The organism is Carnobacterium sp. (assembly GCF_045617425.1).
In the GTDB taxonomy this organism is placed as follows: Bacteria; Bacillota; Bacilli; order Lactobacillales; family Carnobacteriaceae; genus Carnobacterium_B.
In genome coordinates this window covers 1-106,679 of record NZ_JAZLIO010000011.1, presented here as the reverse complement: position 1 = coordinate 106,679, position 106,679 = coordinate 1, and the positions used below count along the sequence as shown (strand labels likewise).

Here is a 106,679-nt window from a genome sequence, read left to right as displayed (position 1 = left end):
GTTGTCTATTTATTCATTATTACCTATAATTAATTTTGGTGCTAGTACATGTCACAGTACCTCAGTTGGATAGAGCATCCGCGTTCTAAGCGGACGGTCGGGAGTTCGAATCTCTCCTGAGACATCAAATGAAAAGTTAGAAAAGTTGAATAGTCAGCTTTTCTAACTTTTTTTCATGTGGAAATAAAAAGATAAGATTTTTAAATTATTCATTAAATAATCTTCCTTCTCATCTAGGTACTTCTAAAACGGTTTAAAAGAATTATTCAGAAAAATGTAAAAATATTCTATATTTCTGAAAATGGTAGATTACTGTACAGCCAAAAAAAAGTTTTCCTTTTTTTTATATTTATTTCTCTTTATTTTAAATGTGAAAAGTACACGGAACTGTTTTTGGATACAATTCTATTCAAGGTTCTTCTCGCTTTAATGTTCACAAGCAATATTTCGGAACACTATATATAGAAAAAAATGAATATGTCAATAGGAAAACCACTATATATAGTGGTTTATTTATTTGCCAGTAGAGAGAAATAAGTGTAGAATACAACTAGAGAAATAGAAGAAAGATCATTTTAAAAAAGCTTAAAGGAGAATGTAGGATGACTCAAAAAACGATTATTGTTTATTCTAAACCAAATTGTATGCAATGTAACTTCACTAAAAAATATTTAGAAGATAAAGGTGTGTCTTACGAAGTAAAAGATATTTTTGAATCAGAAGAAGCATTAAATGAAGTCAAAGAACTTGGGTTCAGCTCTGTTCCGGTTATTTCGGTTGAAGGACAAGAAGCATTTAATGGATTTCGCCCAGATCTCCTTGATCAATTAGTATGAAAGTTGTTTACATTAGTTTAACAGGCCAAACACGAAAGTTTGTTAAAAAATTAGATATGGATTCGCTGGAGTTGACGCCAACGAATCCATATCTTGCTTTAAATGAACCGTTTATCATTATCACCCCTACCTATGATAAAGAAGCTACGGATCTATTAAATGATTTTATTGAAACAGCTGATAATAAAGACTACTTTAAAGGAGTTGCAGGTGGTGGGAATTTAAATTTTGGTAAGCTTTTCGCTTTTACAGCCAAAGATTTAGCCCGTGATTATCAAGTTCCACTCCTACATACCTTTGAATTTCAAGGTAACGAAGAAGATGTTGTACAACTAAAGAAAGCGGTGAATAAAATTGGATAAACCTAAATTAGCATCAAAGCCAAAAGAAGTTACGTATTTTAAGTTAAACAATGAACTGAATAGACCTGTAGATGGAAAAATTCCTTTGAACAAGGATCGTGAAGCTGTACGAGCTTATTTTTTAGAACACGTAAATCCGAATACAGTTTTCTTCTATACTCTAGATGAAAAATTGAATTATTTAATTGAAGAAGATTATATAGAGGAAGAATTTTTATTAAAATACGACAGAGCATTTGTGCGTGCGTTGTTTGATGATATCTATAGCCGTAAATTTAGATTTCGTTCATTTATGTCTGCATTTAAATTTTATACTCAATATGCCCTTAAAACAAATGACGGAGAACGTTTCTTAGAACGCTATGAAGACCGGATCGTTTTCAATGCATTATATTTAGCAGATGGAGACACAGAATTGGCGAGTAGACTTGCAGATGAAATTGTGAATCAACGGTACCAACCAGCTACTCCGACATTTCTAAATGCTGGCCGTAAAAGACGTGGAGAATTGGTTTCTTGTTTCTTGATTCAAGCAACAGATGATATGAATAGTATCGGTCGTGTTGTGAATAGTGCATTGCAATTGTCTCGTATTGGAGGCGGAGTAGGAGTGAATTTATCGAATTTACGAGCTTCTGGCGATCCAATCAAAAAAATCGACAATGCTTCAAGTGGAGTTGTTCCAGTAATGAAATTATTAGAAGATAGTTTCAGTTATTCTAATCAACTTGGTCAACGTAATGGAGCAGGGGCTGTTTATTTGAATGTCTTCCATCCAGATATTGTTTCGTTTCTTTCAACAAAAAAAGAGAATGCAGATGAAAAAATTCGTGTAAAAACTCTTTCTCTTGGACTAGTTGTGCCGGATAAATTCTATGAATTAGCAGCACACGACGAGCAGATGTATCTATTTAGTCCATATGATGTCGAACGTATCTATGGAGAACCGTTTGCTTATATCGATATTACTAAAGAATACGATAACATGGTTAACAATGAAGAAATACGTAAATCAAAAATTAGTGCTCGTGAATTAGAAAATGAAATTTCTAAATTGCAACAAGAATCTGGGTATCCTTATATTATTAACGTCGATACAGCAAATCGTGAAAATCCAGTTTATGGAACAATTACAATGAGTAACTTATGTAGTGAAATCTTACAGATCCAAGAACCTTCAATGATCAATAACGATCAAACCTATGAGCATTTAGGAACAGATATCAGTTGCAATCTTGGTTCAACGAATATCGTGAACTTGATGAAGTCTCCTGATTTTGGAACCTCAATTGACACTATGGTGCGGGCTTTAACGATGGTTACTGACCAATCAAGTATTGATGCTGTACCGTCAATTAAAAATGGTAACGATAAATACCATACGATTGGTCTTGGCGCAATGGGACTGCACACGTATTTAGCATTGAATCAAATTCACTACGGTTCACCAGAATCCGTTGAATTTACGGATGTGTACTTTAAGTTGTTAAATTACTATACGTTAGTATCTAGTAATAAAGTAGCGAAAGAAAGAGGTACGACTTTTTATAATTTTGAAAAATCGAAATATGCGAATGGGACTTATTTTGATAAGTACATCAACGAAAATTTTGTTTTTTCAAGTGAAAAAGTTCAACACTTGTTTGATGGGATCCAAGTACCTACTATAGAAGATTGGGCAGCTTTAAAAGAAGCGGTAATGAGTGACGGTTTATATCATCAGAACCGTTTAGCTGTAGCGCCAACAGGTTCAATTAGTTACGTAAACGAAACATCATCTAGTTTGCATCCAATCACACGTTTGATTGAAGAACGTCAAGAGAAGAAGACGGGGAAAACTTACTACCCGGCACCTTTCTTATCAAATGACACAATGCCTTATTATAAGTCAGCTTATGATATGGATATGCGTCAAGTGATTGATGTTTATGCAGCAGCCCAAAAACATATTGATCAAGGTATGAGTTTAACACTCTTCTTACGCTCTGAAATTCCTGATGGGTTGTATGAGTGGAAAAATGGACGTACAACCAAACAAACGACTCGTGATTTAAATATTTTACGTCACTATGCTTGGAAAAAAGGTGTAAAATCTATTTACTACGTTCGTACATTTACTGAAAATTCAGAAGAGATTGGTTCAAATGCTTGTGAGAGCTGTACCATTTAAAAGGAGAGAACTAGAATGACAACGAACTATAAAGCCATTAACTGGAATAATATTGAAGATATGATTGACAAGTTGACATGGGAAAAATTAGTAGAACAATTTTGGACGGATACACGTATCCCATTATCGAATGATCTAGACGACTGGGCACAACTTCCTAAAATCGAAAAAGACATGGTTGGTAAAGTATTTGGCGGATTAACCTTATTGGATACTCTTCAATCGCAAGATGGTGTTCAGTCGTTAAAACAATCTATCCGTACTCAACACGAAGAAGCGGTATACAATAATATCCAATTTATGGAATCCATGCATGCGAAAAGCTACAGTGCGATTTTTAGTACGTTAAATAGCAAATTTGAAATTGATGAAATTTTTCAATGGACAAATACAGATGAGTTGTTGCAATTAAAAGCCTCCACCATTAATGATATCTACCATAACGGAACAGACTTGCAACGAAAAGTTGCTAGTGTTATGTTGGAATCGTTCTTATTCTATTCAGGATTTTTTGCTCCGCTGCACTATTTAGGAAATAATAAGCTACCAAATGTAGCAGAAATCATTAAATTGATTTTACGAGATGAATCCGTTCATGGAACCTATATTGGATACAAGTTCCAAATTGCGTTTAATCAGTTGCCTGATGATGAAAAAGAAGACATAAAAAATTGGACGTATGAATTATTATTTAAACTGTATCAAAATGAAGTGAAGTATGCAGAATATTTGTATGATGAAATTGGATGGACAGAACGTGTGAAAGTCTTTCTTAGATACAATGCAAATAAGGCTTTGCAAAATCTCGGGTTTGATCCTTTATTTCCAGATACAGCTAATGATGTAGATCCAGTTATTATGAATGGAATCTCTACGGGCACATCTAACCATGATTTTTTCTCACAAGTCGGAAATGGGTATCTGCTTGGTATGGTCGAGTCTATGGAGACTGAAGACTACGAAAAGTGGACTATTTAAGAACAATATAAGCTTTCATTTGGAATTTTCGAATGGACAGATTTAAAAATAGAGTACACCCTTATTAAATTCATGTCAGATGAATTTAATAAGGGTGTTTTTTTCTCTGAAATGACTAAAGACAATTATGTAATGGTTAATAATTGTGAAGAAATAAAGTTTCAGTTATGATAAGATTGTTATTAAATTGGTAAAAAGGAGGAGAAATAATGGAAAGACGTGAAATAAAAAGAACTGCAAAGAAATTATTAAAAGGAAATTGGAAAGTTGCTATTTTAAATTTAATTATTATTTCTGTTTTGACAGGTGCCATTAGCCAAGGTATTTTTACTTTGATTGGTTCAGGAAGCTCTCTTACCATGCTTGATTCTGTCATGCAAGGGAATTTAGATAATTCAACAATGGCTGTTAAACCAACTATTACAGCTAGTTTATTAACTTCACTAGTTAGTATATTGGTCAGTTTTATTTCTGGATTGTTGAATGCTGGTTATGCTTGGAATATTTTAGATATGGTAGATGGAGCGAAATTATCTATCGAAGGTATGTTCCAAACATTCAAAAAAGAGCGTATATTTAAAACAACAGGTTTGATTGTTGTAATGACTATTTTAATCACGCTATGGTCATTATTATTAATCATACCAGGTATCATTAAAAGTTATAGTTACAGTCAAGCATTGAACATAATGAAAGATAACCCTTCTATTAGTATTATGGAAGCATTAGATCAGAGTCGTAAAATGATGAAAGGGAATAAGTGGAAATTTTTCCTATTACAACTGTCATTCCTTTGGTGGTACATTGTACCATTAGTTCTTTTTGGCTTATTTACATTAGGAAGTATCCAAACAATCAATGCAAGATTGGAAGCAAATCCTAATGAAGGAATCGTTGTTATTTTAGGCTTCCTCCTGGCATTTTTAGCTATCTTACTATTTGTTATTCTAATTTCATTTTACATTGAACCGTATCGGGTAACTTCTCAACAGGTCTTTTATCGCTTGTTGTCGGATGGAGATGCTTTCAATATTGAACATCCAACTACCCACAAAAAGGATGACAATCAGTATAATGAGGATTATGAAGGCAAACAGTTAGATGATGTCGACTTTTAAAAAAGACTTGACCAATCATGTTTACTTTAATATAGAACACTATTAAAGGCAGAATTTAAAAGACTAGCAAGGAAATAAATGTTGGAAACATTCATTTCCTTGCTAGTCTTTTTTACTAAATAGTAAGTGATTGAATAATCTGAAAATAAATAACGCTGTTTATGAGTATATCCTTTTGTTATAAAAGAAAGATAAGATACAATAAAAATAAGTATAAAAGTCTACAAAGATGTATTTATAAAAAATATACATCCTTTAGTTTCAAAATTTAAAAAGAATGGAGGGAAAGGTTAATTAGCTAAAGATCATTTCTTGATGCTACTCAAGTACTTAAGAAAGGAGTAGAGAAAGAATGAAAAAGTTGGGATTTCTACTCATTTTCGTTGTTGTTTTGGCCGGATGCGATGTTGGTAAATTGGCAAATAAATTAACAGAAGAAATTATGTCCAATTCTGTGAGCAGCTCCCAATCAACTGCTTCTAATGGAGAAGATTCAGCTGAAATTGAAAGCGCTATTGAAGACAGTCAAGAGTTTCTGTCCGAACAAATTGCATCAGATTCAACAGATAAAGATAGTTCAATTGAATTAACCTTAGTTCCACAAGATGATGAAATAGACAAAGGGTTAACTGTTGAAACAGATGCTACATTAGCTATGTTGGAAAAGTATGTAAAAGAAAATCCGAATATGGGTTATGAAAATGACGTAACCATTATCTATACAGGAGAAACATATGGGGAATCACCCAATCTTGCAGGAATATTTTTTATTATTAACCGAACAGATAGTGCTATGAAAGATGTTCGTTTTACGTACTCATTTGGTAAAGCAGATAGTGAATTGATTTTTGATAAGCAGTCATTTACATTGACAGGAGATAGTTTTGGCACACTAGAGCCGAACACTGTTATGCCTATGTATCTAGTGGTGGATCCTTCTAAGGAATCGCTCTTGAAGGGGATGACCACAAGTCAATTGGTAGAAGAAATACACATGTTTGATTATACAGATGCTGGTAAGTCGGATCAACCAACTCAATCAGAAGAATCAGCTGTTGAAACAAGTGAAGATGAATTGAGTCTTGTCATTCCAAAACAAAATGCTGACAATGGCCAAACATTTGATAATAATCCCTTAATGGCTGAATTTCAACAACTCGTAATGGAACATCCGGATATGGGATTTAATAATGATGTAACAGTTATGTATTCCGGATTGTATGATAAGACAGATGGTGACACATTGGCTTATTTTTTTATTATTAATAAAACGGATCTTGAGATAAAAAATATTCATTATCAACTAAGTTATGGTAATAAAGATGGGGAAATGGTATGGGATAAAGAAGCTGTTATTTTGAAAGAAAATATATTTGGTCCGCTAAAACCAAATGTTGTTCTTCCTCTAACGATGACAGTTCCAAAGGGAAAAGTAGATTTATTTTTTTCCATTACAAATGAGAACCTTTCAATTAAGTTGGATGAATTTAATTTTGAAGAATAAAAGAGGTCGGAATAATTAGGACTATAGGGTAGCAGGGTTAAAAAAGGGGAAGGATGATTAAAATGAAAAAAATACTAACGCTTTTTGGAGCAGTTGTTTTGTTGGCAGGTTGTGATTTTATTGGAGGAGGTAGCGAAACAACATCTTCTAGTGAAGCGAGTTCGACAGCAACGAGTCAAAGTATGATGAGTTCTGAAATGTCCTCAGAGTCTTCTGCAGTTGTTTCCTCTCAATCAAGTAGTACTGGTACAGAAGAATCTAAGGTAGATTCTAGTGCAACAGGTGAGACAACTACAGATATGGCTATTCCACTTGTACCTCAAAAAATGGAGTTAGATCAAGGTTTGACACTTGAAAGTGATTCTGTATTACAAGAAATAGAAATGAGAATGGCAGAATCAGAAGATATTGGTATTGAAAATGATGTAGCTATACATTTCACGGGTATGTATTTAGGTGAAGCTGGAGAAATGCAAGCTATTTTTATTATTGTTAACAGAATGGATGTAGCCATGACAAATATTAATCTTACAATAAGTTTTAGCACTGTCGATGGCGATGTTATATTAGATAAAGCGCCCTTCTATCTGACAGAAGAATCTTTTGGAGTATTAGAACCGGAGACTGCGATGCCGATTTACTTAAATATTCCACCTGAAAATGAAGATGCATTTTTCAGTACTTCTGATATCAATAATTTAGTTTACACAATTGATGAGTTTGATTTCGAAGAAAAATAATGTATTATTTTTAGATTAAAAGCGCTCCGATGAAATGCTATATTCTTGCATTCTATTGGTCGCTTTTTTTATTGACCAAAATTTTTTTGAAAAGATTCATAAAAGTAGTCTAAGTGGCAATAAAAATGGTAGGATTAGCTTAATACATAAGCTGTTATGCTATGCGAGAGGTGATGTTAAATGAAACTACAGGCAAAAGATTTTCTCACTTTTCCAAATATTTTATCTTACGTTCGTCTAATGCTCATCCCGGTTTTTATGATGCAGTACTTGACAGCTACAAATATTGGCGATTACTATGTTGCCGGGACAATCATTATTTTCTCAGGATTGACTGACTTGCTAGATGGATATATTGCTCGAAAATTTAATCAAATTACGGAGTTAGGAAAATTACTCGATCCTATTGCTGATAAGCTTACTCAGATAGCCGTCATAATTTGTTTACTAGTTCATTATGAAAAAATGTGGATTATCATTACCTTGTTTTTAGCCAAAGAATTATTTATGGCCGTAAATGATTTTTTACTTTATCGACAAGGTAAAAAACTGGATGGTGCTAAATGGTTTGGGAAAATATCAACTGCAGTATTCTATGCGTGTATGACATTTTTAGTGGCATTTCCTACTATCCAAGCAACGACTGCAAATAGCCTAATGATTGTTACTGGTTTTTTCTTAACACTCTCATTTGTCTTATATGGGCGTGAATTCTTTACCATGTATCAAAAAAGTTCAAAGTAAATTTAACGTGTAAGTAAATTCTGAGAGGAGTACAAAATGAATAATGCAGAACGCTTCATTGCGAGTTTTAATCGTATCCATAATTTTTTAAGCTTTTCAGATAATGAAAAAGAATATAAAAAACCATTTTATCGTTTATTAGATGAAAATGAAAACCGCAATCCTGCCGTAAAAAAATATAAGAATGATCTACAAGTTTTTGCCGATCTGAGAAATGTTATGGTACACAAAAAATTAATTCCGAATACTTATATTGCTCAACCGACAGATAAAGTAGTCAAACACATTGAACAAATTGAAGATGAAATAAAAAGTCCCGAAAAAGTTTATCCATTATTTAAACGTGATGTCGTTCAGTTTAATTTCGATGATTTATTTACAAAAGTGTTAAAAACCATTAATGAAAGAAAATTTACTCATTTTCCGGTGTATAAAGACAAAAAATTGATTGGTCTATTAACCGAAAAAGGAATTACAATGTGGCTAGCGAATCAATTAGAAGACGAAATGATTTATTTGAAAAAAACGATGGTGGAAGAGATTGTTTTAGAAGATACAAGAAAAAATAATTATTTATTTATCAAAAAAAATATGTCTGTTGAGATTGCGGCAGATCTATTAAAAAATGATCGACGTTTAGATGCTTTACTTATAACAGAAAACGGTAAAGTGTCAGAATCTCCTTTAGGTATTATTACTCCTTCCGATTTATAATAATGCTTTAGAGATTAAATTAGAAGAAAATAATTCATCTGAAATGATTTCGGTTAAATCAAATTAGTTGCCGTATAAAACAGTTTGTACTATAGTTACTTTAAGTTAGTAAATTAACTGTATTGATTTATTGCTAAGTAAGCTGCTAAGCTAAAAAACAAGGAGGAAGAAATAAATGACAAAAATTGGAATCATTACAGGTAGTACGCGTCCAGGACGTAATAGCTTGCAAGTCGCTCAATGGGTAAAAGAATTAGCTGACAAACGCGGAGATGCAGAATATGAAATTGTAGATATTGCAGAATACAATCTGCCTTTATACAATGAACCAATCTCAGCAGCGTATAGTCAAAACTATGTTACACCAGAAGCCATTCCATGGTCTAAAAAAATAGCTGAGTTAGATGGCTATGTCTTTATTACTCCTGAATACAATCATGGTATTACATCGGCGTTAAAAAATGCAATTGATTATCTTTATCCTGAATGGAACAATAAAGCGGCAGGAATCGTTAGTTATGGGTCATCTGGTGGAGTAAGAGCTGCTGAGGCTTTACGAGTTGTTTTAGCTGAACTACAAGTTGCAAGCGTTCGTACACACCCAGCAATGTCTTTATTCACTGATTTTGTAAATATGAATGAATTCAAACCAGCTGATTTGCATGTAGCTTCAGTAAATACTCTATTAGACCAAGTTGTTGCATGGTCAACAGCGCTACAACCTTTAAGGAATAAGGCCTGAATCCGAGTCCAAATTCATACTTTTTAAATAGTAATTTTCCAATCTTTAAAGTTGAAATCAGAGCGCTTTCTTGTTATTATAATGGTGTAAAGAAGGACAAGGTACAATGTCTTCTTTACTAGAGTCAATGGATTATCGACTCTAAAGTTAATAGTAGATTCATTACTATTAACTCAACTTCATAGAGTGGCTAAGTTCCTGAAATAGAATAAGTCAAGACTGAAGTATCCAAACCCACATGAAGGAAATAGAGTTCATGTGCACAATAACAATTTTGCGAATAAAGTATAGAAAAAAAACGGGAACTAGCTACAAAATGAGTGGAGGGCTTCTAACAAGAAGCTCTCCTTTTTTATCTAAAATTTAAGAATCAAAACTTGACATGTTAGCGTTTACACGGTACATTAAATATGTAAAGAGAGACATGTCTATAAAGAGAGCATGCTACTCTTTATAGAAGCTAGTGAAAGTAGCTTCGAGGACAAATAGTCGAGTAAAGCTATCTTGTCCAAGCTCATTCATTTAGTTGATTGCTACTGTATGACCATTCTAAATGAAAACCAATCAGAAGTATTAAATGGATGAGCGCTAATATAATCAGCATGTAGTTCTAGTTTAAATGAATTGAAACGATCAACCTTTGTAGAAGTTGATATCAGAGATTCGACTAGAACCATGCTATAAGTTTTAAGAGGAACTTCCTATTTTTAGGTTGCTCCTCTTTTTTTTCTATATTTTTAAGCAATAGTTGTATAGATTGACAATTCCTTATTTTTAATGGTATATTTATCTCGAATTAAGGATAATTTCAGTCTAGTAAAAGCATCTATAGATAAGTTTAAAATGAAAGGTGACTGATAAAATGGAAGACTCAACTAAAGCATTAAAAGCTTTAACCGTAATGTTAAAATCTTCTTCAAGCGTTCTAGATGTTATAAAAAAAGATATGATAAAATATGGATTAAATCCGACTGAATTCTCAGTTTTGGAGCTTCTTTATAGTAGAGGAGATCAGCCGATTCAATATATTGGAAAAAAAATATTGTTAGCCAGCAGCAGTATTACGTATGTTGTGGACAAGTTAGAAAATAAAGGCTTCATACAACGCTCTCCTTCAGTTAAAGACCGACGTGTAACAAATATTTCAATATCTGAAAAAGGAACAACTTTTATGAAAAATGCTTTTCCAGAGCATGAAGAATTAATCTCAAATGTGTTTGGTGTACTTAATGAAGAAGAATTAACTACTTTAACAGAGTTATTAAAAAAAGTAGGGTACAATGCTGATTCATTTAAATAAAAATAACAAGATTATTGGTACGAAAGCAGCACCGACTTTTCTAGGTTTAAGATCAAATGTAAAGACTCTTGCGTACTAGTACTTCATTTTATTGCTAAAATATGGTATAATCATTTTTAGCAGAACAATTTACTGGAATACGCTCAAATTAAGAACCAAAGAAATGAGGGGATTTACATGGGGAAAGTTATTACCGAAGAAATTCAATCTTTAGTAGAAGTTGAACTTCGAAAAGGTGCCAGCAAATCAAGAATTGCGACCCTTTTAGGCGTGCCATATGACGAAGCAATCGTGATCATTGACGAAATAAAAGCTTCATTTAGACCAGATGTAGGAGATAGAATTATTTTTTCATTCCGAGACGAAAAAATGGCTGGAACAATCATCAAATTATTGAATAATAGTGCCGTTGTAGAAATCTATTGGGATAAATCTTCTGATAAAATGAAGGATATAATGGAAAGTAAAACCATTGTTAACTTTAAAGATATTGAAGAATTTGTATCTAGTGAAACAGAATAACAAAAAAGAGTTGAGACAAAATGTCTCAACTCTTTTTTTGTTGTAAATTTCCCTGAAATAAGTTGGAAATAAGAATTTTTCATGAGTTCTTAAAATGAAGTTTTTATGTTTTTAAAAAAATTACTTTGATATTCAAAATAATTTTTAAGACATATAGACATTGGTATTAAAAGGTTTTAATCAATAAAATGAAAATAATAATATATTTATTCTTGACACTTTCACTAAAAAATAATATAGTTTGATGGTCAAACAATTTGATGTTCAAAGTAATTAACTTAATTGCTAATTTGAAAGAACGGAGGAGTTGGTGTGGACGAATTAATTCCTGAAATTAATTCTTACTTGGTAACGATATTTAATGAAATTCTGATAATTGAAGAAGGTGCTCTTCAAAGTAGCACATTTAAAGATATCTCAATAAAAGAAATGCATACGATTGAAGCTATTGGCATGTATGGTATTCATACGACAACTGAAGTTTCAAAAAAGCTTTCGGTTACTGTAGGAACATTAACTGTTTCTGTTAATAACTTAGTGAAAAAAGGATACGTTGAACGCATTCGAAATGATAATGATCGTAGAGTCGTTAAGTTGGGCTTAACTAAAAAAGGCCGATTGCTTTATCGTCTTCATGACAAGTTTCATCGAGATATGGTTAAAGAGACGTTAGAAGGCTTAAACCGAGAAGACGCAGAAATGTTGATCAAAGGCTTAAAAAACCTTCATATTTTCTTAGACCGCACGAAAAATAATTTATAAGAACAGAGTTGAATGCTAATGAAGGCAAAAATTATGGGTGCTGGAAGTTACACTCCACATAAAGTAGTTTCCAATGCGATGCTAGAAAAAATGATGGACACCAATGATGAATGGATTAGAACTCGTACAGGTATAGAAACGCGTCACATTAGTGAGGGTGAAAACACTTCAGTTCTTTGTGGCAAAGCCGCAATGGATATTCTTGAAAAAACAGGTATTTCTGCTAAAGAAATAGATTTTATTATTGTAGCGACAATGACTCCAGATGGGTTAAGTCCTTCAACAGCTTGTTTAGTACAAGATTATATAGGCGCAAATCCTATCATGGCTTTTGATGTAAATGCAGCATGTTCTGGTTTCATTTATGCTTTATCAATCGCTGAGAAGTTGATTCGAAGTGGCACTTTCCAATATGGGTTAGTTCTTGGCGGAGAGGTCATGTCAAAAATCATAGATTGGCAGGATCGAAGTACAGCAGTTTTGTTCGGTGATGGTGCTGGAGGCGTATTGCTGGGTGCAACAGAAACAGAAAACAGCTTTTTAGGAGAAGATATCCATTCTGACGGGAGCCGTGGAGAATCCCTTACAGCTGGTAGTCACTTGGTTACGAATTTTCATACAAAAGAAAATTCTAAGAATGAGTTTCTTCAGATGGACGGAAGATCAATTTTCGATTTTGCTATTCGGAGTGTTCCTGAAAGTATTCGAACTGTTGTGGAATCTTCAAATTATACTCTTGAAGAGATAGACTGTATTGTTGCTCATCAAGCAAATTATCGTATTTTAAAAGCTATTGCAAAAAAACTAAAAATGCCAGTTGAAACATTCGCAACAAATATTGCTGAATATGGCAATACTTCTGCTGCAAGTATTCCAATCTTGTTAGATGAACTTATAACAAATGGAGATTTAGTTTTGGGAAGCAAGAAAAAAATCGTTCTTACTGGATTTGGTGGAGGACTCACATGGGGTTCCATGCTTATTCAACTTTAAAGAGGTTATACTAGCCCGCTTAGGCTTAAAAAAATAAGCAAAAATAAAAACAACTATAATGGAGGAATTACAAAATGACATTCGAAAAAATTCAAGCAATTATCGTGGACCAATTAGACAAAGAGGAAGAAGAAGTACAATTAGAAACAAACTTCCGTGAAGATTTAGAAGCAGATAGCTTAGACTTATTCCAAATCATCAATGATATTGAAGACGAATTTGATATTAAAATTGAATCTGAAGAAGGCTTAACAACTGTTCAAGATATCGTAACTTTTGTTGAAGTTGAACTAGCTAAAAAATAAGCACCCATAAGAAAGCAGGTACTGTATGCAGTCTGAATTAATTGAAAAACTTGGAATCAAATACCCTATTATACAAGGCGCAATGTCTTGGGTTGCTAATCCTAGTTTAGTGAGTGCAGTTTCAAATGCTGGCGGTCTAGGAATATTAGCTTGTGGATATGCTTCAAGTGAAATTGTGCGAGAACTGATTAGAGAAACAAAAAGTTTAACAGACAAACCTTTCGGTATCAACGTTTTGTTAACATCACCTTATGTAGATGATGTTGTTAAAGTAGTTTGCGAAGAACAGGTTAAAGTTGTAACGACTGGTGCTGGTAGTCCTGGAAGATACATGAGCCAGTTTAAAAATGCGGGTACAGTAGTTATCCCAGTAGTTGCTTCAGTTGCTTTAGCACGACGCATGGTAAATGAAGGAGCAGATGCAATCATTTGTGAAGGTATGGAAGCTGGTGGTCATATTGGTAAAACAACTACTATGAACTTAGTGCCACAAGTGGTTGATACTGTCTCTGTTCCAGTCATTGCTGCAGGAGGTATTGCTGATGGACGTGGTGTTGCAGCTGCTTTTATGTTAGGCGCTTCAGCTGTTCAGTTAGGAACACGTTTTGTTGTTGCACACGAAAGTACTGTTCATCAAAATTTCAAAGATGCCATATTAAAAGCAAAAGATATTGATACTGTAGTTACTGGTCAGATTACTGGTCATCCAGTACGTGTCCTACGTAACAAACTAACTCGTCAATACTTAAAAATTGAAAAAGACATCACAAGTGATGAAAAACCAGATTTTAATCGTTTGGAAGAACTTGGAACAGGTGCTTTGAGACGAGCTGTCATAGATGGCGATAAAGAAACTGGATCATTTATGTCTGGTCAAAGTGCTGGATTAGTGAATAAAGAACAAAGTAGTCATGAAATCATCCAAGAATTAATGCATGAATATCAAGAAGTAATAAAAGAACAAGCCAACCTCATTTTAAAATAAGGTGAACTTAGGTAAAAAATAACTAGAAAGCTAAAAGGAGGTCTTTTCGCTTCAGATAGTTTTTCTAGTTTTTTTTTCGATTATTTCTCTTATTGATTAAATGTATAGAGCATGGATGATTTTTTTTATAGACAAATTACAGTATTAAAGGAGAAAAAACCTTATGAAAATTGCCTTTGTATATAGTGGACAAGGCGCTCAATACTTTGGTATGGGGCAAGACTTGTATGAAAAGTATAGTGTAGTTCGAGAAGTTTTTGATCAAGCTGGACAGTCTTTAAATATCGATATGGCTGAGCTTTGCTTTGAAGAAAATGATTTGTTGAACCAAACAACTTATACTCAGCCTGCTATTCTTACTGTCAGTTTGGCTATAGACGCATTGTTAAAAGAAAAAGGGATTCATCCTGAAGTTGTAGCTGGTTTAAGTCTAGGAGAGTACAGTGCGTTTGTAAAAGCGAATGTACTATCTTTTGAAGACGCTGTTAAATTGGTTAAAAAAAGAGGGCAATACATGACTGATGCTGTTCCTCTCGGAAAAGGTGCGATGAGTGCCATCATGGGAACGGATCGTCAAACAATCATTGACGCTTGTAATGAAGCAAGTGTACTTGGTATTGTTTCTCCTGCTAACTATAATATGCCTGGACAGATTGCTATTGCTGGTCTTAAAGCAGCTGTAGAAAAAGCAGGAGAACTACTTCTTGAAAGAGGAGCGAAACGAGTGGTTCCTTTGCAAGTCAGTGGACCATTTCATACACAGCTATTAGCGCCTGCGTCGATTCAATTAGAAGAAGCACTTAAATCTGTTTCAATTCATGATTCTGAACTCCCTGTCATTAGCAACACCATTGCTAAGGTCTTTGAAGACAAAGAGCAAATAAAAACAATGATGGTGAAACAAGTGATGTCTCCTGTTTATTGGGAAGATAGTGTAAGAACGATGATTGATATGGGCGTTGACACTTTTATAGAAGTAGGTCCTGGTAAGACATTAAGCAGTTTTATCAAGAAAATCGATAAAACGGTGACTATTTTAAATGTTGAAAATGAAAGGTCTTTAGAAAAAACGGTAAATAAACTGGCTGAGTTGAACGCTCCGGCCTAGTACATTAAAAGGAATGAGCACATGACTTTAAAAGATCAAACCGTTATTGTTACAGGTAGTTCAAGAGGTATTGGAAAAGCAGTGGCTGTAGAATTTGCAAAAGCTGGAGCAAACGTTGTTTTAAATGGACGCAAACCTATCTCTGAAGAATTGATCAGCGAAATAGAAGGTTACGGTGTTAAAACGCATACTATTTTAGGAGACGTTAGTGATTTTGATTTTGCTAAACAACTGATTGAAGAATCAAAAGAAGTTTTTGGAAGCATTGATATCTTAGTGAACAATGCGGGTATCACAAACGATATGCTTTTAATGAGGATGTCAGAAGAAGACTTTGACCAAACGATTTCAGTTAACTTAAAAGGAACTTTTAATACGATTCGTCATGCATCTAAAGTTATGCTAAAACAAAAGAGTGGAACGATTATTAACATGGCGAGTGTAGTTGGACTTGTTGGAAATGTTGGACAAGCAAATTATGCTGCAAGTAAAGCTGGTGTTGTAGGGTTAACAAAATCTGCTGCAAGAGAGCTAGCTACTAGAGGAATTACCGTAAATGCTATTGCTCCAGGTTTTATTGATACAGAAATGACCGATGTATTGTCTGATAAGATGAAAGAACAAGCGGTTAGTCAAATACCATTGAAACATTTAGGTAGCGTAGAAGATGTTGCGAGAGCCGCAGTGTTCTTAAGTGAAAATAAATACATTACAGGTCAAGTCATCAATGTAGATGGCGGAATGGTTATGAATGGTTAAAAAGGAGGAAAAACAATGACGAATCGTGTAGTAATTACTGGAATGGGTGCTGTGACACCTTTAGGAAATACAGTTGATGAATTTTGGAATGGGCTTAAAGCTGGAAAAAATGGTATTGCTCCTATTACAAAATTTGATGCAACGGAGACAGGTATAACCGTTGCTGGTGAATTGAAAGAATTTGATGCAACAAACTATATGCCACGTAAAATTTCAAAACGTATGGACGAATTTTCAAGATATGGTGTCGCAGCAGCTGTACAAGCTGTAGAAGAAAGTGGTATTGATCGTGAAAAAACAGATATGAACCGTTTTGGTGTTATTGTTGGTTCTGGTATCGGTGGATTGAACGCTATGCAAGAGCAAATCATTAAGATGAACACAAAAGGACCTCAGCGTGTAGCACCTTTCTTCGTACCGATGGCAATCGGTAATATGGCCGCTGGGAATATTTCAATCGCTATTGGGACTAAAGGCATCAATACGTCTATCGTAACAGCTTGTGCTTCTGGAAATAATTCTATTGGAGAAGCTTACCGTAATATTAAACATGGTTACTCAGATGTGATTCTTGCTGGAGGAGCAGAAGGTACGATCAACGAGATCGGTATTTCTGGTTTTGCTGCATTAACGGCTCTATCAACAAGTACAGATCCTGATCGTGCCTCAATTCCTTTTGACAAAGAACGTACTGGTTTTGTTATGGGTGAAGGCGCAGCTGTATTGATGCTTGAAAGACTAGACCATGCTTTAGAACGTGGAGCAACAATCTATGCTGAAATCGTTGGTTACGGTTCTACAGGTGATGGTTATCATATGACTGCACCAACACCAGACGGAAGTGGCGCAGGTCGTGCAATGCAAGACGCAATGACTGAAGCTGGTATAACACCTGCTGATGTCGGCTATATCAATGCTCATGGAACGAGTACTGGAGCAAATGATTCTGCTGAAACAATGGCTATTAAATATGCATTTGGCGATGAGGCTAAAAATGTTGCTATTTCAAGTACGAAAAGTATGACAGGACACTTATTAGGTGCTGCAGGAGCCATTGAAGCAGTAGCATGTGTGAAAGCACTTCAAGATGGTTTCTTACCTCCGACTATCGGACTTCAAGTTCCAGACGAAGCGTGCGATTTGGATTACATTCCTAACGTTGGACGTGAAGCAGATCTAAAATATACACTAAACAATTCTTTAGGCTTTGGCGGACACAATGCCGTAACATGCTTTAAGAAATGGGAGGGGCAATAAAATGGATTTTGGTCAAGTGAAAGAAATTCTTGATCTAGTCAATCAATCAGAATTAACTGAATTTGATTTGCAAATGGATAATGTGACTTTACGTATGAGTAAAAATACATCTAGCCAACACATTAGCAATCAAGCTGTTCATACTGATTCAGAGACAAGATTTAACGAACCCGTTCGTAAAGAGAATATACAAACTTCTTCTCCTATTTTCGAAGAAGTATCCAAATCTGCTCCAATTGCTGAGCCTGTTGCTGATGGCGCACTAGTTCATTCTCCAATCGTTGGAGTAATTTACACTTCTCCTTCACCTGATCAACCAGCTTTCAAAAAAGTGGGAGATAAAGTAACCGTTGGGGAAACACTTTGTATTGTTGAAGCAATGAAATTAATGAATGAAATTAAAAGTGAAGTAGATGGAACGATTACTGAAATACTAATAGAAGATGAACAAGTTGTTGAATTCAATCAACCGTTGTTCAGAATTGCCTAGGAGGAAATACCAATGACAAAAATGAATATTAAAGAAATTCAAGAATTAATCCCCAACCGTTATCCAATCTACTTTATTGACCGTGTGGACGAAATGATTCCAGGTGAGCATGTTGTAGCTCTTAAAAATGTAACGATCAATGAAGAAGTATTCCAAGGTCACTTCCCAGGTGAACCTGTATTACCAGGAGTATATATTTTAGAAGCACTAGCTCAAGCAGGATCGATTCCTCTATTGACTCTAGACCGTTTTAAAGGGCAAACAGCTTACTTAGGTGGAATGAACAAAGTGAAATTCCGTAAAAAAGTTGTTCCTGGTGACCAACTGATGTTACAAGTCGACATTGTTAAATTGAAAGATTACGCTGGTATCGGAAAAGGTGTAGCATACGTAGATGGAAAAAAAGTTTGTGAAGCTGAATTAACTTTCATCATTGGTAGATAAGCCTATGTTTAATAAGATATTAATTGCCAATCGAGGAGAAATTGCTGTTCGCATTATTCGAGCTTGTCGTGAAATGGGAATCAAAACAGTTGCTGTTTATTCTGAAGCGGATCGTGATGCTTTGCATATGCAATTAGCAGATGAAGCGATTTGTATTGGCCCAGCCAAAGCTACTGACTCTTACTTAAATATGCAAAGTATTTTAAGTGCAGCGGTTGTGACAAATGCTCAAGCGATTCACCCAGGTTTTGGGTTCTTATCTGAAAATAGTACATTTGCGACCATGTGTAAGGAAATGAATGTTACATTCATTGGGCCAGACGCGGGTACTATTGATCAAATGGGGAATAAAGCGAATGCGCGTGCTCTTATGATTGAAGCAAATGTACCAGTTATTCCAGGAAGTGAAGGTTTCATTACCGATACTAATGAAGCTAAACAACTGGCAGATCAATTAGGTTATCCAGTAATGGTCAAAGCTGCAGCTGGTGGTGGTGGTAAAGGGATGCGTAAAGTCCTAAGAACCGAAGATTTAGCTGCTGCATTTAACAGTGCAAAAAACGAGGCGAAAGCAGCTTTTGGCGATGACCAAATGTATATGGAGAAAATCATTGAACATGCACGCCATATTGAGGTACAATTATTAGGTGATCATTACGGAAACGTTATCCATTTAGGCGAACGTGATTGCTCTTTGCAACGCAATAATCAAAAAGTAATCGAAGAATCTCCTTCAGTAGCAATCAACGAAGAGCAACGAAAAAATATCGGTGAAATAGCTATTCGTGCTGCAAAGTATGTCGGTTATAAAAACGCAGGAACGATTGAATTTTTATTGGATCAAAATGGAGAGTTTTATTTCATGGAAATGAACACTCGTATTCAAGTTGAACATCCAGTAACCGAAATGGCTACTGAATTTGATATTGTGAAAGAACAATTGCTGATTGCAAGCGGAGCAGAGTTATCAATTCAACAAAGTGATGTTCGTTTGACTGGACACACGATTGAATGCCGAATCAATGCTGAAAATCCTGCTTTTAACTTTGCACCTTCTCCGGGAACGATTCAATACTTATTGATGCCGAGTGGTGGAAATGGATTGAGAGTTGATAGTGCAATGTTTGCTGGAGCAGATATTCCGCCATATTATGATGCAATGATTGCAAAAATCATTACCAAAGGTGCCAATCGTGCTGAAGCCATTGCTAAAATGCAACGTGCTTTAGGTGAAATGGTTATCGATGGAATTATTAGCAACCAGTTTTTCCAAGAAGATTTGTTAATGGATAAACGCTTTGTTAATGGAGATTATGATACAAGCTTTTTACAAGATGTCTTTCTTAAAGAATGGAAACCTCGTATTGAATAAGTTTGTTTTGAAGTAACAAAACCATCTTACTAAACATGCAGTAAATAAAAGAGGTGACAACGTGCAGTTATTTAAAAAAAGAGCTTATATTCCAATTACAAAACATTCAGAAATTAATGAAGAAACAGATAACCCTATGGTGCCAGATGGCATGTTCGCACAATGTCCAAGTTGTAAGAAAGCCATTTATACAAAGGATCTAGGTGCAGAAAAAATCTGTCCTGAATGTGGCTATACGTTTAGAATACGGGCACAAAAGCGAATTGAATTAACGCTTGATGAAGCTAGTTTTGAAGAATGGTATCACGATATTCCATTTGAAAATCCTTTGCATTTTCCAGACTATGATAAAAAAATCGAGCTGGCTCAGAAAAAGACTCACCTTCATGAAGCTGTTTTAACTGGAAAAGGTACGATAAATGGTATCGAAACGGCTATTTGTGTGATGGATTCTCATTTTATTATGGGAAGTATGGGAAAAATAGTCGGTGAAAAAATAACAAGAACATTTGAAAAAGCAACAGAGGAAAAACTACCGGTCATCATTTTTACTGCCTCAGGTGGAGCTCGTATGCAAGAAAGTATTTTATCGCTTATGCAGATGGCTAAAATCAGCGGTGCTGTAGCTCGCCACAGTGATGCAGGTTTCTTATACGTAACTGTCTTGACTGACCCGACTACTGGTGGTGTAACGGCTAGTTTTGCCATGCAAGGAGATATCATCTTATCTGAACCTCAAGCATTGGTCGGATTTGCTGGCAGACGTGTGATTGAACAAACGATAAATGAAGAACTTCCTGATGATTTTCAACTTGCTGAATCTGTTTTAGAAAATGGGTTTATTGATAAAATTGTGCCAAGAAAAGAAATGAAACAGCTACTAAGCGATATCTTACGCATGCATCAGTAAAAATAGACAGGCAAGTATTTTATAAAGAAGGTGAACGAGTTGAAAGAAGCTATGGAAATCGTTGCTTTATCAAGAAAAACTTCACGATTAACTGCTATAGAAATAATGGAATCTGTTTTTGACGATTTTATTGAATTCCATGGCGATCGTTCTTTTCATGATGATAAAGCCATTGTCGGGGGCATAGCAACCTTAAATGGACAACCTGTAACGGTGATAGGCAATCAAAAAGGTCATGAAGTAAAAGAAAATATTATGCGCAATTTTGGGTCACCTCATCCAGAAGGTTATCGAAAAGCATTGCGTCTAATGAAACAAGCTGAAAAATTTAATAGACCTATAATAACCTTTGTTAATACTGCTGGTGCTTATTGTGGCGTTGAGGCTGAAAATAGAGGACAAGGTGAAGCTATTGCACGTAATTTAATCGAAATGAGTAAATTAAAAGTACCAGTTCTTTCAATTATTATCGGTGAAGGCGGTAGTGGAGGAGCTTTAGCTTTAGCTATGGGGAATCAGGTATGGATGATGGAACACACGATGTATTCTGTACTTTCACCTGAAGGGTTTTCTTCTATTTTATGGAAAGACGCAACGAGATCTAAGGAAGCAGCAGAATTGATGAAGCTAACTGCTCAAGATTTATTTGGGCTTGATATAATTGACTTTATATTGCCGGAAACAAACTTAGAAGGCTTATTGTCTCAAGAGCAGATTTTGAGAGATATGAAAGAAAATATAAGTTCTACTATAAAAGAGCTTTCTGCAAAAACACCTGATCAACTTGTTGAAGAACGGTATCAAAGATTCAGGAAATATTGAATTTTATTCAATAATGACAGAAAAAGAGCAAATCAGTTGAAATCAACTGATTTGCTCTTTTTCTAGTTGGGGTAGATCGATTTTTGGTATTTTTACTGTAGATGATTGATAAAGATATTTGCTATCATTTGTTTCAATCAAAATACTGTAACGATGGTCATCTAAAAGTAATTTACCAAGCATTTCTCTAGAATAAATTCGTCCTAATGGAAAACCCTCCGGTAATGTGGCAGTCACTTTTTTCAATTCATAAAAACCATTTGCAATCGTTTCTACAAATATAATATTTGCTAGAGATTGTAACTCAGTTTGTTCTTCACTAGTGAGGTCTTTTACAAAACCTTGATTCATTGAAGGATCCTCCTAAAAATTTTTAAATGTTTTTATATCAGCGCACCAAAAATAGTTTACCATATTTTGTATCGTACAGTATATAAAATTTTGAAGAATAAAACCATAATTTGTAAGCCCAGTGTAAGTGGACATTTAGTTGTATAAATTTCGCTAATCGCTTCAACTTAATCCACTTTAATGAACAAATGTATGCTAAAATAAGACTACATAAAAAAACAAAATGAACTTCTTTTTATTGAATGATATGAATGCAGGAGAGTGACAATATGGGAGAAACAGTACCCTTTCCAAAGAATTACGACTGGTATAAAAAAGAAGCGATGGAATATTTTTTATCAGGAAGAATGGAAGAAGCTATTCCATTTTTCGAAGAAGCTTACCAGTTAGAACAAGATGAGTTATTAAATACAAATTATACAACTGCGTTATATCAAGTTGGAGATTATCCAAAAGCCAAAGAGATTGCAGATGACAAATATTCTTTTTATGAACAAGAAGAGTCGTTGGCTCTTTTTTATACAGCCATTTTAATAAAATGTCATTTGTTTCTCCAAGCAGAACAAGCCATTATATTTCGAAAGAAAAAATTTCCGCTAACAGAAACTTCTGAAGAAAATTGGTCAGCTGTTCAAGAAATGTTAGAAGAAGAGCAAACAAAAATTGAACTTGAGAAACAAAAAAAGGTCGAGTATTTGCTAAAAGAATCCTATTCTTTAGGAAATAAATCTTTTACAGAACAATCTGCTATTATGAAAGAATTAGAAGATATTCCATCAGAACCTTTTATTCAAGCTGTAAAACCAATATTATCTAATCCTTACGTAAATGGGATTATTAAGGCAACAGCAATAGAACGCTTAGCCATTGAAAAAGTAGCAGGAAAATTTGATATTTACTGGATGAAAGAAAAAAAAGTTATTCAACCTGCTTTATTGACCTCAATCAAGAACCATGCGATTGTTCAAGAAGTATTGTCGCTATTGTCTGAGCGTGTTGAACAAAATGATCCGACTCTTTATCAATCAATGGTTCAAGAAGTATCGCTTCATTTCTTTGTGCTGTATCCTTTTATAGATGACGTGATCACTTCACCAGTAGAATGGGTTGAACTTTATCAAAAACGCTACGACAATTCTTTTACATTAACGATTGAACCTAGTTTGAACAGTAAAAGGATGGAAGAATGGATGCAGAGGATTGACCTTGAATTAATAGATTTAGTTTAACTAGTCACTCAATAATTTAATGAGACCTTAAACAGTCTTCAATCAGATTTATCTTTAATTCGTTGTTTTTATTTACAAATTTCAGCCTTTAGTGTACTATTAATGAGTATGCAATTGCTTTTTTATTGCGAAAAATAGAGTGTTTCGGAGGGAAATATAATATGACTGCAAAATGGGAAAAAAAAGGCACAAATGATGGTGTCTTAACATTTGAAATTTCAGAAGAAAAAATTAAAGAAGGTTTAGATACAGCCTTTAACAAAGTGAAATCCACTTTAAGTGTACCTGGATTCCGTAAAGGGAAAGTTCCTCGTACAATTTTCAACAAACAATATGGAGAAGAAGCTTTGTATGAAGATGCATTGAATGCTGTATTACCTGAAGCATATGATGCTGCAGTTGCAGAAGCTGGTCTTGATCCAGTTGCACAACCAAAAATCGATGTTAAATCTATGGAAAAAGGCGAAGCTTGGGTTATCGAAGCTGAAGTTACTGTAAAACCTGAAGTTGAATTAGGGGAATACAAAGGCTTAACAGTTGAAAAACAAGACCGTGAAGTAACAGATGAAGATGTTGAAAAAAACATTGAAGAAAAACGTGCTGCACAAGCTGAATTAGTATTGAAAGAAGATGCTGCAGTTGAAGGCGATACTGTTGTTATCGATTATGAAGGATTTAAAGATGGTGTTGCTTTCGAAGGCGGCAAAGGCGAAAATCATTCATTAGAATTAGGTTCAAACTCATTCATTCCAGGTTTTGAAGAAAAACTTGTAGGCGTTAAAGCTGAAGATGAATTAGACGTTGACTTAACTTTCCCTGAAGACTACCATGCTGAAGATTTAAAAGGTGCTGCTGTAACTTTTAAAGTTAAAGTACACGAAGTTAAAGCAAAAGAATTACCAGCTTTAGATGATGAATTTGCTAAAGATGTTGATGAAGAAGTTGAAACATTAGCAGAATTAAAGGAAAAGATCAAAACTCAATTAACAGAAGCTAAAAGTGCATCTGCTGATGAAGCAGTTGAGGAATCAGCTATTCGTCAAGCAGTAGACAATGCTAAAATTGAAGATCTTCCATGGGCAATGGTTCACGACGAAGTTCACCGTCAAATGGATGTCTTCTTAAACGATATGCAACGTCAAGGTGTTTCTCCTGAAATGTACTATCAAATTACTGGTACTACAGAACAAGATCTACACAAACAAATGGAAGCTGATGCTGATTTAAGAACTCGTACTAACTTAGTTCTTGAAGCGATCGTTGAAGCAGAAGCTTTTGAAACTACTGAAGAAGAAGTTAATGAAGAAATCAAAAACTTGGGCGAACAATACGGTATGGATGAAAAAGCTGTCCGTGCTGCATTGACTCCAGAAATGTTAAAACACGATATTGCAATGAAAAAAGCTATTGATCTAATTACTGAAACAGCTGAAGAAAAATAATTGCTGTTCCTTTAATGATAAATAGTACTGACAAAAATGAAGGACTTCAAAAAGAAATATCTTTTGAAGCTCCTTCTTTTTGTATGAAAGAGAAACAGTTTAAATTCTAGCATTAAAGGAAATATTATGCTATGCTATTTAAGATTTGAACGATTCTCATTGTAATATGAGTGACAAATCTGCTACTATTATAAGTGGTATGAATGAGAATAGAGGTGGACACGAATGTTTAATGATGAAGAAGCAAAAGGACCTGTGAGTTGCTCATTTTGTGGCAAATCACAAGACCAAGTAAAAAAAATTGTTGCTGGTCCAGGTGTATATATTTGTAACGAGTGCATTGATTTGTGTAAAGAGATTATTGATGAAGAGTTCAATGATGCAGGCTATGGTGAATTTTTAGAAGTGCCTAAACCTCATGAAATCAGAGGAATATTAAATGATTATGTGATTGGTCAAGACCAAGCGAAAAAATCGCTATCGGTAGCAGTATACAATCATTATAAACGTGTAAATCAAATGGGTGGCGAAGAAAAAGACGGTATCGAATTGCAAAAAAGTAACATTTGTTTGATTGGACCAACTGGTTCTGGGAAAACTTTCCTTGCTCAAAGTTTGGCTCGTATTTTAAATGTTCCATTTGCAATAGCAGATGCTACAAGTTTAACAGAAGCAGGCTATGTTGGAGAAGATGTTGAAAATATTCTTTTAAAACTAATGCAAGCAGCTGATTATGATGTAGAACGAGCTCAAAAAGGAATTATTTATATCGACGAAATTGACAAAATTGCGCGTAAAGGCGAAAATGTATCAATAACACGTGATGTAAGTGGAGAAGGTGTTCAACAAGCCTTGCTTAAGATCCTAGAAGGAACAGTAGCTAACGTTCCTCCACAAGGTGGAAGAAAACATCCTCATCAAGAATTTATACAATTAGACACAAGCAATATCTTATTTATTGTAGGTGGTGCTTTTGATGGAATCGAAACGATTGTTAAAAATCGTATGGGAGAAAAAGTAATCGGTTTTGGTTCTTCTAAGAAAAAATTAGATGAAAGCCAAAGCGTGATGCAACAAATTATCCCAGAAGACTTATTGAAATTTGGTTTGATTCCAGAATTTATTGGACGTTTGCCAGTAATGGCTGCGTTAGAAAAACTAACTGAAGATGATTTGGTTCATATTTTAACAAAACCAAAAAATGCTCTTGTAAAACAATATAAAAAATTGTTAGCTTTAGATGAAGTTGAACTAGAATTTGAAGATGATTCTTTAACAGAAATCGCTAAAAAAGCTATTGAGCGCAATACTGGTGCACGAGGTTTACGTTCTATCATTGAATCAATCATGCTAGAAATTATGTTTGACTTACCAAGTCGTCCAGAAATTGTTAAATGTGTGATCACAAAAGATACAGTAAGTGGTTCAGGAAATCCAGATTTCTTTGATATTGAAGGCAAAAAAATCAGTTGATTTTAATTAAAAAGTTAGTATGAATCAGCTAAAAATCATAAACGAAGTTGGGCATCGGTCCTAGCTTCGTTTATTTTTTTAATTTGTGCTTCATTTTATGAATACCATTAGACTCTATAGATAAAGTCGAACAGGATTCAAATTTGGAATGTCATTGAGTGCTTTAATATGTTAGAATGGTAAAAGAATTTATAATTAGAGATGGAGATTAAATCATGAAAGTAAATAAAGCTGATATTGTCATAAGTGCGGTTTCGCCTGCTCAATATCCAAATACTGGACTACCTGAAATTGCTTTAGCTGGACGTTCAAATGTTGGGAAATCATCTTTTATCAATACAATGATTAACCGAAATGGTTTGGCTAGAACTTCAGGAAAACCCGGAAAAACGCAAACACTTAATTACTACATAATAGAAGATACTTTCTATTTTGTTGATGTTCCAGGCTATGGGTATGCTAAAGTGTCTAAAACTGAACGTGCCAAATGGGGACAAATGCTAGAAACTTATTTTACTCAAAGAGACACATTAAAAGCAGCTCTCTCTGTCGTAGATTTAAGACACCCGCCAACAGAAGATGACGTACAAATGTACGAGTTTTTAAAATATCATTCTATTCCTGTGATTGTGATTGCTACAAAAGCCGATAAAATTCCAAGAAGCAAATGGAACAAACACATTAAAATTGTCAAAGATAAATTGAACTTAAGAGAAGAAGATGAGTTCGTTCTTTTTTCATCTGAAACTGGAGAAGGAAAAGATAAAGCTTGGAGTTTAATTGAAAGTTATATTAAAAGATAACTTTTTACCGATACAAATTAAAAATAGTTGATATGTGAACCATGGAAAGGGTAGAAAAGTAGTTTAATTCTATCTTTTCCATTTATTATCAGTTAGAATGATGAAGAATAAGAGGATGGTACTATTGAAAATCTTATTATATGGGGTTAGCCATAAAACAACACCGATAGAAATTAGAGAACACTACACAATTGAAGAAAATAAAATACCAGAACAACTTGCTAAAGTACTCTCTTTTCCAGGAGTTAAAGAAGCTGTTATTCTTTCAACATGCAATCGAACAGAATATTACCTTTACATTGACCAAAATGAATTTATGCATGGAGATATGCTTCGTTATCTTTCAAATCATACAGGATATGAAATAGCTGAAGTCATTTCAACAAGTTATGGAAAATCAAATTTAGATGCTGCAAAACATCTTTTTAATGTAGCTACAGGTCTTGATTCATTGATCATTGGAGAGACTCAAATTCTTAGTCAAGTAAAACAGGCTCTTGCAATAGCTATTGAACAGCGCACATCTGGCCCGATTTTAAATTCTTTATTTCATAAGTCTATTTCTTTTTCAAAAAAAATGCATACTAAAACAAACTTAGATCAACTATCTTATAATCCCGGATCAGCTGCTGTTAAACTCTTTAAAGAAGAGTGGGAAAGCATAAGCGATAAACGTTTCCTTCTAATTGGATCAGGAAAAATGATTCGTTTAGCAGCAAAAACGTTATTTCACCAAGGTGCTACTCATATAACGCTCATTGGTCGAAATGAACAAAAAGTAAATGATTTAGCTCACGAAATGAATGTATGGGCTAAAAAGAAGCATCACACGGGTATGCTAAGCCGTTTTTTCTTTACTGCAGACTTCAATCATCTACCAATGTCATTAGCTGTTGCTGACGGCGTTATCGTTGCTACCAAAGCGCAACGTTACTTAGTTACAGAAAAAACAATTGAGGAAATGGCTACGATTCGTTTAACAAAGAAAAAACAACTTTTCATGGATTTAGCAGTTCCACGAAATATTGAACCTAGTCTCCAATATATTGAAGGTATTCAAGTTTTTGACATGGATCAAATTAGTTTTCGTTTAGATGAAATTGATTTAGATAAAGATAAAATCGTGAAAAGAATAACATCCGATTTACTTGAAGAAGTAATAGCCTTTGATCAATGGTATCAAGAAAGACAAGCGGTTCCTTATTTAAATGAACTTCATGACCAAGCGATAGAGATAAAAGAAAAAACGCTCTCCAGCTTAGAAAGAAAATTGCCTGACTTAACAGATCATCAGATGGTTTTAATCGATAAGCATATTCAAAGTATCATTAACCAGATGAAACGAAAACCAATCGAGTCATTAAAGGATTTAGCGAGAAAAAAATCTTCAAGAGATTCAAAGAAAGATCTGAAATTTTTTGCTAAAGCATTAGGTTTTTCGGTTGAATCTGAAAATACAGAAGACACAACTGAAGTTCTTATAGCGGAAAGTGAGGAGAACAACGTTGAGAATAACAAAACAATCTGAGGAGTCTTTTGAAAAGGCCCTTCATTTAATGCCGGGAGGAGTTAACAGCCCAGTAAGAGCATTTAAATCAGTAGACGTTCCTCCTGTATTTATTCAAAAAGGTAAGGGCAGTCACGTACATGATATAGATGGCAATGAGTACATTGATTATGTTTTAGGGTGGGGCCCATTGATTTTAGGTCATGCAAATAATCACGTAATAAGTGAAATCCAACGTACAGCAAGTTTTGGAACTAGTTTTGGGATGCCAACACTTTTAGAAAATCAATTAGCTGAATTGGTTATCCAACGCGTACCTTCTGTAGAAATGGTTCGTTTTGTAAATTCGGGCACAGAAGCGACAATGAGCGCATTACGTTTATCAAGGGGTTTTACAAGTAGAGATAAAATAGTCAAACTAGAAGGAAGTTATCATGGTCATGATGACGCTCTATTAGTAAAAGTAGGTTCTGGAGTTGCGACGCTAGGCTTGCCAGATTCACCCGGAGTTCCAAAAAGTACAACGTCAAACACTTTAGTTGCCCCCTATAACGATTTAGAAGCGATTAAAGCGTTATTTCAAACTTATCCTGGAGAGATTGCAGCTGTAATCGTTGAACCTGTAGCGGGAAATATGGGCGTTATTCCACCCTTAAAAGGATTTTTAGAAGGATTGCGTGCACTTACAAAAGATGATGGTGCATTATTGATCTTTGATGAAGTAATGAGCGGATTCAGAGTAGGCTACCATAGTGCTCAAGGATACTATAATGTAATGCCAGATTTAACTTGTTTAGGAAAAGTGATTGGTGGTGGTGTACCTGTAGGAGCATATGGTGGAAGAAAAGACATCATGGAACATATTGCTCCAGCAGGTAGCGTCTATCAAGCGGGTACCTTATCTGGAAATCCAATCGCAATGTCTGCGGGGATAGCTACACTGTCTCAATTAACAGAAAAAGATTATCGTTACTTTGAAACTTTAGGGGATGCACTTGAAAAAGGAATTCTTTCATTAAGTGCTTTATACAATGTACCGATTACGATCAATCGTGCGGGGAGTATGATTGGGTTATTCTTTAATAAAGGACCAGTGACTAACTATGCCCAAAGTAAGGCAAGTGATACATTCTTTTTTGCTGACTATTATAAAGAAATGATTAATCGAGGAATATTGTTGCCTCCTTCTCAATTTGAAGGAATCTTTTTATCCACTACTCATACTCTAGAAGATATCGAACGAACTTTAGATGCTATGGAAGCGAGTTTTAAAGCATTGAAAAATGTAAAATAGAAAGACTAAAGGAGTTATTTCAAGATGGAATTTAATGAATATCAAAAATTAGCCAATCGTACATTATATGGAAATGAGCAAGTCTTAACCAATTGCGCTTTAGGCGTAGCCAGTGAAGCTGGTGAATTGGTCGATTTAGTTAAAAAGTACACTTTTCATGGTCATGATTTAGATAAAAAAGAGCTAACCAAGGAACTAGGAGACGTTTTATGGTACTTATCTCAAATTGCGGAGTGGGCTGATATTCCCTTTGAAGAAGCAGCAGTACAAAACATCGAAAAATTGAAACGTCGCTATCCAGATGGCTTTTCTACAGAGCGAAGTCGCAATCGTATTGAATAAAAAAATAGAAATGCTGAAAGCACATGTGCTATTCAGCATTTCTATTTTTTTTATCTAATAAACCTTTTTTCTTTTCATCATCTATCAATTGTTCCTTTTCAGGTGTTGGAAAAACAAGTTCGTCTTCAGGATCAATCGCAAATTTACTGAATAAATCATCCAAACTTGTTTCATTTTTATGAATTTGTCCCATATTAAACCTCCTTTTTCTGTAATCCTATAGTAGACCCAATCTGCAAATAAAACAACTCTTTCTTAGAAAAAATCATTTCAAAAATTCATATATACATTAAAAATGTATATAATTAGATTAAAAGACTATAAAAGTAAATATTTCCAAAAAATATTGTATAAATATTCTTAATCTGTTATGATAATTTATAAGTCAAAGAGAAGAGAACATTAGGAAAGAGGAAGAGATATGAAAAAGAATTCATTTTATTTAATTGTACTTAGTTTATTAACTGTATTTGGTCTATTTGTACCAGGCGAAACAGTATCAGCAGCAGATACGGCCTTACAAGATATTCAAAAAAAAGGAACCTTAGTAATAGGGACCAGTGCTGATTTCCCACCTTACGAATTTCATAGTACGGTTGATGGAAAAGACACGATCGTAGGAATGGATATTTCAATTGCTCAAAAAATTGCAGAGGATCTAGGTGTTGAATTAAAGATTGAGGATATCGGTTTTGATAGTCTTCTACCAGCATTAGAGTCAGAAAAGGTCGATATGGTCATTTCAGGTATGAGTCCTACCGATGAACGTAAACAAAGTGTTGATTTCTCGGATGTTTACTATACAGGAGGACAAAATATTGTTGTAAGAGAAGCGGATAAAGAAATTTATACAAAAGCTGATGAGTTAACAGGAATGAAAGTTGGTGTTCAAACAGGCTCTCTCCAAGAAACACTTGCTAAAGAACAAATGCCTGATTCAGAAATGTTGAGCTTATCAAAAATCACTGATCTAATCTTAGCTTTAAAAACGAATAAAATCGAAGCTATTTTGATGGAAAAACCTAGTGCAGAAGCCTACATAGGAAGTGACAATCAATTAGTCACATTTGATGGAGATTTCCTTTTAGAAGAAGGTGAACAAGGATCGGCAATCGCTTTTAAAAAGGAAACGCAGTCTTTAGTAGAAGCTGTAAATACTTCGTTAACAGAAATCAATGAACAAGATTTGATTGCTGATTATCTAGAGGAAGCTGGAACTTATCTTCAAGCTACTCAACAAGGAACGAGTGAAGATGAGGAGAGCAGTAATAGTATTTTTAATTATTGGCAGTACTTTTTAAGAGGTACGGGATATACGATTCTTATTTCAGTAGTGAGTGTCTTTTTTGGTTCTATACTAGGTGTCGTTTTATCCTTTATGAGAATGAGTAAAAATAAAATCATGCATTTTGTCGCAACAGCTTATGTTGAATTTGTTCGTGGAACACCTATGATGATTCAAGTAATGTTTATCTATTTTGCTGTAGGTTACCTTATAAATATTCCGGCATTAGCGTCTGGGATTATAGCCGTTTCTTTAAACAGCGCAGCCTATATTTGTGAGATTATCCGTTCTGGTTTAAACTCTGTGCCTAAGGGTCAAGCTGAAGCAGCAAGAAGTTTAGGAATGAGCAAACAGATTTCCATGCGTCAAATCACTTTCCCACAAGCACTTAAAAATATTTGGCCAGCATTAGGGAATGAGTTTATAACGGTTATTAAAGAAAGTTCAATCGTATCAATTATCGGTGTAAGTGATCTTATTTTCCAGACAAGAGTTGTGACATCTGTTTCTTACAGAGGAATCGCACCATTAGTCGTTACTATGATCATCTACTTTATCTTAACATTTAGTTTGACTAAATTATTAAATCACTATGAAGGGAAGATGAATCATGATTAAGATAGATCATTTAAAAAAATCTTTTGGTGACAATGAAGTATTGACGGATATCAATCAAGAAGTAAAAAAAGGGGAAGTAGTCGTCATTATAGGTCCATCTGGATCAGGTAAAAGCACGCTGCTTCGTTGCTTAAATTTACTAGAAAAACCGACAAGTGGAGAAATCATTTTCGAAGGAACTGCTTTGACTGGTCTAAATGAAACAAAATTAAATCAGTTGCGTGAAAAGATGGGAATGGTTTTCCAAAGTTTTAATCTTTTTCCTCATATGACAGTCTTAGAAAACTTAAAAGTAGCACCAGTAAAAGTTAAAGGTGTACCTGATAAAGAAGCACATGAGCAAGCGATTCGACTTTTGGGGCAAGTTGGACTGTCAGATAAAGCTGAAGCTTATCCGTCAAGTCTATCTGGTGGACAACAACAAAGGGTAGCAATCGCTCGTGCGTTAGCGATGGATCCTGATGTTATGCTCTTTGATGAACCAACTTCAGCGTTAGATCCTGAAATGGTTGGTGAAGTACTTAAAGTGATGCAAGATTTAGTTGGAACTGGTATGACGATGGTCGTTGTAACACATGAAATGGGATTTGCTAAAGAAATGGCAGATCGTGTAATCTTTATGGATGGCGGTTATATCGTTGAAGAAGGCAAGCCTGATCAGCTGTTCAATAATCCACAGCATCAAAGAACACAAGACTTTTTAGCTAAAATCTTGTAACGAGTATAAGATTCTGGTTATTAATTAAAGCTATACAAAAAGGAACCTACGATAGGATTATCGTAGGTTCCTTTTTAAGTTGCCTATTACTTTATTCAATTGGTTCAACATGAACTTTTGTATCAAACACACCAAAATCATCTGCTAATAACTGTTCAACCTGTTCCGTTAATTCATGGCTCCTCTTAACACTCATTTCTGGATTTGTTTTTATAATAACATCTACATGAATAATAGTCCCATATGTTCTGCCTTTAATAGATTCTACTTCTAAAACTTCAGGCAAAGTCAGTATTGTAAATTTAAATTCCTTTAAGTCATTTTCATTAAATCCATCAGATAGTTCAAACGCGCTTTCTCTAAAGATTTCAAATGCTGTCTTCAATATGATCAGTGAAACAATAATGGCCATAACACTGTCTAACCAAGCCATGTTAAAATTAGAAGCAAAAATGGCTATAGCCGTTGATAAACTGATTAAACTGTCATTGAAAGTATCTCTAGATGCAGCTTGTAACGATTTACTTTTTTGTTTTTTTGCCAGTTTGTTGTTATATAAATAAATAGCCATCAAAACAATGCTTGAAAACAGACCTGCATAACCTGCAATTAAGTCTGGAGAAGTCTTTTCAGGTACAAAAAGATGTTCTACTGCAGAAATAAGGACTTCCAGCCCTACAGCTAGCATAATGAACGAAGTAACCATGCTTGCAACAGTTTCAGCTTTCCAATGCCCATAAGGATGATTATCATCTGGCGGTCGTCTAGCCAGCCTTAAACCGATCAGAACAGCAATTGAGGCAATTGTGTCTGTCGTATTGTTTAAACCATCGGCTCTTAAAGCGCTTGAACCAGAATAGTTCGCAATAATTAATTTTAGTGTAGCAATAAAAAGATAAGTCACGATGCTAAGCAACGCTCCACGTTCAGCAAGTTTTAATTCCTCATAACGATCTTTTATCATCGTCAAACTGTTCGACGTCCCTTCAAAATGAAATTAAGTAATAGCATTTAGTTTACCTAAAGTTAAGATGAATAGCAATTAGTTTTTATGTAGACAAAAAAACTGAGGTTAGGGCAGAACGCCTTAACCTCAGTTGGAAATTCACCTATTTTTTTTACAAAATTTCTAAAAGTGCTTTTATTTAATCAATCCTTCAGTTGTAACAGGTTTTCTCCATAGACCAAGAATAACTGCTGAAATGATTGTTCCAATTACTAAGGCTACTAAAAACAAAACCCAGTGATTTGAAAGAGCTACAACAAATATACCACCATGTGGTGCAGGGATTGTAATATTCCATAATTGAGTCAATCCACCAGCAATTGCTGCTCCTACAACTGAAGATCCGATTGTACGAAGAGGATCAGCAGCAGCGAAAGGAATTGCTCCTTCAGTAATAAACGATAATCCCATAACATAATTCGTAATAGCTGATTTTCTTTCATCTTCATTAAATTTATTTTTGAAGAAAGTGCTAGCTAATGCGATTGCTAGAGGGGGAACCATACCGCCGGCCATAACTGCAGCCATCAAAGCACCATCACCTGTATCTGTAAATATTCCGATTGAAAAAGCATAAGCTGCTTTATTGAAAGGACCACCCATATCGATAGCCATCATGCCACCCAGTAAAGCTCCTAAAAGTACTGCATTACCCGTTCCAAGATTTTCTAAGAAAGTAATCATAGCAACATTTATTGTTGCGAAGATGGGTCCAACAATAAAGAACATTAGTGCACCAGTAATCAATAATCCAAGAATTGGGTAGAAGAGAATTGCTTTTAAACCATTAAGAGATTTTGGCAATCCGTTTAACGCTTTTTTCAAAGCTAAAATTGTATAACCAGCTATGAACCCTGCCGCAAGACCGCCTAAGAAACCAGCGTTACTATTTACAGCAATTAATCCACCAACCATACCAGGCATCAAACCAGGTCGATCGGCAATACTTAACGCAATGTAACCAGCTAAAATAGGAATCAAGAAGTTAAAAGCATTGCCTCCGACACTATTCAAGAACAAGAAGAGTGTACTTGTATCACCTAAGAATCTTTCAACTAAGAACGAGATAGCCATCAATATACCGCCACCGATAACAAAAGGTAGCATAGTTGAGATTCCATTCATTAAATCTTTATAGACACGATTGACCCATGAGCCAGATTCATCATTTTCAGCTGATTCATCTTTTTCTCCATTTGAAGAAAAAATTGGTGCTTGTTTGTTCATTGCTTTGGTAATCAATTCTTCTGTTTTACGAATACCATCACTAACTGGACGTTGTAAAACAGGTTTTCCGTCAAAACGAGCTAATTCAACTTTTTTGTCAGCGGCAATAATCACGCCATCAGCTCTTTTAATATCTGCAGCTGTTAATTTATTTTTGATTCCGTCAGAACCGTTTGTTTCAACTTTAATTTCAACACCCATTTCAGCGGCTTTTTTCTTTAAAGCATCCTCAGCCATATAGGTGTGTGCAATTCCAGTCGGACAAGCCGTTACAGCTATAACAAAAGGTTTTTTTCCTTCTTGATTTTTAGAAGGAGAAGTCGTTTCTTCAATTTCAGCTGCAGCTTCTTTTTCTTGTACTTCTTGAGCAGCTGCAAAAAGAGAACGAACTTCTTCAGCAGATTTTGCTTCTTTTAAAGATTGAACAAAGTCTGGGTGGATCAATAGACGAGAAAGGTTTGCTAACGCTTGTAAATGAGTATCGTTTGCGCCTTCTGGAGCTGCGATCATAAAGAACAAATGAGCAGGTTGGCCATCTAATGAATCATAGTCAACTCCATTTGTGCTTTTAGCGAATAAAACAGTTGCTTCATTTACAGCAGTTGTTTTAGCGTGAGGCATAGCAATTCCGTCTCCTAAACCTGTAGAGGTTAGCGATTCACGGTGCATGATTCCTTTCTTAAATAGGTCAGCATCATTGATCCGATCGTTTGCTTTTAAGCTTGCAATCATTTCATCTATAACGCCTTCTTTAGTTGTTGATTGTAAATCCATTATCATAACATCTTTAATCAATAAATCGTTGATATTCATAGTTGTTTTCCTCCTAAATCAATTTTATAAAGTTAGTTCTGTAATTGTAACGTTTGTTAATAAAGCTTCAATTTCCGTTTTAGTTGCTAGATCATCTGAAAATGCTGTAGCACTTCCAGTAGCCACGCTTTTTTGAAAAGCTTTTAACGGGTCTTTCGTATCAACTAACGCCCCAACAAATCCAGCAATCATAGAATCTCCAGCGCCGACAGAATTTTTTACGATTCCTTTAGGAACAGTAGCTTGATAAACTTGTTCGTTTGTAAAGAATAAAGCTCCATCACCAGCCATTGAAACTAATGCATATTGAGCACCTAAGTCGATTAGTTTTTTACCATGCACGATAATATCTTCTAATGAATGAAACGTAGTATCAAATAGCTCAGCTAACTCGTGATGGTTTGGTTTAACTAACAACGGTTTATGCACTAAGGCATTCAATAATTCAGACCCAGTTGTATCAATTACAAAATCTGCTTGTTTTAAAACGACTTTGGCAATTAAATTTTGATAAAAATCTTCAGATAGAGAAGGGGGCTTGTTACCCGAAAGAATGATGATATCATCATCTTTTATTAAATCGATTTGATTGATTAGTTGATCGGCTTCATCTTGTGAAATCACAGGACCTTGAGCATTTAACTCTGTCTCAGTATCAGATTTTAATTTAACATTGATACGTGTATCTCCTTTAATAGAAACAAACTGAGTTTGGACGCCTTCTTTTTCTAGCCAATCAGCAATGAAATTACCTGTGAAACCGCCTAAAAAGCCAAGTGCTGTTGAAGTTTGATTGATGTGGTTTAACACACGAGAAACATTGATTCCTTTGCCACCAGGAAGTTTTATATCGTTATCCATACGATTTAATTCGCCTAGTTGTACGGAAGGAACATGTACAATATAGTCGATTGATGGATTTAGTGTTACTGTATAAATCATGATTTTGCCTCCAATATTGTTGTTGTATTAAAATAACTTTCATAATTAGTAGAAGATAGATGATCTGTGATAATAAATGCGTCATCAATAGTACAAACTTTTACAAAAGTAACTTTATTAAATTTTGTTTCATCAGCAAGAATATACGTTTTTGAACTATTCATAAATGCTTGTTGTTTAACGTTAGCTTCTTCCGGATCAGGAGTGGTAAAACCATAATCTTTATCGATACCATTCATTCCTAAAAAAGATTTATTAAAACGATAACGAGATAATTGGTCAACACTTGTAGTTCCAACAATTGCTTGCGTAGTATTTTTCAGCTTTCCGCCAATGAGCAGAACATCGTTGTTTTGATCTGCAAGCAAAAGAGCATGTTGAACAGCATTAGTCACAATACGAATTTTTTTTCCTTTTAAAAAAGGGACCATAAAAAAAGTAGTTGATCCTGCATCTAAGAAAATAGTATCACCATCATCAACAAGAGAAGCAGCTAGTTCTGCGATTTTTTCTTTATTGTGGACGTTTTTGACTGATTTTTCAATAAGCGATTGCTCTTGTTCAACAGTATATACTCTCTTTGCGCCACCGTGCACACGCACAAGTTTCCCTTGTTCTTCAAGTGAAGCGAGATCACGACGTATAGTGGATTCTGAACAATCCATCTCTAACATAAGTTCTTGGGACTTAATAACTCCATATTGATTTAATTTTTCTAATATGAAGTTGTAACGTTCTTCAGTAAGCATTATATCCCTCCAATAGCGCTACTTTACCACCAAAAACAGTCAAAAGCAATCAAAAGTAAACCGATTTCATCTTTTTTTAATAGCGTTACAAGCAAGATACTATCAAAGAAAAATAGAACTAACGTATACCAGATTATGTAAAAAAAACAAAACACTAGTGTTTTTAAAATACTATCTAGTATACCAGTTCAGTATGGATTATATTTAGATGGGAAAAAACAGTACAATTTCAACGAAAAAAAAAAAGGAATCTTTTAGATTCCTTTCCTAACTTAATGACTATATAAGCGTGTCAACGATTAATGATAGAGTTTTATTCTATTACTTCAATAGATTCAATTTTAACTTCTTGCAAAGGTTTATCAAGTGAATCGGTCTCAACTTCACTTATGGTATCAACCACATCCATCCCTTCAATTACTTGACCGAAAACGGTGTAGTGCTGATCAAGGGAAGGGTAGCCTCCTGAAATATAGGCCTCTAATATATCATCAGGTGTAATAGCAGGGTCAGCTGACGCACTTACATCCATCGGATTTTGAACAATGTAAAATTGACTACCTATTGAAACGGGAGCATTTGTTTTTGCCATTGCTAAAGCCCCACGGATATGGAATAACTGAGAAGATATCTCTGTTTCAAATGGTTCGCCCCAGATACTCTCACCTCCAGTACCGTCACCTTTAGGATCACCGCTTTGAATCATAAAGTCGGCTAAGACTCGATGGAAGATCGTATCATTATAGTAACCTTCTTTACTATGAGTAATGAAATTTTTTACTGCTTTTGGTGCCAGATCTGGAAAAACTTTAACTTTAATCAAACCCATAGAAGTGGTGATATGAACTTCAATCTCATCTTCACTGACTTCGTTAGTCAATTGCGGTAAATTTACAGGTTTCTCATTAGTCGAAGTGGATTGATTAAGAGAACTTTCAGGATTAAACATAGTCGTGAAGCTTGCTCCAGTACTCTTTGATAACGTATGGATGCCAAAAATCATTAAACCTATTGCAATTATAAATAAGGTGGATCCAATAATGTAACTTTTCTTTCTTTTCATGGTGCACGTCCTTTTAGTCTTTAAGCCATTTCGCTTAATATTAAAAATTCACTTTTCTGTCCAAATGAGTATTCAAATAGAAAATGTCCTAATAAATCATACTACAAATGAGAGAATAATTAAATAGTTAAAATGAAATGATGGTACAATGAGTGAATTAGAAACAGATATTTTTAATTTAGACTATTTAGAAGTATATCTGACAGTATCCTCATTTAAAAATAGACAAATGCATCAAATAGACGTACAATAGATAATGGACTAAAATTGGGTATACTGAACGTATTTCATTTTTAGAGGATATGTGATAATTGGCTTTCTTGTTTACATCTTGGAACAAATGTAATATTAAGATGCAGCGCCAGATCCATTGTGTAACCTAGAAAATAACTAAATCTCATACACTTAAAAATGAGGAGGAAAATAAAAATGTCAATGTTTTTAGATCAAGTAACAATTAACGTAAAAGCCGGAGATGGCGGTAATGGAATGGTAGCTTTCCGCCGTGAAAAATTTGTGCCCGATGGAGGCCCAGCTGGTGGAGATGGAGGTAAAGGTGGGGATGTTGTTTTTGTCGTAGACGAAGGTTTACGTACATTAATGGATTTCCGATTTAACCGTCATTTTAAAGCAGAAGATGGCGAAAATGGTATGAGTAAAAACATGCATGGCCGTGGAGCAGGAGACAATATCATTAAAGTACCACCTGGTACAACTGTTAAAGAAGCAGAAACGGGTAGAGTTTTAGGTGATCTAGTTCATCATGGACACAAACTTGTGGTAGCTAAGGGTGGTCGTGGTGGTCGTGGAAACAGTCGTTTTGCTACTCCTAGAAATCCAGCTCCTGAAATTGCTGAAAATGGTGAGCCAGGAGAAGATTATAAAATTGAAATGGAATTAAAGGTTTTAGCTGATGTAGGATTAGTTGGTTTCCCTTCTGTTGGAAAATCTACACTGTTATCCGTTGTTTCAGCTGCCCGTCCTAAGATTGGTGCTTACCATTTCACAACTTTAGTGCCTAATTTAGGAATGGTTCAAACGCCAGACGGACGTAGCTTTGTTATGGCTGATTTACCAGGATTAATTGAAGGAGCTTCTCAAGGAATTGGTTTAGGAACACAATTCTTGCGTCATATAGAGCGCACTCGCGTTATTTTACATGTTATCGATATGAGTGGAAGTGAAGGCCGTGATCCATATGATGATTACGTTGCCATCAATAAAGAGTTAGAAACGCATAATCTACGTTTAATGGAGCGTCCACAAATTATTGTTGCCAATAAAATGGATATGCCTGGCGCAGAAGAAAATTTAGTTGAATTTAAAGAAAAAATAAAAGCTCTTAAAAAAGATGAGTATGAAGAGGACATTCAAATATTTGCTATTTCAGCTATTACACATAAAGGAACACAAAACTTATTAAATGCAACAGCTGATGTATTAGATGTAACACCAGAATTTCCCTTATATGAGTTGGATCAAGAAGAAGATACCGTTATGTATAAACATACTCCTGAAGAAAAAGGCTATGCTATTACTAGAGACCCTGATGCTACATGGGTATTAAGCGGGGATAAACTTGAAAAACTATTCAAGATGACTAATTTTGATCACGATGCTTCTGTTTTAAGATTTGCTCGTCAGTTAAGAACGATGGGAATTGATGAAGAAATGCGTGAACGTGGCGCGAAAGATGGAGACTTAGTCCGTATCATGAAATACGAATTTGAGTTTGTTGAGTAACATCAAACTAAAACGACCAAGCAATCAAAAAGTTGATTGCTTGGTCGTTTCTTTTTAATCTCATTATCGCTTATTTGAGAAAAGTTTGGTAAAATATATCGAACGGTCAAGTGCAATTTTGGAGTTAAATGAATGATACTTTAATGGTTAGGACAGGATGAAATGGAATTATTATTTTTAGGTACAGGTGCAGGAGTACCCGCAAAGCAACGAAATGTAACTAGTATTGCACTAAAATTATTAGAAGAACGGAATACGATTTGGCTTTTTGATTGTGGAGAAGCAACTCAACAACAAATTTTACACACTACTTTAAAACCGCGTAAAGTCGATAAGATTTTTATTACACATTTACACGGAGATCATATTTTTGGACTTCCTGGTTTCTTAAGCAGTCGCTCTTTTCAAGGAGGAGATAGTCCGTTAACCATTTATGGTCCTGTAGGAATTAAGAATTATGTTCAAGTGTGCTTGAAAACTTCAGGAACTATTTTGAAGTATCCGCTACATTTTCATGAAATTACTGAAGAAGGAATGATTTTTCAAGATCAGAAGTTTAAAGTCATTTGCCGTAAGTTAAAACATGGCATTCAGTCTTTTGGCTATCGTATTGAAGAAGCTGATCATCAAGGAATGTTACAAGCCGATAAAGTGAAAGAAGCTGGTATTCCTTTTGGGCCAATGTATGGAAAATTAAAAAAAGGTGAAACGATTACCTTAGAAGATGGTCGAACTTTTAGTGGAAAAGAGTTCATCGGTGAAACTCAAAAAGGTCGTATTGTGACCATTTTAGGTGACACTAAGAAAACAAAAAATAATGTATTGCTTGCTGAGAATGCTTCTGTATTGGTTCATGAAAGTACATTTGACGGATCGAATCGTAAAATGGCTAGAGATTATAACCATTCTACAAATATAGATGCTGCAGAAGTTGCTAAAGAAGCACATGTCGCTAAATTAGTGTTGACCCATATTAGCGCTCGCTATTTAGGTAGAGACATTTATTTATTGGAAAAAGAAGCACGAAAAGTATTTCCTAATACTCAAATTGCGAATGATTTTGATGAAATTGATATCCCGCTTATTAGAACAGATAAATAAAAAGGAGCTTATGATGAAAAAAAATATGAATACACTCAAAGATAAAGTTGTTTTTATTACCGGTGCTTCAACTGGATTAGGTGAAAAGATCGCTTATGAAGCTGCAAAAAAAGGAGCTATTGTGGTAGTTACCGCAAGGAGAAAAGATTTACTTTTACAAGTTAAAGCAAATTGCGAGCAGCTATCGAATAAATCAGCTTTTGCTTTTGAATTAGATGTTTCAGATGCTGAGCAAGTAAAAAAAGTAATCAATGAAATTTATCAGACCGTTGGAACAGTAGATGTTCTTGTCAATAATGCAGGATTTGGACATTTTGAAAATGCATTAACTTTTGATATGGACATAGCTGAAAGAATGTTTCGTGTAAATGTTTTAGGTCTAATGTATGTGACTCAATTAGTTGCAATTGAAATGGCAGAAAGACAACACGGCCACATTATCAATATTGCTTCTCAAGCTGGAAAAATGGCTACACCTAAATCAACTATTTATTCTGCAAGTAAATTTGCTGTTATTGGTTATTCCAATGCATTGCGTTTAGAATTAAAACCGCTAAATATTTTTGTAACAACAGTCAACCCAGGTCCTATTGAAACAAACTTTTTTGATATTGCAGATGAAAGTGGAACTTATTTAGAAAAAGTTGGACATATGGTATTAAATGCTGAAGTTGTTGCTGGTCGCATTGTTTCTTTGATGGGTACACCTAGAAGAGAATTAAACATGCCTGCACTATTAGAAATTGCAGGGAAATTTTATACCCTCTTCCCACGTATTGGAGATTACTTAGCTGGAGATTTATTTAACAATAAATAAAGTGCGCAAGCATTTTCATAGTGTTCGTCCGAGCTAATGTGTTAAAATAACACTATAAAATAGAACGAATGAGTCTATTTGAAAGGAGATACGCACTTTATGAAAAAACAATGGGGAACAATTGTAGCACTTATACTTATTGTAATTGTAGCCTTTTTTGCTGTTTTAAATGTTGAGTCAGTTCCAGTTAGTTTTGGTTTTACAGAAGTAACTTGGCCTTTAATCATGATTATTTTAGGCTCGTTATTTATTGGAGCTTTAACGACTGTTCTAATTTCTACTAGTACGACTTATAGAAACAAAAAAGAGTTAAAAAATGGCAAAAAAGAATTAGAAAATGCAGAAAGCAGAAAAGAAGAAGCTATTGCTCGAATCAGAGCAGACTATGAGGATCAATTAACTAAAAAAGATGTTATCATTAGTGAGAAAACAGATAAAATCAGTAGTCTAGAAAGAGAATTGGTCAATCGAATGACGCAAACAACGAGGACCTCTTCAAACGGACCAACTGATTCAGTACCCAAACAATAAAAGAGATATTATGTTGATGGAAAAAAGAATAAACTTTAGGGTTTATTCTTTTTTTATTTGGACTGAATTCATTTTTTAATTCCATCATCTAGTATGTAAAACTAGTTTGTCTAGTGGATGTAATTGTGTTAAACTATTACTAACAGAAATGAAATAAAAAGGTGATTATATGAATAAAATTGAGGAAGATCTATTAGAATGGTCAAATGAAATAAGCCAATATACTTTTCCAAGATGGGAAGAATTACCTGATTTTGATCTTTATATGGACCAAGTATTAAATCTAATTGAACGCTATTTAGCTATTTTTAAAGTGAGTGATGAAAAACAAATTGTTACTTCGTCGATGATCAATAACTATGTTAAATTAGGATTAATTCCTCCTCCAGTTAAGAAACGATACACGAAAAAACATTTAGCGTACTTAATTGCTATTTCAATTTTAAAACAAGTGGTTACAATTCCTGAAGTAAAAGAAGGCATCTTATATCAAGCGTCCATAAGTGGAATCAGAGAAGCGTATGATTTGTTTTGTACCGAGCAGGAGTATGCTCTAAGAGCTGTTGCTTCTCATATCAAACAAGTTGATAAGAAACCCTTATTGCCAGATAGTACAGATAATACAACTCTGATCGTTCGAACAGCTACAATAGCTGTCGCTACAAAAATTGTTACTGAAAAAGTTCTCTATTTGGTTCATACGAAGCAAGAAGAAAGCGACAATAAAAAAAATAAAACCAAAAATTTGGAGGAATAAACATGAACAAACAAAAAATAGGGTTCTTAGTTGATTCAGGTTCGGATGTTCCGATAGAGGTTGTCAATAAAGCCGATATGAAAGTCATTCCATTAAAAATCATCTATAAGGATAAAGAATACACCGATAAGGTAGATATTCATGCGCAAGATGTATACGATCGTTTAGAACAAGAGATTCCAAAAACGTCTTTACCAAGTGGTGAAGTGATTAGTGAGATGCTACAAGAATTTAAAAATGAAGGTTATGAAAAAGTTATTGCTGTTACCATTTCAAGCGGACTTAGCGGGACAAACAATATGGTTCGTTTAATGGCTGAAAATGTTGAAGGATTAGATGTTTTTACTTTAGACACCAAGAATATTGGAATCGGTAGTGGTTTTTTAGCTATCCAGGCTGCAGAGTATGTTGAAAAAGAACTGGAATGGGAAGTTATCAAAGAAAAATTAAAGCAGGACGTAAAAAAATCTAAAATATTTTTCCATGTGCCAACTTTAGAATATTTGCAAAAAGGTGGACGTATCGGATTAGTATCCTCTATTTTAGGAAATGTTTTAAATTTAAAACCGGTTATTTCTTGTAATGATAATGGAATTTATTATACAGTTGCAAAAGTGCGCGGAAATAAAAAAAGTATTCAACGCGCTATTGATCTAGCAACTGAATTTGCTGGAGATGCAAAAAAATACCATTTAGCAATAGCTTATGGTGGTAAGACAGCAGAGGTCCAAGTTGACGATATTCGACTAGAACTTAAAAAGGAATTGCCAAACTTCGTTACAATATATGAAGACCAAATTAGTCCAGCTCTAGGAGTGCATACGGGCCCTGGATTAATTGGGATCGGTGTTCATATTATAGAAGATTAACAGTGAGTCAGATGAGTTAATTAAAAGATCGGGACAAAATGTCCGATCTTTTTTTGTTGTTCTAGTAATGATCCATTAAGAATTTGAGATAAACAGAATTTTTCAATGACAATTCATGTTCTATTTTAAAAGGAAGAAATACTATATCTATACCTATTATTTTTGATATAATGGTGCAGTTAGGAGTGGGATAATTTGTTGAAATCACGTACAAAATGGAAATTAAAAGAACGAAACACTAATACTGAAATAGCAACAGATTTAAGTAAAGCATTAAAAACGTCTTCTTTGTTTATTGAATTGTGTTTACAAAGAGGCCTAGATTCTAGAGAAAAAATAGAACGATTCATCAAACCAGATGAGTCGTGGATCTATGACCCTTATCTGATGTATGACATGGAACGTGCGGTTTCTAGGATCACAAATGCGGTTGAACAAGGAGAACAGATAACGATTTATGGCGACTATGATGCAGGTGCGATACGTTCACAAATGAAAAGTTTGTGCACATGTTTTTAATTTTACTAGGACATGGAGAACTGATCTAATGAGAGTTGGAATGAGAGAGTAACGTCTTGAAACGACTCCCCTAATCCTCCGATATGCTTTTGGATAGGTAAAAAGCTCAAAAGTATAAAGCTCGGTAAAGTCAGCTGAAAAAAGCCGTAAGTAAGGTGAAATCCTTACACGAAAAAAATCCAGAGGTGGGTTACGCTTTTGATAGGCTGGGGGTCTTAGAAATTATCTAGGGTTAGAATGTTTCTTAAAAGAAACTGACGAATCTTCGAATGTACGAGTCGATACGTAGGTGATGTAGAAATGCAGCGCTAAGATTGCGCCTTAAACCAATCTTATTGCATGTGGTAGAGTAAAAATCTGACGTTATGAAATACCATATTATCTTAAAGGGATAATCAAGTGCAACGGCCCATAGAAGAAACCTAAGGATATATAGAACAAGATAATTGGGTTGGAACGTATGAAGCTTAGGATGTGGATGCTTTTACCAGCAAATGAAACAGTTTAGACGAAAATCTCATAAGAGTATAATAAGCTAATTTACCTAAGTGAAAGTAGAGCCATAGTACCGATGAAGCTATGATAACAAATAGTGGAGGGAGGGGCTCGAGTCGATTTAGGCTATCTTTAATAAACTAGAGTTGCACGGTGATTAGATATCACCTTAAATTCAGATAGAATTTTTTAAATTATAAGCTTAAAGCAATTATACATTTTATTTAATTTGCGATAGGCAACTTTAAGTTTAAATAGTCTAAAACGATGGAACGCCGTGTGAGGTGAAAGTCTCACGCACGGTGTGGAGTGGGGGAAAACCTGGAGATCAATTCAAGAGGTTACCTATCACTATATGGCGTCACAAGTACAGCCGTTTTAAAAGAAACGATTGAAATGATTGGTGGAGAAGTCAACTACTACATTCCAAATCGATTTACAGATGGATATGGACCTAATGTAGCAGCCTTCGAACGCTTAATCGAACACGGTACACAATTGATTGTCACTTGTGACAATGGTGTTGCTGGACACGATGCGATCGAGCGGGCAAAAGTATTAGGAATAGATGTCATTGTCACGGATCACCATGAATTGCCAAGTATATTGCCCTCGGCCTATGCTGTCATTCATCCGAGACACCCAAAAGGATTGTATCCCTTTGGCGAACTGTCTGGAGTGGGAGTTGCTTTTAAATTAGCAACAGCATTATTAGGAGAAATACCGGTAGAATTATTAGATTTGGTTGCCTTAGGAACGATAGCCGACCTAGTCTCGTTAACGGATGAGAATCGTGCTTTAGTGATGCAAGGATTAGTTGTGTTACAAAATACCCAACGCATCGGTTTGTCCGCTTTATTTCAATTAGCAAAAATAAAGCGTGAAGAAATTGATGAAGAAACCGTTGGATTTATTATAGGACCACGCCTAAATGCTGTGGGACGACTAGGAGATGCCTCTCCAGCTGTCGAATTGTTGACGACTTTTGATGATGAAATAGCAGCCTCGCTAGCACAGTTGGTCCAAGAAAAAAATACCGAACGTCAAGCCTATGTTTCTACGATAACGAATGAAGCATTTGATATGATTGAAAAAAATAATGTAGATCCAGATGTCTATGTTTTAGCAAAAGAAGACTGGCATGAAGGCGTCTTAGGTATTGTGGCTAGTAAAATTGTCGGAAAAACTGGAAAACCAGCTCTAGTCCTAAACATTGATCCAGCTAAAGGTTTGGCTAAAGGTTCTGGTAGGAGTATACCGGCATTTCATCTGTATAATGCGTTGGATAACGTTCGAGAATTTACCACTACGTTTGGTGGACATCATATGGCCGCTGGTTTAACGGTTCCTTTAGAGAACATTGAACGTATTCAAAGTGAACTCAATCAATATGCTATAGAAAATGGCGTAGCCCAAGAAATGGGTGAAGAAACACAAATAGACGGCCAATTGAGTATCAAAGAAGCAACTGTAGAAGTAGTGGAGGAATTAAACCGTTTAGCTCCTTTTGGTACGGATAATCTTAAACCGACTTTCCTTTTTAAAAATGTTGAATCTCAAGATATTCGTCGAATTGGCGGGGATCAAGCTCATTTGAAAATGAAACTTGCTGAAGACAACGCTTTTTTAGACGTGATTGGTTTTCAATTTGGTCCTATTGTGGAAGAAATAGGATTACATTCATCTATTTCTGTAGTAGGTAAATTAGCTATCAACGAATGGAATGGTTCGCGCAAAACACAAATGATGTTAGAAGATTTAGCCATTGAAGGGGTACAAGTCTTTGATTCTAGAAGTACTCATATACCTTCATCGCTATGGAAAATTGAGGAAGCAGACTTTGTCTTTTTTGATCAACAAAATAGTGAACAATATGCGCATCTTTTATCGGATAAGAGTTATAGTCATACATTAACAACTCCTGATTCTTTTTCACAATTTGAAATGAAAACAACTCAATTAATTTTTGTTGATTGTCCTTTCAATATTGATTCGGTCAAAGAGCTCTTAGCTCAGTCTAGTCCTGAAAAAATTATTGCTTGTTTTTATAGCCGAGAAGAATTGTATTTAAATGGGATGCCAAATCGGAGTCAATTTGGACAAGTCTTTAAGTACACGGCAGCACATGTCGATATTGATGTACGAAATAAACTGAATTTATTAGCTAATCATTTAAAAATAAAGGAAAATAATTTAATTTTTATTATTTCAGTGTTTTTAGAGATAGGATTTGTTACAATAACAGATGGTGTTATGAATGTCGTTAAAGACGTTCAGAAAAAAGAATTAGAGAAAGCAGCAGCTTATCAAAAACGACTAAAACAAATTCAATCTGAAAACTTTTTTGTTTACAGTCATTTTTCTGAGTTGGAGAATTGGATGAAACAACAAATAAAAGCAACACCTTAAATTGAATGGAGGAAAAGTTTTAATGGATTTAAAAAAATATATTGCAGATGTCCCTGATTTTCCTGAAAAGGGAATTGTTTTTCGTGACATTTCTCCTTTAATGGCTGATGGAAAAGCTTACCGTTTTGCCACGAATGAAATTGTGAAATATGCAAAAGACAAGGGCGTTGAAATGATTGTTGGGCCTGAAGCGCGCGGCTTTATTGTTGGCTGTCCGGTAGCACATGAAATGGGTATTGGTTTCGCTCCTGCACGTAAAAAAGGAAAATTACCTCGTGAAACGATTGAAGTTACGTATGGTTTAGAATATGGAAAAGATACCTTGCAGATTCATCAAGATGCCATCAAACCTGGGCAAAAAGTCCTTGTCTGTGATGATTTACTAGCTACTGGTGGAACGATTGCTGCAACAATCGAGTTGATTGAAAAGCTTGGTGGAATAGTTGTTGGAACTGCTTTTCTAGTGGAATTAAAAGATTTAAATGGTCGTGACAAAATTAAAGGCTACGATATTTTAGCTTTAATGGAGTATTAATACCATTTAACAAAAAAAGGAGAGACAATGTCTTTCCTTTTTTTGTGCTATTTTTTTTTGAAAAATGACATTCTCCTTTAAATGCGGAAATTATCTATAGAACATAAGCGTTTTGCAATGGAAAAGGAGAGTGTGACATGCAAACCACAAGTCTAAATCAGATGCTATTTCATTTAACTTTATGTAAAGGAATCGGTGCAACGAGCCGCATTCGTATGCTTTCAGCTTTAATAGATAACCCTTATCTAACCGCTTATGAGCTAGCTAGTTGCGCTCAATTAAATTCAACTAATACAAGATTATTTATGGATAGTTTTATTGCTATTGATTTAGAGAAAAGCTTGGAAGAGTATAGAGATAAGAAAATCAAATGGATATCTATTTTGGATCAAACTTATCCTGAGTACCTAAAGCATATCTATAATCCACCGGCCTTATTATTTTATCAAGGAGAACTCTCCCTACTTAATCAGCAATTGCTTGCCATCGTTGGATCTCGTTTGATTAGTTCATACGGTGAAAAAGCTTTAGCCTTGTTATTGCCCGAATTGATAAGTCATGAGATTGCAACGGTAAGTGGATTAGCTAAAGGAATTGATAAAATAGTCCACCAGAAAACTATTGAATTAGGTGGACGGACAATTGGCATCATAGGAACGGGATTAGATCACTATTACCCGTTTGAAAATGAGTCATTACAAAGAGATATTGCTAGGAATCACTTGCTGATCTCTGAATACCCCTTAGGAACTAAACCATTGAAACACCATTTTCCGATGCGCAATCGAATTATTGCGGGTCTTTCATTAGGAACATTGGTCATTGAGGCTAGGTATCGCAGTGGCAGTTTGATTACCGCTAATCTAGCCCTGCAAGAGGGGCGTGAAGTTTTTGCTGTACCTGGAAATATTACAAATCCTTATTCAGAAGGTACCAATGATCTAATCTTACATGGAGCAAAATGTGTCTTAACGCCACAGCATATTTTAGAAGAATTAAATAGATAAAAAAACTTAAAAAAAACAGTTGAACTGTTTTTTTGAAGTTTTTTTTAGTACTAAGAATAAAAATGTGAAATGATAAAAAAGGAAAGGTTTTCAAGGGGAGAAAACAGTTTTTTTCTTCTATTATATGCGATCTATTTTCACAAATATAAATAAGGATGGTTGACAAAGTGCCTGAAGATAGCATAAGATGATTAACGATTTCAATTATAGATTAGAGAAAGACTGAATTAGTAAAAAAATACGCTCATTTGAGAGGAGCATTTCATTGGCATATAAATACCTGGTGATAGTAGAATCACCTGCTAAAGCAAAAACAATTGAAAAATATTTAGGTCGAAATTATAAAGTTGTTGCTAGCCTAGGACACATTCGTGATCTTCCTAAAAGCCGTATGGCAGTCGATGTTGAAAATAACTACCAACCCGAGTACATTTCTATACGAGGCAAGGGTCCTTTAATTAAGGAATTAAAAAAATATGCAAAAAAAGCTGAAAAAGTTTTCCTCGCAGCCGACCCGGATAGAGAAGGGGAAGCAATTGCATGGCATCTAAGCTTTTTATTAGGACTGGATATAGCAGACAAAAATCGTGTGGTTTTTAACGAAATTACAAAAGATGCTGTAAAAAATGCCTTCAAAGAACCACGTTCCATTAATATGGACTTGGTAAACTCACAACAAGCTCGAAGAATACTAGACCGACTTGTTGGATATACCATCAGTCCAATTTTGTGGAAAAAAGTTAAAAAAGGCTTAAGTGCTGGAAGAGTACAATCTGTAGCGTTAAAGCTGATTTGTGAGCGAGAAGATGAAATCAATCGATTTGAACCTGAAGAGTATTGGTCGATTGGTGCTAATTTCAAAAAAGATAAGAAAAAATTCAAAGCTAATTTTTATGGTTTAAAAGGAAAGAAACAAGCTTTGGGTAATGCTGAAGATGTCCAAAAAATTATTAAGGAACTAGATGGCGATCAGTTCGAAGTCATGTCCGTTACGAAAAAAGAACGGTTAAGAAATCCGGCGCTTCCGTTTAAGACAAGTAGTCTGCAACAAGAAGCTGCAAGAAAATTAAATTTTAGAACACGTAAAACCATGATGGTTGCGCAACAACTTTATGAAGGAATCTCATTAGGTCGTGGCGGGGCTGTCGGTTTGATCACGTATATGCGTACCGATTCTACTAGGATCGCTCTTTCAGCTAAAAATGAAGCTGCGGAATACATCATCAAAGAATTTGGACCAGAATATGCAGCGTCTAAACCTCGAATAGGGAAAAAGGCTGAAGGCGACCAAGATGCTCATGAAGGGATTCGTCCTTCCAGCGTGTTACGGACACCCAAAGAAATTGAAAAATACCTGACAAAAGACCAGTATAAATTATACAATTTGATTTGGTCACGATTAGTAGCCAGTCAAATGACTCCTGCTGTATTTGACACAATGAAGGTTGATATTGCTCAAAATGATATTTATTTTAGAGCAAATGGGTCTAAAGTGAAATTTCCTGGTTATCAAAAAGTTTATATTGAAGGCAACGATGAAGGTAAAGAAGAAAAAGAAAATTTATTACCTGAGATGGAAAAAGGCGATAAAGTTAAGTCGGTCGATATCGAACCAAAACAACATTTCACTCAACCACCTGCTCGGTTCTCTGAATCAACATTGATTCGTGTGCTGGAAGATAACGGTGTAGGTCGTCCTTCTACGTATGCTCCAACATTGGAAACCATTCAACGTAGGTATTATGTTAAACTCCAAAACAAACGTTTTGAAGTAACCGAATTAGGTGCAATTGTAAATGGGCTCATCAATGAATTTTTCCCACAGATCGTGGATGTTCATTTTACTGCCGATATGGAAAAAAATCTGGATGAAGTCGAAGAAGGCAATAAAGAATGGGAAAAAGTTATCGATCAATTCTATCAACCGTTTGCTGTTGAAGTTGAAAAAGCAGAAGAAAACATGGAAAAAGTTCAGATCAAAGATGAACCTGCTGGATTTGACTGTGAGCTTTGCGGACATCCTATGGTGATCAAGTTGGGCCGTTATGGAAAATTCTATGCGTGCAGCAATTTTCCAGATTGCCGAAACACCAAACCGATTGTGAAAGAAATCGGGGTTGCTTGTCCTGTATGTGGTGAAGGACATGTCATTGAACGCAAATCAAAGAAAAATCGTATTTTTTATGGTTGCGACCGGTACCCAACGTGTGAATTCGTCTCATGGGATAAACCAGTTGGACGCAATTGTCCGAAATGTGACCATTATTTAGTAGAGAAAAAAGCAAAAGGCAGCAAGCAAGTTATCTGCAGCAATTGTGACTATAAAGAAGAAGTACAAAAATAATACGTTAACTAAAATAAATACTAGTTAAGTTTGAGTAGAAATGGCTCTCACTTAATTAGTATTTTTGTTTACGAGTCAAGATTCCTGCCTGAATTCAACTGTATTTAATAACAATTGTTTAAAAATAGCTGAATTGTTTTAAAATTCAATTAATTTAAATCTTAATCGATTGTATTCTAAATATTTGTATGATAAAGTAGCTTTGTTGTAGGAGTGGAGGGATTATTCTTGGTAAATCAAACGATTAAAGAGACTTTCTTGCAGTATTTAATCATTGAAAGACACTATTCTGAGCTGACTAAAAAAGCATATCAAGAAGATATCACTCATTTTGAATTATTTTTAAATCAAACAGGAGATACGGATTTTAATAGCGTAACTCTTCAGGATGTGCGTATCTATTTAGGTGAATTAAATGAACAAGGATTAGGTCGAAACAGTATTTCAAGAAAGATTTCGAGCTTACGCGCATTTTATCAATTCTTATTAAAAAACCAGCTAGTTAAAGATAATCCGTTTTCTTATATCCATCTCAAAAAGAAAACGCTTCGTTTGCCTAAATTTTTTTATGAAAAGGAAATGGATGCTTTGTTTGAAGCAGTAAAAGGAGAAAGTCCATTAGATTTTCGCAATGAAGCTATACTCGAGGTGCTGTATGGTACTGGTATACGAGTGAGTGAATGTAGTGGCATTAAGTTAAAGGACATTGATTTTGAATTAAGTGTCTTATTGATCCGTGGTAAGGGAAATAAAGAACGTTATGTTCCATTTGGCCATTACGCCGCTGTTGCAATCCGCGATTATATAGAAAAAAGTCGTACCCCTTTAATGACAAAACACAAACGAATCCATGATATTTTATTTGTTAATCATCATGGTGACCCCATTACAGCTACTGGAATCGAATATGTATTAAACCAAGTAATTAAAAAAAGCAGTTTAACATCTGATATCCATCCGCATATGTTGCGTCATTCATTTGCGACTCATTTGCTGAATAATGGCGCTGACATGCGGACTGTGCAAGAACTATTGGGTCATGCGAGTTTATCTTCAACTCAGATATATGCTCATGTGACTAAGGATCTTTTACAAAAAAATTATCGCCAATTTCATCCAAGAGCCTAAGTTTGGATAATTGACTGGAGGAAAAAACAATGACAGAATTTCATGCAACAACTATTTTTGCTATTCAGCATAATGGAAAATGTGCCATGGCCGGTGATGGTCAAGTAACAATGGGTGAACAAGTAATCATGAAAGGCACTGCTCGAAAAGTTCGACGCATTTACAATGATGAAGTGTTGGTCGGTTTTGCTGGAAGTGTGGCAGATGCCTTTACTTTAGAAGAAAAATTCGAAGCTAAATTACATGAATACAAAGGAAATTTAACTCGTGCAGCTGTAGAATTGGCTCAAGAATGGCGTTCAGATCGCGCGATGCAAAAACTTGAAGCTTTGCTAATCGTAATGAACAAAGAAGAGATGTTGATGGTATCGGGTGGTGGGGAAGTTATCCAACCAGATGATGGAATATTAGCCATCGGTTCAGGTGGAAACTTTGCGCTTGCTGCTGGACGAGCGTTAAAAAAACTTGGGAAAGATTTAACTGCAGCTCAAATTGCTCAAGAAAGCTTAACAACTGCTGCAGACATCTGTGTATTTACAAATCACAATATTATTGTTGAAGAACTATAAGGAGTGAACTAAATGATAACAAAAGAAGATATGACTCCAAGAGAGATCGTTGCTGAGTTAGATAAATACATTATTGGACAAACAATGGCAAAAAAGTCAGTTGCTGTCGCCTTACGTAACCGTCAAAGACGTTTAAAATTAGATGAAGATATGCAAAAAGAAATCACACCTAAAAATTTGTTAATGATTGGTGCAACTGGAGTCGGTAAAACAGAGATTGCTCGACGTTTAGCTACCATTGTTCAAGCGCCCTTTGTAAAAGTGGAAGCTACTAAATTTACAGAAGTCGGATATATTGGACGAGATGTTGAATCTATGGTGCGCGATTTAGTAGAAGCGTCGATTCAAATTGTAGAAAAAAAACAGTACTCACAAGTTTTTTCTCGAGCAGAAAAAAATGCTATTGAGCGTATTGTAAAACTATTGATACCAGGAATAAAGAAAGAAAATCGACAAAGTACTAGTAGCAACCCTTTTGAATCGATGTTTAAAAACATGGGTGTAGATCCTAATCAATTAGCCCCACAAGCTGAAGAAGAGGAAGAAGAAGTAACAGAAGCCATTTCAACAGACCGTGAAAAAATGAAACAACAAATTCGTAATGGTCTTTTAGATGAAAGGGAATTGACAATACAAGTTGAAAGCCAAAAAAAATCAATGAATTCTCCTATGGGTGCCGGATTGGAACAAATGGGTATTGATTTAAATGAAACATTAGGGGCTTTACGTCCAAAGTCTAAAGTTAAACGAACTGTTACTGTAAAGAAAGCTATTGAATTGTTTACTCAAGAAGAATCGGCTAAATTAGTCAATCAAGAAGACATCCAATCGATGGCTGTAGAACTTGCACAAAATGCTGGTATTATCTTCATAGACGAATTTGATAAAATCACCTCTAAAAATGAAAATAGTGGGACTGTCTCTCGAGAAGGTGTCCAACGAGACATATTGCCAATCGTTGAGGGATCGCAAGTTAGCACAAAATATGGTCCGATTCAAACCGATCATATCTTATTTATTGCTTCTGGAGCATTTCATGTTTCTAAACCAAGTGACTTGATTCCAGAATTGCAAGGAAGATTTCCTATTCGTGTAGAGTTGGATGACTTAACCAAAGAAGATTTTGTTAAGATTTTAACGGAACCAAATAATGCGTTACTCAAACAATATATTGCGATGTTAGGGACTGAAAATGTCAACATTACTTTTACGTATGAATCGATTGAACGGTTAGCTGCAATTGCTTATCAAGTAAATCATGAAACGGATAACATCGGAGCCCGTCGTCTGCATACGATCTTAGAAAAATTACTAGAAGATTTATTATTTGAAGCACCGGATATGCAAATGGGAGACATTACCATTACTGAAAATTATGTCAATGAAAAAATCGAACACATTGTAGAAGACAAAGATTTAAGTCGCTACATTTTATAAAAAGAATGACGGAGGCTTCTCATGAATGATTTACTGCAAAAAATGCGAAAAATTAATTACCTGCTTCAAACAAAAGGTGGTGTAGTAAAGACGGATTCTTCAAAGGATGGAGAATTAGCTTTCACTGATATGGCGATTGTATTAGGAGATATTCTTAATGCGAACACGTATTTGATTGATGATGCTGGAAATTTACTCGGCTATCATGAAAAACATGAAATCAATAATGAACGTGTGAAACAAATGTTAGTGGATGAAAAGTTTCCTGAAAAATATACACGCAGTATGTTAGAAATTTATGAAACAAGGGCCAATATTGATATTGAAAGTGACTATACCGTCTTTCCGGTTGAAACAAGAGATATGTTCGTAGAAGGCTTGACGACAGTCATACCAGTTTTCGTAGCAGGTCAGCGCTTAGGGACACTTTTACTCGCTCGCTTGCAGCCAGTTTTTGATGACACTGATTTAATTTTAGGAGAACATGCAGCAACGGTTGTTGGAATAGAGATTTTATTTAAGAAATCTACTCAAATCGCTGAATCTGCTCGTAATACGGCAACTGTACAGATGGCAATCAAGACACTGTCTTATAGTGAACTAAAGGCTATCAAGGCTATTTTTGAAGAATTAGACGGTACTGAAGGTCGCATAACCGCTTCTAATGTAGCGGATAAAGTTGGCATCACCCGTTCGGTCATTGTCAATGCCTTACGTAAGTTAGAATCTGGCGGCATTATTGAATCCAGATCATTAGGAATGAAAGGCACCTATATTAAAGTACAGAACGAAAAATTTATTGATGCATTGGAGAAAGAATCGATTTATTAATGAATTTTTATAGTATACTAAGTAATCCTTTAACTTATCATTAGTAAAGGATTGCTTTTTTACATCCGTATATTTTGGTAAAGATAGAGAATGAGTTGCAAATGAGGAGGCAAAAAAATGATCACATTAATGAACGATCTGTTAACGGTATCTATTTCTACAAAGGGTGCTGAACTTCAAAGTATCAAACGTACGGATGAAGGATTAGAATACTTATGGCAAGGAGACCCGGATTTTTGGGGCAGAAAAGCTCCGGTTCTATTTCCAATAGTTGGACGTTTAAAACATGACGAGTATCGGTACAAGGGAAAAACATATGCATTAAACCAACACGGTTTTGCAAGAGATAGTGACTTTCAAGTAGAAGAACAAACAGATACGACTGTTCGGTTAACAACCACTTCTTCATTGCAGACAAAAGAACACTATCCATTTGATTTTCAATTATCGTTAACGTATACCCTAGAGAAAAACACGGTTAACGTAAGCTATTTTGTAAAAAACACACACGAATCTGAAGTGATGTATTTTTCTGTTGGAGGCCATCCTGGGTTTAATGTTCCGCTAACCAGTGATACTACATTTGAAGATTATTATATAACCTTCCTACCTAGACGACCCCGTCGCCAAATTCCATTGGTCGGTCCATACTTAGATTTAGAAAGTACCACATTAGCTCAAACCAATACAGAGATCGATTTAAAAAGATCCTTATTTGATAATGATGCTCTAATCTATGAAACCAAAGGGAAAAATAATTTTTCAATCAACTCTGAAAAAACAACTCATTCCGTATCAATCGCTTTTGAAGGCTTTCCTTATACAGGTATCTGGTCTCCTCCTAAAAAAGAGGCTCCTTTTGTTTGTATTGAGCCTTGGTATGGTCTTGCAGATGCAAGTGAGTTTACAGGTGAGTTGAATGACAAGCTTGGTATACAAAAACTAGAGGGTGCCGAATCTTTTTCTGCGAACTACACGATCTCTCTAACTTGAGAGTAGACAAAAAGGAACTGAGACATAACTGTCCCAGTTCCTTTGATGTTTTGTTCTATTAAAAAGAATCTTTTTTATCTTTCTTATACCCTAAACCAAAGGGGACTTTGCTTTCTGTGCCATTCCGGATGCGGTTAATATTTTCCCGATGTCTATAAATAATAAAGAGGGTCAAGATAAACGCAATTGTTGTTAAGATCCAGTCCCCAATAAATAAACTCGAAAGGGTAATGAGTGGTAATGAGATCATACTTGACAGACTTACCATTCTGGTTAAGAATAATAAAACTAAGAAGATACACACACTGTAAATAAAGAATGGCGGATTGTAGGCTAATAAAACACCAGCGCTTGTAGCAACCGCTTTGCCACCTTTAAACTGAGCAAATATAGGATACGTGTGGCCGAGGATAGCTCCTAAACCGATGACCATTGGATTGATTGGTACATGAAACAATAAAGGCAAACAAGCAGCCAGTGTTCCTTTTAATACATCAGCCAACAATACGACCGTTCCAGCTGTTTTTCCTAATACTCTAAAAGTATTTGTCGTTCCAGAGTTGCCACTGCCGAACTGTCGGATATCTTTTCCGTAAATTTTTTTCCCGACCCAAACGCCTGAAGGGATTGAACCTAATAAATAAGCAATAATAAACATGAGTATGATTTTAATCAACAAATTTCTCCCCTTGAATTGCAGTATACATAGTTTGAATAACGTATTCATCATTGTTAGAATAGCGTATTCATTATTTTACCATTTATCGTATTAGAAGGCTAGATAAAAACCGTTTTATTCACAAAGCCTAATGAAGACTAATTAAGGATTATTTTTCCGTGGGCTTGCAATTCAAAAAAATAAATAGTTTAATGAGAAGAGAATTCTTCTTATTAAAAGGCGAACGTATTTTCGTTTTTTATAAAAAAAACTACTGTTTAGTGCTTTCTATTCCTTAAAATATAGAGTATGATTAAAAAGGTGCTTCACTAAAATGAAGCAGTTGATTGATGCCAGGACGGGTTAACCCTACTGGAGAAATAAAAAGAGACTAGAGAAAACTTTAAGATAAAGCAAGAAACTACTTGTGTCCAATTAAAATAATGGCCGTTGTTTTGTTGAATAGATAAGTAGGAATCACTTTATGTTTAAAGCCTTAAGGAGTTTTAGTATGCCAAAAGAGTTAAATAAAGAGTATAACGATGATTCTATCCAAGTACTAGAAGGATTAGAAGCGGTAAGAAAAAGACCAGGTATGTACATTGGGTCTACGGATGCACGCGGTTTGCATCATTTAGTTTATGAAATAGTGGATAATTCAGTCGATGAAGCATTATCTGGATTTGGAACTGAAATAGATGTCACGTTGCACAAAGACAATAGTATCAGTGTCAAAGACAATGGACGCGGTATGCCAATTGGAATGCATTCATCTGGAATCCCTACTGTCCAAGTTATCTTCACGGTATTGCATGCAGGAGGTAAGTTTGGCCAAGGTGGCTATAAGACTTCAGGAGGTCTGCATGGTGTGGGCGCAAGTGTGGTCAACGCACTATCTGAATGGCTTACCGTTACCATCATTCGTGAAGGTGTCCATTACCAACAAAAATTTGTTGATGGTGGGAAAGCTAAAGGATCTCTAAAAAAAATTAAAACCAATAATGAAAAAAATGGAACCATTGTGCACTTCAAGCCTGATCCTACGATTTTCACCACAACTAACTTGTCGTACGATGTGTTGGCAGAGCGTTTAAGAGAATCAGCTTTCTTACTAAAAGGTTTGCGCATAACCCTAACCGATAAACGGAATGAACAGTCAGAAGTTTTTTATTACGAAGAAGGAATTAAAGAATTTGTCAGCTATTTGAATGAAGACAAAGATAATTTAACCCCCGTGGCCTATTTTGAAGGCGAAAATAACGAGATTGAAGTGGAATTTTCTTTTCAATACAATGACGGCTATTCTGAAACGATTTTATCTTTTGTTAATAACGTGCGGACAAAAGATGGCGGAACACATGAAGCAGGTATGAAAACCGCAATCACGAAGACGTTTAATGAGTATGCGCGTAAAGTTAGTTTACTGAAAGAAAAAGATAAAAATTTAGAAGGTACAGACTTTAGAGAAGGTCTAGCAGCCGTTATTTCGATTCGTATACCGGAGAATCTTTTGCAATTTGAAGGTCAAACGAAAAGTAAATTGGGTACTCCGCAAGCAAGGTCAGCTGTAGAGACAGTTGTCAGTGATCAATTAAACTTTTATCTGATTGAAAATGGCGATCTTAGCCAACAATTGATCCGTAAAGCTTTAAAAGCAAGAGAAGCGCGTGATGCGGCTAGAAAAGCACGTGAAGAAAGTCGTAATGGAAAAAAACGCAAAAAAAATGATACCCTCTTGTCTGGTAAATTAACGCCAGCTCAAAGCAAAAACGCTAAGCGGAATGAATTGTACTTAGTGGAAGGAGATTCAGCTGGTGGTTCGGCAAAACAAGGTCGAGACCGTAAATTTCAAGCAATCTTACCTCTTCGTGGGAAAGTAATCAACACGGAAAAAGCTAAATTGCAAGACGTAATGAAAAATGAGGAAATCAGCACGATGATTTATACAATTGGTGCCGGTGTTGGACCAGAATTTGATATTGCAGACTGTAACTACGATAAAATCATCATCATGACCGATGCGGATACCGATGGAGCGCATATTCAAACACTGTTGTTGACTTTCTTTTATCGTTATATGAAACCTCTTTTTGAAGCGGGAAAAGTCTATTTAGCTTTACCACCGTTATACAAGTTATCTAGGGGTATTGGTAAAAAAGAAAAGATTGCTTATGCATGGACAGATGACGAGTTGGTTCAAGTCACAAAAACCTTTGGTAAAAATTATATTTTACAACGCTACAAAGGGCTAGGTGAAATGAACGCAGACCAACTATGGGATACAACGATGAACCCAGAAACGCGCACATTGATCCGAGTGAAAATTGATGATGCTGCTCAAGCTGAAAAACGGGTTTCTGTCTTAATGGGAGATAAAGTAGAACCTAGGCGTAAATGGATCGAATCTCACGTAGAATTTACATTTGAAGAAGGCGGCAGTATTTTAGAAAACAGTCAAATTATGGATCAAATTGAAACAGTAGATGAAGGAAGTGTCGAAGATGGAGAATAGAGCGGATATTCAGGAGTTGACCCTGGAAGAAGTAATGGGAGATCGTTTTGGACGCTATTCAAAATATATTATTCAAGAACGAGCCTTACCAGATATTCGGGATGGTTTAAAACCGGTTCAACGTCGAATCTTATATGCGATGAACGTTGAAGGTAATACGTCAGATAAAGGGTTTAGAAAATCAGCAAAAACTGTTGGGAATGTTATTGGGAATTACCATCCTCACGGAGACAGCAGTGTCTATGAGGCGATGGTCCGATTGAGTCAAGATTGGAAACAGCGAGAAGTCTTGATTGAAATGCACGGGAACAATGGGAGTATGGATGGAGATCCACCGGCAGCTATGCGGTATACTGAAGCGCGTTTATCAAAAATATCTGCTGAACTAGTTAGAGATATTGATAAAGAAACCGTTGATTTTGTTTTAAACTTTGATGATACCGATGAAGAACCAACGGTATTTCCAGCTAGCTACCCTAATTTACTTGTAAATGGAGCTACAGGAATCTCTGCTGGTTACGCAACAGATATCCCTCCTCATAATTTAGGAGAGGTAATTGATGCAACGATTCACTTAATTGAACATCCAAATGCATCTGTAACAGATTTAATGCAGCACATTAAAGGACCTGATTTTCCAACTGGTGCTATTCTACAAGGTGTAGCTGGAATAAAACAAGCTTACGAAACTGGAAAAGGAAAAATTATTGTCCGTTCTAAAACCCGAATCGAAGAAGTTAGAGGCGGTAAGGAACAAATCGTGATCAATGAAATTCCATATGAAGTAAATAAAGCTGTTTTAGTTCGTAAAATGGATGAAATTCGGTTGAATAAAAAAGTTGATGGCATTGCCGAGGTCCGTGATGAATCTGATCGTAATGGACTTCAAATTGTAGTTGAATTAAAAAAAGAAGCTAATGCACATGGGATTTTAAACTACTTATTGAAAAATACTGATTTACAAGTTGCTTACAATTTTAATATGGTTGCAATTGATAAACAAAGACCTAAACAAGCTGGAATCAATAGAATGCTTGAGGCTTATTTAGAACATAAACGAGAAGTGCTTACTAGAAGAACAAATTATAATCTTCGTAAAGCTGAAAGTAGACAACACATCGTTTCAGGTCTAATTAAAGCTTTATCTATTCTAGATCAAGTTATCGATGCTATTCGCAGCAGTAAAGATAAGAAAAATGCAAAAGAAAATTTGATTGAACGTTTTGATTTTACCGAAATTCAAGCTGAAGCTATTGTTTCTTTGCAACTGTATCGATTAACGAATACGGATATCACAGCATTAGAAAATGAGGCTGCTTCTTTAGATAAAGCTATCGCATCATATAACAAAATTTTATCAAGTTCTAAAGAACTAGATAAAGTGATGAAAAAAGAATTAGCGGAAGTAAAGAAAAATTATGCTTCACCTCGACTGACCATTATCCAGGATCAAATCGAAGAATTGAAAATTGATACTGAAGTTCTAATTGCATCTGAAGAAGTTATGGTTTCTGTCACAAAAGAAGGATATATTAAGCGAACCAGTTTGCGTTCATATGGTGCTTCTAAACCTAATGAGATGGGAATTAAAGAAGGCGATTATCCACTCTACATTCAACAGCTGAATACATTGAATCATCTTTTGCTATTTACCAGCAAAGGGAATATCATTTACCGTCCAGTTAATGAAATTTCTGATTTAAGATGGAAGGATATGGGAGAGCATTTATCACAAAATATTGCCTTTTCTGCCGATGAAACAGTTGTGAAAGTTTTTGGTATTACCCAGCAACTGCCTCAAGCTACATTTACTTTTATTACTAAAGAAGGGTATATTAAGCAAACGGCTGTTTCAGAGTACGTTATCGGACGTAACTATAAAAATAAATCATTTTCAGCAATAAAACTTAAAACAAGTACGGATGAACTGTTAAACATTATTTATACAGAAAATCCATTGTTAAAAGATGTCTTCTTAGTCACTCATAGAGGATTTGGCTTGCGTTATTCTTTAGAAGAAGTTCCGGTTGTCGGTTCAAAAGCGGCAGGTGTAAAATCAATCAATCTTAAAGAAGGCGACTACGTTATAAATGGTGTTTTAATAGATGTTGAAGCCACTAAAAAAGAATTAATGATTTTAACACATCGTGGATCGATTAAAAAAATGAACATTCTTGATTTTGAATCATTAGGAAGAGCTAAACGTGGGTTATTACTCTTAAGAGAATTAAAGAAAAATCCTCATCGTATAGCTTTTGCTTTTGAAGCAACTAAAGAAGACCATTTTGTTATTCTAACTTCGAAAGGAAAAGAAATTTCTCTATCTAGTGCGTCCTACGCTATGAGCGATCGTTATTCAAACGGATCATTTATCTTGGATGAAGTGGCAGATGGAACACCTATTGAGATCAAAAAAGATTTATTAACTAAAGAGACAAAATAGAAAAAAGGTGTAGCTTAACAGCTACACCTTTTTTGTCTGTTTTATAATTTAGTAGTACAGTTTGTAAATATGTGAAAATTTGTACAAAAAATAAAAGATAGTAAAAATAAAGGGAATACCTTTAAACGCTTAAAATTAATGTTTATTTATAATAAAACAACATTTTAGTAACTGAAATCAATTGATTTGTTTCCACTTCGTGTTATAATGAGCATGAAGAATCTGTTAGATTAGTTCAACAGATAAAAAGGAGGAAGTTTGACTATGGAACAATGGAAAGGCTTTAAAGGAAGAGTGTGGCAAGAAGAAATCAATGTACGTGACTTTATTCAACAGAATTACAAACCTTATGATGGGACAGATGAATTTTTAGAAGGTCCTACAGAAGCGACTGAATTATTATGGAAACAAGTAATGGAACTGAATACTAAAGAACGTGATGCAGGCGGAGTATTAGATATGGATACTAAAGTTGTTTCTTCTATCACTTCTCATGAAGCCGGTTACTTAAATAAAGAACTAGAACGTATTACAGGATTTCAAACCGATAAACCGTTTAAACGTGGGCTACAACCCTTTGGTGGTATCCGAATGAGTGAACTAGCAGCAGAATCATATGGATATGAAATCGATCCGGAAGTTTCTCATATTTTTAGAGATTACCGTAAAACACATAATCAAGGTGTATTCGATGCTTACACACCTGAAATTCGTGCTGCAAGACGTAGTGGTGTCATTACCGGTTTACCAGATGCTTACGGACGTGGACGTATCATTGGTGACTATAGACGTGTTGCTTTATATGGTGTTGATCGTTTGATTGAAGAAAAGAAGAAAGATTTAGCCAATAAAGGTTACGGTACTATGAGTGAAGACATCATACGCGATCGTGAAGAATTAAATGAGCAGACACGCGCTTTAAACGAATTGAATGAGTTAGGAAGAATTTACGGATTTGATATTTCACGACCAGCTCAAACTGCACAAGAAGCTTTCCAATGGTTGTATCTTGGTTATTTAGCCGCTGTAAAAGAACAAAATGGAGCTGCAATGTCTCTAGGACGTACATCTACATTTTTAGATATCTACATTGAACGTGACCTAGCACAAGGTATTCTTACTGAAGCTGAAGCACAAGAGATCACTGATCATTTTATTATGAAATTGCGTTTAGTAAAATTTGCACGTACTCCAGAATACAATGATTTGTTCTCAGGTGATCCTACATGGGTAACAGAGGCCATTGCCGGAGTAGGTGATGATGGCAGACATTTGGTAACAAAAAATAGTTACCGTTTCTTACACACACTCTCTAACTTAGGTCCTGCTCCAGAACCAAACTTAACAGTATTATGGTCTACAAGACTTCCTGAGAACTTTAAAAAGTTTTGTGCAAAAGCTTCTATTGCGTCAAGTGCGATCCAATATGAAAATGATGACATCATGCGCTTAGAGTGGGGCGATGATTATGGAATTGCTTGTTGTGTTTCAGCTATGCGTATTGGGAAACAAATGCAGTTCTTCGGAGCACGTGCTAACTTAGCCAAAACGCTCTTGTATGCAATCAATGGTGGGGTAGATGAAAAAACAAAAGATCAAGTTGCTCCAAAATACCAACCCATTACTTCAGAGTACTTAGACTATGACGAAGTAATGGAAAAATACGATGTATTATTAGAATGGATTGCTGGATTATATTTAAATACTTTAAATATCATTCACTTTATGCATGATAAATACTCATATGAACGCATTGAAATGGCGTTACATGACAGTGATATTATGAGAACAATGGCTACAGGTATTGCAGGGTTCTCCGTAGCAGTCGACTCATTATCTGCAATCAAACACGCAAAAGTCAAAACGATCCGTGATGAAAATGGCTTGGTAGTCGATTATGAAATCGAAGGCGATTATCCTAAATTCGGGAACAATGATGACCGTGTAGATGATATCGGAATTTGGTTGTTAAAAACATTTATGTCAAAAGTGAAAAAACATCCAGCATATCGTAATGCCGTCCATACTACTTCAATTTTAACGATTACATCCAATGTAGTTTATGGTAAAAAGACAGGTAATACACCAGATGGACGTCGTTCTGGAGAACCATTCGCACCAGGTGCAAATCCAATGCATGGCAGAGATACACATGGAGCTTTAGCAAGTTTAACTTCTGTAGCTAAAATTCCTTATAAATACTCGCTAGATGGCATTTCAAATACGTTCTCTATTATTCCAAAAGCTTTAGGCAAAGAAGACGATATCCAACAAGAAAACTTAGCCAGTCTTTTAGATGGTTATGCTAAAAAAGGCGGTCACCATTTGAATGTTAATGTCTTTAACCGCGAAACATTAGTTGATGCTATGGATCATCCAGAAAATTATCCACAATTAACTATCCGTGTGTCAGGTTATGCAGTTAACTTTATTAAATTAACACGTGAACAACAATTAGATGTGATTAATCGTACCATGCATGATAGCATGTAACGTTTTAAAAAAAAAAGGAGTCATCGACATGACTGAGCCAGCAATTGGGTACGTACATTCAACTGAAAGTTTTGGATCGGTTGATGGACCAGGTATTCGTTTTGTAACCTTTATGCAAGGATGCCGTATGAGGTGCGAGTTTTGCCATAATCCTGATACATGGAACATGGGAGGCGGAACACCTTATACAGCAGATCAATTACTAGAAGAAGCTTTATCCTATAAAGATTATTGGGGCAAAAAGGGTGGTATCACTGTAAGTGGAGGAGAGCCGCTCTTGCATATCGATTTTCTTATTGAGTACTTTAGAAAGGCCAAAGAAGAGGGAATACACACAACTTTAGATACTTGTGGACAACCGTTCACCTACGAAGAACCTTTTTTTAGTCGTTTTGAAGAACTCATGAAGTATACAGATCTCCTTTTATTTGATATCAAACACATTGACAACGAAAAGCATAAACGTTTAACGATGCACGGCAATGAAAATATTTTAAATATGTCTAGTTATTTATCAAAAATAAATAAACCGGTTTGGATCCGTCATGTATTGGTACCTGAGCGTTCAGATGATGATGATGACTTGATCCGTTTAAGTGAATTTATTCAATCTTTGGGAAATGTCTATAAAGTTGAAATATTGCCTTACCATAAACTTGGTGTTTATAAATATGCTGCTTTAAATATTCCTTATAAATTAAAGGATATTGAGCCACCAACACTTGAACGTGTAGAAAATGCGAATCGACTACTACGTGTGCACGAATATACAGGATACAAAACACTATAGAAACTAAGAGAAGAAATAGACTGATGTTTTTCAGTTTCATTTCTTCTTTTTTTCATTTTTTTATGAAAATTAACATAATACTAGCTAAACTCGCTCATTTGAGATAAAATTTTAGTGTTAGTTATAGTTTAAAGGAGAGATAATAATATGAGTAAAGTTTTAGTTTTTGGCCATAAAAATCCAGATACAGATGCGATTACATCTGCCATTTCATTTGCTTACCTGCAAAAACAACTAGGTTTTGAAGCAGAAGCCGTTGCATTAGGAGAAGTAGGCGAGGAGACACAATATGCTTTAGACCACTTTAAAGTTGATGCTCCACGAGTTGTAGAGACAGTTGCAAACGAAACAGATAAAGTGATGTTAGTAGATCATAATGAATTCCAACAAAGCGTAAAAGATATTGCGGATGTGGAAGTTTTATCTGTAGTGGATCATCACCGTATTTCTAATTTCGAAACAGCAAATCCGTTGTATTATCGTGCAGAACCTGTAGGATGTACAAATACGATCATTGCTAAATTATTTAAAGAAAAAGACATCACGATCCCTAAAGAAATTGCTGGATTAATGTTATCTGCCATTGTTTCAGATACGTTACTATTCAAATCACCAACATGTACAGATGAAGATATCTCTATTGCAAAAGAACTTGCAGTTATTGCTGATGTTGACATTGATTCATATGGCTTAGAAATGTTGAAAGCTGGAACAAACTTAAGCGATAAGTCAGCAGCTGAATTATTAGATATGGATGCTAAAAGTTTCCCAATGGCTGATAAAAATGTTCGTATTGCACAAATTAATGTAGTAGATGTGAACGATGTTCTTTCAATCCAATCAGAGTTGGAACAAGAGATGTTAAAGGAAAATCAAGCTAAAAATTATGATCTATTTATTTTAGTTGTAACAAACATCTTAGACAGTGATTCAGTAATCTTAGCATTAGGAAATCCAATCAACGCAGTAGAAGAAGCTTTTAATATTTCTTTAGAAAATAATCGTGCCTTATTAAAAGGTGTTGTTTCTAGAAAGAAACAAGTTGTACCACAATTAACTGAAGCATTAACGAAATAATCATAGAAAGCTATTTCATGACTAAATTAGTTGTGAATTAGCTTTTTTTGTTTTATAAAGAAAAAATCAGACTTAAACGGTCTGTGTATTGAATGAATAAGAACTAAAATTCATTTAAAAGCATTTAACGGACAACGATCAACATAATAATGCTAATTGATCTTAAAAGTGCTCAAAATCGACATGAAAAATCGAGAAATCCTAAATTAGAACTAATTAACTACTTTGTATAATATATATTATGTAAACTAGAAAAAAAGATAAAAATGGCCATTTCTTAAAAGACGTCATTTTTTACTGTTTCCTCTCTTTTTAGTTTTATTTAACTTTTTTCTTTGTATGGTTATTTATGATGAACATTTTTTAGTTATCTATAACATTTTTTATTTTTTTATTTCAACTCAACTAATTTATTTATTATTAATCAGTGTTCAGTTACTTTCGCTAGATTTGAATAATTTTATCTGTTCGTTAGTTTTATTGTTTGTATATTTAAAATTATTATTTTTTTATAATTCAAACAATTATTATTGCTGAACAAAAAAACCAAAATGATTTATCACTTTGGTTTTAATTTAAATTTATTTAACTGAATTGGTTTTATAGATTTATTCGTTATTTTTTCGTTTCGTTATTTTTTTCAATTTGCTTATCCATTTATTTTTCATAGATGATTCCTGTGATTTCGTATTTTCTTGCGGTAAATCTGTTGCTAAATCAAGATCTTTATTGATTTTAGAACCTTTTTTAAGACGTGCTTGGAATTTTTCTTTCATTAAAGCTTCAATATTTTTAAGATCTGGGTATTTCCCGTCTTTTTCTCCTGCAGCTATGATAGCCAACACCTCAATATAGCTCATAGAGAGCGCTGTTGTGATGATTGCTGCTGTTGAACCGCTAATGACTCCTCCGACAACTGTACCGGCTCCAGGTATCATTTTTATCACATTTGAAACGATGTACCTTCCTGCAAATGTAGCTCCACCTGTCCCTCCTATTGCTGCGACGAGGCTTGCAATGGTAGATTTGTCCATTGAAATACCAAAAATAGCTGTGATATGAGCCAATAAGGTTACTTGCATAGGAACAAGAACAGATGCGTCAGAAAATGGTATTGGCAAAAATCCAACACCGAAAGAAGTTGCAATGTATCTTAACGCCCAAGTACGAGCAGCAATAGCTTTTCGTGCTATATCTACTTGTTGGGCGTTATTAAAAGCTTTTTTTGCCTCTTCAGGTATAATTTCGAGACTCATCTCAATTAATTCTTTTAACCCAAATGCTGGAACAGAAAACTCTTCAGTTACTTTAAAATCTTCAGCCATGATAGATATTACGCCATAGATTGGCAGATTAAGTGCTTCGATATACTCTTTAAATAGTTTTGCTGGTTCTCCGATTGATTGAGTTAAAATAATCACTACTGGAATTTTTTCACTCAATTCGCTAATCAATTCAAGCTCTGTAGGTTCTATACGAGATGAATTTGCATTAATACAGTAATAAGCCAAGTGTATTTCTTCTTTTATACCTAATTTTTTATTTTCATTAATCGTTTCAAAAATTTCATTTTTAATGTCATTTTGAACTTCTAGACTTAATTCCAATCCCCTAGTATCATATAAAACCAAAGGTACTCCTTCTTTAGAAATGCGTCTTAAATGTTTTGTAATAGGCCTTCCAATTCCAGTTAAAGCAAGATTTTCTCTAAAAACATTATTAATTAAAGTACTCTTCCCTACCCCAGTCTTCCCAACGACCATTACATTAACAGGGGTCATTTTTTTTAATTCTTCTTCAGTTTTATTTAAAATATCTTGCACCATGTTAAAATTTTTATCTAAATTTTTCATATTACCCCTCCGTCTGTAAAAAAACTATCTTATAACTCTGTATGGTTTATCTTACCATTATCTCCATTCTGAAGAAATAAATACGTGTTTAATCATTTATTCTCTACTAAAAAACCTAACTGCAAAGCTAATTGCAGTTAGGTCCGTTTAAATTTCTTATTGTTTATCATTTTCTTTTAGTTGTTCTACTTTCGTTGGTTGCCATCCTTGATCATCTACCCAGTTCAAGTAAACGCGATACGTTTTTGTTTGGCTGCTATCTGAAACAGTTGCTACTACCTGCTCTGCCCCACCATTTTCAACCCACCATTCAATCATATCTGATTCATTTAAACCTGTTGCAACTGCAGCGGCTTTTTTGATTTCAGCACGATCTTGAGAACCATTGTTAAAGTCTGTTGTATGTTTTCCTTGTTGTTCTGTGGCTACCGGTTCCCAGTCACCTGTGTAAGCTTCTGATACATTATCGTCTGAAGGTTCTGTTTCATCTGTTTCAACCGACTCTGACTCAGATTCTTCACTTTCTTCTGACTCGCTCGATTCACTTTCAGATGATCCTGATTCAGAACTATTTTCAGAACTACTTTCAGAACTTTGAGAGTCACTTTGAATTGATTCGGAACTGTCTTTTATAATCAGGCTAGAACTTTCAGTTGTACTTTCTTGTGGCTCATCTCCCCCACTAAAAAGTGACATGATGATTAGTACGACAACAACCAATGCAGCAATCACAACTGCAAACGTTAATATTTTTACCGTTTTTCTTTCTTTATCATATTTATTTGAACGTGTATTTTTTTTATTGCCTTTAGGATCCTTCATACTTAATTCTCCAATCTTTAAAATGATTTACTTTGTTTTCATTTTTTGAAAACTACTTAAGTAGTATACCATTGAAATGGATTAAATACGTTAAGCTAGCATTACCATTCTGTTTCGTTTTTCATTTTTTTTATTTATTTGTAATAAGGTTAAAATAGTAATTTCATTTGAAAAAGCCAACAAACCATGCTAAACTATACATGAAAAGAGAGATATGCGTCAACATACCCCTCTTTAGAATAGAACCGTTAAAGACGGCAGCTACTATAGAACATAATACAAAAGTAATCGTCCTACTCGCTAAAGCTTAGACGGTTACTTTTTTTTGTTTGACGAGATTTTTAAAACAAGAGTTGCAAAAGCTAATGCAAACATCAGTGCCTCATAAATGCTCATGAGTTTTCCTTTCTAGGGAAAGCCCAAACAAAAAACATCGGCATCACCCCATTTTACAAGAGTTAGCCGCCGCCTTAAACTTTTCTACGCTTTAAATTATATCACATGTGAAAACAAAAAAGAAACGAAGATGAAACGTTTGTTCTTTTTCAATCCCTTTATTGGAAAACGTTCTAATATCTATTATACTAAAAGTGAACGATGACATTTCAACTATAGATTGGAGATAAATAAAATGACTCAAAAAATTCGAATCGGTTTGGTTGGCTACGGCAACATTGGAAGAGGTGTCGAACTAGCAATCAATCAATTTAACGATATGGAGGGTGTTGCGGTCTTTACTAGACGTAATCCTGCAGATGTAGATTCCAACTTGCCTACAGTAAGTATAGACGATATTTTAAACTACAAAGATGCGATTGATGTTTTATTATTATGTGGCGGATCAGCCACTGACTTGCCAGTGCAAGGGCCAGAACTAGCAAAACATTTTTCGACCATTGATAGTTATGATAATCATGGGGAAATTCCAGCATATTTTGAAGCAATAGATCGCGCTGCTAATAGTGGTCAAAATGTTAGCATTATCTCAGTAGGTTGGGATCCAGGTTTGTTTTCGCTTAACCGTGCATTATTTGAAGCTGTCCTACCCGTTGGGCAAACGTATACTTTCTGGGGAAAAGGCCTTAGTCAAGGACATTCAGATGCTATTCGCCGTGTTGTGGGAGTAAATAAAGGAGTTCAATATACGGTCCCTATTGATCAAGCTTTAGATGAAGTCCGTAAAGGCCAAAACCCTGAACTTACAACCCGAGAAAAACATATGCGGATTTGTTACATTGTTTCTGATGAAGGGGCAAATCAAGCAGAGATCGAAAACACAATCAAAACTATGCCAAATTATTTTGAACCTTACGAAACGGTCGTTCATTTTATTGATGAAGAACAATTTGAAAGAGATCATCAGAAAATGCCTCATGGTGGATTTGTTATCCGAACTGGAGAATCTGAGACCGGAAGTAAGCAAAAAGCTGAATTCCAACTTGAATTAGAAAGTAACCCTGAATTTACTTCTTCTATCTTGGTAGCTTACGCCAGAGCTGCTGTTAAGTTTAAACAAGAAGGAAAAACTGGTGCTTTTAGTGTACTGGATGTTCCAATGACTTACTTGTCAGATAAATCTCCTGCAGAATTAAGAAAAGAATTGCTATAATAGAAAAAAACCGTAGAAGAGTTAACCTCTTCTACGGTTTTTTTAAATTTTGCGTACTAAATTTCTTTAAGGGACGCGCTATAATAGGTGCAATAATGGCAGCAGCTATCGCCTCACCTACTCCATTTGTTAAAACAACTGTCCCTAAAACTCCTAACAGGTTTGAATAGTCTACCTCTAACATTGAAGCATAAGTCTCACCATAGATAACATAGATTAAGCCTAGTACCATTACTGTATTTGTTAATGAAGCTAAGATAGAAGAAATAATCATTGCTGTTGAATCTTTAGCTACTCTTTTTTTTAAGACATTATACGTATAACCCGCTACAAAACCAACAAGAATACGTGGAAGGATCGCAATAATGGGATTCCTCCATAAAAAATAATCAAACGGTGAAGCCGGCATTGTAAAGGCTTTGATCATACGAGTAATTCCCCAAACAGAACCAATGATCATCCCATCTTTTGTTCCAAGTGTAATAGATACTACAATAACCGTAATATGAATGATTGTCGGATTTAAAGGAGGAATAGGAATGTACCCTAATAATGGTACGAAATTTTGAATAATAATAATAGCTGTAAGAATACCTAAGATAGCTGTTCTATAAGCATTCCTATTTTTTTGGTACATCTTAACCCTTCTTTCTTTGGAAAAAATCTATATTAAGTTTATCTACTGTTATTTTACATTATTTTGCATGTAATATCATTATAAATCTCTCTAATCCTCAACTCATTTAAAGAATGAGAGATTCCCTATCTGAGTAGGATTAAACTATTGGTTTCTACAGTTAATACTCCTCTTTTATTAAGCAAACAACATCTTTACGCAAACAAAAAGAGAAAAGTCCTCCTGTATTGAGCTTTAAAATTAAGCCTTTGCTTATAATTTTTAAGCATAAATCCAGGAGCTTTTCCCATTTAAATAAAACTATTTTGTGAGTTTTATTTACTTAGCTGGTTGAAATGCTGGCTCTAAATGTCCAATTTTTGATAATTCATCCAAGTAATCGTAAACTTCTTGAGATGTAAAAGCTTCAAGTAACGCTTGAATCTCAGCAGAATCTTGATTGTCTTCACGTGCAATCAATTGTATCGCAAAGGTATAGGCATCATCATCTTCTAATAAGACAGCATCTTCTGTTTTCAATCCAATACTGTCAATGTAAGTTGGGTAGTTAAAAACAAGTTCTACCCCATCTTCATATGCTCCTGTTAAGTTTAGTAAATCAATGTGTGTAAATGTTAAATTCTTAGGATTTTCTGTAATATCTTCTACGGTCGCTTCATGGTTGTCTATTTCAGGATTCAGTGTAATGACTTCGTAGTGATCTAATATAGATAAAGCTCTAGCTTCATTAGAAACATCGCTAGGAATTGCTACCTCAGCTCCATCTTCAAGTTCTTCGATTGAATCGTAAACAGGTGAATAAAATCCTACAACTGGATTATAAATCGTTTGAAGAGCCACTAAATTTCCATCACGTTCAGTATTGAATTTTTCCATAAACGGTTTATGTTGTGCAAAGTTGGCATCTACCTCATCATTAAGTAACGCTTCATTGTACTGGATATTATCGGACACTTCGACTAACTCTACTTTATAGGGTTCAGCGATGACTTCTCCAGCTATTTCAACAATGTCTGTCATTGGTGGCAAATGAGAGGCTACCTTGATGACAATTTCTTCTTGTTCAGCCGATCCATCAGTAGTTGCAACCTCTGATGAACTGCCTGAATCTGAATTACCTGTACCGCATGCTGCTAGAACTAAAGCCAAACTACTTATAAATAAACCTTTTCTTATCATTAAACTCTCTCCTTTTGAAAATAAATTGTGTTACCTCTTATCGATCTTATGCGCAATTTTTAGTCCTAACCATTGCACTAAGACGACAAAAATAATAATAATGATGATTGCTGTATACATAATATCGGTTTCATATCGTTGATAACCATAACGAATCGCAAAATCTCCAATCCCCCCTCCACCGACAACTCCCATAATAGTAGAATAAGAAATAAAACTAACAAAAGCTGTAGTGAACCCAATTAATAACGAACTTCGTGCTTCTACATATAAAAATTTCCATACCAGTTGAGGAATAGTTGCGCCCATAGACTGAGCCGTTTCTATTACACCTTTAGGCACGTCAAGCAGGGACTGCTCAACAAAACGTGCATAAAGTACGATTGCAATAAGCATCATTGGAAATGATGAAGCAATTGGATCTCCTGTTGCACGTCCATAGAAGTGACGAATAGCTGGCTGCATGGCAATCACTAATAATAAAAATGGAAATGAACGGATAATATTGACAAAAATATTGGCTAATTGATAGAGCCAATTGTTTTCCATTGGTTTTCCTTTTGCCGTTAAAAAGAGCAAGGTTCCCAATGGCAGTCCTAAAAGAATAGCCGCAACCATAGAAAAGCCCATCATAATAGCGGTTTCGTAGAGGCTTTCTATCAAATTTGGCGCGTGATCAAGCACGCGCTCAAAATAGATTTTCAACGAATCAGACATTACTTAACACCTCCAATGCCCGTTGGTGATAAGACTTAAATATTTTCTGCTCATTTTTACGGGTTACTTGAATTGTATCAATCAATCGTCCCTTTTCAATCACTGCAGCACGTGTGCATAATTCTTTAATCACTTCTAACTCATGCGTCACGATTACCACAGTCATTCCGAATTCTTGATGAGCCCTTTTTAGCACATCGACGATTTCCTTCGTTGTTCCCTGGTCTAAAGCAGACGTTGGTTCATCACAAAGCAGGATAGTCGGTCGTGTGATCAATGCACGCGCGATACCGACACGCTGCTTTTGTCCACCAGAAAGCTCAGCAGGATAACTGGTGCGTTTATCATCCAATCCAACAAAATCCAATACGGTTTCAATCGGTAAAGTCTGTTTGTAATCATATAGTTCTAAAGGCAACAAGATGTTTTCTTCAACAGTTTTATTGCTGAGTAAATTAAACTGTTGAAAGATCATACTGATTTTTTTTTTATAGAGTCGCAATTCTTTTTTAGATAGTTGCTGAACATCTACATTGTTAACGATTATCTGGCCTTCATCCGGCTGTTCTAAAGCATTAATAAAGCGTAATAACGTTGATTTTCCTGCTCCGCTTTCTCCAATAACACCAAACAGTTCATTTTTTTCAATAGACAAACTAACCTGATCAACGGCTTTGAATGCTCCATTTTGTCCTATGAATCCTTTTGAGACACCTTTTAATTCAATCATTTCAGAAACACCTCCTATTGTTATGAAACTGTTCCTGTTCATTAAGATAGATAACTTGCGCAAGAGTCATTTCATCTCGTTAAACTAGAGAACTTAAGTAGCATTCTGTTCTTTCACACAAAAATTAGTATAGTTTTTTTCAAAAATAGAATCAATAAGAGGTCTAATTTTTTAAATAGCTAAAAAAATAAAATTTAGCAAAGCTTGAAGAATAGGGTTTTGTAGGTCTCGTTTTTCTAAAAGAAGATCCAATAAAAACAACATTGTTTTTATTGGATCTTCTTAAAATAATATGGTGTAATGAACTAATAATACAGTTGCTTTAATAAATTACGTTTAGTGTTTCCCTGTTTTATAAAATCTAGAGTACAAAAAAAACAATAGAAAAAGAAGCATGACATTTGTCAGCTTTCTTTTCTATTGTTTTAGTTTATTCAAATGACGCAATATATTGTTTCATGTACTCAGGAAGATCTGGCGGTCTGCGACTTGAAACGATATGTCCATCTGTAATAGCTGGTGTATCATGCCAAATGGCTCCGGCATTAGTCATATCATCTTTAATTCCAGGAGTACTCGTAACGTTGACTCCATTAAGAATTCCAGCTGAGATCAGTACCCAACCAGCGTGGCAGATTTGTCCGATAGGTTTCTTTTGTTGATCAAAATATTGAACGAATTCAATAACTTCTGGAAAACGTCTTAATTTATCCGGTGACCATCCTCCAGGAACTAAAATACCATCGTAGTTTTCTTTAATGATTTCTTCAAAACTATAATCAGACGTTACCGGCACCCCGTATTTTCCATGATAAATGGTATCTTTCTTCTCTCCTACTAAATGTACAATAGCTCCAGCTTCTCTTAAACGAAGGACAGGATACCACAATTCTAAATCTTCAAAATCATCACTAACTAAAGCGATAATCTTTTTATTTTCTACAGACATCTCTTAACTCCTCCTCAACAATTCAATATATGACTAACACTAGTTTATCAATTCCTCTAAAGGAGTGCAAATCTTGGGTAACTTAAATCTGATCTTCAATAAATTCTTCCATTAACTCACGAACGGGTTCGCTTCCATAATCGTTGATAAAATCTTCTAAAATACCCAAAAAAATACTTCCTTTTTTAGCGGTTCCTTCACTTTCATCTTCAAAAAAACGAATAAAATAATTTTGATAATTTTTGTATCCATCTACAAATCCTAAACTTTTTATAAATCGATTTTCTTCTACTTCGGCTTCTAAATGAATATCTTGCTCTTTCAACTCTTCACTCTGACTAATGATAAGTTCTATCAATTCTTCTTTCGTTAAACCGTTAAGTGTTTTTGGATCCATGTATTCGTCTCCTTTGGTTTCATAATTCATTCATAATTGTAACTGGTTTTGAGTGAATTGCAAAAATCTTCTACTTTTCTACTTGGAAAGATTGAATGCTTCGATTGACCCTGCCCATTAAAACAAGTAAGAGTTGTTTTTCATCATCAGGCCAACTTTTAAAAATAGTACTGTATGCTTTCTCAAGTTCAAATGAAACCATTAAAAGCAATTGTCGTGCTTCAGAAGTTACTGAGAGTTGGCTAACTCTTTTGTCAATTCCTTGTTCCTTTAAAATAAATCCGTTTTTTTCTAATGCTTTAATTTGACGACTTAACGTTGATTTATCTAATTCAGAATGGCTAGCCAATTCATTTAAGGTTATTTTTTCATCTTTTATAAAAGACATAATCAAGAATCCTGATTTAGTTATCTTATGTTTAGCAAGTAATTGTTTTTCTAATTTAGCATAATTTTGACTAAATTCCAGGAAACGTTGAATCAACGAATGTATTGGTATTTCAGGATGATTATTCACGTAAACGCTCCTATCTAAGGTCAATTGTATCATACAACTAATATATGTGTATTATACAACTATCGATTAAAATTGTACACTAAAACAAAATAGTCCATGACAAATGTCCTGAACTATTTGTTAGCATTATATTTTTTAGTATTGTCACTTGTTTAACGACTTAATAAAAGTTCATCAGATAATTGACTGCTAGAGTCTGTGGCTGTTTGAAACAGAACCAGTACATCTGGAACTGTTAAGTTCTTCTTATCGTCTCCAGATAAATCAACAATCACTTTTCCACCATCGAGCATGATCAATCGATTTCCATATTTTAACGCATCGTTCATATTATGTGTGACCATCAGAGCTGTCAATTCTTCTTGTTCAATTCGTGTCTTAGTCAGTTCTAAAACGACTTTTGCTGTTTTGGGATCTAACGCTGCTGTATGCTCATCTAATAATAAAAGTTCTGGTTTATTCATCGTTGCCATTAACAGTGCAATAGATTGACGCTGACCACCAGACAGTAATCCCATTTCGCTATCCAAACGATTTTCTAAACCTAAGCCTAATTCAGCTAAAACCTTTTTAAAGTACTCACGCTCCTTATCCGATGTTCCTTTTCGAAGAGAGCGTTTCTTTCCTCTACGATAGGCAATAGCTAAATTTTCACCTACAGTCATTCGAGGAGCTGTTCCCATAACTGGATCTTGAAAGACCCTACCAATTGATCCCGCACGTTTTTCTTCTTTCAAAGGAGTTAAATCTTTCTCTCCCAACAGGATAGAACCTTTATCAATCATAAAATTGCCAGCAATGCTGTTTAGCAATGTCGATTTCCCAGCTCCGTTTCCACCAATAATCGTAATGAAATCACCTTTTTTAACTTCTAAGTTTAAATCATTTAATACGGTATTTTGATTTGGCGTTCCTTTATTGAATTGTTTTGTTAGTCCCTTTAATGATAAAACTGGTGTATTAGTAGTCATCTTACAACAACTCCTTTTTTTGGAAGAAATTTAAATTATATTTTGTACGTAAACTTGGTAATGCTAGACAGAAAGCTAAAATGATTGCTGAAATAAGTTTCAAATCATTGGGCTGTAATCCGACCAGTAAGACGAACATGATGATAAAACGATAAATGATCGCTCCTAAAATGACACAAATTAGACGGTTAACAAAAGATAAGTTTCCAAAAATTACTTCACCAATAATAACTGAAGCTAGACCGATAACGATAGTTCCGATACCCATACTGATATCAGCATAGCCATTGTCTTGAGCAATCAGAGCTCCTGCAGCGGAAATTAGTCCATTTGAAAGCATAAGTCCGAGTATTTTAGTTTGATTGGTAGAAATTCCCAATGAACGTGCCATTTTTTCATTATCACCAGTTGCAATAACAGCTTGACCTAATTCTGTTTTGAAAAACAAGACCAACAATGTAATCACGATACAAACAAGGATGATCCCTAAGAAAATCGTATCAAATTGGCTAGGTAGATTAAATTTAGTAAAGAAATCAGTTAATCTAGCCTTTCCAAGTAAACTCAAGTTAGCTCGTTGCATAATACGCAAATTAATAGAATATAAGCCAGTCATCGTTAATATTCCTGCTAATAATCCAGGAATATGAGCTTTTGTAATGAGAAACCCGGTAACTGCACCAGCCAAAGCTCCTATAATGAAGGCAATAGCGGTTGCAGTTAAAGGATGAACGCCTGAAATAATAAGTTGAGCACATACTGCAGCTCCTAAAGGAAAGGAACCCTCTGCTGTCATATCTGGTAAATTTAAAATACGATAAGTAATGAATATGCCTAAAGCCATCATACCCCACAATAATCCTTGTGCTGTTGCTGTAACAATTAAATCCATTTGATTTCCCCCATTCTAGTTAATTAAGCTATTTTTTTGCTTTTTCTAATAGCTGAGTTGGAATAGTAATACCAAGTTGTTCAGCTTTTTCTTCATTGATAATGATAGTCCCTTGATCGAGATAGCGAATAGGAGTAGTTGAAGGATCTGCATCACCATTTAAAATAGCTACTACCATTTCACCTGTCAAACGACCTAATTCGTATTGATCTAATCCAACAGTTGCTAAGCCGCCTTCTTCTACCATAGTATCTACAGCTGGAAAAACTGGAATCAGATTTGAATCTGCAGCGGATACTAATGTATTCATTGCACTAGCTATCGTATTATCGGTAGGAACCCATATAGCGTCAACTTGTGCAGCTAAAGTAGATGCTACCTGAGCAACATCGTTCGTTGAAGAAACCGTCATGACTTGAGTATCTAATCCCATTTCTTCAGCAATCTCAATGGCTTGTTCAGCTTGTACAATTGAATTGTCTTCACTTGATGAATATAAAATCCCGATTTTTTGAGCTTCAGGTAGAACTTCCTTGATTAAAGAAAATTGTTCCTTAATGGGTGTTAAGTCACTCACCCCTGTAATATTCCCGCCAGGAGCTTCATTGCTTTTAACTAATCCAGAGCCCTCAGGATCCGTAACAGCACCTAACACGATAGGAATATCTTGAGAGCTGTTCGCTAATGCTTGAGCCGAAGGAGTTGCTATACCGACCATCACATCAGCTCCTCTACTAACAAATCGAGTACTCATCGAATTTAAGTTGCTTTGGTCACCTTGAGCATTTTGAAAATCTAATGTCATTGTTTCTCCGTCAATATAACCCGCATCGTTTAACTCATCTACAATTCCTTTATAAATGAGGTCAAGAGCTGGATGACTTGTCAGTTGTAGAATACCGACCATAGGTTTTTCCTCTTTTGTAACTGTTTCAGTTTTAGTAGTAAAAAAAGCAACCGTTAAAAGTGCTACTAAACAAATAATGAAGCCAATCATTTTTTTCATATCCTTCATCCTCCAATAATGATTACGTTTTATTAAGCCTTACCAACAAAATCGCCATCGTTTCTTTTCCATCGTACACGCTCCAATAATCAAAATAAAAAAACAGCTTCCACAAATGATTCGTGGAAGCTGTTTTTTGCAAAACAAAATCCACATAGAAATAGAATTAAATATTCTCTCTATGTGGATCGGAAGTCTAGACTGTCTTCAAATAAACCAACATAGATACATACATTCAGTACACTGAAGGTTGCATCTATGAGCGTTCTCATGGATCAACCTATCTATCTTGGCTTTGCCAACTGCTATTCAATTGTCCAATATAAGATAAGTTATTTAGCATCCTGAGAACTCCTTTGCTGTTTTTCTATTACAATAATCTTACTAGTTGTGTTGTGACGTGTCAAGTAATAAAATGAGAAATACACGAACAATTAACAATCTGATAAGTAAATCGGTCTGCCTGATCTGGGTTGTAGTGGTCTATTTGTTTTCCCGACATTTCGCTTAAATGCTTGAAGTAAACCTTGTCTCATATAAGTTTGGTGTCGGAATACGATCCACTCTACCGGACCTGAAGTTGGAGGTGTAGTTAATGATCCAGTATAATGATAAAACTGTTTTTTTTCTGGCAATAGACGGCTCAATTCGATTGGAACAGTCAAACCTCTCTCCGCGATACGCGGATGTAAAGCTCTCTCATCTATTGCTGCTAATACAGTATTCATCGGGCGTTCTGAAGGCAATACAGTGACTCCTACAACTAAAAGTTCATTTTTTGCAGAACGGTGTACCAAATGAAATTCTAATGGAAAAGATTCTTGGTTAATTTCATGCTCACTCGGCAAATGAAAATGCAGATCTTCTAAAAAATATTTTTTATGATTAAAGGTAACAAAGTTTACTTTTTCATTTGTTTTTGGTGATAAATGAACGGTATGGTTAAAAAACGATGATTCAAATAACGTTCTATTGTAATCAAATCTCAGCGAATGCTGTGAGATAGTTAAGTTTTCTTGATCATCATCTAATGCGATTGGCGATTGTAAACTTTCTGTTTCTGCTTGATAAAAGGCCGAACAAATGGTTTTCCAATTGTCTGGACCTCTATCTCCTTGGTAATACCATTCCATTTGTTTCCCTCCTAGAGTTTCCAATACATATTGTATCTTTTTTTATTCTTATTATGCAACTATTTGTATCCGACTTTCTACTATCCATTTTTAATAAAAAAATGGTATACTGATAAATACAGCACGATTAAGGCTGATTTAGTTAAAAAGTTAAATAGAATCGATTCAACTAATCGATCATGAAAGAAGGGAAACACATGTCATTTGATGGTATTTTTACTCATGCGATGGTAAATGAATTAAGCGAAGCATTAAAAAATGGACGAGTGTCAAAAATCCATCAACCTTATCCAAATGAAATAGTTGTTGTTATGCGAGCAAATGGGAAAAACCACAAACTACTCCTATCCGCTCACCCAAGCTATGCACGTATTCAACTAACAGAGATTCCTTATGAAAATCCTAGCTCTCCTCCAAATTTTTGTATGATTATGAGGAAACATCTTGAAGGAGCTATTTTAGAAGATATTCAACAAGTAGGAAATGACCGCGTTATTCATTTTAGGTTTAAGAGCCGTGATGAAATTGGTGATGTTCAAAATGTTATCTTGATTGTAGAATTGATGGGCCGACACAGTAACATTCTTCTGATCGAGCAAGATACACAGCGTATTTTAGATACAATCAAACATGTACCTACGAGTCAAAATTCATTCCGTTTTATTATGCCTGGTGCTACTTACCAATCTCCACCTCACCAAGACAAACTGAATCCCTTTGAAACAAGCAGTTCTGAATTAACTGAATTAATAACAGCTTTTGAAGATCCAGATTTGCCTTACGAAAAAAGATTGCAGCAAATTTATCAAGGGATCGGTGCGGATACGGCAAAAGAACTCTTTTACCGTAGTGAAAATAATGTAGAAAACTTATCGGTCTTATTTGATTCATTTATGGATACTGTGCGCAGTGGAAATATCTCTCCGACCTTAACGCAGGGTTCTAAAAAAGAATTTTTCACCCCGCTTCCTTATCTAAGCATCGAAGGAGAACATGTAGGTTATCCTTCTTTAAGCAAACTGCTTGATAAGTACTACGAGAGTAAAGCCGACAGAGATCGTGTTCAGCAGCAAGGATCAGATTTAATTCATTTGATTCAAGTCGAACTTCAACGAAATAAGAAAAAAATGAAAAAACTTCAAAAGACGCTTGATGAAACTGAATTAGCCGATGAATACAGAGTCCAAGGTGAATTGTTAACCGCTTATCTCTATAAAATGACCAAAGGACAAAAAGAAGTTACGTTAACCAATTTTTATGATAATGAAAAACCTATGACGATTTCTCTTGATCCTAGAAAAACACCTTCTCAAAATGCCCAAAAGTACTTTTCAAAATACCAAAAATTAAAAAATGCCATTGCCTATGTCAATGAGCAAATGCGCTTAACTAAAGAAGAAATCGATTATTTGGAGTCTGTCTCAACACAACTAGAATTAGCTACTCCAAAAGATATCGCTGAGATTAAAGAAGAATTGATACAACAAGGCTATATGAAGAAAAAGAAATCTAAGAAAAAACAAAAACAAGCTAAATTAAGTCAACCAGATCTTTATCGTTCTTCCGATGGCACACCAATTTTAGTAGGGAAAAACAATTTGCAAAATGATCAATTAACACTTAAAACTGCTCGAAAATCAGATATTTGGCTGCACACCAAAAACATTCCAGGTTCACATGTGATCATTCAGTCTGCTGATCCTAGTGAAGAAACAATTTTAGAAGCGGCTAATATTGCTGCCTACTTCTCAAAATCACAGTTATCTGCATCTGTTCCGGTAGATTATGTCGACGTAAAAAAAATTCGAAAACCGAATGGAGCAAAACCTGGATTTGTGATCTATGAGGGTCAACGTACAGTCTATGTTACCCCAGATAAAGAGTTAGTTCATCGCTTAAAAGAATGATTCTTACACTTATTTTTAAACTTAAAAGTAACGCATCCCTACTGTAATACTATGGATGCGTTACTTTTTTAGTTGATCGACCAATTCACTGGATCTTTTTTCCATTCTTGTAGCAATGCTATCTCATACTCTTTAATTATTCCTCTTTCAAATGCTGTTTCAATCAAAGCAGAATAATGAGTTAATGTAACTAATGGAAGCTTGTTTTTTTCGAAATTTTCTATTCCTTGCGGCAGCTCATAATTAAAGATGGCTGCTACACCTAAAATATTTGCTCCTTCACTAGCTGCTGCCTGCGCAGCTTCAATGACACTTCCGCCTGTAGAAATCAAATCTTCGATTACAACCATTTTTTGATTATCCGCTATTCGACCTTCGATTTGATTCCCTTTACCATGATCTTTTGCCTTGCTCCGAATGTATACCATAGGCAGGTCAAGCAATTCTGCTACCCATGCAGCATGTGGAATGCCTGCAGTAGCTGTTCCAGCAATAACTTCTACATCTGGATAATGGGTAGTAATCATTTTAGCTAACCCTTGTGCTATTTCTCGTCTTACGGATGGATAACTCATCGTAATGCGATTGTCACAGTATATCGGACTTTTTATTCCACTGGCCCAAGTAAAAGGAATTGTTGGATTTAAGCTTACTGCGCCAATCGATAGTAGTTGTTCAGCAATTCGTTTTTCACTAGTCATGCTCATTATTGCCTCCTTGCCATTGTTCTTTTATTGTATGATAGGCAGCCACTGGGTCCTCTGCTTGTGTAATAGGACGGCCAACAACAATCATAGATGAACCATTTTCTCTAGCACTCGACGGCGTAGCAATTCTTTTTTGATCGCCAACAGTTGATCCTGCTGAGCGTATACCAGGTGTAACACATAAAAATTCTTTTCCAGTAGATTCCTTGATACTTTTTGCCTCTAGAGCTGAACAAACAACACCGTCTAAACCAGCTGACTGAGTTAATTTAGCGTAATGAAGAACACTTTCCATTAAGGATACAGGAATCAACTGGTCTTGCTGCATCATGGTTTGTGTTGTAGATGTCAATTGAGTGACCGCAATCAATTTAGGCGGTTGAGCGCTTGTTGGAGTACCTGAAAGTAATCCCTCCATTGCAGCTTCCATCATGGATTTACCGCCAGCAGCATGAACATTGATCATATCAACGCCCATGGCTGCTATTCCCTTCATTGACCGTTGAACAGTGTTCGGGATATCGTGCAGTTTTAGATCTAAAAAAACATCATGCCCTAATTGTTTAAGATCCGTCACAATTTCAGGACCATTTTGGTAAAACAGTTCCATACCAACTTTAATAAATAACGGTTCATCCTTAAACTGGTCTAAGAAATGAGTTACTTGAGATAACGTTGAGAAATCTAAGGCAATGATAGGTCTACTTTTCATCTCTTTGACCCTCCTTTACTTCTTTCACTAGCGATTCAATCGACTCAATACCGAGTTCATCCATTCGTTTAGGTAAAGCTTCAATCAATTCTTTGCAAATCATAGGATTAGCATAATTAGCTGTACCAATTGCAACTGCGCTAGCGCCGGCCATGAACATCTCCAACACATCATCCACGGTTGAAATACCGCCCACTCCAATAATCGGTATGGAGACTGCACGAGAGACTTGATAGACCATCCGGATAGCGATCGGCTTGACAGCTGGACCGGAAAGGCCACCTGTTTTATTTGCTAAGATTGGTCTTTTGGTCTCAACATCAATACTCATTCCCAATAAGGTGTTAATCATGCTGATACCGTCTGCCTCACCTTTTTCAGCAGCTTGAGCGATTTCGACAATATTGGTTACATTTGGGGTTAGTTTAATATAAATCGGAACCGTGGAAACAGCTTTTACTGCTTTTGTGATGTCGTACACTGATTCAGGTTTAGAACCAAACGTTAACCCGCCTTCTTTGACATTGGGGCAGGATACATTGATTTCAAGTGCACGAACGGTTGGTGATTGACATAATTTTTTTGTAACTTCAATATATTCTTCAACTGTTTTACCGGCAACACTAGCAATGATGGGTGTATCAAATTTAGCTAACAACGGTAATTTCTCAGCTACGATCACGTCCACTCCGGGGTTTTTTAATCCTACCGCATTTAAAACGCCATTTTCCAAGTGATGATAACGGGGATTCGCATTTCCTTCTCGTGCATCAATTGTCGTTGACTTAATAATAATGGCTCCTAATACAGTGTAGTCATATTGATCCAAATAGAGTTCACCAAACCCAAATGTTCCACTGGCTGGCATAATAGGATTTTTCAAATCTAACCCTGGTAATTTTACTGCTAAGCGATTCATTTTCTAACCCCCGTTTAATTCTTTTTTATCTTTAGTCGAAAAAATCCTTGTTTTATAGTGGGCTGGTCATAAAATTACGCGACTCAAGCACATTAAGAATAGCCGATACTGTATCGAGTGACGTTAGCAAAGGAATGCCTTGTTCAATGGCCGTTTTCCGAATGATTTCTCCATCGTTGACCACTCCAATTCCGGTAGTCATCGTATTGATTACTACTTGAATGGCGTTTCCTTGAATGAGGTCCAAGACTGTTTCATCGGTATCTTGCTGTAGTTTAGCCACGATTTGAACCGGCAAGTGGTGCTCGGCAAAAAACTGTCCTGTTCCTTCAGTTGTCACGATTGTATAGCCAATGTCATAAAATCGCTTAGCTAGAATTAAGGACTCTTCTTTGTCTTCATCGGAAATCGTAAACAATACTGTTCCGTGATCATGCAAATGCATGTAGCTTCCTTCAAAGGCTTTATAAAGTGCCTTCTCCATCGTTGTATCACTTCCCATGACTTCTCCTGTAGATTTCATCTCTGGTCCTAATAAAGCATCTACTTTTTGCAGTTTCGTAAACGAGAACACTGGAGCTTTTACGTGAATCAAAGCCGACTCTTTATATAACCCATCCTTGTAACCTTGTGCCTTAAGAGATTGGCCTAAAATTGCTTTAGTTGCGACTTGAGCCATTGGAATCCCTGTAACTTTACTTAAAAATGGCACAGTCCGACTTGCCCGAGGGTTAACTTCTATCACGTAAACCGTGTTGTCATGAAGGACAAATTGAACGTTCATCATACCGATACAATTCAAACCAAGCGCCAAACGAGTGGTGTAATCCACAATTGTATCTTGGATTTCTTTTGATAAGGATTGAGGTGGATAGACCGCCATCGAATCCCCAGAATGGACGCCTGAACGTTCGATGTGTTCCATGATCCCAGGGATAAGAACGGTTTCCCCATCGCAGATAGCATCTACTTCAACTTCTTTTCCTACTAAGTAACGATCGATTAATACAGGATGTTCTGGAGAAGCCTTTACCGCATTTCGCATGTAATTTTCTAAATCTGGCTGAGTATCGACAATTTGCATGCCCCGGCCACCTAAAACGTAACTCGGACGAACTAAAACGGGATATCCAATCCGATCCGCAATGACTACGGCTTTACTTTCGGTTGTAGCCGTATCCCCTAAAGGTTGAGGTACCTGTAGTTCATTCAGTGCTTGTTCAAATAGATTTCTGTTTTCTGCGCGATCTAAATCTTCTACACTCGTTCCTAATAATGTAATCCCCATTTTCGTTAGAGGTTCTGCCAGATTAATAGCTGTTTGCCCTCCGAACTGAACAATAACTCCTATCGGCTGCTCTAGGCGAATGACATGCATGACGTCTTCTAGTGTCAAAGGTTCAAAATAAAGTTTGTCTGAAATGGAGAAGTCCGTTGAAACGGTTTCCGGATTGCTATTCATAATAATCGCTTCATATCCTGCTTGTTGGATGGCTTTAACAGAATGGACCGTAGCATAATCAAACTCCACTCCTTGTCCGATTCGAATGGGACCTGATCCTAGTACTAAGACAGATTTTTTATCTGAGACAATGCTCTCGTTTTCTTCTTCATACGTACTATAAAAATAAGGCGTATTGGAATCGAACTCTGCAGCACAAGTATCGACTGTTTTATAAACAGGGACGATATCGTTTTCGTAACGCAACTCCATAACCTCACGCTCATCTGTTTTCCATAACTTTGCAATAGCGTTATCTGAGAAGCCGTACTCTTTTGCCGTAGTCAGTACATCAATAGCCTGTACATTTTCTTTTAGTTCATCTTCCAACTCCACAATATGAAGCATTTTATCTAAGAAAAACAAATCGATTTTGGTTAAATTAGCCAAGTCTTCAATCGTGTACCCACGTCGTATGCCTTCTGCTAAATAGAATAAACGATCATCTTCAGCTTTAATGATTTTTTCAATCAATACTTCATCCGTTGCTAGTGATGCTTCTTCTAACAAGATATGAGAGACGCCTATTTCAAGTGAACGAACCGCTTTTAATAAGGCTTCTTCAATTGTCCGACCGATTGCCATAACTTCTCCTGTAGCCTTCATTTGCGTTCCTAATCTTCGGTCACCTTGTTCAAACTTATCAAATGGCCAACGCGGAATTTTTGCGACGACATAATCTAAAGCCGGCTCGAATTCAGCATACGTTGTTCCGGTCACTGGGTTTTTCATTTCATCCAACGTTAAACCAACAGCGATTTTTGCGGCTAGCTTAGCAATTGGGTAGCCTGTTGCTTTACTTGCTAAAGCTGAGGAACGACTGACACGTGGATTTACTTCAATGATGTAGTAGTTGAAGCTATCTGGATCGAGTGCTAGTTGGACATTGCACCCTCCTTCAATACCTAAAGCGCGAATGATTTTTAATGAAGAGTCGCGCAACATTTGGTGTTCTTTATCGGTTAAGGTCTGCGTCGGAGCAAAAACGATGGAGTCTCCTGTATGTATTCCAACAGGGTCAAAGTTTTCCATGTTACAGACAACAATCGCATTGTCATTTTTGTCCCGCATCACTTCGTACTCGATTTCTTTGTATCCCGCAATACTGATCTCGACAAGACATTGGTTGACTGGCGATAATTTCAATCCATTTTTAACGATTTCCTTCAACTCTTCCTCGTTATCACAAATTCCTCCACCAGTTCCTCCCATTGTAAACGCAGGGCGAACGATTAAGGGGAAGCCAATTTGTTCAGCGAACGTCAATGCTTCTGCAACGGTATGAACGATCTCACTTTCAGGAACGGGTTCATTCAGTTCTTTCATCAATGTCCGAAACAGATCTCTGTCCTCAGCTTGATCGATTGCACTTAATTTTGTTCCCAGCAATTCGATGCCCAACTCTTCTAGTATGCCAGAATTGGATAATTCCATCGCCATATTCAGTCCTGTTTGACCACCTAATGTGGGTAAAATGGCATCTGGACGTTCCTTACGCAGGATTTGTGAAACAAATTCTAACGTAAGGGGTTCAATGTACACTTTGTCGGCAATTTCTTTATCCGTCATAATGGTTGCTGGATTTGAGTTGACCAATACGACTTCATAACCTTCTTCTTTTAATGCTAGACACGCTTGAGTACCTGCGTAATCAAATTCAGCTGCTTGACCAATAACGATCGGTCCTGATCCAATAACCATGATTTTAGTTAAGTCTATCCGTTTAGGCATTCTTTTTTGTCTCCTTCCAAGCATCCATTAATTCCATAAATTGATCAAATAAGTGAGCTGCATCATGTGGCCCAGGTGCTGCATCTGGATGATACTGGACACTGAAAACTGGATGATAGCGGTGCTTGACCCCTTCGACTGTTCCGTCATTCAATTCGATATGTGTCACAAGCAGTTTTTCTTTATCAATCGAAGCTGCATCAACGGCATAGCCATGATTTTGTGACGTGAAATCAATTCTTCCTGTTGCGATTTCTTTCACCGGATGATTAAATCCGCGGTGACCAAACTTCATTTTGAATGTACTGGCTCCATTTGCTAAAGCAATCAATTGGTGACCTAAACAAATTCCAAATACTGGGAATTTTTCTTGGATTTCTTGGATCATGGTCAATACTTGTGGCAACGATGTAGGATCTCCTGGTCCATTGGTCAACATGACCCCATCTGGTTGTAGACTCAATATGGTTTCAGCACTTGTATTGTATGGCAAAACTGTCACGTGACAGTCCCGTTGATTTAATTCGTTCAAGATACTGTGCTTCAGTCCAAAATCAATGACAACGACGTTTTTTCCCTTTCCAGGGCTCACATAAGAACGAGTCGTAGAGACTTGGGCAACCTGATTAGAAGGCAGCACAGTGGCTTTTAATTGATCAAAAGCATGCTTAAGATCATCTTCTGCATCAATGATCATTCCACGCATGGTGCCATGTTCACGGATGATCCGTGTTAGCTTTCTTGTATCGACACCGGCTAAACCAGGGATTTTTTTATTTTTTAAAAATTCATCTAAACTCATTTGACTTCTCCAGTTGGAAGGAACGCGGGCAAATTCTTTTACGATGACCGCTTTTGTTGTGGGATCAATCGATTCATAATCGTCACGATTGATTCCTGCATTTCCAATCAATGGATAGGTGAAAACCAACATTTGACCATTGTATGACTGATCCGTGATTGATTCTTGATAACCGGTCATTCCGGTTGAAAAAACGACTTCCCCAGTTGCGTCACTTGCCGCCCCAAATCCTTTTCCTTTAAAAATACTTCCATCTTCTAGCAGCAATAATCGATTCATTGTACGAATCCCTCCTGATAAACTAATTTCCCATCAACGAATGTCATTGTGGTCGTCCCTTTAACAGACCATCCTATAAAGGGTGTGTTTGTGGCCAAAGAAAGAAAGTCTTCGGCTAATATCTCTTTAGGCGTTGAGAGATCGAAAAAGGCTAAATCAGCTTTTTGACCGACTTCAATCGTTCCACCGTCTAAATGAAAGAGCTTTGCTGGTTTATAGGCCATCCAATCAATCAATTGAGCAAGGGATACAATACCTTTTCCTACTAGGTGTGTGTAGAGTAAGGAAAAAGCTGTTTCACTGCCTACGATTCCAAAAGGCGAATCCACCATTCCACCAGCTTTTTCTTCTTTGCAATGTGGGGCATGGTCAGTTGCGATGATATCGATTGTGCCATCCAACAAACCATCGATTAAGGATTGGCGGTCTTCTTTCCCTCTCAAGGGAGGATTCATTTTATAGATACTGGTATCATTTGGAATGTCATCTTCTGTCAATAATAAATGATGGGGTGCAACTTCAGCAGTCACATGGATACCCGCACGTTTTGCATCACGGATGACTCTTACGCTTTCCTTCGTTGAGACATGACAGACATGGTAATGAGCGCCAGTTGCTTCACTGAGCAAAACATCACGTGCAATTTGACTTGCTTCAGCCACATTCAAAATCCCCGGCAGTCCTAATGTTTTATTGCGTGTTCCTTCATGCATGACACCTCCAAATAATAAGGAATCATCTTCTGTATGCGCTACGATAATGGTGTTGTTTTTTGCGGCTTCTTTCATAGCTAAATACATCGTACCTGCTGTCTGAACTCCTACTCCATCATTGGTAAAAGCAAATGCTCCAGCTTCTAACAACTCTTTTTGGTTGGTTAAGGTTTCACTCCGTAGCCCCATTGTGATTGGCGCATACTGTTTGACCTTTACCACAGCATCTCGAGCAATCTTTGCTTGAAGAGTGTGCATTTTCTCAGCTGTATCCGGTTCTGGTTGAACATTGGGCATAGCGCAAACGGTTGTGAATCCGCCACGTGCGGCTGCCATCGTTCCAGTCTTAATGGTTTCTTTATACGAAAACCCTGGTTCTCTTAAATGAACATGGACATCAATCAAGCCCGGAGCAACGAATGCTCCGCGTGCATCGATAACCTTATCCGTCTCTTGGATAAGCGAGGTTAAATCTGATCCAATAGCTTGGATCAGTTCTCCATCGATTAATAGTTCAATGGGCTGATAGTCTTCATTTTTGGTTAACATCACGGCATTTTTAATCCAAATCGTCATGGCTTCATCTCCTGAGGTAAATTTATAAAGGTGTTTTGCTGTTCGCTCTTCCAGCTATGATGGCTTCTAAAATCGCCATTCTTGCGTAAACGCCATTCGACATTTGAGTTACGATTCGTGATCGCTCACACTCGACCAGTGAGCTTTGTAACTCCACATCACGGTTGACTGGTGCAGGATGCATCAAAATTGCGGAAGGCTTCATATTCTTTTCGCGTAATTCGTTAATGCCATATTGATCTAGATAGCTGGCGATCAATACATCATTATAAGATTCATGGCGTTCATGCTGTACACGTAAGAGCATGATCACGTCGGCTTCACAAACAAGGTCATCCACTGTCGCGTATTGCCCGTACTCTTTAAAAGAATCATCTATCCATTCAGTCGGACCAGAGAAGAAAACCTCTGCACCTAGTCGTTTTAACATGTGCATATTTGATTTAGCGACTCTAGAATGCTTTAAATCTCCAATGATAGCAATCTTTAAGCCATCAAAATGGCCGTATTCTTCGTAAATGGTCATTAAATCCAGTAAACATTGGCTGGGGTGTTGTCCTGTTCCGTCTCCACCATTAATGATGGAGCATTTAATGGATGGGCTATTGATCAGTTCCGTATAAAAAGCTTCTTTACTGTCACGAATAACGGCAATTTCCGTTCCAAGTGCTGACATAGTTAATACCGTGTCGTAAAGGCTCTCTCCTTTTTTGATGCTGCTTGTTGAAGGTTCAAAGTCAATGATTTCGATGCCCAATTTTTTTTCAGCCATTTCAAAACTTTTGTGTGTGCGCGTACTGTTCTCAAAGAATAAATTCACCGCGTAAAGTGGCTCTAATACTTGAGCAGAGATGATCCCTTTTTTAAATTGCGACGCCCGATGGATCAACGTTAGAACCTCTTCATTTGTTAGATCTTCTACTGAGACAAAATGGTCTAAAGAAATTGTTGCAGAAATTTTTTCCATTGTCTTTTCCTCCTTATCATTTTTAAAGTCTAGTGGAGTAGAAATTTGTATAAAAAAAGAACCTAAAGTTTTGTGAAGAACTTTAGGTTCTAGAATAATTCCCCTTCTGCTTGTACAGCACTTCCAGTATGGAATCAGGGTATAATTATAGTAGTGACCTTATTAGTCTCACGGGACTAATTTAAAGTTTCACTTAGCTTTATTTAGTTATTTTTTGGATGAGCACATGATCTTCGCCATCCAGTTCTTGAACGCCAACTTTAATTTGTTCTTCTAAGGAAGTTGGAATATTTTTCCCAACAAAATCGGCACGAATCGGCAATTCTCTGTGCCCTCTATCAACTAATACAGCCACAGAGATTTTACTCGGGCGACCGATGTCCATCAGTGCATCTAGCGCAGCCCGAATTGTCCGTCCAGTAAACAATACGTCATCAACTAGAATGACTTGCTTGCCTTCGATTGAAACTGGAATATCTGATCCATTTATCGTTGGTTCATTATTGCCGTTCGTTTCATGGACGTCATCTCTATAAAGTGAAATGTCTAACTCACCTACAGGAATCTCCACATTTTCTAATTGTTTCATGCGTTCAGCAATTCGTCTTGCAAGGTAAATGCCACGCGTTTTGATTCCAACTAGAACCAAATCTTCAATTCCTTTGTTTCTTTCGATGATCTCATAAGTGATTCGAGTCAACGCACGTTTTACAGCAGCTTGATCGACTACTTCTACTTCTGATTTGATTGACATATCTTCCCCTCCAACTTTTCATATCGCTTTAATAGGATTGGCCAATAAAAAATGCCCTCCTAACCTTTAATGGTCAAAGAGGGCATATTACTGTTGAGTAAATATAAGAGAAGGCACGTTTACCTTTTCTTATTATGCTCCTTCTTAGTCTCACAGGACTAGGATTAAAGGATAAGTTTATTTTTCTGTCACTTATGACTATATAGAACGTCTCTAAAAAAGTCAAACAAAAAATTTAGCTATTTCTTAAGTTGTTTAGTGTATCTTCAAATAATTTCGGTAAAGGTGCTTCAAAAGTTAAAAATTCACCAGACGTTGGGTGTTTAAAACCTAATGTCGTTGCATGCAAAAATTGTCCCTTACCTTCTAATGTTTTTCTTGGTCCATAGATTGGATCTCCTGCTAAAGGATAACCAATGTATTTCATGTGCACCCGAATTTGATGTGTTCTACCCGTTTCTAATTTCAATGAAACCAATGTAAAATCTTTAAAGCGTTCAAGAACGGTAAAGTGCGTTACAGCTGCTCTTCCACCATCAATGATATCTTGCTTTTTGCGGTCTTGTTTTGAACGCCCAAGTGGAGCATCAATCGTTCCTTTTTCATGAGGGATCACACCATGTACTAAGGCAATGTATTCTCTTAAAGACGTTTTGTCTTTTAATTGCGCAGCTAATTTTTCATGCGCAGCATCATTTTTAGCAACCATTAACAAACCTGAAGTATCCTTATCGATACGGTGAACGATTCCTGGACGTATCGTTCCGTTGATACCAGACAAATCAGTGATATGGTACATCAATGCGTTCACTAATGTTCCAGTTTGATGACCAGCAGAAGGATGAACAACCATTCCCTGTGCTTTATTCACGACTACGACATCTTCATCTTGATAAACAATTTCGATTGGGATATCTTCTGCAAGTACTTCTAAAGAAACAAGCTCTGGTTCAATAATAGCAATCTCGTCTCCTGGTTGTACTTTGTAATTGGCTTTCAACTTTTCTCCATTGACAGAAACGTTGCCTTCTTTGATCCATTGTTGGATGTGTGAACGTGTAATAGACGGCAATAAGTCTGTTAAGACCTTATCTAAGCGACCTGATTCTTCGTTAATAATAAAATTATGTTCTTGTAACATGTTTGATCTCCTTCTTTAAACCCTTAATTTATCTTTAACTAGTGGTTTAGTGTTTCTTTTTTTCATTTCTTTCGTCTATGAAAACAAAAATAATCATTAAGAATACTCCAATACTTAAAGACATATCGGCTACGTTAAAAATCGGAAAATTTATAACTTCCAAACGAACCATGTCAATAACATATTCAAATCGAATACGATCAATAAAATTTCCTATTGAACCAGCTAAAATAAGTGCTAAAGCAACTGAAAATAATCGACTGTTTTCGCCATATTTTTGCAAATAATAAATAACAACGCCAATTACTATAACCGTTATAATATAAAAGAACCACATTTGGCCTTCTAAAATGCTCCAAGCAGCTCCGTCATTTTGAATATACATCCATGATAAGACATTTGGAATAACTTCTACAATTTCATATAAGTCAATATGTTGCACGGTTAGAAATTTAGTGAACTGATCAACGGCCACTATTATGGCTGCCAAGATATAATATATAAACATATTAGCCCTCTCTTTATCTCATTCTGGTTTTCACTTACTTATCTATTTTACATGATTCTATACCTAAGAGATAGTTTTTTCTTTTTTCCTCTTTAATATTAAATAACTGGTCATATTGCTTTAGAAAGCGGGAAGCGTTTGCTATAATGGTAGGAGTTATTGATTAAATAGAAACGATAAAATGTGCTTTTTTCGTTTGTTTTTTCTTTAATTTGATGTTGTCTAAATTAAAAAAGGAGTTTTGTGTACAATGAAAAAAAGATATTTAGTAACAAATTTATTTGCCGTTTCATTATTCTTAACAGCTTGCGGCAACGATGATGTTGCAAAAGCCTTGGAATCCACCACATCTGTCGAGACTCAAAATGAACAGATTGTAACAGAATTAAATGCCATTGCAGAACAAGAAGGAAACTTACAGGGATCGTTTGAAAGCACGCTTTCTGAAGACGCTTCTTTAAGTACTCTAGCAGATAAAACTTCTGCTGTTTTTGAAAACGTGGAGACCCGTTCCTCTACCCTTTCCGAGCTAAAAGAAACGGTTTCGGCGATGAAAGAAGAACAAGCTCTCTTAGAAGAAAAAACAAGCGATAAACTACCACAAGAAGAACTAACGGCATTATCTACAAATATAGAAAATTTGACCGCTAGTTTAGAAGAATACATTGCTCATTATGAAACAGTGTTGGCCGAACAGGAGACATACTTTTCAGATTTAGGCAAAGAAGATGCCACCTATGAGACCCTTACTGCCGGTATGGAAACTATTAACGAATCTGATGCTGAAATAAAAACATTGTTGGCTAAACTTGATCAACAGCTTATTGCTGTGCAGGATGCTCAAGCTAAATCTAAAGCTTCTCTTAACGAGTTAAACGAATCATCTAAATAAGCACATCATAAAGGAGTCTTTAAAAAATGAAAACTATTTTATTAGGCGTATCTCTTATGAGCGCCCTTATCTTAAGCGGATGTCAAACTGCTGATACAGCAGCTGAAAGCTCAGCCACTTCTTCAAACACAAGTGAGTCTCAATCAAGTAGCACGGAAGAATCTTCTACAAGTGAAGAAAGCAGTGAAGCTCAAAGTTCAATAGAGTCAATGGAGGAGCCAGCTGATACACAAGAAGCGTTTCGATACCATATCAATCCAACTACCTCAGTTGTAGAACCAATAGATGAAGCTGTTGACCCAAAAGTAGCTCTTTTAACTTTTGATGATTCTCCTGATCAGCATGCCGTAGAAATAGCTGAACAATTGAAAGCAATCAATGCCCCTGCCATCTTCTTTGTTAATGGTATGTACATAGAATCAGATGAAGGTAAGGCAAAGCTGAAACAAATTTATGATATGGGATTTGAAATCGGAAACCATACTCAAACACATCCCAATTTAAGTACCATCAGTCCAGAAAAACAACGTGAAGAAATTTTACAGACCAATCAATTGATTTATGAAGTAACGGGTGAAAAACCACACTTTTTTCGCGCCCCTCATGGTGTAACAACTGAAACATCTGATGCTGTAATGGCTGAAGAAGGAATGGTTTCAATGAACTGGACATATGGATACGATTGGGAAGCAGATTACCAAACAAGTGAATCCCTATCTGATATCATGTTAAACACAGAATATTTAAACAATGGTGCAAACTTATTGATGCATGATCGTTCATGGACGAATGAAGCGGTTGTTTCCATTGCTGAAGGTTTAATCGAAAAAGGGTTTACCTTAGTTGACCCTAATCTTATTGAATCACCTGAAAGAGAGGAATAAAAAAATATGAAAAAAAGTGCATCATTTTGGCTTGGATTACTAGCAACAACGAGCATCGGTTTCGCTCCTCTTGCAGTATCAGCTGAAGAAAATCCCGAACCAACTTTACTAGAAATCAATTCAGAACCAATCCTCAGCACACCCGCTGAGTTTCCTTCACAATTTGCTTACGATAGTGGCATCACTATTGAATATCCTGAGAATGGCGTAAAAGGAATTTATGTGACAGCTTATTCTGCTGGTGGAACAGATAAAATGAAAGAATTGATTAATTTTGTTAATACCAGTGGGCTAAATGCTATGGTCATTGATGTCAAAGACGATGTTGGGAAAATGACAATGAATCTTAACTCTGAAAATGAAATTGTTCAAAAAAGTACTGAAGAGTTTGTGACTGATTCCTCAGCAATGATGAAACAATTAGAAGAAAATAAAGTCTATCCTATCGCTCGTGTTGTTGTTTTTAAAGACACTTTACTAGCTGAAGCTAAACCAGAACTTTCTTTCAAAAAAGCGGATGGCAGTGTTTGGAAAAATGGAAATGGCGATGCTTTTGTTAATCCTTTTTCTAAAGAAGTTTGGGACTACAACGTTGAAGTGGCTAAACAAGCTGCTAAAATGGGATTCAAGGAAATCCAATTTGACTATGTTCGTTTCCCAGAAGGTTTCGAAAATGAGAGTGATTCATTGACCTATACACGCGGCGATTATGAAACAAGTGAATTAGATGATGTTCAACAACGCGTTGAAGCGGTAACTGATTTTGTTGAATACGCTCGCGAAGAATTAAAACCATATGACGTTGAAGTGTCCGTAGACATTTTTGGTTATGCAGCTACAGTTCCCGAAGCTCCTGGTATTGGACAAAACTTTGCTAAGATTTCTGAAAATGTTGATGTTATTTCATCAATGATCTATCCGAGTCACTGGAATTCTTACTTTGGTATCAGCAAACCTGATTTAGAACCCTATAAATTAGTTGCTGAATATATGAAAGTAGAAAACAGCCTTTTAGCAGGATTAGATACGCCCCCTCAATCCAGACCTTGGATACAAGATTTTACAGCTTCTTACTTAGGTGCAGGAAATTACCAAAATTATGGTGCCGCACAAGTTGAAGACCAAATAAAAGCTTTACACGATGCTGGCGTAAACGAATTTTTACTATGGGACGCATCCAACAGTTACACTGAAGGCGTTAATTACAATATGGAATAAAACGACTTATTTTTACCTTTCTCAAAGCAATAAACAAAGAACCCCCTCTTATTTGTAGAGGAGGTTCTTTGTTTATTGCAGGGATTTATGGCAATACTAATTAAATGACAATTAAACAATTACTGTTTTGATTTAATTCTTTTTTTGACTCTTAAAAGTTCAATTATAGTAAGTGCTATAGCAGTATATAATCCTCCACCGCTGAATTTTTTATTGACTTGATACTCTACTGCAATACCAATAAAACTAGTAATTACCATTATTGATATAGCATGAGTATACGGGTGTTTTTCTGTAAACTCTTTGTATTGATTAAACATAAATACACCTCTAATTTATTTCGATACTTCATTCTATATTTTAACTAAATTTATTCGTTTACTAGAAGTAGTATCTTATTTCTAAATGCCTTTTGACTCAGGGATTTTATTTTTTTCTATTTAATTAACATCCTCTATCGTTAGTTTTTGATCTGGCGTAAAACTAATATAATCATAAATTTCTTCACCATTTACAAAGTTGTGATAACCTATTTCAGCTATATAATAATCAATGGATTCATCATTCAATTGCTGTTGGATTGTCTTACTTTGCTCCAGCATTTGTTCTTTTGTCAAATCAGTTTTTTCAAGTCCTATCATAATATGAATAGGCTTTGGTGTTTTCAACTGTGGCGTCCAGTCCTCAGCAACATTGCCGTAAACTTCTACATCTGTTGAGACTCCATCGATTTCCGGAACTTTTTCCTTTAGAAGCGCTAGGATATACTGCTCTGCCTCCGTATTTAATTTTTCTGAAGCCTCTTTATCTATTTTGGATAGGTGAATCGTATCGCTAAAAACTTCATATGGTTCGTAAGCGGAAACATCGAATGGATAGGTGGATTCAACTCCTATGGAATCCTTTGTGACTACATTAAAACGAAACGTGCCATCGACCCAGCCATACTCTGCCGACCGCTTGATTTTGTAATCCATTTCCGGATACGTTTGTTCTAAAAACTCTTCCAGACTCTCCTTTGACTTATTTTTCTCAATGGGATTTCCGTTCATTTTTATATAAGCAAACACTACGATGGCAATTAATGAGATTGCAATCACACTGTAGATTAGTCTCTTTTTCATAATTAATTTCCCTCCGTTAGTTTAAGAATACAAAAGCCGATGGCAATTCCGATAAAAGTAAACACCAAATTTAAGATTAATGAAAAAAAGACTAGTGATAGCCCATCTGTAAAACTACCAATGGGGAAGTCACCAAACAAATCTGTCATGTATATCAGGCAGTTCCAAATGAAAGTCGGCACGCCTGCAAGCAACACGGCAACTAGGACCGAACGGTAAAACAGATACGTAACTGCCCCCAAAATAGTATAGGTCAGGATAAATCCTGCATTATCATTCATAACAGTTGTACTCATCGCTAACATAAATGCAATCGCCACAAAGAAAATTTGGACCGTCGTTAACCGCAGGGTTATTTTTCGGATCATCTTTTTGGAAGACCCACTTGGTTTTACTTCCGCAGGTAGAGGTAGAGGAATATGCGATTTTTTTGCAATTTGCCTACATTCTTGGCAACTTTTCAAATGCTCCTCGATAAAGTCTTCTGTATCAGGATGCAATAACTTTTCTTCGTATAATGGTAAAAGATCTTGCAAAATTGCACAATCTTTGTTCATAATGTCACCTCCATTAGTTTTTGAACCTTCAATTTCAATCGATGAAAGGTCACACGCGCATAGTTTTCTGATTTTCCTATCAATGATCCGATTTCTGTAAAACTCAGCTCTCCATATATGCGCAGCAACACGATTTCTCTTGCAGCATCATCCAATTTCGAAATGTGGTGCAAAAGTATTTTTGTATCTTCATTGATTTCCGCCAATCCTTCTAGTGAATGAATTTCAGTTTCTGGAATTATTGCGAGTTTTTGCATTAAGCTCTGCTGGTACTTATTTTTGCGGTAATACTTTTTCAATAAGTTAATTGCAATCGAAAATATCCACGTCGATAAGGTAGAATGACTATTAAAAGAGGTTATATTTTTACACGCCTCATAAAAAGTGTCTTGGCAAAGATCTTGAGCAGTCGTCTGATTTCCTGTCTTAGCATAAAAGAATGCGTATATTTTTGGATAGATCTTTTCATATTCTTCATCAAGCCTATTCATAGCTGCCCTCTCTTTCTTGCTGTTCTTAGTATTAATACCCCGACTTTCTATTTCGTTACAAATTTTTCAAATTAATTTATCTTTTACCTATCATTCTATAACTTTTTATTAACGAACGTTTTAAAACATTTTGTAAACCTCGAACATAGATTAAAAATAAGAGACCTCAATCGGTAAAAAAGATAAATTTTGGTCCAATGAACCGAAATCTTGTGTATTTATTTCCTTCGTATTTAAACAACTTCTTCTAATGGTTGGTTTTATGTAAACTTTATATATCTGCAGATAAAAATATTATTTTTGTCTTTTATTATAGAAATAAATTGCTGATCCTATGATTTGAATCACTAACCCAATTAAAATGAAGTAACTACCTTGATTAAAATCTTCAGTCGCTATTACTCTGATGTATCCAATTAAAATAATACTTAGTCCACTAAACTTATAAAAATTTTCTGATTTAAACGTAAGAAGCACACCTTTCTCTAACTCATTTCCTACTGTAATAGGTTTTATGTTAACTTAGATTTTTTGCATATATATTAAAAAGTCATGATTCCAATAATTGCAAAAATCAGCATAATTATTATTACAGTAGCAATGAGTATTTTTACAGTTCTTTTTTGCATGTTGTCCCCTTTTTTATCTTTTAATTTTTCTAAGCAGAACCACTAATTAGTCTGTTTTTTCCATCAGTAACTTTCAAATTTTAAGTTCCAATTTGAATGATTAATCCTTTAACTGTTCAAAAATTTTTTAATACAGTAAAAATAGCAACACTAAAAATAAAGATAGTCAAAATTAATAACCTATTTTTTTCGTTATTTTTTTATTATGATATCTCGCATAGCCATTATCCTAGCTTGATAGTTCATAATCATATTATCTATCTTATCTCACGAAACAAACAGAACGCAACAGTTTACATAGTAGCAACTATTAGGTGCTAAAAGGCAACTAATAGCTTATAGTAAATGATCTTTACTTTCGGTATGATAGAACAAAGAAAGACAGAAGGAGGAATAATTATGGCCTTAGGAGAACGATTGAAGGCAAGTAGAGTTAATAAGGGATATTCGCAAGGAGATGTAGCAGACCATTTAAATATATCAAGACAATCCATTTCAAAATGGGAAAATGGCAATAGTTATCCTGATTTAGATAATTTAGTAAAATTAAGTACGTATTACGAAGTTTCGATAGACGAATTATTGAAAGAAAATCAAGAACTTAAAAAAAAAACAGAACAAAATGAAGTTAAAATAGAAGAAAATGTTCAAAAATTAAATTTCATTCAGGGAACAAGCGAAAAGGATGAGGGCTTAATTTTGTTAGTTCTTTCTTTTTTGGGCTTCTTAATTACTCCTTTAGGCTTAATCACCTCTCCCTTATTAATTGTTAGAAATAAACAAACAAATACACTATATAAGTTTGTTTACATAGCGTGTATTTGTTGTATTACTTACAATTTATTTATAGGGTATGGAATTTTAAGTGATATTTTTGGTTGGGGAACAACCACTGTTGAATATCTAGGTGAATAGTCCTTAATAGGTTATAAAATACTGTTTTAGCATAACTAATAAAAATAATTTAGAAACATATTACGATTTAAGAGTTGAATTCACCTATTAAGTAAAGTTAATACTAATGCTATGACGAATAATAAAATGTTTATATATCGAATAATTAAATAATATTTAGGTAACGATTTATGATTCTCTTTTAATTCAATAATACTTGTAGTTATGGCAATCAAAAGAATACCAATATTCCCTTCTATATGTTCAGGATAAAAAATAAAACCCGTAAAAGCTGCTATAACTATTAGTCCTAATAGGATAGTTTTCAAATTATAATTAATGACTACAACTATTTCAAGTACACTGTATATCTTAGGTATTCTTTTATAGTTCATCCAAATGTTATAACTAGTAGCAGGGATAGCTATTATAAGTAATATAATAAAAAAACTTATTTTTGATTATGGAGAAACGAGTCAACTTTTCAATGAATTAAGCCACGCACCAAGGTATGTACTTGGAGTACTTATCCTTACTATTGTGGTAGTATGGCTGTTTATTAGTTTGATAATTGGAGGAGTATTAATTATTTCAGATGTCTCTAGAAGATAATGATTTTCATTTACTACAGTAGTTTACGAAGTAAATGAAAGATCAAACTACTATCAACTATTTCAGTATCACTATACGTTTTTAGTTATCTAACTCTCAATTATGGAAGGTCTTTCTAGAACTAACTTTATTTTTTTAATCTTCCCATACATAATCTAAAAAAAATGTAGTTAGAATTTCTTCTTTAGGTCCTTGATCAATAAAAAAACGACTATAAACTTCAGCATTGTTTGTAAATGTCATTTCTGAATCAATCTCAAAAATATCAATAATTTTTACTACTTCCCAATATACAACTGTCTCATCTGCAGCTTTGTATGGGAGTTCATAATTACTTTTATAAATAAGTTCTTTTAGATTGCTATTATTAATTTCTTCTTCGAAATTGTATAGAACTATTTTATTTTCAAAACTTTCTCTAGGTGTTTTATCAATTTGATTAAATGACTGTAATAAAATATTTATAGAAAATTTCCCAATCATTTTTTAAATCTCCCATCTTGTAATTTTATTAAAATTTAAATTTGTGAATATGGAGGAAATATAACTTGTTTTACAGAATAGTAGATACTCTAAATGAAAAAGATTATTTAAAGATAATAGACTGTTTAAAAAATTTTTCTCAAGAAATGGTTATAGTAGAATATCCTACGGAAAATAATACTATAATGAAAATCAAAACTAAACTTAATGAATTTAAAATTGAAACAAAGTGGCTTACAAAATGGCCAGGAACTAAACTTCCTAGAAAAAAAATAAAAGCTAAGGCAGACATATATAACTACAATAAATTTAGTTATAATATACTCAAAAACTCAACTTCATTAATTAGTGAAGAACAAGAAAATGATATAGACGTTTTTTTTCTAAAAAATAGAAATTGTATATTCTTCTCTGTAATACATGAAGATATACATGTTATAACTGATCCGAACTTAGCGGAAAATATAAAACTATTAGGATATAAATTAGACAAGATACCTATTTTTAATTTATCATTTGTATAATTTTTTCTTTAACTAAGAAAAAATGTACGGGATATAAAAAGTTAAAAACCTAATTTTAAATTCAATAAAGTTTCACTAATTTTATCTTCATTGATTCCAATGTAACGCTTCGTAATTTTCTCGCTGCTATAACCGAATATTTCCATCAGTGTGGCCACTTCTTTGTTTTCTTGTAATAGTTGTAACCAAAAGTCTTGCGCAGTGTGTGCGTGCCTATATTGTCTCTTCCTAACAGCTTCGCGACCTTTTGAAACATCAGATAGATCGTATTGACTTCTAAGTGACTGCCTTTGGTGCTGGGAAACAAATAAGCCTCTGCTTCTAAATCATTTATTTAGTCTTGTATCAAGTCCTGTAGACTACTCAAATATAAAATACGGGTTTTACCTGTTTTTTTTTCTCGACGATTCGGGGATTTTTTGAGGAGGTAAGGTCTTGTTTCTTTAATTTAACGATATCGGACATGCGTAAACTGCTATTAATGCCGATTAAAAACAGAAAAACATCCCATGCTACATTTTTATTGCGTCTTAAACAGAATAAAAAGTTGTTTATTCATTGTTGAGTTCTTAATGGTTGGACGTTGTAACTCATTTAAAAGCCCTCTCCCCTCACAAAGTGATACATTATTTTGTTTATCGTACCACACAATCATGTATTGGAGGACGCTATAAAAAAAGAAGCCTATTGGAATAGGATTCCCTATATACGTTTTTATCCAATTTCATGTATCTATAAAATTATTTTTTATGATCACTAATGTACTCCATAAATAATTGAATATCTTTATCCGATTTGAAGAAACTTTTAGGTAGGATAATCGCTTTGTTTCTAGAAAGGTACATCAGAAACATATCTTTGTATACTTTCATTTTTATAAAATCATCCCATTTATACTGAGAATTAAATCTTTTAGATACTTGGTTAATCTCGTTACTGCTTATATTGTACGCTATCTCACTTTTTATTAACTGATCACTTTTAAACTCTCTAGAAACTCGAAAGAAAATAATAGCAACTACCAAAATGATATAAAGTAAGGTAGTTACCAAAGCTAACATAAAAATTTCTATCGAAAAGGAATCAATACCAATAATATTAAAACTATTATAAAAAAACATGAAAAACAAAAAGCCAATTACAGTACAAATAGATAAATACGTTCTCTGATGTTAAAAATTATACTTAATATATTGGGAAAACGTTAATTTTCCTTTGGCTATAATTTCATTATTGTCTTTTTGATTCATAGCATACACCTCTTAAATGTTATTTTTGGAATTAAGCAGCTCCCAACAACATATTTCTTCATTTTACGTGGATAGAATTACTTTAACAAAAATTAACTATCTAATACATGAATTTATACAATTTCATGTATTGTTTACTTGCTGAATATTTACCCTTCTTTTCTCTCTCTTTTTTCATCTATTTTATTTTTTATAAAGTAAGTAATGGGGATAGATACAAACAGAAGTCCTGAAAAAAATTGAGTAACGCCTTCATTTATTTTTCCATTTATCATTATTTCTTCAGGTCTAACTAAAAAAGTTTGATAAGTTGTATATAGGCCTAACAATCCTACAATTAAAAGTAGCCAAGAGTAGCCTTTTTTATCATCTTTTTTACGAAAATAGGCATTATGATAGACACTTATATTCGCAAAAAAGATGGCGACTACAAACATTATAATCAACATTTCTATCTCTTTGTTTGCTCCCCATTGAAAATTAAAAAATAAGCCAAGGATATAATTTAGTGCTAATAGACTGATTAAATAAATAAACGAATAATAGCCATATTTATATCGCATTAATTTCTGATATTCATCGTATTGTTTCATGTTTATTCCTCCCAAAATAAATCGTTTAAAGTTAAATCTAATTTTTTACAAATCTCTCTACACAAATTGATTGTCGGATTGTAATCTCCTCTTTCAATCGCGCTGATGGTCTGTCGAGTAACATTGACAGCATTTGCCAATTGCTGTTGAGATAGATCATTCTTTGCTCGTGCTGCCTTTAATCTTAAATTCTTAGCCATATTATTCCTCCTGATATGACAAATATAAATTACATTAAGTAAAGTATATCATTTATTAAAAACAATACAATAGTTTAAATAAATCGGCAGTTTTTTTATTTTTTTACTGTTATTATATCCATTAAAGAGTTCAAAAATGATGAAATTATCGTATAGTTCAATAAAAAAAGAACCCTGCTAAAACAAGGTTCTGGATACATGAATCTATGAAAAATAGTGTATTAATAAGGATTATTTTTTATTATCTTTTAAAAATTGTTTAAATTGTCTAATATCTTCAGTGTTTTTAAAGAAAGTTTTAGGTATTATTATTGCTCTAGTTTTAGAAAGATACAATAAAAAGAGATCCTTCTGTTCTTTAATCGTTATGAAATCGTTCCAGTAGTAAGTTGCTGTTACTTTTTGAGTTACTTGGCGAATACTATTACTAGTTAAGATATAAGTCATTTCTTGTCTTATTAATGAGTCATTTTTATACTCTCTAAAAAATTTAAAGAACATGCCTAACAGTATTAAAAGAACATAAATTAATGAGCTTAATAAGACTAGTATATAATCAAAAATTGATAAATAATGAACATTTATAATGTCTAAGCCATTATAAAGAACTATAAACATAGGTAAACTAACTATACTTACAATGGAAAAAGTTTTTCTCTGACGGTACATAATAAATTTCATATACTGAGCAAAAGCTAAACTACCTTTTGCTGTAATCTCCTTGGATTCTTTTTGATTCATCATATACACCTCTTAAATGTTATTTTGGAAATTAAGTAATTCCCAAAAACGTATTTTTTCATTTTACGTAGATTAATTTACTTTAACAAAAAATAGCTATTAGATATATGAATTTATCCAATTTCATGTATTAAAAACGATATTCTCTTGTTATTTATTATTAGCAATTAAAAGTTTAAAATGTTGTTTATCTTCTTCTGTCTGAAAACAGCGTTCCGGAATAATTTGAGCTTGCGTATCTGAAATATAGAGAAGAAATAAGTCTTGGTATTCTTTTATAGAGTTATAGTCGCTCCAAGACATAAAAATAGAGCATCGCTCTCTAGAAGCTTCAAGTCCTTTTAAATCAATTTTATAAGTAACGTTTTCTTTTAACAAACGATCTTTTTTAAATTTCTTTCTGTACATCCAAATGGTACGATAGAAGCTTAGAATAAGGACAAATAAAGTAGCAATAATTGCAATAACTAAGCTTGATAATTGGTTTTGACCAAAAGATAATAAATAGAACGCAGTAACTAATATAAAAAAAGTGCCAAAATAAAGAATAAGAATATTTTTTTTAACTAGATATAAACTAGCTCGTACATATTCTTTCTCGGAAATATCAACATTGACATAAATCTCTTTTTCCTTTGCAGAAAAATCAGTCAAATTATAACCTTCTTTCCATACTTTTTTGTAATAAATTTATTATATCGTATTGATAGATAAATCTAAATCACTCTACTTTTAAGATGAAAAAGAACCTTTGTTTAATAAGGTTCTTAATACATATTTTTGTACAATTTCATGTATTTTTTATTTTTTTAAGTATACTTTATCAGAAATTATATGTTTTGATATTAATTCTTTGAATAGGTTTATATCTTTTTTAGAAGTAAAACATCTCTTTGGTAAGGTAAAGGCTGTATACGCAGAATAATAAAGAGCAAAGTCTTTTTTTAGTTCTTGAACTGAATAAAAATAATTCCAGTCTTGGTGGGTACATTCTTGTGCTGTGGTTAAACTAAAACCTGAATCATTAAATTCAAGTAATACCTCTTCACTTAAACTGTAATTGCTTCTAAACTCTTTTTTTGCTTTATAGATTAAACCAACAAGCGCTAAAGGAATGACAAGAAATAAGATAACTAGAGCAGAAAAAGTCATATTCATTAGTAACGGAATGTCAGTTAATACATAAAAAACGAGTATATAAAGAAAAAAACCACATGTTAAAATTATTAAACTAGTTTTCATTTTCATGTACAAGAAAAAACGGATATACTCTTTTTCTTTCAATGCTAATTTCACAATAATACTTTCATCATTATTCATAAACTACCTCCTTATAAAATAAGCAAAAAAAATTTAAATCGTCTATTGCATTTAGTATTGCAACGATAAACTAGGCTTTGTTTAATTAAAAAAAATAATAATATATCAAAAAAAAACCTTGATTAATAAAGGTCCTAAATGCATGAATCTATACAATTTCATGTATTACTTTTTTTTGAAGTATACCTTATCAGAATTTATATGTTTTGAGACTAATTCTTTAAATAGAGAGATATCTTTTTCAGAACCAAAGTAACTCTTGGGTATTGCAAATGCTAAAGCTTTAGAAAAATAAACAATTAAATCATGTTTGATTTCTCGAACTGAGTAAATACGATCCCAGTCACGATGACTATTCCCATTTGAAGCACTTAAATTAAGTCCTAAATCGTTTGTTTCAACCGTGAGTTCTTCTCTTAAATCATGGTCACTTCTAAATTCTTTTTTTGCTTTATAACTTACAGCAAAAAAAGAGAGTGGAACAACAATTAAAAGGACAGATAATGCAGAAATAATAAAATTCGTTAGCAACGAAAGATCCGTTAAAGTAAATAAATAGATTATTAATATTAAAAAACCGCTAATTAAAACTTTTATAACATATTTCATTCTCATATATAAGAAAGTTCGAGTATACTCTTTTTCTGTTACAGAGAATTTAACTAGAACATTTTCTTTGTTATTCATAAACTACCTCCTGATAAAATAAGTAAAAAAATTTAAATCATCTGTTACTTTTATTATAGCAAAGATAAAATAAGCTTTGTTTAATTAAAAAAAA

At 34.9% G+C, this 106,679-nt stretch carries 104 protein-coding genes, 1 tRNA gene and 1 pseudogene; 62 read left to right on the top strand and 44 right to left on the bottom strand.

The genetic code is table 11. The features are described from left to right. Positions 1 to 49 precede the first annotated feature (49 nt). The 25 genes from ACKI3H_RS06585 to ACKI3H_RS06465 all read left to right on the top strand — a co-directional run bounded on the left by ACKI3H_RS06585 (position 50) and on the right by ACKI3H_RS06465 (position 21,937). Positions 50 to 125 (top strand) — tRNA-Arg (locus tag ACKI3H_RS06585). Positions 126 to 602: 477 nt separating this feature from the next. After that, positions 603 to 836: a glutaredoxin-like protein NrdH gene (gene nrdH, locus ACKI3H_RS06580; RefSeq protein WP_407371484.1), complete on the top strand. Its 234-nt coding sequence runs from the start codon at positions 603 to 605 to the stop codon at positions 834 to 836. Continuing rightward, a complete protein-coding gene (gene nrdI, locus ACKI3H_RS06575) occupies positions 833 to 1,198 on the top strand; it encodes a class Ib ribonucleoside-diphosphate reductase assembly flavoprotein NrdI (RefSeq protein WP_407371483.1) in 366 nt (121 codons plus the stop codon). Before nrdH ends, nrdI begins: the two co-directional genes overlap by 4 nt. Further along, complete coding sequence (gene nrdE, locus ACKI3H_RS06570; protein ID WP_407371482.1) at positions 1,191 to 3,368, top strand: class 1b ribonucleoside-diphosphate reductase subunit alpha; 2,178 nt, start codon at positions 1,191 to 1,193, stop codon at positions 3,366 to 3,368. Before nrdI ends, nrdE begins: the two co-directional genes overlap by 8 nt. Before the next feature lie 15 nt (positions 3,369 to 3,383). Then, the gene (gene nrdF / locus ACKI3H_RS06565; RefSeq protein WP_407371481.1) at positions 3,384 to 4,346 is read left to right on the top strand and encodes a class 1b ribonucleoside-diphosphate reductase subunit beta; all 963 of its coding nucleotides are present in this window, start codon (positions 3,384 to 3,386) and stop codon (positions 4,344 to 4,346) included. Positions 4,347 to 4,555: 209 nt separating this feature from the next. Then, positions 4,556 to 5,464 (top strand): DUF975 family protein, encoded by a 909-nt coding sequence (locus ACKI3H_RS06560; RefSeq protein ID WP_407371480.1) that lies wholly within the window; start codon positions 4,556 to 4,558, stop codon positions 5,462 to 5,464. Between the two features lie 352 nt (positions 5,465 to 5,816). Continuing rightward, positions 5,817 to 6,968 carry a hypothetical protein gene (locus tag ACKI3H_RS06555; protein WP_407371479.1) on the top strand — a complete coding sequence of 384 codons (1,152 nt, stop codon included), beginning with the start codon at positions 5,817 to 5,819 and terminating at the stop codon, positions 6,966 to 6,968. Between the two features lie 62 nt (positions 6,969 to 7,030). After that, positions 7,031 to 7,708, top strand: coding sequence for a lipoprotein (locus tag ACKI3H_RS06550; RefSeq protein ID WP_407371478.1), 678 nt, complete (start codon positions 7,031 to 7,033; stop codon positions 7,706 to 7,708). Positions 7,709 to 7,888: 180 nt separating this feature from the next. Then, complete coding sequence (locus ACKI3H_RS06545; protein ID WP_407371477.1) at positions 7,889 to 8,452, top strand: CDP-alcohol phosphatidyltransferase family protein; 564 nt, start codon at positions 7,889 to 7,891, stop codon at positions 8,450 to 8,452. Positions 8,453 to 8,488: 36 nt separating this feature from the next. Further along, the gene (locus ACKI3H_RS06540) at positions 8,489 to 9,166 is read left to right on the top strand and encodes a CBS domain-containing protein (RefSeq protein WP_407371476.1); all 678 of its coding nucleotides are present in this window, start codon (positions 8,489 to 8,491) and stop codon (positions 9,164 to 9,166) included. Between the two features lie 175 nt (positions 9,167 to 9,341). Next, a complete protein-coding gene (locus tag ACKI3H_RS06535) occupies positions 9,342 to 9,908 on the top strand; it encodes an NADPH-dependent FMN reductase (protein ID WP_035023186.1) in 567 nt (188 codons plus the stop codon). A gap of 862 nt (positions 9,909 to 10,770) precedes the next feature. Next, the gene (locus tag ACKI3H_RS06530; RefSeq protein WP_407371475.1) at positions 10,771 to 11,208 is read left to right on the top strand and encodes a MarR family winged helix-turn-helix transcriptional regulator; all 438 of its coding nucleotides are present in this window, start codon (positions 10,771 to 10,773) and stop codon (positions 11,206 to 11,208) included. 177 nt (positions 11,209 to 11,385) lie between these two features. Continuing rightward, the gene (locus ACKI3H_RS06525) at positions 11,386 to 11,730 is read left to right on the top strand and encodes a DUF2187 domain-containing protein (RefSeq protein ID WP_407371474.1); all 345 of its coding nucleotides are present in this window, start codon (positions 11,386 to 11,388) and stop codon (positions 11,728 to 11,730) included. Positions 11,731 to 12,042: 312 nt separating this feature from the next. After that, positions 12,043 to 12,492 (top strand): MarR family transcriptional regulator, encoded by a 450-nt coding sequence (locus tag ACKI3H_RS06520; protein WP_350466052.1) that lies wholly within the window; start codon positions 12,043 to 12,045, stop codon positions 12,490 to 12,492. An 18-nt stretch (positions 12,493 to 12,510) separates the two neighbouring features. Beyond that, positions 12,511 to 13,485, top strand: a complete 975-nt coding sequence (locus ACKI3H_RS06515; protein WP_407371473.1) for a beta-ketoacyl-ACP synthase III — start codon at positions 12,511 to 12,513, stop codon at positions 13,483 to 13,485. A 74-nt stretch (positions 13,486 to 13,559) separates the two neighbouring features. Then, the gene (locus ACKI3H_RS06510; RefSeq protein WP_013710924.1) at positions 13,560 to 13,790 is read left to right on the top strand and encodes an acyl carrier protein; all 231 of its coding nucleotides are present in this window, start codon (positions 13,560 to 13,562) and stop codon (positions 13,788 to 13,790) included. A 25-nt stretch (positions 13,791 to 13,815) separates the two neighbouring features. Next, positions 13,816 to 14,775, top strand: a complete 960-nt coding sequence (gene fabK, locus ACKI3H_RS06505; RefSeq protein ID WP_407371472.1) for an enoyl-[acyl-carrier-protein] reductase FabK — start codon at positions 13,816 to 13,818, stop codon at positions 14,773 to 14,775. A gap of 163 nt (positions 14,776 to 14,938) precedes the next feature. Next, the gene (fabD, locus tag ACKI3H_RS06500) at positions 14,939 to 15,883 is read left to right on the top strand and encodes an ACP S-malonyltransferase (protein ID WP_407371471.1); all 945 of its coding nucleotides are present in this window, start codon (positions 14,939 to 14,941) and stop codon (positions 15,881 to 15,883) included. Between the two features lie 21 nt (positions 15,884 to 15,904). Further along, positions 15,905 to 16,642: a 3-oxoacyl-[acyl-carrier-protein] reductase gene (gene fabG / locus ACKI3H_RS06495; RefSeq protein WP_407371470.1), complete on the top strand. Its 738-nt coding sequence runs from the start codon at positions 15,905 to 15,907 to the stop codon at positions 16,640 to 16,642. 15 nt (positions 16,643 to 16,657) lie between these two features. Beyond that, positions 16,658 to 17,899, top strand: coding sequence for a beta-ketoacyl-ACP synthase II (gene fabF / locus ACKI3H_RS06490; RefSeq protein ID WP_407371469.1), 1,242 nt, complete (start codon positions 16,658 to 16,660; stop codon positions 17,897 to 17,899). Position 17,900: 1 nt separating this feature from the next. Continuing rightward, positions 17,901 to 18,389 (top strand): acetyl-CoA carboxylase biotin carboxyl carrier protein, encoded by a 489-nt coding sequence (accB, locus tag ACKI3H_RS06485; protein ID WP_407371468.1) that lies wholly within the window; start codon positions 17,901 to 17,903, stop codon positions 18,387 to 18,389. 21 nt (positions 18,390 to 18,410) lie between these two features. Further along, the gene (gene fabZ / locus ACKI3H_RS06480) at positions 18,411 to 18,833 is read left to right on the top strand and encodes a 3-hydroxyacyl-ACP dehydratase FabZ (RefSeq protein WP_176944148.1); all 423 of its coding nucleotides are present in this window, start codon (positions 18,411 to 18,413) and stop codon (positions 18,831 to 18,833) included. 4 nt (positions 18,834 to 18,837) lie between these two features. After that, entirely contained in the window at positions 18,838 to 20,205 is a 1,368-nt protein-coding gene (locus tag ACKI3H_RS06475) for an acetyl-CoA carboxylase biotin carboxylase subunit (protein ID WP_407371467.1), read from the top strand. A 61-nt stretch (positions 20,206 to 20,266) separates the two neighbouring features. Continuing rightward, on the top strand, positions 20,267 to 21,115 hold the full coding sequence (accD, locus tag ACKI3H_RS06470; protein WP_407371466.1) for an acetyl-CoA carboxylase, carboxyltransferase subunit beta: 849 nt from the start codon (positions 20,267 to 20,269) through the stop codon (positions 21,113 to 21,115). 51 nt (positions 21,116 to 21,166) lie between these two features. Further along, positions 21,167 to 21,937, top strand: a complete 771-nt coding sequence (locus ACKI3H_RS06465; protein WP_407371489.1) for an acetyl-CoA carboxylase carboxyl transferase subunit alpha — start codon at positions 21,167 to 21,169, stop codon at positions 21,935 to 21,937. Positions 21,938 to 21,979: 42 nt separating this feature from the next. On the opposite strand, the gene ACKI3H_RS06460 is transcribed toward ACKI3H_RS06465, so the two are convergent. Next, positions 21,980 to 22,288, bottom strand: coding sequence for a hypothetical protein (locus ACKI3H_RS06460; RefSeq protein WP_407371465.1), 309 nt, complete (start codon positions 22,286 to 22,288; stop codon positions 21,980 to 21,982). Between the two features lie 269 nt (positions 22,289 to 22,557). On the opposite strand from ACKI3H_RS06460, the gene ACKI3H_RS06455 reads away from it, so the two are divergent. The 7 genes from ACKI3H_RS06455 (at position 22,558) to ACKI3H_RS06425 (ending at position 30,378) form a co-directional block, all read left to right on the top strand. After that, the gene (locus ACKI3H_RS06455; protein ID WP_407371464.1) at positions 22,558 to 23,517 is read left to right on the top strand and encodes a hydrolase; all 960 of its coding nucleotides are present in this window, start codon (positions 22,558 to 22,560) and stop codon (positions 23,515 to 23,517) included. A gap of 161 nt (positions 23,518 to 23,678) precedes the next feature. Continuing rightward, the gene (gene tig / locus ACKI3H_RS06450) at positions 23,679 to 24,959 is read left to right on the top strand and encodes a trigger factor (protein ID WP_407371463.1); all 1,281 of its coding nucleotides are present in this window, start codon (positions 23,679 to 23,681) and stop codon (positions 24,957 to 24,959) included. A 225-nt stretch (positions 24,960 to 25,184) separates the two neighbouring features. After that, positions 25,185 to 26,432, top strand: coding sequence for an ATP-dependent protease ATP-binding subunit ClpX (clpX, locus tag ACKI3H_RS06445; protein WP_407371462.1), 1,248 nt, complete (start codon positions 25,185 to 25,187; stop codon positions 26,430 to 26,432). A gap of 215 nt (positions 26,433 to 26,647) precedes the next feature. Beyond that, complete coding sequence (gene yihA / locus ACKI3H_RS06440) at positions 26,648 to 27,235, top strand: ribosome biogenesis GTP-binding protein YihA/YsxC (protein ID WP_407371461.1); 588 nt, start codon at positions 26,648 to 26,650, stop codon at positions 27,233 to 27,235. A gap of 115 nt (positions 27,236 to 27,350) precedes the next feature. Next, the gene (gene hemA / locus ACKI3H_RS06435; RefSeq protein WP_407371460.1) at positions 27,351 to 28,763 is read left to right on the top strand and encodes a glutamyl-tRNA reductase; all 1,413 of its coding nucleotides are present in this window, start codon (positions 27,351 to 27,353) and stop codon (positions 28,761 to 28,763) included. Between the two features lie 28 nt (positions 28,764 to 28,791). Beyond that, positions 28,792 to 30,036 carry a glutamate-1-semialdehyde 2,1-aminomutase gene (gene hemL, locus ACKI3H_RS06430; protein WP_407371488.1) on the top strand — a complete coding sequence of 415 codons (1,245 nt, stop codon included), beginning with the start codon at positions 28,792 to 28,794 and terminating at the stop codon, positions 30,034 to 30,036. Positions 30,037 to 30,060: 24 nt separating this feature from the next. Further along, positions 30,061 to 30,378 (top strand): nucleoside triphosphate pyrophosphohydrolase family protein, encoded by a 318-nt coding sequence (locus ACKI3H_RS06425; protein ID WP_013710907.1) that lies wholly within the window; start codon positions 30,061 to 30,063, stop codon positions 30,376 to 30,378. Positions 30,379 to 30,406: 28 nt separating this feature from the next. Here ACKI3H_RS06425 and ACKI3H_RS06420 read toward each other — a convergent pair whose 3' ends face one another. Further along, the gene (locus ACKI3H_RS06420; protein WP_407371459.1) at positions 30,407 to 30,571 is read right to left on the bottom strand and encodes an SPJ_0845 family protein; all 165 of its coding nucleotides are present in this window, start codon (positions 30,569 to 30,571) and stop codon (positions 30,407 to 30,409) included. A gap of 228 nt (positions 30,572 to 30,799) precedes the next feature. Between ACKI3H_RS06420 and ACKI3H_RS06415 the strand changes: the two genes are divergently transcribed. Together ACKI3H_RS06415 and ACKI3H_RS06410 are read left to right on the top strand one after the other, a co-directional pair. Then, positions 30,800 to 32,281 carry an ABC transporter substrate-binding protein/permease gene (locus ACKI3H_RS06415; RefSeq protein WP_407371458.1) on the top strand — a complete coding sequence of 494 codons (1,482 nt, stop codon included), beginning with the start codon at positions 30,800 to 30,802 and terminating at the stop codon, positions 32,279 to 32,281. After that, entirely contained in the window at positions 32,274 to 32,999 is a 726-nt protein-coding gene (locus ACKI3H_RS06410; RefSeq protein WP_407371457.1) for an amino acid ABC transporter ATP-binding protein, read from the top strand. The genes ACKI3H_RS06415 and ACKI3H_RS06410 overlap by 8 nt, the downstream gene beginning before the upstream one ends. A gap of 91 nt (positions 33,000 to 33,090) precedes the next feature. Here ACKI3H_RS06410 and ACKI3H_RS06405 read toward each other — a convergent pair whose 3' ends face one another. The 5 genes from ACKI3H_RS06405 to ACKI3H_RS06385 form a co-directional block, all read right to left on the bottom strand. Beyond that, positions 33,091 to 33,963 (bottom strand): cation diffusion facilitator family transporter, encoded by an 873-nt coding sequence (locus ACKI3H_RS06405; protein WP_407371487.1) that lies wholly within the window; start codon positions 33,961 to 33,963, stop codon positions 33,091 to 33,093. A gap of 177 nt (positions 33,964 to 34,140) precedes the next feature. Continuing rightward, on the bottom strand, positions 34,141 to 36,045 hold the full coding sequence (locus tag ACKI3H_RS06400) for a fructose-specific PTS transporter subunit EIIC (protein ID WP_407371456.1): 1,905 nt from the start codon (positions 36,043 to 36,045) through the stop codon (positions 34,141 to 34,143). 24 nt (positions 36,046 to 36,069) lie between these two features. Further along, entirely contained in the window at positions 36,070 to 36,987 is a 918-nt protein-coding gene (pfkB, locus tag ACKI3H_RS06395; protein ID WP_407371455.1) for a 1-phosphofructokinase, read from the bottom strand. After that, a complete protein-coding gene (locus ACKI3H_RS06390; protein ID WP_407371454.1) occupies positions 36,984 to 37,736 on the bottom strand; it encodes a DeoR/GlpR family DNA-binding transcription regulator in 753 nt (250 codons plus the stop codon). The genes pfkB and ACKI3H_RS06390 overlap by 4 nt, the downstream gene beginning before the upstream one ends. A 313-nt stretch (positions 37,737 to 38,049) precedes the next feature. Next, positions 38,050 to 38,799: a peptidylprolyl isomerase gene (locus ACKI3H_RS06385; RefSeq protein ID WP_407371453.1), complete on the bottom strand. Its 750-nt coding sequence runs from the start codon at positions 38,797 to 38,799 to the stop codon at positions 38,050 to 38,052. A 435-nt stretch (positions 38,800 to 39,234) separates the two neighbouring features. On the opposite strand from ACKI3H_RS06385, the gene obgE reads away from it, so the two are divergent. From obgE to ACKI3H_RS06305, 16 genes are all read left to right on the top strand, one after another. Then, entirely contained in the window at positions 39,235 to 40,542 is a 1,308-nt protein-coding gene (gene obgE / locus ACKI3H_RS06380) for a GTPase ObgE (RefSeq protein WP_407371486.1), read from the top strand. A gap of 162 nt (positions 40,543 to 40,704) precedes the next feature. Continuing rightward, positions 40,705 to 41,643 (top strand): ribonuclease Z, encoded by a 939-nt coding sequence (gene rnz / locus ACKI3H_RS06375; RefSeq protein WP_407371452.1) that lies wholly within the window; start codon positions 40,705 to 40,707, stop codon positions 41,641 to 41,643. Between the two features lie 13 nt (positions 41,644 to 41,656). After that, positions 41,657 to 42,460 carry an SDR family NAD(P)-dependent oxidoreductase gene (locus ACKI3H_RS06370; protein WP_407371451.1) on the top strand — a complete coding sequence of 268 codons (804 nt, stop codon included), beginning with the start codon at positions 41,657 to 41,659 and terminating at the stop codon, positions 42,458 to 42,460. 99 nt (positions 42,461 to 42,559) lie between these two features. After that, the gene (locus tag ACKI3H_RS06365) at positions 42,560 to 42,991 is read left to right on the top strand and encodes a lipopolysaccharide assembly LapA domain-containing protein (RefSeq protein WP_407371450.1); all 432 of its coding nucleotides are present in this window, start codon (positions 42,560 to 42,562) and stop codon (positions 42,989 to 42,991) included. Positions 42,992 to 43,160: 169 nt separating this feature from the next. Then, the gene (locus tag ACKI3H_RS06360; RefSeq protein WP_407371449.1) at positions 43,161 to 43,748 is read left to right on the top strand and encodes a DUF1836 domain-containing protein; all 588 of its coding nucleotides are present in this window, start codon (positions 43,161 to 43,163) and stop codon (positions 43,746 to 43,748) included. Between the two features lie 2 nt (positions 43,749 to 43,750). Next, positions 43,751 to 44,617, top strand: coding sequence for a DegV family protein (locus tag ACKI3H_RS06355; RefSeq protein WP_407371448.1), 867 nt, complete (start codon positions 43,751 to 43,753; stop codon positions 44,615 to 44,617). Between the two features lie 195 nt (positions 44,618 to 44,812). After that, on the top strand, positions 44,813 to 45,136 hold the full coding sequence (locus ACKI3H_RS06350; RefSeq protein WP_407371447.1) for a single-stranded DNA exonuclease RecJ: 324 nt from the start codon (positions 44,813 to 44,815) through the stop codon (positions 45,134 to 45,136). Positions 45,137 to 45,940: 804 nt separating this feature from the next. Next, positions 45,941 to 48,040 carry a single-stranded-DNA-specific exonuclease RecJ gene (gene recJ / locus ACKI3H_RS06345; protein ID WP_407371446.1) on the top strand — a complete coding sequence of 700 codons (2,100 nt, stop codon included), beginning with the start codon at positions 45,941 to 45,943 and terminating at the stop codon, positions 48,038 to 48,040. 22 nt (positions 48,041 to 48,062) lie between these two features. Then, positions 48,063 to 48,575: an adenine phosphoribosyltransferase gene (locus ACKI3H_RS06340; RefSeq protein WP_407371445.1), complete on the top strand. Its 513-nt coding sequence runs from the start codon at positions 48,063 to 48,065 to the stop codon at positions 48,573 to 48,575. Between the two features lie 137 nt (positions 48,576 to 48,712). Continuing rightward, entirely contained in the window at positions 48,713 to 49,582 is an 870-nt protein-coding gene (gene dprA / locus ACKI3H_RS06335) for a DNA-processing protein DprA (RefSeq protein ID WP_407371444.1), read from the top strand. A gap of 265 nt (positions 49,583 to 49,847) precedes the next feature. Next, a complete protein-coding gene (gene topA / locus ACKI3H_RS06330; RefSeq protein WP_407371443.1) occupies positions 49,848 to 51,926 on the top strand; it encodes a type I DNA topoisomerase in 2,079 nt (692 codons plus the stop codon). A 228-nt stretch (positions 51,927 to 52,154) separates the two neighbouring features. Next, positions 52,155 to 53,054 carry a tyrosine recombinase XerC gene (xerC, locus tag ACKI3H_RS06325; protein WP_407371442.1) on the top strand — a complete coding sequence of 300 codons (900 nt, stop codon included), beginning with the start codon at positions 52,155 to 52,157 and terminating at the stop codon, positions 53,052 to 53,054. Between the two features lie 29 nt (positions 53,055 to 53,083). Next, entirely contained in the window at positions 53,084 to 53,623 is a 540-nt protein-coding gene (gene hslV / locus ACKI3H_RS06320; protein WP_013710884.1) for an ATP-dependent protease subunit HslV, read from the top strand. A gap of 12 nt (positions 53,624 to 53,635) precedes the next feature. Then, positions 53,636 to 55,060 (top strand): ATP-dependent protease ATPase subunit HslU, encoded by a 1,425-nt coding sequence (gene hslU / locus ACKI3H_RS06315; RefSeq protein ID WP_407371441.1) that lies wholly within the window; start codon positions 53,636 to 53,638, stop codon positions 55,058 to 55,060. A gap of 21 nt (positions 55,061 to 55,081) precedes the next feature. Next, entirely contained in the window at positions 55,082 to 55,891 is an 810-nt protein-coding gene (codY, locus tag ACKI3H_RS06310; protein WP_407371440.1) for a GTP-sensing pleiotropic transcriptional regulator CodY, read from the top strand. Between the two features lie 117 nt (positions 55,892 to 56,008). Next, the gene (locus ACKI3H_RS06305) at positions 56,009 to 56,884 is read left to right on the top strand and encodes an aldose 1-epimerase family protein (protein ID WP_407371439.1); all 876 of its coding nucleotides are present in this window, start codon (positions 56,009 to 56,011) and stop codon (positions 56,882 to 56,884) included. Between the two features lie 58 nt (positions 56,885 to 56,942). Here the strand turns inward: ACKI3H_RS06305 and plsY are convergent, their stop codons facing one another. After that, on the bottom strand, positions 56,943 to 57,557 hold the full coding sequence (plsY, locus tag ACKI3H_RS06300; RefSeq protein ID WP_407371485.1) for a glycerol-3-phosphate 1-O-acyltransferase PlsY: 615 nt from the start codon (positions 57,555 to 57,557) through the stop codon (positions 56,943 to 56,945). 496 nt (positions 57,558 to 58,053) lie between these two features. On the opposite strand from plsY, the gene parE reads away from it, so the two are divergent. From parE to ACKI3H_RS06275, 5 genes are all read left to right on the top strand, one after another. Next, positions 58,054 to 60,054 carry a DNA topoisomerase IV subunit B gene (gene parE, locus ACKI3H_RS06295; protein WP_407371438.1) on the top strand — a complete coding sequence of 667 codons (2,001 nt, stop codon included), beginning with the start codon at positions 58,054 to 58,056 and terminating at the stop codon, positions 60,052 to 60,054. Beyond that, positions 60,044 to 62,497: a DNA topoisomerase IV subunit A gene (gene parC, locus ACKI3H_RS06290; protein ID WP_407371437.1), complete on the top strand. Its 2,454-nt coding sequence runs from the start codon at positions 60,044 to 60,046 to the stop codon at positions 62,495 to 62,497. The genes parE and parC overlap by 11 nt, the downstream gene beginning before the upstream one ends. A 264-nt stretch (positions 62,498 to 62,761) precedes the next feature. Then, the gene (gene pflB, locus ACKI3H_RS06285; RefSeq protein ID WP_407371436.1) at positions 62,762 to 64,990 is read left to right on the top strand and encodes a formate C-acetyltransferase; all 2,229 of its coding nucleotides are present in this window, start codon (positions 62,762 to 62,764) and stop codon (positions 64,988 to 64,990) included. A gap of 28 nt (positions 64,991 to 65,018) precedes the next feature. Beyond that, positions 65,019 to 65,780: a pyruvate formate-lyase-activating protein gene (gene pflA, locus ACKI3H_RS06280; protein ID WP_407371435.1), complete on the top strand. Its 762-nt coding sequence runs from the start codon at positions 65,019 to 65,021 to the stop codon at positions 65,778 to 65,780. A gap of 147 nt (positions 65,781 to 65,927) precedes the next feature. After that, on the top strand, positions 65,928 to 66,857 hold the full coding sequence (locus ACKI3H_RS06275; RefSeq protein WP_407371434.1) for a manganese-dependent inorganic pyrophosphatase: 930 nt from the start codon (positions 65,928 to 65,930) through the stop codon (positions 66,855 to 66,857). 608 nt (positions 66,858 to 67,465) lie between these two features. Here the strand turns inward: ACKI3H_RS06275 and ACKI3H_RS06270 are convergent. Beyond that, positions 67,466 to 68,710 (bottom strand): GTPase, encoded by a 1,245-nt coding sequence (locus ACKI3H_RS06270; RefSeq protein WP_407371433.1) that lies wholly within the window; start codon positions 68,708 to 68,710, stop codon positions 67,466 to 67,468. Between the two features lie 156 nt (positions 68,711 to 68,866). Further along, positions 68,867 to 69,532: a YrrS family protein gene (locus ACKI3H_RS06265; RefSeq protein ID WP_407371432.1), complete on the bottom strand. Its 666-nt coding sequence runs from the start codon at positions 69,530 to 69,532 to the stop codon at positions 68,867 to 68,869. Positions 69,533 to 70,163: 631 nt separating this feature from the next. Between ACKI3H_RS06265 and ACKI3H_RS06260 the strand changes: the two genes are divergently transcribed. Beyond that, positions 70,164 to 71,141 carry a diaminopimelate dehydrogenase gene (locus ACKI3H_RS06260; RefSeq protein WP_407371431.1) on the top strand — a complete coding sequence of 326 codons (978 nt, stop codon included), beginning with the start codon at positions 70,164 to 70,166 and terminating at the stop codon, positions 71,139 to 71,141. A 31-nt stretch (positions 71,142 to 71,172) separates the two neighbouring features. Here ACKI3H_RS06260 and ACKI3H_RS06255 read toward each other — a convergent pair whose 3' ends face one another. The 11 genes from ACKI3H_RS06255 to ACKI3H_RS06205 form a co-directional block, all read right to left on the bottom strand. Beyond that, on the bottom strand, positions 71,173 to 71,778 hold the full coding sequence (locus tag ACKI3H_RS06255) for an ECF transporter S component (RefSeq protein WP_407371430.1): 606 nt from the start codon (positions 71,776 to 71,778) through the stop codon (positions 71,173 to 71,175). Between the two features lie 318 nt (positions 71,779 to 72,096). Next, a complete protein-coding gene (locus tag ACKI3H_RS06250) occupies positions 72,097 to 72,957 on the bottom strand; it encodes a MetQ/NlpA family ABC transporter substrate-binding protein (protein WP_407371429.1) in 861 nt (286 codons plus the stop codon). 30 nt (positions 72,958 to 72,987) lie between these two features. After that, complete coding sequence (locus ACKI3H_RS06245; protein WP_407371428.1) at positions 72,988 to 73,674, bottom strand: methionine ABC transporter permease; 687 nt, start codon at positions 73,672 to 73,674, stop codon at positions 72,988 to 72,990. Then, the gene (locus ACKI3H_RS06240) at positions 73,667 to 74,404 is read right to left on the bottom strand and encodes a methionine ABC transporter ATP-binding protein (RefSeq protein WP_407371427.1); all 738 of its coding nucleotides are present in this window, start codon (positions 74,402 to 74,404) and stop codon (positions 73,667 to 73,669) included. Before ACKI3H_RS06240 ends, ACKI3H_RS06245 begins: the two co-directional genes overlap by 8 nt. Before the next feature lie 430 nt (positions 74,405 to 74,834). After that, entirely contained in the window at positions 74,835 to 75,353 is a 519-nt protein-coding gene (locus tag ACKI3H_RS06235; RefSeq protein WP_407371426.1) for a type 1 glutamine amidotransferase domain-containing protein, read from the bottom strand. Between the two features lie 82 nt (positions 75,354 to 75,435). Further along, positions 75,436 to 75,750: a hypothetical protein gene (locus ACKI3H_RS06230; RefSeq protein WP_407371425.1), complete on the bottom strand. Its 315-nt coding sequence runs from the start codon at positions 75,748 to 75,750 to the stop codon at positions 75,436 to 75,438. Between the two features lie 70 nt (positions 75,751 to 75,820). Then, positions 75,821 to 76,267: a MarR family winged helix-turn-helix transcriptional regulator gene (locus ACKI3H_RS06225; RefSeq protein WP_407371424.1), complete on the bottom strand. Its 447-nt coding sequence runs from the start codon at positions 76,265 to 76,267 to the stop codon at positions 75,821 to 75,823. A 152-nt stretch (positions 76,268 to 76,419) separates the two neighbouring features. Then, positions 76,420 to 77,238 (bottom strand): ABC transporter ATP-binding protein, encoded by an 819-nt coding sequence (locus ACKI3H_RS06220; protein WP_407371423.1) that lies wholly within the window; start codon positions 77,236 to 77,238, stop codon positions 76,420 to 76,422. A gap of 1 nt (position 77,239) precedes the next feature. Continuing rightward, a complete protein-coding gene (locus tag ACKI3H_RS06215; RefSeq protein WP_407371422.1) occupies positions 77,240 to 78,130 on the bottom strand; it encodes an ABC transporter permease in 891 nt (296 codons plus the stop codon). Between the two features lie 28 nt (positions 78,131 to 78,158). Beyond that, positions 78,159 to 79,136 (bottom strand): tryptophan ABC transporter substrate-binding protein, encoded by a 978-nt coding sequence (trpX, locus tag ACKI3H_RS06210; RefSeq protein ID WP_407371421.1) that lies wholly within the window; start codon positions 79,134 to 79,136, stop codon positions 78,159 to 78,161. Between the two features lie 434 nt (positions 79,137 to 79,570). Next, the gene (locus ACKI3H_RS06205; protein ID WP_407371420.1) at positions 79,571 to 80,269 is read right to left on the bottom strand and encodes a carbonic anhydrase family protein; all 699 of its coding nucleotides are present in this window, start codon (positions 80,267 to 80,269) and stop codon (positions 79,571 to 79,573) included. Positions 80,270 to 80,466: 197 nt separating this feature from the next. Here ACKI3H_RS06205 and ACKI3H_RS06200 point away from each other — a divergent pair, with 197 nt between their 5' ends. Further along, positions 80,467 to 82,176: an NFACT RNA binding domain-containing protein gene (locus ACKI3H_RS06200; protein ID WP_407371419.1), complete on the top strand. Its 1,710-nt coding sequence runs from the start codon at positions 80,467 to 80,469 to the stop codon at positions 82,174 to 82,176. A 68-nt stretch (positions 82,177 to 82,244) separates the two neighbouring features. Here the strand turns inward: ACKI3H_RS06200 and pyrE are convergent, their stop codons facing one another. From pyrE to lspA, 10 genes are all read right to left on the bottom strand, one after another. Continuing rightward, positions 82,245 to 82,877, bottom strand: coding sequence for an orotate phosphoribosyltransferase (gene pyrE, locus ACKI3H_RS06195; RefSeq protein WP_407371418.1), 633 nt, complete (start codon positions 82,875 to 82,877; stop codon positions 82,245 to 82,247). Next, the gene (pyrF, locus tag ACKI3H_RS06190) at positions 82,870 to 83,595 is read right to left on the bottom strand and encodes an orotidine-5'-phosphate decarboxylase (protein ID WP_407371417.1); all 726 of its coding nucleotides are present in this window, start codon (positions 83,593 to 83,595) and stop codon (positions 82,870 to 82,872) included. Before pyrF ends, pyrE begins: the two co-directional genes overlap by 8 nt. After that, positions 83,585 to 84,514 carry a dihydroorotate dehydrogenase gene (locus tag ACKI3H_RS06185; protein ID WP_407371416.1) on the bottom strand — a complete coding sequence of 310 codons (930 nt, stop codon included), beginning with the start codon at positions 84,512 to 84,514 and terminating at the stop codon, positions 83,585 to 83,587. Before ACKI3H_RS06185 ends, pyrF begins: the two co-directional genes overlap by 11 nt. A gap of 52 nt (positions 84,515 to 84,566) precedes the next feature. Continuing rightward, positions 84,567 to 87,746: a carbamoyl-phosphate synthase large subunit gene (gene carB / locus ACKI3H_RS06180; RefSeq protein ID WP_407371415.1), complete on the bottom strand. Its 3,180-nt coding sequence runs from the start codon at positions 87,744 to 87,746 to the stop codon at positions 84,567 to 84,569. Then, positions 87,739 to 88,827 carry a carbamoyl phosphate synthase small subunit gene (locus ACKI3H_RS06175; protein ID WP_407371414.1) on the bottom strand — a complete coding sequence of 363 codons (1,089 nt, stop codon included), beginning with the start codon at positions 88,825 to 88,827 and terminating at the stop codon, positions 87,739 to 87,741. Before ACKI3H_RS06175 ends, carB begins: the two co-directional genes overlap by 8 nt. Further along, positions 88,824 to 90,116, bottom strand: a complete 1,293-nt coding sequence (locus tag ACKI3H_RS06170; RefSeq protein ID WP_407371413.1) for a dihydroorotase — start codon at positions 90,114 to 90,116, stop codon at positions 88,824 to 88,826. Before ACKI3H_RS06170 ends, ACKI3H_RS06175 begins: the two co-directional genes overlap by 4 nt. Positions 90,117 to 90,138: 22 nt before the next feature. Then, positions 90,139 to 91,083, bottom strand: a complete 945-nt coding sequence (locus tag ACKI3H_RS06165; RefSeq protein WP_407371412.1) for an aspartate carbamoyltransferase catalytic subunit — start codon at positions 91,081 to 91,083, stop codon at positions 90,139 to 90,141. A gap of 199 nt (positions 91,084 to 91,282) precedes the next feature. Continuing rightward, on the bottom strand, positions 91,283 to 91,837 hold the full coding sequence (gene pyrR / locus ACKI3H_RS06160) for a bifunctional pyr operon transcriptional regulator/uracil phosphoribosyltransferase PyrR (RefSeq protein WP_407371411.1): 555 nt from the start codon (positions 91,835 to 91,837) through the stop codon (positions 91,283 to 91,285). Between the two features lie 235 nt (positions 91,838 to 92,072). Continuing rightward, positions 92,073 to 92,978, bottom strand: a complete 906-nt coding sequence (locus ACKI3H_RS06155; protein ID WP_407371410.1) for an RluA family pseudouridine synthase — start codon at positions 92,976 to 92,978, stop codon at positions 92,073 to 92,075. Positions 92,979 to 93,024: 46 nt separating this feature from the next. Next, complete coding sequence (lspA, locus tag ACKI3H_RS06150; RefSeq protein ID WP_407371409.1) at positions 93,025 to 93,486, bottom strand: signal peptidase II; 462 nt, start codon at positions 93,484 to 93,486, stop codon at positions 93,025 to 93,027. 250 nt (positions 93,487 to 93,736) lie between these two features. On the opposite strand from lspA, the gene ACKI3H_RS06145 reads away from it, so the two are divergent. Genes ACKI3H_RS06145 through ACKI3H_RS06135 form a run of 3 tightly spaced genes read left to right on the top strand, consistent with a single transcriptional unit; the run spans position 93,737 to position 96,480 of the window. Then, entirely contained in the window at positions 93,737 to 94,378 is a 642-nt protein-coding gene (locus ACKI3H_RS06145) for a YkyA family protein (RefSeq protein ID WP_407371408.1), read from the top strand. Positions 94,379 to 94,404: 26 nt separating this feature from the next. Further along, complete coding sequence (locus tag ACKI3H_RS06140) at positions 94,405 to 95,262, top strand: polysaccharide deacetylase family protein (protein WP_407371407.1); 858 nt, start codon at positions 94,405 to 94,407, stop codon at positions 95,260 to 95,262. A 6-nt stretch (positions 95,263 to 95,268) separates the two neighbouring features. Next, positions 95,269 to 96,480, top strand: coding sequence for a putative glycoside hydrolase (locus tag ACKI3H_RS06135; protein WP_407371406.1), 1,212 nt, complete (start codon positions 95,269 to 95,271; stop codon positions 96,478 to 96,480). 119 nt (positions 96,481 to 96,599) lie between these two features. Here the strand turns inward: ACKI3H_RS06135 and ACKI3H_RS06130 are convergent, their stop codons facing one another. From ACKI3H_RS06130 to ACKI3H_RS06115, 4 genes are all read right to left on the bottom strand, one after another. After that, positions 96,600 to 96,800 carry a hypothetical protein gene (locus ACKI3H_RS06130; protein WP_407371405.1) on the bottom strand — a complete coding sequence of 67 codons (201 nt, stop codon included), beginning with the start codon at positions 96,798 to 96,800 and terminating at the stop codon, positions 96,600 to 96,602. Positions 96,801 to 96,920: 120 nt separating this feature from the next. Next, positions 96,921 to 97,604, bottom strand: coding sequence for a hypothetical protein (locus tag ACKI3H_RS06125; protein ID WP_407371404.1), 684 nt, complete (start codon positions 97,602 to 97,604; stop codon positions 96,921 to 96,923). Positions 97,605 to 97,606: 2 nt separating this feature from the next. Next, positions 97,607 to 98,161, bottom strand: a complete 555-nt coding sequence (locus ACKI3H_RS06120) for a zf-HC2 domain-containing protein (RefSeq protein ID WP_407371403.1) — start codon at positions 98,159 to 98,161, stop codon at positions 97,607 to 97,609. Then, the gene (locus ACKI3H_RS06115) at positions 98,158 to 98,652 is read right to left on the bottom strand and encodes an RNA polymerase sigma factor (protein ID WP_407371402.1); all 495 of its coding nucleotides are present in this window, start codon (positions 98,650 to 98,652) and stop codon (positions 98,158 to 98,160) included. Before ACKI3H_RS06115 ends, ACKI3H_RS06120 begins: the two co-directional genes overlap by 4 nt. A 1,028-nt stretch (positions 98,653 to 99,680) precedes the next feature. Between ACKI3H_RS06115 and ACKI3H_RS06110 the strand changes: the two genes are divergently transcribed. Then, positions 99,681 to 100,196: a helix-turn-helix domain-containing protein gene (locus tag ACKI3H_RS06110; protein ID WP_407371401.1), complete on the top strand. Its 516-nt coding sequence runs from the start codon at positions 99,681 to 99,683 to the stop codon at positions 100,194 to 100,196. A gap of 726 nt (positions 100,197 to 100,922) precedes the next feature. Here ACKI3H_RS06110 and ACKI3H_RS06105 read toward each other — a convergent pair. Beyond that, positions 100,923 to 101,270: a hypothetical protein gene (locus ACKI3H_RS06105; protein ID WP_407371400.1), complete on the bottom strand. Its 348-nt coding sequence runs from the start codon at positions 101,268 to 101,270 to the stop codon at positions 100,923 to 100,925. Between the two features lie 65 nt (positions 101,271 to 101,335). Here ACKI3H_RS06105 and ACKI3H_RS06100 point away from each other — a divergent pair, with 65 nt between their 5' ends. Beyond that, on the top strand, positions 101,336 to 101,794 hold the full coding sequence (locus ACKI3H_RS06100; protein WP_407371399.1) for a hypothetical protein: 459 nt from the start codon (positions 101,336 to 101,338) through the stop codon (positions 101,792 to 101,794). Between the two features lie 41 nt (positions 101,795 to 101,835). Here ACKI3H_RS06100 and ACKI3H_RS06095 read toward each other — a convergent pair. From ACKI3H_RS06095 to ACKI3H_RS06060, 8 genes and pseudogenes are all read right to left on the bottom strand, one after another. Next, positions 101,836 to 102,349: pseudogene (locus ACKI3H_RS06095) on the bottom strand (tyrosine-type recombinase/integrase). A gap of 185 nt (positions 102,350 to 102,534) precedes the next feature. After that, positions 102,535 to 102,855 (bottom strand): YcxB family protein, encoded by a 321-nt coding sequence (locus ACKI3H_RS06090; protein WP_407371398.1) that lies wholly within the window; start codon positions 102,853 to 102,855, stop codon positions 102,535 to 102,537. Between the two features lie 338 nt (positions 102,856 to 103,193). Continuing rightward, positions 103,194 to 103,637, bottom strand: a complete 444-nt coding sequence (locus tag ACKI3H_RS06085) for a hypothetical protein (protein ID WP_407371397.1) — start codon at positions 103,635 to 103,637, stop codon at positions 103,194 to 103,196. A 2-nt stretch (positions 103,638 to 103,639) separates the two neighbouring features. Next, entirely contained in the window at positions 103,640 to 103,837 is a 198-nt protein-coding gene (locus ACKI3H_RS06080; protein ID WP_034537912.1) for a helix-turn-helix transcriptional regulator, read from the bottom strand. A gap of 231 nt (positions 103,838 to 104,068) precedes the next feature. Then, complete coding sequence (locus ACKI3H_RS06075; RefSeq protein ID WP_407371396.1) at positions 104,069 to 104,578, bottom strand: YcxB family protein; 510 nt, start codon at positions 104,576 to 104,578, stop codon at positions 104,069 to 104,071. A 150-nt stretch (positions 104,579 to 104,728) separates the two neighbouring features. Beyond that, the gene (locus ACKI3H_RS06070) at positions 104,729 to 105,232 is read right to left on the bottom strand and encodes a YcxB family protein (RefSeq protein ID WP_407371395.1); all 504 of its coding nucleotides are present in this window, start codon (positions 105,230 to 105,232) and stop codon (positions 104,729 to 104,731) included. Between the two features lie 147 nt (positions 105,233 to 105,379). Next, positions 105,380 to 105,898, bottom strand: coding sequence for a YcxB family protein (locus ACKI3H_RS06065; RefSeq protein WP_407371394.1), 519 nt, complete (start codon positions 105,896 to 105,898; stop codon positions 105,380 to 105,382). Between the two features lie 165 nt (positions 105,899 to 106,063). Then, positions 106,064 to 106,585: a YcxB family protein gene (locus ACKI3H_RS06060; protein WP_407371393.1), complete on the bottom strand. Its 522-nt coding sequence runs from the start codon at positions 106,583 to 106,585 to the stop codon at positions 106,064 to 106,066. Between the last annotated feature and the right edge of the window lie 94 nt (positions 106,586 to 106,679).

Excerpts from the sequence above, each read along its gene's own strand:
- nrdH (WP_407371484.1), top strand. The coding sequence starts at position 603 with ATGACTCAAAAAACGATTATTGTTTATTCTAAACCAAATTGTATGCAA.
- nrdI (WP_407371483.1), top strand. The coding sequence starts at position 833 with ATGAAAGTTGTTTACATTAGTTTAACAGGCCAAACACGAAAGTTTGTT.
- nrdF (WP_407371481.1), top strand. The coding sequence starts at position 3,384 with ATGACAACGAACTATAAAGCCATTAACTGGAATAATATTGAAGATATG.
- ACKI3H_RS06560 (WP_407371480.1), top strand. The coding sequence starts at position 4,556 with ATGGAAAGACGTGAAATAAAAAGAACTGCAAAGAAATTATTAAAAGGA.
- ACKI3H_RS06555 (WP_407371479.1), top strand. The coding sequence starts at position 5,817 with ATGAAAAAGTTGGGATTTCTACTCATTTTCGTTGTTGTTTTGGCCGGA.
- ACKI3H_RS06550 (WP_407371478.1), top strand. The coding sequence starts at position 7,031 with ATGAAAAAAATACTAACGCTTTTTGGAGCAGTTGTTTTGTTGGCAGGT.
- ACKI3H_RS06545 (WP_407371477.1), top strand. The coding sequence starts at position 7,889 with ATGAAACTACAGGCAAAAGATTTTCTCACTTTTCCAAATATTTTATCT.
- ACKI3H_RS06540 (WP_407371476.1), top strand. The coding sequence starts at position 8,489 with ATGAATAATGCAGAACGCTTCATTGCGAGTTTTAATCGTATCCATAAT.
- ACKI3H_RS06535 (WP_035023186.1), top strand. The coding sequence starts at position 9,342 with ATGACAAAAATTGGAATCATTACAGGTAGTACGCGTCCAGGACGTAAT.
- ACKI3H_RS06530 (WP_407371475.1), top strand. The coding sequence starts at position 10,771 with ATGGAAGACTCAACTAAAGCATTAAAAGCTTTAACCGTAATGTTAAAA.
- ACKI3H_RS06525 (WP_407371474.1), top strand. The coding sequence starts at position 11,386 with ATGGGGAAAGTTATTACCGAAGAAATTCAATCTTTAGTAGAAGTTGAA.
- ACKI3H_RS06515 (WP_407371473.1), top strand. The coding sequence starts at position 12,511 with ATGAAGGCAAAAATTATGGGTGCTGGAAGTTACACTCCACATAAAGTA.
- ACKI3H_RS06510 (WP_013710924.1), top strand. The coding sequence starts at position 13,560 with ATGACATTCGAAAAAATTCAAGCAATTATCGTGGACCAATTAGACAAA.
- fabK (WP_407371472.1), top strand. The coding sequence starts at position 13,816 with ATGCAGTCTGAATTAATTGAAAAACTTGGAATCAAATACCCTATTATA.
- fabD (WP_407371471.1), top strand. The coding sequence starts at position 14,939 with ATGAAAATTGCCTTTGTATATAGTGGACAAGGCGCTCAATACTTTGGT.
- fabG (WP_407371470.1), top strand. The coding sequence starts at position 15,905 with ATGACTTTAAAAGATCAAACCGTTATTGTTACAGGTAGTTCAAGAGGT.
- fabF (WP_407371469.1), top strand. The coding sequence starts at position 16,658 with ATGACGAATCGTGTAGTAATTACTGGAATGGGTGCTGTGACACCTTTA.
- accB (WP_407371468.1), top strand. The coding sequence starts at position 17,901 with ATGGATTTTGGTCAAGTGAAAGAAATTCTTGATCTAGTCAATCAATCA.
- fabZ (WP_176944148.1), top strand. The coding sequence starts at position 18,411 with ATGAATATTAAAGAAATTCAAGAATTAATCCCCAACCGTTATCCAATC.
- ACKI3H_RS06475 (WP_407371467.1), top strand. The coding sequence starts at position 18,838 with ATGTTTAATAAGATATTAATTGCCAATCGAGGAGAAATTGCTGTTCGC.
- ACKI3H_RS06465 (WP_407371489.1), top strand. The coding sequence starts at position 21,167 with ATGGAAATCGTTGCTTTATCAAGAAAAACTTCACGATTAACTGCTATA.
- ACKI3H_RS06460 (WP_407371465.1), bottom strand. The coding sequence starts at position 22,288 with ATGAATCAAGGTTTTGTAAAAGACCTCACTAGTGAAGAACAAACTGAG.
- ACKI3H_RS06455 (WP_407371464.1), top strand. The coding sequence starts at position 22,558 with ATGGGAGAAACAGTACCCTTTCCAAAGAATTACGACTGGTATAAAAAA.
- tig (WP_407371463.1), top strand. The coding sequence starts at position 23,679 with ATGACTGCAAAATGGGAAAAAAAAGGCACAAATGATGGTGTCTTAACA.
- clpX (WP_407371462.1), top strand. The coding sequence starts at position 25,185 with ATGTTTAATGATGAAGAAGCAAAAGGACCTGTGAGTTGCTCATTTTGT.
- yihA (WP_407371461.1), top strand. The coding sequence starts at position 26,648 with ATGAAAGTAAATAAAGCTGATATTGTCATAAGTGCGGTTTCGCCTGCT.
- hemA (WP_407371460.1), top strand. The coding sequence starts at position 27,351 with ATGGTACTATTGAAAATCTTATTATATGGGGTTAGCCATAAAACAACA.
- hemL (WP_407371488.1), top strand. The coding sequence starts at position 28,792 with ATGCCGGGAGGAGTTAACAGCCCAGTAAGAGCATTTAAATCAGTAGAC.
- ACKI3H_RS06425 (WP_013710907.1), top strand. The coding sequence starts at position 30,061 with ATGGAATTTAATGAATATCAAAAATTAGCCAATCGTACATTATATGGA.
- ACKI3H_RS06420 (WP_407371459.1), bottom strand. The coding sequence starts at position 30,571 with ATGGGACAAATTCATAAAAATGAAACAAGTTTGGATGATTTATTCAGT.
- ACKI3H_RS06415 (WP_407371458.1), top strand. The coding sequence starts at position 30,800 with ATGAAAAAGAATTCATTTTATTTAATTGTACTTAGTTTATTAACTGTA.
- ACKI3H_RS06410 (WP_407371457.1), top strand. The coding sequence starts at position 32,274 with ATGATTAAGATAGATCATTTAAAAAAATCTTTTGGTGACAATGAAGTA.
- ACKI3H_RS06405 (WP_407371487.1), bottom strand. The coding sequence starts at position 33,963 with ATGATAAAAGATCGTTATGAGGAATTAAAACTTGCTGAACGTGGAGCG.
- ACKI3H_RS06400 (WP_407371456.1), bottom strand. The coding sequence starts at position 36,045 with ATGAATATCAACGATTTATTGATTAAAGATGTTATGATAATGGATTTA.
- pfkB (WP_407371455.1), bottom strand. The coding sequence starts at position 36,987 with ATGATTTATACAGTAACACTAAATCCATCAATCGACTATATTGTACAT.
- ACKI3H_RS06390 (WP_407371454.1), bottom strand. The coding sequence starts at position 37,736 with ATGCTTACTGAAGAACGTTACAACTTCATATTAGAAAAATTAAATCAA.
- ACKI3H_RS06385 (WP_407371453.1), bottom strand. The coding sequence starts at position 38,799 with ATGAAAAGAAAGAAAAGTTACATTATTGGATCCACCTTATTTATAATT.
- obgE (WP_407371486.1), top strand. The coding sequence starts at position 39,235 with ATGTTTTTAGATCAAGTAACAATTAACGTAAAAGCCGGAGATGGCGGT.
- rnz (WP_407371452.1), top strand. The coding sequence starts at position 40,705 with ATGGAATTATTATTTTTAGGTACAGGTGCAGGAGTACCCGCAAAGCAA.
- ACKI3H_RS06370 (WP_407371451.1), top strand. The coding sequence starts at position 41,657 with ATGAAAAAAAATATGAATACACTCAAAGATAAAGTTGTTTTTATTACC.
- ACKI3H_RS06365 (WP_407371450.1), top strand. The coding sequence starts at position 42,560 with ATGAAAAAACAATGGGGAACAATTGTAGCACTTATACTTATTGTAATT.
- ACKI3H_RS06360 (WP_407371449.1), top strand. The coding sequence starts at position 43,161 with ATGAATAAAATTGAGGAAGATCTATTAGAATGGTCAAATGAAATAAGC.
- ACKI3H_RS06355 (WP_407371448.1), top strand. The coding sequence starts at position 43,751 with ATGAACAAACAAAAAATAGGGTTCTTAGTTGATTCAGGTTCGGATGTT.
- ACKI3H_RS06340 (WP_407371445.1), top strand. The coding sequence starts at position 48,063 with ATGGATTTAAAAAAATATATTGCAGATGTCCCTGATTTTCCTGAAAAG.
- dprA (WP_407371444.1), top strand. The coding sequence starts at position 48,713 with ATGCAAACCACAAGTCTAAATCAGATGCTATTTCATTTAACTTTATGT.
- hslV (WP_013710884.1), top strand. The coding sequence starts at position 53,084 with ATGACAGAATTTCATGCAACAACTATTTTTGCTATTCAGCATAATGGA.
- hslU (WP_407371441.1), top strand. The coding sequence starts at position 53,636 with ATGATAACAAAAGAAGATATGACTCCAAGAGAGATCGTTGCTGAGTTA.
- codY (WP_407371440.1), top strand. The coding sequence starts at position 55,082 with ATGAATGATTTACTGCAAAAAATGCGAAAAATTAATTACCTGCTTCAA.
- ACKI3H_RS06305 (WP_407371439.1), top strand. The coding sequence starts at position 56,009 with ATGATCACATTAATGAACGATCTGTTAACGGTATCTATTTCTACAAAG.
- parE (WP_407371438.1), top strand. The coding sequence starts at position 58,054 with ATGCCAAAAGAGTTAAATAAAGAGTATAACGATGATTCTATCCAAGTA.
- parC (WP_407371437.1), top strand. The coding sequence starts at position 60,044 with ATGGAGAATAGAGCGGATATTCAGGAGTTGACCCTGGAAGAAGTAATG.
- pflB (WP_407371436.1), top strand. The coding sequence starts at position 62,762 with ATGGAACAATGGAAAGGCTTTAAAGGAAGAGTGTGGCAAGAAGAAATC.
- pflA (WP_407371435.1), top strand. The coding sequence starts at position 65,019 with ATGACTGAGCCAGCAATTGGGTACGTACATTCAACTGAAAGTTTTGGA.
- ACKI3H_RS06275 (WP_407371434.1), top strand. The coding sequence starts at position 65,928 with ATGAGTAAAGTTTTAGTTTTTGGCCATAAAAATCCAGATACAGATGCG.
- ACKI3H_RS06270 (WP_407371433.1), bottom strand. The coding sequence starts at position 68,710 with ATGAAAAATTTAGATAAAAATTTTAACATGGTGCAAGATATTTTAAAT.
- ACKI3H_RS06265 (WP_407371432.1), bottom strand. The coding sequence starts at position 69,532 with ATGAAGGATCCTAAAGGCAATAAAAAAAATACACGTTCAAATAAATAT.
- ACKI3H_RS06260 (WP_407371431.1), top strand. The coding sequence starts at position 70,164 with ATGACTCAAAAAATTCGAATCGGTTTGGTTGGCTACGGCAACATTGGA.
- ACKI3H_RS06255 (WP_407371430.1), bottom strand. The coding sequence starts at position 71,778 with ATGTACCAAAAAAATAGGAATGCTTATAGAACAGCTATCTTAGGTATT.
- ACKI3H_RS06250 (WP_407371429.1), bottom strand. The coding sequence starts at position 72,957 with ATGATAAGAAAAGGTTTATTTATAAGTAGTTTGGCTTTAGTTCTAGCA.
- ACKI3H_RS06245 (WP_407371428.1), bottom strand. The coding sequence starts at position 73,674 with ATGTCTGATTCGTTGAAAATCTATTTTGAGCGCGTGCTTGATCACGCG.
- ACKI3H_RS06240 (WP_407371427.1), bottom strand. The coding sequence starts at position 74,404 with ATGATTGAATTAAAAGGTGTCTCAAAAGGATTCATAGGACAAAATGGA.
- ACKI3H_RS06235 (WP_407371426.1), bottom strand. The coding sequence starts at position 75,353 with ATGTCTGTAGAAAATAAAAAGATTATCGCTTTAGTTAGTGATGATTTT.
- ACKI3H_RS06230 (WP_407371425.1), bottom strand. The coding sequence starts at position 75,750 with ATGGATCCAAAAACACTTAACGGTTTAACGAAAGAAGAATTGATAGAA.
- ACKI3H_RS06220 (WP_407371423.1), bottom strand. The coding sequence starts at position 77,238 with ATGACTACTAATACACCAGTTTTATCATTAAAGGGACTAACAAAACAA.
- ACKI3H_RS06215 (WP_407371422.1), bottom strand. The coding sequence starts at position 78,130 with ATGGATTTAATTGTTACAGCAACAGCACAAGGATTATTGTGGGGTATG.
- trpX (WP_407371421.1), bottom strand. The coding sequence starts at position 79,136 with ATGAAAAAAATGATTGGCTTCATTATTTGTTTAGTAGCACTTTTAACG.
- ACKI3H_RS06205 (WP_407371420.1), bottom strand. The coding sequence starts at position 80,269 with ATGGAATGGTATTACCAAGGAGATAGAGGTCCAGACAATTGGAAAACC.
- ACKI3H_RS06200 (WP_407371419.1), top strand. The coding sequence starts at position 80,467 with ATGTCATTTGATGGTATTTTTACTCATGCGATGGTAAATGAATTAAGC.
- pyrE (WP_407371418.1), bottom strand. The coding sequence starts at position 82,877 with ATGACTAGTGAAAAACGAATTGCTGAACAACTACTATCGATTGGCGCA.
- pyrF (WP_407371417.1), bottom strand. The coding sequence starts at position 83,595 with ATGAAAAGTAGACCTATCATTGCCTTAGATTTCTCAACGTTATCTCAA.
- ACKI3H_RS06185 (WP_407371416.1), bottom strand. The coding sequence starts at position 84,514 with ATGAATCGCTTAGCAGTAAAATTACCAGGGTTAGATTTGAAAAATCCT.
- carB (WP_407371415.1), bottom strand. The coding sequence starts at position 87,746 with ATGCCTAAACGGATAGACTTAACTAAAATCATGGTTATTGGATCAGGA.
- ACKI3H_RS06175 (WP_407371414.1), bottom strand. The coding sequence starts at position 88,827 with ATGAATCGATTATTGCTGCTAGAAGATGGAAGTATTTTTAAAGGAAAA.
- ACKI3H_RS06170 (WP_407371413.1), bottom strand. The coding sequence starts at position 90,116 with ATGACGATTTGGATTAAAAATGCCGTGATGTTAACCAAAAATGAAGAC.
- ACKI3H_RS06165 (WP_407371412.1), bottom strand. The coding sequence starts at position 91,083 with ATGGAAAAAATTTCTGCAACAATTTCTTTAGACCATTTTGTCTCAGTA.
- pyrR (WP_407371411.1), bottom strand. The coding sequence starts at position 91,837 with ATGTCAATCAAATCAGAAGTAGAAGTAGTCGATCAAGCTGCTGTAAAA.
- ACKI3H_RS06155 (WP_407371410.1), bottom strand. The coding sequence starts at position 92,978 with ATGTTACAAGAACATAATTTTATTATTAACGAAGAATCAGGTCGCTTA.
- lspA (WP_407371409.1), bottom strand. The coding sequence starts at position 93,486 with ATGTTTATATATTATATCTTGGCAGCCATAATAGTGGCCGTTGATCAG.
- ACKI3H_RS06145 (WP_407371408.1), top strand. The coding sequence starts at position 93,737 with ATGAAAAAAAGATATTTAGTAACAAATTTATTTGCCGTTTCATTATTC.
- ACKI3H_RS06140 (WP_407371407.1), top strand. The coding sequence starts at position 94,405 with ATGAAAACTATTTTATTAGGCGTATCTCTTATGAGCGCCCTTATCTTA.
- ACKI3H_RS06135 (WP_407371406.1), top strand. The coding sequence starts at position 95,269 with ATGAAAAAAAGTGCATCATTTTGGCTTGGATTACTAGCAACAACGAGC.
- ACKI3H_RS06130 (WP_407371405.1), bottom strand. The coding sequence starts at position 96,800 with ATGTTTAATCAATACAAAGAGTTTACAGAAAAACACCCGTATACTCAT.
- ACKI3H_RS06125 (WP_407371404.1), bottom strand. The coding sequence starts at position 97,604 with ATGAAAAAGAGACTAATCTACAGTGTGATTGCAATCTCATTAATTGCC.
- ACKI3H_RS06120 (WP_407371403.1), bottom strand. The coding sequence starts at position 98,161 with ATGAACAAAGATTGTGCAATTTTGCAAGATCTTTTACCATTATACGAA.
- ACKI3H_RS06115 (WP_407371402.1), bottom strand. The coding sequence starts at position 98,652 with ATGAATAGGCTTGATGAAGAATATGAAAAGATCTATCCAAAAATATAC.
- ACKI3H_RS06110 (WP_407371401.1), top strand. The coding sequence starts at position 99,681 with ATGGCCTTAGGAGAACGATTGAAGGCAAGTAGAGTTAATAAGGGATAT.
- ACKI3H_RS06105 (WP_407371400.1), bottom strand. The coding sequence starts at position 101,270 with ATGATTGGGAAATTTTCTATAAATATTTTATTACAGTCATTTAATCAA.
- ACKI3H_RS06090 (WP_407371398.1), bottom strand. The coding sequence starts at position 102,855 with ATGTTAGCTTTGGTAACTACCTTACTTTATATCATTTTGGTAGTTGCT.
- ACKI3H_RS06085 (WP_407371397.1), bottom strand. The coding sequence starts at position 103,637 with ATGAAACAATACGATGAATATCAGAAATTAATGCGATATAAATATGGC.
- ACKI3H_RS06080 (WP_034537912.1), bottom strand. The coding sequence starts at position 103,837 with ATGGCTAAGAATTTAAGATTAAAGGCAGCACGAGCAAAGAATGATCTA.
- ACKI3H_RS06075 (WP_407371396.1), bottom strand. The coding sequence starts at position 104,578 with ATGAATCAAAAAGAATCCAAGGAGATTACAGCAAAAGGTAGTTTAGCT.
- ACKI3H_RS06065 (WP_407371394.1), bottom strand. The coding sequence starts at position 105,898 with ATGAATAATGATGAAAGTATTATTGTGAAATTAGCATTGAAAGAAAAA.
- ACKI3H_RS06060 (WP_407371393.1), bottom strand. The coding sequence starts at position 106,585 with ATGAATAACAAAGAAAATGTTCTAGTTAAATTCTCTGTAACAGAAAAA.